The 113,776-nt window shown below is 61.0% G+C and carries 106 protein-coding genes (1 of these 106 cut by a window edge); 43 read left to right on the top strand and 63 right to left on the bottom strand.

Features of this window, described 5'->3' with window-relative positions; genetic code table 11:
• Positions 1–906, bottom strand: the start of a protein-coding gene (locus BM70_RS0106130; RefSeq protein ID WP_025855175.1) for a beta-galactosidase. It extends 1,392 nt beyond the left edge of the window; 906 of the gene's 2,298 nt are visible here — the first part of the coding sequence; the start codon lies at positions 904–906; its stop codon lies beyond the left edge, outside the window.
• An 88-nt stretch (positions 907–994) separates the two neighbouring features.
• Entirely contained in the window at positions 995–3,139 is a 2,145-nt protein-coding gene (gene dinG / locus BM70_RS0106125) for an ATP-dependent DNA helicase DinG (RefSeq protein ID WP_010212383.1), read from the bottom strand.
• 99 nt (positions 3,140–3,238) lie between these two features.
• Here dinG and BM70_RS0106120 point away from each other — a divergent pair, with 99 nt between their 5' ends.
• On the top strand, positions 3,239–3,706 hold the full coding sequence (locus tag BM70_RS0106120) for a CopD family protein (RefSeq protein ID WP_025855174.1): 468 nt from the start codon (positions 3,239–3,241) through the stop codon (positions 3,704–3,706).
• Positions 3,707–3,848: 142 nt separating this feature from the next.
• Here the strand turns inward: BM70_RS0106120 and BM70_RS0106115 are convergent, their stop codons facing one another.
• Positions 3,849–4,607: a hypothetical protein gene (locus BM70_RS0106115; protein WP_025855173.1), complete on the bottom strand. Its 759-nt coding sequence runs from the start codon at positions 4,605–4,607 to the stop codon at positions 3,849–3,851.
• Positions 4,608–4,768: 161 nt separating this feature from the next.
• Positions 4,769–5,464 (bottom strand): OmpA family protein, encoded by a 696-nt coding sequence (locus BM70_RS0106110; protein WP_025855172.1) that lies wholly within the window; start codon positions 5,462–5,464, stop codon positions 4,769–4,771.
• A 191-nt stretch (positions 5,465–5,655) separates the two neighbouring features.
• Between BM70_RS0106110 and BM70_RS0106105 the strand changes: the two genes are divergently transcribed.
• The 4 genes from BM70_RS0106105 (at position 5,656) to BM70_RS0106090 (ending at position 7,440) form a co-directional block, all read left to right on the top strand.
• Complete coding sequence (locus tag BM70_RS0106105; protein WP_025855171.1) at positions 5,656–6,153, top strand: DUF6231 family protein; 498 nt, start codon at positions 5,656–5,658, stop codon at positions 6,151–6,153.
• Positions 6,154–6,157: 4 nt separating this feature from the next.
• A complete protein-coding gene (locus BM70_RS0106100; RefSeq protein WP_025855170.1) occupies positions 6,158–6,628 on the top strand; it encodes a YchJ family protein in 471 nt (156 codons plus the stop codon).
• A gap of 132 nt (positions 6,629–6,760) precedes the next feature.
• Positions 6,761–7,243, top strand: coding sequence for an LEA type 2 family protein (locus BM70_RS0106095; RefSeq protein WP_025855169.1), 483 nt, complete (start codon positions 6,761–6,763; stop codon positions 7,241–7,243).
• Positions 7,240–7,440, top strand: coding sequence for an SEC-C metal-binding domain-containing protein (locus BM70_RS0106090; RefSeq protein WP_003189235.1), 201 nt, complete (start codon positions 7,240–7,242; stop codon positions 7,438–7,440). Before BM70_RS0106095 ends, BM70_RS0106090 begins: the two co-directional genes overlap by 4 nt.
• 49 nt (positions 7,441–7,489) lie before the next feature.
• Here BM70_RS0106090 and BM70_RS0106085 read toward each other — a convergent pair whose 3' ends face one another.
• Positions 7,490–8,875, bottom strand: a complete 1,386-nt coding sequence (locus BM70_RS0106085; RefSeq protein WP_025855168.1) for an ATP-binding protein — start codon at positions 8,873–8,875, stop codon at positions 7,490–7,492.
• Entirely contained in the window at positions 8,872–9,582 is a 711-nt protein-coding gene (locus BM70_RS0106080) for a response regulator (protein WP_025855167.1), read from the bottom strand. The genes BM70_RS0106085 and BM70_RS0106080 overlap by 4 nt, the downstream gene beginning before the upstream one ends.
• A 198-nt stretch (positions 9,583–9,780) precedes the next feature.
• Between BM70_RS0106080 and BM70_RS0106075 the strand changes: the two genes are divergently transcribed.
• The 17 genes from BM70_RS0106075 (at position 9,781) to pdeM (ending at position 30,094) form a co-directional block, all read left to right on the top strand.
• Positions 9,781–12,162: a TonB-dependent siderophore receptor gene (locus tag BM70_RS0106075; protein WP_025855166.1), complete on the top strand. Its 2,382-nt coding sequence runs from the start codon at positions 9,781–9,783 to the stop codon at positions 12,160–12,162.
• Positions 12,163–12,165: 3 nt separating this feature from the next.
• The gene (locus BM70_RS0106070) at positions 12,166–12,846 is read left to right on the top strand and encodes a Fe2+-dependent dioxygenase (protein ID WP_025855165.1); all 681 of its coding nucleotides are present in this window, start codon (positions 12,166–12,168) and stop codon (positions 12,844–12,846) included.
• Between the two features lie 28 nt (positions 12,847–12,874).
• Complete coding sequence (locus BM70_RS0106065; protein WP_025855164.1) at positions 12,875–13,990, top strand: ABC transporter substrate-binding protein; 1,116 nt, start codon at positions 12,875–12,877, stop codon at positions 13,988–13,990.
• Positions 13,991–14,146: 156 nt separating this feature from the next.
• A complete protein-coding gene (locus tag BM70_RS0106060) occupies positions 14,147–15,205 on the top strand; it encodes an iron ABC transporter permease (protein WP_025855163.1) in 1,059 nt (352 codons plus the stop codon).
• Positions 15,202–15,987: an ABC transporter ATP-binding protein gene (locus tag BM70_RS0106055; protein ID WP_025855162.1), complete on the top strand. Its 786-nt coding sequence runs from the start codon at positions 15,202–15,204 to the stop codon at positions 15,985–15,987. Before BM70_RS0106060 ends, BM70_RS0106055 begins: the two co-directional genes overlap by 4 nt.
• Before the next feature lie 105 nt (positions 15,988–16,092).
• Positions 16,093–16,737 (top strand): glutathione S-transferase N-terminal domain-containing protein, encoded by a 645-nt coding sequence (locus BM70_RS0106050; RefSeq protein ID WP_025855161.1) that lies wholly within the window; start codon positions 16,093–16,095, stop codon positions 16,735–16,737.
• A 218-nt stretch (positions 16,738–16,955) separates the two neighbouring features.
• A complete protein-coding gene (locus tag BM70_RS0106045) occupies positions 16,956–19,397 on the top strand; it encodes a penicillin acylase family protein (protein ID WP_025855160.1) in 2,442 nt (813 codons plus the stop codon).
• 323 nt (positions 19,398–19,720) lie between these two features.
• Entirely contained in the window at positions 19,721–20,725 is a 1,005-nt protein-coding gene (locus BM70_RS0106040; protein ID WP_025855159.1) for a ligase-associated DNA damage response exonuclease, read from the top strand.
• Entirely contained in the window at positions 20,722–22,356 is a 1,635-nt protein-coding gene (locus BM70_RS0106035; protein WP_025855158.1) for an ATP-dependent DNA ligase, read from the top strand. Before BM70_RS0106040 ends, BM70_RS0106035 begins: the two co-directional genes overlap by 4 nt.
• 71 nt (positions 22,357–22,427) lie before the next feature.
• Entirely contained in the window at positions 22,428–22,610 is a 183-nt protein-coding gene (locus BM70_RS33015) for a hypothetical protein (protein ID WP_155952130.1), read from the top strand.
• 74 nt (positions 22,611–22,684) lie between these two features.
• Positions 22,685–23,464: a transporter substrate-binding domain-containing protein gene (locus BM70_RS0106030; RefSeq protein ID WP_025855157.1), complete on the top strand. Its 780-nt coding sequence runs from the start codon at positions 22,685–22,687 to the stop codon at positions 23,462–23,464.
• A gap of 57 nt (positions 23,465–23,521) precedes the next feature.
• The gene (locus BM70_RS0106025) at positions 23,522–24,250 is read left to right on the top strand and encodes an ABC transporter permease (RefSeq protein ID WP_025855156.1); all 729 of its coding nucleotides are present in this window, start codon (positions 23,522–23,524) and stop codon (positions 24,248–24,250) included.
• Positions 24,247–24,957 carry an ABC transporter permease gene (locus BM70_RS0106020; protein ID WP_025855155.1) on the top strand — a complete coding sequence of 237 codons (711 nt, stop codon included), beginning with the start codon at positions 24,247–24,249 and terminating at the stop codon, positions 24,955–24,957. The genes BM70_RS0106025 and BM70_RS0106020 overlap by 4 nt, the downstream gene beginning before the upstream one ends.
• Before the next feature lie 9 nt (positions 24,958–24,966).
• Positions 24,967–26,085 carry a succinylglutamate desuccinylase/aspartoacylase family protein gene (locus BM70_RS0106015; RefSeq protein ID WP_025855154.1) on the top strand — a complete coding sequence of 373 codons (1,119 nt, stop codon included), beginning with the start codon at positions 24,967–24,969 and terminating at the stop codon, positions 26,083–26,085.
• Between the two features lie 13 nt (positions 26,086–26,098).
• The gene (locus BM70_RS0106010; RefSeq protein ID WP_025855153.1) at positions 26,099–26,863 is read left to right on the top strand and encodes an ABC transporter ATP-binding protein; all 765 of its coding nucleotides are present in this window, start codon (positions 26,099–26,101) and stop codon (positions 26,861–26,863) included.
• A 100-nt stretch (positions 26,864–26,963) separates the two neighbouring features.
• On the top strand, positions 26,964–29,444 hold the full coding sequence (locus BM70_RS0106005) for a ligase-associated DNA damage response DEXH box helicase (protein ID WP_025855152.1): 2,481 nt from the start codon (positions 26,964–26,966) through the stop codon (positions 29,442–29,444).
• Entirely contained in the window at positions 29,444–30,094 is a 651-nt protein-coding gene (gene pdeM / locus BM70_RS0106000; protein WP_025855151.1) for a ligase-associated DNA damage response endonuclease PdeM, read from the top strand. Before BM70_RS0106005 ends, pdeM begins: the two co-directional genes overlap by 1 nt.
• A 15-nt stretch (positions 30,095–30,109) precedes the next feature.
• On the opposite strand, the gene BM70_RS0105995 is transcribed toward pdeM, so the two are convergent.
• Positions 30,110–30,307, bottom strand: a complete 198-nt coding sequence (locus tag BM70_RS0105995; protein ID WP_010212420.1) for a hypothetical protein — start codon at positions 30,305–30,307, stop codon at positions 30,110–30,112.
• A gap of 108 nt (positions 30,308–30,415) precedes the next feature.
• Positions 30,416–30,982, bottom strand: a complete 567-nt coding sequence (gene dcd / locus BM70_RS0105990) for a dCTP deaminase (protein WP_025855150.1) — start codon at positions 30,980–30,982, stop codon at positions 30,416–30,418.
• 389 nt (positions 30,983–31,371) lie between these two features.
• On the opposite strand from dcd, the gene BM70_RS0105985 reads away from it, so the two are divergent.
• The gene (locus BM70_RS0105985; protein WP_002554837.1) at positions 31,372–31,581 is read left to right on the top strand and encodes a cold-shock protein; all 210 of its coding nucleotides are present in this window, start codon (positions 31,372–31,374) and stop codon (positions 31,579–31,581) included.
• Between the two features lie 240 nt (positions 31,582–31,821).
• On the opposite strand, the gene rpoS is transcribed toward BM70_RS0105985, so the two are convergent.
• The 8 genes from rpoS to BM70_RS0105940 form a co-directional block, all read right to left on the bottom strand.
• Positions 31,822–32,826 (bottom strand): RNA polymerase sigma factor RpoS, encoded by a 1,005-nt coding sequence (gene rpoS / locus BM70_RS0105980; protein ID WP_025855149.1) that lies wholly within the window; start codon positions 32,824–32,826, stop codon positions 31,822–31,824.
• 105 nt (positions 32,827–32,931) lie between these two features.
• Positions 32,932–33,768, bottom strand: a complete 837-nt coding sequence (locus tag BM70_RS31120; protein WP_043274173.1) for a peptidoglycan DD-metalloendopeptidase family protein — start codon at positions 33,766–33,768, stop codon at positions 32,932–32,934.
• A 207-nt stretch (positions 33,769–33,975) separates the two neighbouring features.
• Positions 33,976–34,611 carry a protein-L-isoaspartate(D-aspartate) O-methyltransferase gene (locus tag BM70_RS0105965; protein WP_010563544.1) on the bottom strand — a complete coding sequence of 212 codons (636 nt, stop codon included), beginning with the start codon at positions 34,609–34,611 and terminating at the stop codon, positions 33,976–33,978.
• 41 nt (positions 34,612–34,652) lie between these two features.
• On the bottom strand, positions 34,653–35,402 hold the full coding sequence (gene surE / locus BM70_RS0105960; RefSeq protein WP_025855147.1) for a 5'/3'-nucleotidase SurE: 750 nt from the start codon (positions 35,400–35,402) through the stop codon (positions 34,653–34,655).
• Positions 35,390–36,448, bottom strand: coding sequence for a tRNA pseudouridine(13) synthase TruD (truD, locus tag BM70_RS0105955; RefSeq protein WP_025855146.1), 1,059 nt, complete (start codon positions 36,446–36,448; stop codon positions 35,390–35,392). Before truD ends, surE begins: the two co-directional genes overlap by 13 nt.
• A complete protein-coding gene (gene ispF / locus BM70_RS0105950; RefSeq protein WP_025855145.1) occupies positions 36,445–36,918 on the bottom strand; it encodes a 2-C-methyl-D-erythritol 2,4-cyclodiphosphate synthase in 474 nt (157 codons plus the stop codon). The genes truD and ispF overlap by 4 nt, the downstream gene beginning before the upstream one ends.
• A 54-nt stretch (positions 36,919–36,972) precedes the next feature.
• A complete protein-coding gene (fghA, locus tag BM70_RS0105945; protein ID WP_025855144.1) occupies positions 36,973–37,818 on the bottom strand; it encodes an S-formylglutathione hydrolase in 846 nt (281 codons plus the stop codon).
• A gap of 8 nt (positions 37,819–37,826) precedes the next feature.
• Positions 37,827–38,939, bottom strand: a complete 1,113-nt coding sequence (locus BM70_RS0105940) for an S-(hydroxymethyl)glutathione dehydrogenase/class III alcohol dehydrogenase (protein ID WP_025855143.1) — start codon at positions 38,937–38,939, stop codon at positions 37,827–37,829.
• Positions 38,940–39,048: 109 nt separating this feature from the next.
• Here BM70_RS0105940 and BM70_RS0105935 point away from each other — a divergent pair, with 109 nt between their 5' ends.
• On the top strand, positions 39,049–39,945 hold the full coding sequence (locus BM70_RS0105935) for a LysR substrate-binding domain-containing protein (protein WP_025855142.1): 897 nt from the start codon (positions 39,049–39,051) through the stop codon (positions 39,943–39,945).
• A gap of 127 nt (positions 39,946–40,072) precedes the next feature.
• Here the strand turns inward: BM70_RS0105935 and ispD are convergent, their stop codons facing one another.
• The 23 genes from ispD to rpsB all read right to left on the bottom strand — a co-directional run bounded on the left by ispD (position 40,073) and on the right by rpsB (position 66,282).
• Entirely contained in the window at positions 40,073–40,780 is a 708-nt protein-coding gene (gene ispD / locus BM70_RS0105930; protein WP_025855141.1) for a 2-C-methyl-D-erythritol 4-phosphate cytidylyltransferase, read from the bottom strand.
• Positions 40,777–41,055 (bottom strand): cell division protein FtsB, encoded by a 279-nt coding sequence (gene ftsB, locus BM70_RS0105925; RefSeq protein WP_003172294.1) that lies wholly within the window; start codon positions 41,053–41,055, stop codon positions 40,777–40,779. Before ftsB ends, ispD begins: the two co-directional genes overlap by 4 nt.
• Before the next feature lie 184 nt (positions 41,056–41,239).
• Positions 41,240–42,529, bottom strand: coding sequence for a phosphopyruvate hydratase (gene eno, locus BM70_RS0105920; protein ID WP_003189193.1), 1,290 nt, complete (start codon positions 42,527–42,529; stop codon positions 41,240–41,242).
• A gap of 161 nt (positions 42,530–42,690) precedes the next feature.
• Entirely contained in the window at positions 42,691–43,536 is an 846-nt protein-coding gene (kdsA, locus tag BM70_RS0105915; protein WP_025855140.1) for a 3-deoxy-8-phosphooctulonate synthase, read from the bottom strand.
• A gap of 5 nt (positions 43,537–43,541) precedes the next feature.
• Positions 43,542–45,173, bottom strand: a complete 1,632-nt coding sequence (locus BM70_RS0105910) for a CTP synthase (protein WP_025855139.1) — start codon at positions 45,171–45,173, stop codon at positions 43,542–43,544.
• A gap of 273 nt (positions 45,174–45,446) precedes the next feature.
• On the bottom strand, positions 45,447–46,778 hold the full coding sequence (gene tilS / locus BM70_RS0105905; RefSeq protein ID WP_025855138.1) for a tRNA lysidine(34) synthetase TilS: 1,332 nt from the start codon (positions 46,776–46,778) through the stop codon (positions 45,447–45,449).
• A gap of 175 nt (positions 46,779–46,953) precedes the next feature.
• Positions 46,954–47,901, bottom strand: coding sequence for an acetyl-CoA carboxylase carboxyltransferase subunit alpha (locus BM70_RS0105900; protein WP_016976871.1), 948 nt, complete (start codon positions 47,899–47,901; stop codon positions 46,954–46,956).
• A gap of 129 nt (positions 47,902–48,030) precedes the next feature.
• Positions 48,031–51,552 carry a DNA polymerase III subunit alpha gene (gene dnaE / locus BM70_RS0105895; RefSeq protein WP_025855137.1) on the bottom strand — a complete coding sequence of 1,174 codons (3,522 nt, stop codon included), beginning with the start codon at positions 51,550–51,552 and terminating at the stop codon, positions 48,031–48,033.
• Between the two features lie 76 nt (positions 51,553–51,628).
• Positions 51,629–52,261, bottom strand: coding sequence for a ribonuclease HII (rnhB, locus tag BM70_RS0105890; protein WP_025855136.1), 633 nt, complete (start codon positions 52,259–52,261; stop codon positions 51,629–51,631).
• A complete protein-coding gene (lpxB, locus tag BM70_RS0105885) occupies positions 52,258–53,397 on the bottom strand; it encodes a lipid-A-disaccharide synthase (protein WP_025855135.1) in 1,140 nt (379 codons plus the stop codon). The genes rnhB and lpxB overlap by 4 nt, the downstream gene beginning before the upstream one ends.
• Before the next feature lie 2 nt (positions 53,398–53,399).
• Complete coding sequence (gene lpxA / locus BM70_RS0105880) at positions 53,400–54,176, bottom strand: acyl-ACP--UDP-N-acetylglucosamine O-acyltransferase (protein WP_025855134.1); 777 nt, start codon at positions 54,174–54,176, stop codon at positions 53,400–53,402.
• Entirely contained in the window at positions 54,173–54,613 is a 441-nt protein-coding gene (gene fabZ, locus BM70_RS0105875) for a 3-hydroxyacyl-ACP dehydratase FabZ (RefSeq protein WP_003172281.1), read from the bottom strand. The genes lpxA and fabZ overlap by 4 nt, the downstream gene beginning before the upstream one ends.
• Before the next feature lie 111 nt (positions 54,614–54,724).
• Positions 54,725–55,780, bottom strand: coding sequence for a UDP-3-O-(3-hydroxymyristoyl)glucosamine N-acyltransferase (lpxD, locus tag BM70_RS0105870; RefSeq protein ID WP_025855133.1), 1,056 nt, complete (start codon positions 55,778–55,780; stop codon positions 54,725–54,727).
• 3 nt (positions 55,781–55,783) lie between these two features.
• The gene (locus tag BM70_RS0105865; protein WP_003219314.1) at positions 55,784–56,287 is read right to left on the bottom strand and encodes an OmpH family outer membrane protein; all 504 of its coding nucleotides are present in this window, start codon (positions 56,285–56,287) and stop codon (positions 55,784–55,786) included.
• A gap of 45 nt (positions 56,288–56,332) precedes the next feature.
• Complete coding sequence (gene bamA / locus BM70_RS0105860) at positions 56,333–58,720, bottom strand: outer membrane protein assembly factor BamA (protein ID WP_025855132.1); 2,388 nt, start codon at positions 58,718–58,720, stop codon at positions 56,333–56,335.
• Between the two features lie 74 nt (positions 58,721–58,794).
• Complete coding sequence (rseP, locus tag BM70_RS0105855) at positions 58,795–60,147, bottom strand: sigma E protease regulator RseP (protein WP_025855131.1); 1,353 nt, start codon at positions 60,145–60,147, stop codon at positions 58,795–58,797.
• Positions 60,148–60,201: 54 nt separating this feature from the next.
• Positions 60,202–61,392, bottom strand: coding sequence for a 1-deoxy-D-xylulose-5-phosphate reductoisomerase (gene ispC, locus BM70_RS0105850; protein ID WP_025855130.1), 1,191 nt, complete (start codon positions 61,390–61,392; stop codon positions 60,202–60,204).
• Entirely contained in the window at positions 61,389–62,195 is an 807-nt protein-coding gene (locus BM70_RS0105845) for a phosphatidate cytidylyltransferase (protein WP_025855129.1), read from the bottom strand. Before BM70_RS0105845 ends, ispC begins: the two co-directional genes overlap by 4 nt.
• The gene (gene uppS, locus BM70_RS0105840; protein WP_016974405.1) at positions 62,196–62,951 is read right to left on the bottom strand and encodes a polyprenyl diphosphate synthase; all 756 of its coding nucleotides are present in this window, start codon (positions 62,949–62,951) and stop codon (positions 62,196–62,198) included.
• Between the two features lie 17 nt (positions 62,952–62,968).
• Complete coding sequence (frr, locus tag BM70_RS0105835; protein WP_025855128.1) at positions 62,969–63,526, bottom strand: ribosome recycling factor; 558 nt, start codon at positions 63,524–63,526, stop codon at positions 62,969–62,971.
• Positions 63,523–64,266, bottom strand: a complete 744-nt coding sequence (gene pyrH / locus BM70_RS0105830; protein ID WP_003172271.1) for a UMP kinase — start codon at positions 64,264–64,266, stop codon at positions 63,523–63,525. Before pyrH ends, frr begins: the two co-directional genes overlap by 4 nt.
• A 211-nt stretch (positions 64,267–64,477) precedes the next feature.
• On the bottom strand, positions 64,478–65,341 hold the full coding sequence (tsf, locus tag BM70_RS0105825) for a translation elongation factor Ts (RefSeq protein WP_025855127.1): 864 nt from the start codon (positions 65,339–65,341) through the stop codon (positions 64,478–64,480).
• A gap of 203 nt (positions 65,342–65,544) precedes the next feature.
• Positions 65,545–66,282 carry a 30S ribosomal protein S2 gene (gene rpsB / locus BM70_RS0105820; RefSeq protein WP_003189158.1) on the bottom strand — a complete coding sequence of 246 codons (738 nt, stop codon included), beginning with the start codon at positions 66,280–66,282 and terminating at the stop codon, positions 65,545–65,547.
• Positions 66,283–66,669: 387 nt separating this feature from the next.
• Between rpsB and map the strand changes: the two genes are divergently transcribed.
• From map to dapC, 3 genes are all read left to right on the top strand, one after another.
• Positions 66,670–67,464, top strand: coding sequence for a type I methionyl aminopeptidase (gene map, locus BM70_RS0105815; protein WP_025855126.1), 795 nt, complete (start codon positions 66,670–66,672; stop codon positions 67,462–67,464).
• A gap of 64 nt (positions 67,465–67,528) precedes the next feature.
• Positions 67,529–70,231, top strand: coding sequence for a [protein-PII] uridylyltransferase (locus BM70_RS0105810; RefSeq protein WP_025855125.1), 2,703 nt, complete (start codon positions 67,529–67,531; stop codon positions 70,229–70,231).
• A 143-nt stretch (positions 70,232–70,374) separates the two neighbouring features.
• A complete protein-coding gene (gene dapC, locus BM70_RS0105805) occupies positions 70,375–71,574 on the top strand; it encodes a succinyldiaminopimelate transaminase (protein ID WP_025855124.1) in 1,200 nt (399 codons plus the stop codon).
• Positions 71,575–71,586: 12 nt separating this feature from the next.
• On the opposite strand, the gene BM70_RS0105800 is transcribed toward dapC, so the two are convergent.
• Positions 71,587–73,230, bottom strand: a complete 1,644-nt coding sequence (locus BM70_RS0105800; RefSeq protein WP_025855123.1) for a Na+/H+ antiporter — start codon at positions 73,228–73,230, stop codon at positions 71,587–71,589.
• Between the two features lie 213 nt (positions 73,231–73,443).
• Here BM70_RS0105800 and BM70_RS0105795 point away from each other — a divergent pair, with 213 nt between their 5' ends.
• The 4 genes from BM70_RS0105795 (at position 73,444) to BM70_RS0105780 (ending at position 76,554) form a co-directional block, all read left to right on the top strand.
• Positions 73,444–73,806: an ArsC family reductase gene (locus tag BM70_RS0105795; protein WP_003189147.1), complete on the top strand. Its 363-nt coding sequence runs from the start codon at positions 73,444–73,446 to the stop codon at positions 73,804–73,806.
• 33 nt (positions 73,807–73,839) lie between these two features.
• Positions 73,840–74,874 carry a 2,3,4,5-tetrahydropyridine-2,6-dicarboxylate N-succinyltransferase gene (gene dapD / locus BM70_RS0105790; RefSeq protein ID WP_025855122.1) on the top strand — a complete coding sequence of 345 codons (1,035 nt, stop codon included), beginning with the start codon at positions 73,840–73,842 and terminating at the stop codon, positions 74,872–74,874.
• Between the two features lie 64 nt (positions 74,875–74,938).
• A complete protein-coding gene (locus BM70_RS0105785; protein ID WP_025855121.1) occupies positions 74,939–76,144 on the top strand; it encodes an aminotransferase class V-fold PLP-dependent enzyme in 1,206 nt (401 codons plus the stop codon).
• Entirely contained in the window at positions 76,141–76,554 is a 414-nt protein-coding gene (locus BM70_RS0105780; protein WP_025855120.1) for a SufE family protein, read from the top strand. The genes BM70_RS0105785 and BM70_RS0105780 overlap by 4 nt, the downstream gene beginning before the upstream one ends.
• 116 nt (positions 76,555–76,670) lie before the next feature.
• Here BM70_RS0105780 and tcdA read toward each other — a convergent pair whose 3' ends face one another.
• Complete coding sequence (gene tcdA / locus BM70_RS0105775) at positions 76,671–77,486, bottom strand: tRNA cyclic N6-threonylcarbamoyladenosine(37) synthase TcdA (protein WP_081782040.1); 816 nt, start codon at positions 77,484–77,486, stop codon at positions 76,671–76,673.
• 211 nt (positions 77,487–77,697) lie between these two features.
• On the opposite strand from tcdA, the gene BM70_RS0105770 reads away from it, so the two are divergent.
• The 4 genes from BM70_RS0105770 (at position 77,698) to BM70_RS0105755 (ending at position 82,908) form a co-directional block, all read left to right on the top strand.
• On the top strand, positions 77,698–80,289 hold the full coding sequence (locus BM70_RS0105770; RefSeq protein ID WP_025855118.1) for a glycosyltransferase: 2,592 nt from the start codon (positions 77,698–77,700) through the stop codon (positions 80,287–80,289).
• A gap of 227 nt (positions 80,290–80,516) precedes the next feature.
• Positions 80,517–81,668, top strand: coding sequence for a succinyl-diaminopimelate desuccinylase (gene dapE / locus BM70_RS0105765; protein ID WP_025855117.1), 1,152 nt, complete (start codon positions 80,517–80,519; stop codon positions 81,666–81,668).
• Positions 81,668–82,477, top strand: coding sequence for a putative RNA methyltransferase (locus tag BM70_RS0105760; RefSeq protein WP_025855116.1), 810 nt, complete (start codon positions 81,668–81,670; stop codon positions 82,475–82,477). Before dapE ends, BM70_RS0105760 begins: the two co-directional genes overlap by 1 nt.
• A gap of 53 nt (positions 82,478–82,530) precedes the next feature.
• Positions 82,531–82,908: a hypothetical protein gene (locus BM70_RS0105755; protein WP_012722582.1), complete on the top strand. Its 378-nt coding sequence runs from the start codon at positions 82,531–82,533 to the stop codon at positions 82,906–82,908.
• Positions 82,909–83,116: 208 nt separating this feature from the next.
• Here BM70_RS0105755 and BM70_RS0105750 read toward each other — a convergent pair whose 3' ends face one another.
• On the bottom strand, positions 83,117–83,326 hold the full coding sequence (locus tag BM70_RS0105750) for a cold-shock protein (protein WP_024073812.1): 210 nt from the start codon (positions 83,324–83,326) through the stop codon (positions 83,117–83,119).
• Between the two features lie 181 nt (positions 83,327–83,507).
• Here BM70_RS0105750 and plsB point away from each other — a divergent pair, with 181 nt between their 5' ends.
• The 3 genes from plsB to BM70_RS0105735 are packed head-to-tail and all read left to right on the top strand — an operon-like array spanning position 83,508 to position 87,209.
• Positions 83,508–86,027, top strand: a complete 2,520-nt coding sequence (gene plsB, locus BM70_RS0105745; RefSeq protein WP_025855115.1) for a glycerol-3-phosphate 1-O-acyltransferase PlsB — start codon at positions 83,508–83,510, stop codon at positions 86,025–86,027.
• A 51-nt stretch (positions 86,028–86,078) separates the two neighbouring features.
• Positions 86,079–86,480 (top strand): YbaY family lipoprotein, encoded by a 402-nt coding sequence (locus BM70_RS0105740; RefSeq protein WP_025855114.1) that lies wholly within the window; start codon positions 86,079–86,081, stop codon positions 86,478–86,480.
• A gap of 39 nt (positions 86,481–86,519) precedes the next feature.
• Positions 86,520–87,209, top strand: a complete 690-nt coding sequence (locus tag BM70_RS0105735) for a DUF4197 domain-containing protein (protein WP_010212601.1) — start codon at positions 86,520–86,522, stop codon at positions 87,207–87,209.
• Between the two features lie 45 nt (positions 87,210–87,254).
• Here BM70_RS0105735 and BM70_RS0105730 read toward each other — a convergent pair whose 3' ends face one another.
• The 4 genes from BM70_RS0105730 to BM70_RS0105715 form a co-directional block, all read right to left on the bottom strand.
• On the bottom strand, positions 87,255–88,619 hold the full coding sequence (locus tag BM70_RS0105730; RefSeq protein ID WP_025855113.1) for a Fic family protein: 1,365 nt from the start codon (positions 88,617–88,619) through the stop codon (positions 87,255–87,257).
• Between the two features lie 256 nt (positions 88,620–88,875).
• Positions 88,876–89,130: a hypothetical protein gene (locus tag BM70_RS33550; protein ID WP_256220878.1), complete on the bottom strand. Its 255-nt coding sequence runs from the start codon at positions 89,128–89,130 to the stop codon at positions 88,876–88,878.
• A 2-nt stretch (positions 89,131–89,132) separates the two neighbouring features.
• Positions 89,133–92,198, bottom strand: a complete 3,066-nt coding sequence (locus BM70_RS0105720) for an efflux RND transporter permease subunit (RefSeq protein WP_025855112.1) — start codon at positions 92,196–92,198, stop codon at positions 89,133–89,135.
• 6 nt (positions 92,199–92,204) lie between these two features.
• Positions 92,205–93,305 carry an efflux RND transporter periplasmic adaptor subunit gene (locus BM70_RS0105715; RefSeq protein WP_025855111.1) on the bottom strand — a complete coding sequence of 367 codons (1,101 nt, stop codon included), beginning with the start codon at positions 93,303–93,305 and terminating at the stop codon, positions 92,205–92,207.
• Between the two features lie 93 nt (positions 93,306–93,398).
• Between BM70_RS0105715 and BM70_RS0105710 the strand changes: the two genes are divergently transcribed.
• Positions 93,399–94,034 carry a TetR/AcrR family transcriptional regulator gene (locus BM70_RS0105710; protein ID WP_025855110.1) on the top strand — a complete coding sequence of 212 codons (636 nt, stop codon included), beginning with the start codon at positions 93,399–93,401 and terminating at the stop codon, positions 94,032–94,034.
• 381 nt (positions 94,035–94,415) lie between these two features.
• On the opposite strand, the gene BM70_RS0105705 is transcribed toward BM70_RS0105710, so the two are convergent.
• The gene (locus BM70_RS0105705) at positions 94,416–95,198 is read right to left on the bottom strand and encodes a class I SAM-dependent methyltransferase (RefSeq protein WP_025855109.1); all 783 of its coding nucleotides are present in this window, start codon (positions 95,196–95,198) and stop codon (positions 94,416–94,418) included.
• Positions 95,199–95,294: 96 nt separating this feature from the next.
• Here BM70_RS0105705 and BM70_RS0105700 point away from each other — a divergent pair, with 96 nt between their 5' ends.
• On the top strand, positions 95,295–95,915 hold the full coding sequence (locus BM70_RS0105700; protein WP_025855108.1) for a hypothetical protein: 621 nt from the start codon (positions 95,295–95,297) through the stop codon (positions 95,913–95,915).
• A 3-nt stretch (positions 95,916–95,918) separates the two neighbouring features.
• Here BM70_RS0105700 and BM70_RS0105695 read toward each other — a convergent pair whose 3' ends face one another.
• The 7 genes from BM70_RS0105695 to ppc all read right to left on the bottom strand — a co-directional run bounded on the left by BM70_RS0105695 (position 95,919) and on the right by ppc (position 103,135).
• Positions 95,919–96,599, bottom strand: a complete 681-nt coding sequence (locus tag BM70_RS0105695; protein WP_043274171.1) for an extensin family protein — start codon at positions 96,597–96,599, stop codon at positions 95,919–95,921.
• A 21-nt stretch (positions 96,600–96,620) separates the two neighbouring features.
• Complete coding sequence (locus BM70_RS0105690; protein WP_025855106.1) at positions 96,621–97,448, bottom strand: oxaloacetate decarboxylase; 828 nt, start codon at positions 97,446–97,448, stop codon at positions 96,621–96,623.
• 27 nt (positions 97,449–97,475) lie between these two features.
• Complete coding sequence (locus tag BM70_RS0105685; protein WP_025855105.1) at positions 97,476–98,336, bottom strand: DUF72 domain-containing protein; 861 nt, start codon at positions 98,334–98,336, stop codon at positions 97,476–97,478.
• The gene (locus BM70_RS0105680; RefSeq protein ID WP_025855104.1) at positions 98,336–98,626 is read right to left on the bottom strand and encodes a hypothetical protein; all 291 of its coding nucleotides are present in this window, start codon (positions 98,624–98,626) and stop codon (positions 98,336–98,338) included. Before BM70_RS0105680 ends, BM70_RS0105685 begins: the two co-directional genes overlap by 1 nt.
• Before the next feature lie 160 nt (positions 98,627–98,786).
• On the bottom strand, positions 98,787–99,473 hold the full coding sequence (gene tsaB / locus BM70_RS0105675) for a tRNA (adenosine(37)-N6)-threonylcarbamoyltransferase complex dimerization subunit type 1 TsaB (protein ID WP_025855103.1): 687 nt from the start codon (positions 99,471–99,473) through the stop codon (positions 98,787–98,789).
• 90 nt (positions 99,474–99,563) lie between these two features.
• Positions 99,564–100,211, bottom strand: coding sequence for an adenylate kinase (gene adk / locus BM70_RS0105670; protein WP_010212617.1), 648 nt, complete (start codon positions 100,209–100,211; stop codon positions 99,564–99,566).
• Between the two features lie 278 nt (positions 100,212–100,489).
• A complete protein-coding gene (gene ppc, locus BM70_RS0105665) occupies positions 100,490–103,135 on the bottom strand; it encodes a phosphoenolpyruvate carboxylase (protein ID WP_025855102.1) in 2,646 nt (881 codons plus the stop codon).
• A gap of 184 nt (positions 103,136–103,319) precedes the next feature.
• On the opposite strand from ppc, the gene BM70_RS0105660 reads away from it, so the two are divergent.
• From BM70_RS0105660 to BM70_RS0105650, 3 genes are all read left to right on the top strand, one after another.
• On the top strand, positions 103,320–103,664 hold the full coding sequence (locus BM70_RS0105660; protein ID WP_025855101.1) for a hypothetical protein: 345 nt from the start codon (positions 103,320–103,322) through the stop codon (positions 103,662–103,664).
• Positions 103,665–103,952: 288 nt separating this feature from the next.
• A complete protein-coding gene (locus tag BM70_RS0105655; RefSeq protein ID WP_173390380.1) occupies positions 103,953–104,363 on the top strand; it encodes a DUF4398 domain-containing protein in 411 nt (136 codons plus the stop codon).
• 57 nt (positions 104,364–104,420) lie between these two features.
• A complete protein-coding gene (locus BM70_RS0105650; RefSeq protein WP_012722563.1) occupies positions 104,421–105,206 on the top strand; it encodes an OmpA family protein in 786 nt (261 codons plus the stop codon).
• Positions 105,207–105,834: 628 nt separating this feature from the next.
• Here the strand turns inward: BM70_RS0105650 and BM70_RS33010 are convergent.
• From BM70_RS33010 to prfB, 9 genes are all read right to left on the bottom strand, one after another.
• The gene (locus BM70_RS33010) at positions 105,835–106,134 is read right to left on the bottom strand and encodes a hypothetical protein (protein ID WP_155952127.1); all 300 of its coding nucleotides are present in this window, start codon (positions 106,132–106,134) and stop codon (positions 105,835–105,837) included.
• A 398-nt stretch (positions 106,135–106,532) separates the two neighbouring features.
• A complete protein-coding gene (locus BM70_RS0105635) occupies positions 106,533–106,715 on the bottom strand; it encodes a hypothetical protein (protein ID WP_025855099.1) in 183 nt (60 codons plus the stop codon).
• Between the two features lie 110 nt (positions 106,716–106,825).
• Positions 106,826–107,152, bottom strand: a complete 327-nt coding sequence (locus BM70_RS0105630; RefSeq protein WP_025855098.1) for a hypothetical protein — start codon at positions 107,150–107,152, stop codon at positions 106,826–106,828.
• Positions 107,149–108,054, bottom strand: a complete 906-nt coding sequence (locus BM70_RS0105625) for an alpha/beta hydrolase (RefSeq protein WP_025855097.1) — start codon at positions 108,052–108,054, stop codon at positions 107,149–107,151. Before BM70_RS0105625 ends, BM70_RS0105630 begins: the two co-directional genes overlap by 4 nt.
• 154 nt (positions 108,055–108,208) lie before the next feature.
• Positions 108,209–109,486, bottom strand: coding sequence for a flavohemoglobin expression-modulating QEGLA motif protein (locus BM70_RS0105620; protein ID WP_025855096.1), 1,278 nt, complete (start codon positions 109,484–109,486; stop codon positions 108,209–108,211).
• Positions 109,487–109,507: 21 nt separating this feature from the next.
• On the bottom strand, positions 109,508–110,056 hold the full coding sequence (locus BM70_RS0105615; RefSeq protein WP_025855095.1) for a hypothetical protein: 549 nt from the start codon (positions 110,054–110,056) through the stop codon (positions 109,508–109,510).
• A 16-nt stretch (positions 110,057–110,072) separates the two neighbouring features.
• Positions 110,073–110,789 carry a TetR/AcrR family transcriptional regulator gene (locus BM70_RS0105610; protein WP_025855094.1) on the bottom strand — a complete coding sequence of 239 codons (717 nt, stop codon included), beginning with the start codon at positions 110,787–110,789 and terminating at the stop codon, positions 110,073–110,075.
• Between the two features lie 107 nt (positions 110,790–110,896).
• Positions 110,897–112,399 (bottom strand): lysine--tRNA ligase, encoded by a 1,503-nt coding sequence (gene lysS, locus BM70_RS0105605; RefSeq protein ID WP_025855093.1) that lies wholly within the window; start codon positions 112,397–112,399, stop codon positions 110,897–110,899.
• Between the two features lie 93 nt (positions 112,400–112,492).
• Positions 112,493–113,588, bottom strand: a protein-coding gene (gene prfB / locus BM70_RS0105600; RefSeq protein ID WP_098465888.1) for a peptide chain release factor 2 whose coding sequence is annotated in 2 segments (ribosomal slippage) — positions 112,493–113,515 and positions 113,517–113,588 — 1,095 coding nt in all. Because the reading frame shifts where the segments join, the coding sequence is not laid out codon by codon here.
• Positions 113,589–113,776: the final 188 nt, after the last annotated feature.

Below are 113,776 nucleotides of genomic sequence, written 5' to 3'. Positions count from 1 at the left end.
CGGGGCCACGGTATTGACGCCCAGTGAGTAGAACGGATGCCCCTCCGGCGTCACCAGGTACCAGCGACCGTCGCGCTTCTCGGTGCGGAAAAACCCGCTGGCGTCGAACGCCGGGCCTTTGTTCCAGCCGCCGTATGGGTCCAGCGCGGATTTGTCCCGCGTGGCCAGCCAGCCCTGGAGCTGCTGTTGCTCCTTGGCGGCAGCGGCCTTGAGCTGCTCGTCGCTGCTGACTTTTTCCGGCCAGCGCGCACGGGTGGATTGACCATAGGCATCCACCAGTTCGCTGTAGGCGGCCTTCAGCACCGGCTCGCTGTCCTGCACGCCAAAGCGCTCCAGCAGAATGCTTTGGGCGGCGTTGGGCTTGATCATCGACAAGGTCACCGAGACCACCTGGCTGCGGTCGATCTCGCCCGCGCTGCTGGCCAGCAACACGCGCTGGCCGTCCACGGTGATCGGCATCGGTGGGCCGGCCTTCATGCCCTGGCTCAGCGGCGAATTGGCCTGCAGTGGCACCAGCAAGGTCTGGGCCGGGCCGGCGGGCAGGTCGATGCGGCTGACCAGGGTCTTGCCATCCGCGCTCTGCACCTTGACGTAGAGTGTCAACGCCCAGTCCATCGCACTCTGGATACGCAGGCTCATGGCACCCGACTGGGACCAGTCCCAGGCTCCGGTCTGCGGGCTGAGGACCAGGCTCGGTTCGGCGGCCGGGTTGAAGGTAATGCGGCGCAGCACTTCGCCTTCGGCCGTTTGTTCGGCGTTGTATTGCGGCAGGCTGGCGTCCTGGGTCGCCACCTTGACCACATCGGCAGGCCGGACGAAGTTGAACAAGGTCTGTTGCCCGGCAGGCGCGGCCATCAACGGCGCGGCGAGCAACAAGGCAAAAAGTGCGGGCAGCGTGCGAATCATACGAACAAGGTTCTCCCAGACGGCCGGCGAATGGCCTGATGACATAATTGAGATAGACCACGAAGTGGGCGCATTCGCCCACGGTGGCTTAAGAAATTTCGCGCCTGAACGGCGGCAAGGCATTGAGGATAGCCTTGCCATAGCGCTGGGTGACCAAACGGCGGTCGAGCAACGTGATGGTGCCCCGGTCCTCTTCGGTACGCAGCAAGCGACCGCAGGCCTGGACCAGCTTCAAGGAAGCATCCGGCACCGAGATTTCCATGAACGGATTACCGCCCCGTGCCTCGATCCACTCGGCCAGGGCCGCCTCGACCGGATCATCCGGCACCGAGAACGGAATCTTGGCGATCACCACGTGTTCGCAGTAGGCGCCCGGCAAGTCCACGCCTTCGGCAAAGCTCGCCAGGCCGAACAGTACGCTGGAGTCGCCACCGTCGACGCGCGCCTTGTGCTTGTTCAGGGTTTCCTGCTTGGACAGGTTGCCCTGGATGAACACCTGCTTGCGCCAGTCGCGGTCGAGGCCGTCGAACACGTCCTGCATCTGTTTGCGTGACGAAAACAGCACCAGCGTACCGCGTGAACCTTCCACCAGCTCCGGCAGGTCACGGATGATCGCGGCCGTGTGGGCCGCCGCATCCCGTGGGTCGGCCTTGAGGTCCGGCACCCGCAGCACCCCCGCGTCAGCGTGATGGAACGGGCTCGGCACCACCGCGGTGACGGCCTTTTTCGGCAGGCCGGCGCGCATGCGGAAGCGGTCGAAGGTGCCCAGGGCAGTCAGCGTGGCCGAGGTCACCAGGCAGCCATAGGCCACGTTCCACAGGTTGCGGCGCAGCATTTCGGCGGCCAGGATCGGGCTGGCGTTGACCTCGATATCGAACAATGCACCGCTTTCCGACAGAGTCAGCCAGCGCGCCATGGGCGGGTTGTCTTCCGGGTCTTCGACAGTGAAGGCGGTCCACAGCTCCCAGTTGCCTTGGGAGCGCGACAACAGGCTGCCGAACAGCGGGTACCATTCCTCGGCCTGGTTGCTGGCGATGCCGATGTTGACCTCGCCGTCCATGCCCTCCTTGAGCAGATCAGTGAGGCGGGTGAAGAGGTCGGTCAGGCGTGAAAAGCCCTTCTTCAGCTCGATGCCCATTTCGCGCATGTGCTCGGGGATGAGCCCGCCGACAAAACGGTGACGTGGCCGCTCACGGCCCTCGACGTCTTCGCCGGGCTTGAAGTCGGCCACCTGCTCGCAGGCGCTGAACATGAACTGCTGCTGGGTCTTGATCTCCCGCGCCAGTTCCGGCACCTGTTCGATCAACTTGCCCAGGTCGCCGGGCAGCGGGTGCTGGGCCAGCAACTTGGTGAGGTTCTTCGCGGTGGTTTCCAGCCAGTCGGCAGTGGAGCGCAAGCGCGTGTAGTGGGCGAAGTGGCCGATGGCCTTGTCCGGCAGGTGATGGCCTTCGTCGAACACGTACAGGGTGTCGCGCGGGTCCGGCAATACCGCACCGCCGCCCAGGGCCAGGTCGGCCAGGACCATGTCGTGGTTGGTGACGATCACATCGACCTTGCCCATACCTTCGCGGGCCTTGTAGAAGGCGCACTGGCCGAAGTTGGGGCAATGGCGGTTGGTGCATTGGCTGTGGTCGGTGGTCAGGCGCGCCCAGTCGGCGTCTTCCAAGGCAGTGGGCCAGCTGTCGCGGTCACCGTCCCATTTGTTGCCGGCCAGCTTCTCGATCATGCTGGTGAACAGCTTCTGGCTGGCCTCATCGACCTCGATCTTGAAGCCTTCTTCTTCGAACAGTTGGGCGGTCGCGGTTTGCGCGTGGCCTTCCTGCAACAGTACGTCGAGCTTGGACAGGCACATATAGCGCCCACGGCCCTTGGCCAGGGCGAAGGTGAAATTCAGGCCGCTGTTGCGCATCAGGTCGGGCAGGTCTTTGTAGACAATCTGCTCCTGCAGGGCGACCGTGGCGGTGGCGATCACCAGGCGCTTGCCCGCGGCCTTGGCCGTGGGGATCGCAGCCAGGCTATAGGCCACGGTCTTGCCGGTACCGGTACCGGCCTCGACGGCCACGACCGCGGGCTCACCTTCGCGGCGACCTTCGTCGTCGGTGTCGATATCCCCGAGGACCTTGGCCACTTCGGCGATCATCAGGCGTTGGCCGTAGCGCGGTTTCAAGCTCTTGGCTTCGAGAAAACGCGAGTAGGCGCCCTGGATCGTGGTTTTGAGTTCAGTGCTGATCATGGATAGTCGGGCGCAAAAAACGCTGGATAAATTTTCAGTGGTTCGGATCGGCCGCTATCATACCCCGCTAATTAATCCCGCGCAGAACGGAGTACCACAATGACCGCGTTTAGCCTCGCTTACACCCTGCATGTATTGGCCGCCCTGATCTGGGTCGGCGGTATGTTTTTCGCCTGGATGATCCTGCGCCCCGCCGCTGTGGCGGCACTTGAGGGCCCTGCCCGGCTCAAGCTGTGGGCGAATGTGTTTCAACGTTTTTTCGTGTGGGTATGGTTGGCGGTGGCGGTTTTGCCGATCAGCGGCATTGGCCTGCTGCAACTGCGCTTCAGCGGGTTTGAGACCGCGCCACGTTATGTGCAGGTGATGATGGGCTTGTATCTGGTGATGACGGCGCTGTTTATCCGCATCCAGGCGTTGAAATTTCCGGAACTGCGCAAGGCGGTGGCGGCTGAGGATTGGCCGGCGGGGGCTGCGGTGCTGGGGCAGATTCGCAGGTTGGTGGGCATCAATCTGATCGTGGGGTTGGTGGTGGTGGCGATTGCTTCGGCCCGGCCGATGTTGCAGTGAGCGGGCTTGCTGTGGTGAGCGGGCTTGCCCCGCGCCGGGCTGCGAAGCAGCCCTAAAACCACACAACCTGTTTCTCACTGCAAACACGCGGTGACTGGATTGGGGCGGCCTCGCCGCCCCCAGCGCGGGGCAAGCCCGCTCACTACAGGCGCTGAATAGTCACAGTCCCCGCAGGCCCAGCCGGCCCCGGCCGCCCTTCCAACCCTGGGCGGCCCTTCTCGCCGCCATCGGCGCGGTACACCAGGCACCCCTTCGACTGTCCACCTTTACCAGGCTTGCCCGCCGTACCGGCCAAACCGCCCGCACCGCCATCGACCCAGACTTTGATCTGCTGCGCCGGGAAGTCCTGCGGCAACTCGACCCGCACCTGCGCACCGGCCGCGCCGGGCAAGCCATCGCCGCCGTTATCGCCATTGGCGCCACGACCGGCCGAGCCCCAGGTGCAACCCGGATCTTCACCGTTGGCACCATCCAGGCCGGCATAGCCTTGGGCACCGGCACCGCCACGGGCGTCCACCGAGAGTTCGTCTGCAACCAGCGAATTGATGCGCAAGGTCAGGTCACGCCCGGCCTTGGCCGGCTTTTCATGAGTACCGGGAGCACCGCGTGAAGTGATCTGACTGCCGTGGTCCAACTGCGCATGGCGCACCTGTAATTGCAGCGCGGTGTTGCCGGGGACAATGGCGATGCGGGCGTCGCGGCCCAGGTGCAGCTCATCCACGCTGACCTGGCTGATGGTTGCAGGAATCAGCAAGGTGCCGTAGTCCGCCACGTCCAGGCGCTCCAGTTGCAGCACGCTGGCGCTACTGGGCAGGCGCATCAGCGAGTTGGTTTCAACACTGACGCTTTGGGCCAGGGCAACGGGGCTGACCAACAGGGCCAGCAGTAAAACCTTACGCATCATGGGGCTCCCCTGAATTCTTTCGACAATCATTTGTAGTTTTTTCTTTGGACGCACAGTAACGACTTCCACAGGCGCTTTGCCAGTGAAGGTTCAAAAAAGTTAATAAAGGGGGAGGATTGGCAGCAATGCCCCTGTGGATCCCACAGGGGCAAGGGCCGTCAGCGGTTGATCTGGATTTCCGTACGGCGGTTCAAGGCGCGGCCTTCAGCGGTTTTGTTGTCGGCTACGGGGTGGCTCTCGCCCGCACCGGTCACCGATACAAAATTGCTGCGTGGTACACCGGCGCCGATCAGGTAATCGGTAACCGAGTGGGCGCGTTTTTCCGAAAGTTTCTGGTTGTAGGCGTCTTTGCCGACGCTGTCGGTGTGGCCACTGACCCGCAGTTGGGCGGTCGGGGCTTCCTGTTTCAAGCGCGTGGCGATGGTATCGAGCTTGGTTTTATCCGCCGCCGTCAACTTGGCCGAATCGAACTGGAAGTGCACATCGCGAATCACGATGGTTTCTTCCTTGACCACCACGACCTCCTCAACCACAGCTGGTGGCGGTGCGGGTGGGCAACCATCGGCATCGACCTGCACACCTTTCGGCGTGCCCGGGCACTTGTCGCGGCTGTCCGGCACGCCATCGCCATCTTCGTCGCCATCGCCGTGCACCCAGCAATAGGCGCCGGCCATGCCGCCGATCAGCAGCGCACCTGCGCCGGCATAAGCCGAGCTTTCAGTGGCACCGATCGCCGCACCGGTCACGCCGCCAACCGCAGCGCAGGTGGGCCAATCGGTTTTTTGCAAGCCTGCGCAACCTGTCAATACTCCGGTTAGCAGAACCAAGGGTAGAGCTGTCCGCATGATGCTCATCTGATTTCTCCTGAGGGGGATCGGCGGGGGCCGATGGGTGGAGTAAAGACGGCTCTTTTCATCTGCGCCACTACGCCGCGCCCCTGTATTCATTGAGGATCGTCGCGTTTGTCGGACTTTTCGCAGCCACCCGCTCTAGGCCCGCACGCTCAGCCGCGCTAGTCTCTACGGTCCTGATGTGAGGATCTCTGATGACCGCCGGTATTTCTGCCCGTACACCCCAGCAAGCCCTGGCCGCTTTGCTCGATTTGCACCAGCCCAAACGCCTGTTGCTGTTGGGCGCCAGCCAGTTCCCGGCGCTGGAGGCATTTCAAGCAGCGCACCCCGACACCCAGGTCGCCCTCGCCTCACCCGGCCCTCTGCCGGCGGAGCTGGCGGCGCAGCGTTTCGACCTGGCGCTGGCAGTCGATTGCCTGGAGCACCTGTCAAAACCGCAAGGCCTGACCCTGCTGGGCGGCATCCGCAACCTCAACGCCAGCCGCATTGCGGTGCTGGTGGACCTGGGCGCCTGCGGCTGGAAAGACACCGACTTCTTCTCCCTGGCCCTGCAGGCCGGCGAGCGTTTCCAGCGTGATGAGCAGGTCCTGACGCTGTTTACCTACGATCTGCTTGACTATAAACAGGTGCCGGACTGGCTCAACGCCCGCTTCTGGGCCAACCCGGAAAACTTCGGAAAGTATTGGTGGTAACCCGATGAGTACATCCATTTGCCCCTGCGGCAGTGGCAACCTGCTGGATGCCTGCTGCGGCCATTATCACGCCGGGCACCCGGCGCCCTGCGCCACCGCGTTGATGCGCTCGCGCTACAGCGCCTACGTCCTGGGCCTGGTGGACTACCTGGTCGCCACCACCCTGCCCGCCCAACGACCGGGCCTGGACCGCAACGCTATCGCCGCCTGGAGTGCCCAGAGCACCTGGCTCGGTCTTGAGGTGGAAAGCTCCGAGGTGTTCGGCGGCCAGCCAGAACACGCGTTCGTGACCTTCACCGCACGCTGGCATGACAGCACCGGTGAACATAGCCACCGCGAGCAGTCCTCTTTCGTACAGAATGACGGGCGCTGGTACTTCATCGACCCGACGGTGGAAGTGAAGGCCGGACGCAACGATGCCTGCCTGTGCGGCAGTGGGCAGAAATTCAAGAAGTGCTGTTCCAGCTACTTTTAAAGGCACGCACCGCCAACGCTAGGAGCGGGCTTGCCCGCGAAAAACCTGAGGGTGCCGTTGTGTGTCAGGCTGTCACCGTCATCGTTGACGACCTTCGCGAGCAAGCTCGCTCCTACAGGAATGGATAACGCCATGCTTCGGATGTACAGCTTGATGCTGGCGTTGACCCTTGGCCTGACCGGTTGTGCGTCGTGGTTCGAAGACGATTCGCCGCCGCCTCATGTCTCCCTGGTGAAAGTCGAGGTGGTGCGCGCCAAGTTGCTGGAGCAGAAATTCAAGCTGTACTTTCGCGTCGACAACCGCGACGACGCCGACCTGACCGTGCGTGGTCTGATCTACAAGGTCACCTTGGGCAACTTCGTGCTGACCGAGGGCGAGTCCAACGAATGGCTGACCGTGCCGCCGCGCAGCCATAAGGTTTTCCGCGTGTCGGTGCGCACCAACCTCTGGCCGCAGATCCGTGATGTGGTGCAGATGTTGAAAAATCCAGACCAGCCCGTGCCGTATCGCCTGGAAGGTGAGCTGAAAACCGGATTATTCATCGGTTATGACGTGCAGGTGAACCACAATGGCGAGATAATCCCCGGCGATTTTATTCCGGAGCGACATCGATGACTCAGCAACCCCATGTCCATGGTCCTGACTGCAACCACGATCACGATCACCATGATCACGACCACGGCCATGTCCACGGCCCGAACTGCGGCCACGCTCACCAGGAGCCGGTGCGCAACGCCTTGAAGGACGTTGGTCGCAACGATCCGTGCCCGTGCGGCAGCGAGAAGAAATTCAAGAAGTGCCACGGGGCGTAAGCCCTGACCCCGTAGGAGCCCGCTTACTGTGGCGAGCGGGCTCGCCACGTCAGGCCTGTCGCACCAACAATAGCTCCACTTCAAGTCCCCCGCCTTGCCGATTGCGCACATTCAACCGCCCGTCATGCGCCTTGGCGATGGTATGAGCAATGCTCAGCCCCAAGCCATATCCGCCGGTCTCGGCATTGCGTGAGCCCTCCACGCGGTAGAACGGCTCCATCACCTGTTCCAGTTGTTCCTGGGGAATCCCCGGCCCGCGGTCGCTGATGACGATCCTCAAGCTGTCCGCCTGATCGTCGACCCGCACCACCACGTCGCAGCCATAACGCACCGCATTTTCCAGCAGGTTCTGCACACAGCGCTTGAGGCTGCGGGCGTACCCCGGCAGGGGCTGTTTGGCTCGGCCTTCGATCAGCACGTTCTCGCCGATGTCCTGCAGGTCCGCCTGCAAGCTTTGCAGCAAGGCATTGATGTCGATGTTCTGCCGTGTCTCGTTGATTTCGCCACTGCTGACAAAATCCAACGTACTGGACACCATGTGCTCCATTTCTTCCAGGTCGCTGCGAAAACGCTCCCTGGTGCGGTTGTCCTCGAGCATTTCGGTGCGCAGGCGCAGGCGTGTGATTGGTGAGCGCAGGTCGTGGGAAATGGCCGCAAGAAACCGCGTGCGCTCGGCGATGTTGGCGATCAACCGCTGTTGCATCGCGTTGAAGGCCTGCGCGGCGCGACGCACTTCGGTGGGGCCGTCCACTGACAACGGCGGGCGCTGGATATCCCGGCCCAGGGCCTCGGCAGCCTTGGCCAGGGCGTTGAGCGGGCGGATAGCCAAGCGCACCGCGACCAGGGCGATCACCACCAGCACCAGCACCCGCAGCAGATAAATACGCATGACGTAGTCGAACAGCAGGTCCAGTGGCGAGGTGCTGGTCCAGCCCTGCTCTTCGCTGGCATCCACTTGCAACCAGCGCCCATCGGGCAGGCGCAGGTCGATCAGGAATTGCCCCACCACCGGTTTGGAACCAAGCAAGGTCGACAGACCGGCGGTTTGCCCGTCGCCATCCACCAGGGACAGGCGCAACAGGATCAGGGTCTGGGCATAGCCGGTTTTTTCCGACAGCACTTTTTTGATCAGCCGCTCGGTGGGCCGGTCACTGTCGTTAAGGGTGCTGGGCGTATTGCTGGCCTGATCGCTGAGGGTCAGGCGAAAGTTCGGCGTGTCGAGCAGTTTGATCAACAGGTCAGCCTGTTGCGGATCGCTGTGCACCAAACGCACCACGTCCGCCAGCCGCGTAGCGATCAAGCGCACAGGGATTTCCAGCACCTGCCCATGGCGCCGGTCGTACCAGATGCTGCTGGTCAGGGCCTGCGCCGCGAGCATGCCGCTGACCAGGATCAGCACCAACCGCCCGAACAGCGAACGCGGCAGCAGCCTCACGACGCCAGCACCACGTCATCGGCGGTGAGCATGTAGCCCTCGTTGCGCACGGTCTTGATCAGCCCCGCCGGCAGTTGCGAGCGCAGGCGGCTGACACACACATCGATGGAGCGGTCGAACGGCGTGCTGTCCTTGTCGAACACGTGGTTGAGCAGAAAGTCGCGGCTCAACGGCCGATTGGGGTGCTGCAACAGCAGGCGCAACACGCGGTAATCCGAGTTGCCCAGGCTGACCACCACGCCCTCCGGCGAGAGCAATTGCCGCGCCCGCGTGTCGAGTTGCCAGCCGGCGAAACGAATACTCGGCGCTTCATCCAGGCGCGCACGGTCTGGAAAGCTCTGCACCCGGCGCAGCACCACCTTGATGCGCACCAGCAACTCTCGCGGGTCGAACGGCTTGGGCAGGTAGTCGTCGGCACCGATTTCCAGGCCGACGATACGGTCGATCAACGAGCCCTTGGCGGTGAGCATCACCACCGGCGTGTTGGAGCTGACCCGCAGTTCGCGGCACAGGCTCAAGCCGTCTTCGCCAGGCAGCATCAGGTCGAGGACGATCAGGTCGATGACATTCAGCGCCAGGCGCCGGCGCATTTCCTTGCCATCGGCAGCGGTGGACACCTGGAAGCCGGCGTCGCTCAGGTAGTCGCAGAGCAACTGGCGGATTTGCGGATCGTCATCAACGATCAGCAGGTGGTCTTGTTTGGCCATGGGCAGTCAATCCGGAAAACAATGAAACGCAGCAAATAGCCGAAAGTTCAGCCAGCCGTGCGCGCAAATGTAATGGAATGTTGTAGGAAACCATAATCACGCACCAGCGATACAAACCTGGGGTATGGCAGGCGGAATCGCTCTTTAGACTACCGAACCTAAATGAGAGTAATTGTAATTTAGACTCGGAAGTTGCCCATGTCATTGCCCACACCTCGCAGCCACTCGCTGCACACCACCCTGGCACCGATGTTCGGTTTGCTGGCTGCCGGCAGCGTCGCGCCGGTTGCCTTTGCTGATGCGCCAACGGCCAAATCCAGCGATTCGGTGCTGAGCCTGCCGGAAATCAAGGTCGACGGCGAAGCCACCTCCACCTTCAAAGTGGACCGGGTGACCTCGGCAAAAATCAGCCAACCGCTGCTGGACGCGCCGCAAAGCGTGACCATCGTGCCGCAGCAGGTGCTCAAGGAGCAGAACGCGCAGACCTTGCAGGAAGTGTTGCGCAACGTGCCGGGCATTACCTTTATGTCCGGCGAGGGCAACCTGGGCTGGGGCGATCTGTTTTCGATTCGCGGGTTTTCTTCCGAGCAGAGCCTGACCGTCGACGGCGTGCGCGATGCGGGCATGTCGACGCGCACCGATACGTTCAACCTGCAACAGGCGGAAGTGTTCAAGGGCACCGGCTCCATCGAGTCCGGGGTGTCCGCCGTGGGTGGCAGCGTCAACCTGGTCAGCAAGGAAGCGCACCTGGGCGATGCCAACAAAGTCTCGGCCGGGATCGGCACCGACAGCTACCGCCGCCTCACTGCCGACCTCAACAAACAACTGAACGACACCACCGCCGTGCGCATCAACCTGATGAAGCACTACAACCAGGTGTCCGAACGTGACGACGTGGACTACGACCGCTGGGGCATCGCCACTTCGTTCGGCTTCGGCCTGGGCACCGACACGCGGTTCTTCGTCGACACCTTCTACCAGAAAGACACCAATACGCCGGACGGCGGTGTGCCGATCCAGCGCGGCACCAACGGCGACCGCATGCCGGGGGTGAAACGCTCGAACTGGTATGGCGACTCCAGCCTCTACACCCAAGAGAACAAGACCACCTCACTCACTGCGCGCTTCGAACATGACGTGGACTGGAACGACGCCAACCTGCGCAACCAGACGCGCTGGGAGCGCAGCGACAACTTCGCGGTGCTCTCCCCGGCGCGCTTCTTCGCCGCCAACGCCAACGGCCAGAAGACCTGCACCGGCACGCGCTGTGCGACCCTGGGCTACACAGGTGTAGGCCCTGTCAGCCAAGTGCCGGGCAGCACGGTGAATGCCTACACCGACTACGTGAACAACAGCAACACCGCCTACGGCATCCTGCGCGGCAGTGACTTCGGTTTGTCCAAGCGCTACACCATCCTCGACAACCAGACCGACTTCAACTTCAACCTCACCACCGGCAGCCTGCAGCACGCAGTGGTCAGCGGCCTGGAGTTCTATCACGAGACCTACGGCGGCCTGAAACGCAACGCCCAAGTGCCGGCCGGCGACATGCTGTTCGACATGAACGACCCCAGCCACAGCTTCGCCAGCACCTACGTGACCAAAGGCGAAGGCGACCCGCGCTCGGTGATCGACAACGCCGGTGTCTATCTGGGCGACACGATTACCCTCAACGAACAATGGCAAGTGCTCGGTTCGCTGCGCTACGACAACTGGCGTGCGCAAACCCGCCAACGCGGCCAGGCCACGATCAGCAGCACCGACGGCGCCGTCAGCGGTCGGGTCGGCGCGGTGTTCAAGCCATTGCCCAACGGCAGCATCTACGTGTCCTACAGCGAGGCCGCGCAGCCATCGGCGTTGGGCGCGTCGACCAATAACCAGATCTACGGCGCGGCGAGCACCAGCAACTACAGCCCGGCCAAGTCGAAGACCTATGAGCTGGGCACCAAGTGGGACATCGCCCATGACATGCTCAACGTCACGGCGGCGATCTTCCGCACTGAACTGGACAATGCCTGGGAATACCAGGACGGCGAATCCGCCCCCGTTCGCGCCCTGCCCGCCAAACGGGTAGACGGCATCGAACTCGGCCTGCAAGGCAATATCACCCCGCGCTGGACCGCCTACAGCGGTTTCTCGGCACTCAAGAGCACCCAGACAAAAGGCATCAACAAAGGCGCCGAAGCCAAGAACGTGCCCGACCTGACCGCCAACCTGTGGACCACCTACGCCGTCACCGACGCCCTGAGCCTGAGTTACGGCGAGCAATACGTGGGCCGGCGCCGTTACACCGACAATAAATACGTCGGAGGCTTGAACAACAACAGCAGCTACGCCAACGGCCCGTCCGGCGTGTATGCGATCTACACCCGCGACCACGAAAAGGCCCCGGGCTACTGGCTCAGCAACGTCGCGGCGCAATACAAGGTCAACAAGGACACCACGGTCAACCTCAACCTCAACAACGTGTTCAACACGTTCTATTACAGCCAGATCGGCGCCTCCCTCGACGGCTTCCAGCTCTACGGCATTCCGGGCGCCGGGCGCACCCTCACCGCCAGCGTCGACTATGAGTTCTGACCCGTGCTGATCGAAATCCCGGCACTGCTCAGTGCCCGCGAAGTCGAAAGCACCGTGGCGACCTTGCTCGATCAGCCCTGGGTGGACGGCAAGGTGACGGCCGGGCAGCGCTCGGCACTGGCGAAAAACAACCGGCAGTTGTCGCAGGATTCGCCGGTGGCCGTTCGCGTGGGCGAGCAGATCCTGGCGCGGCTGTCGGACAACGCGCTGTTCATGTCGGCCGCCTTGCCCAAGCGTATCTACCCGCCGCTGTTCAACCGCTACTGCGGCGGCGAGGCGTTCGACTGGCATATCGACAACGCTATTCGCGGCCTCAAGGGCGTGCGCGAGCGGGTGCGCACGGACATCTCCGCCACGCTGTTCCTCGCCAATCCGGCCAGCTATGACGGCGGCGAACTGATCATTCGCGACACCTTCGGCGAACACGCAGTGAAGCTGCCCGCCGGCCACCTGCTGATCTACCCCGGCAGCAGCCTGCACAAGATCAACCCGGTGACGCGCGGCGAGCGCATCGCCAGTTTCTTCTGGATCGAAAGCCTGGTGCGCGAAGACAGTCAGCGCCAGCTGTTGCTGGACATGGACGTCGCCATCCAGACCCTCACCGCCCAAGACGCCGACCACCACGCGCTGCTGCAACTGAGCGGCGCCTACCACAACCTGTTGCGGCGCTGGAGCGATGTCTGATGCGCCGCCTTCACCTGGAGTCCCTGCCATGTTGAACCCCCGTAATGCGCTCAAGCTCGGCGTACTGTTCGCCGCGCTGATCTTCGGCCATGCCGAAACCGCCGCCGCCCATGAAGTCACTGACGTGCTGGGCCGCAAGGTCGAAGTGGCTGACCACGTAAAGCGCGTTGTCCTCGGTGAAGGCCGGTTGATTTCGGCGTTCGCCTTGCTTGACCGCGATGCCCCGTTCCAGCGCATCGTCGGCTGGCAGAACGATTTGAAGCTGCTGGACCCACACACCTATAACGCCTATGTGGCGAAATTTCCTACAGTGAAAGACATCCCATTGATCGGGCAAGCGTCGGAGCAAAGCGTCAGCGCCGAGGAAATCCTCTCGCTGAAACCCGACCTGGCGGTCTTCAGCATTTCCGGGCATGGCCCGACCGAACACAGCCCGGTCGCCGATGTGCTGGCCAGGGCCGGCATACCGGTGTTGTTCGTCGACTTCCGCCTCAACCCGGTGCAAGGCACACACACCAGCATGACCGCGCTGGGCCAGGCGCTGGGGCGTGAAACCCAGGCCAAGGCCTTTCTGGATTTCTATGACCAGCACATCAAGGTCATCACCGATGCCGTCGCCGCCTTGCCTGAGGGCCCGCGCCCAAGCGTGTTCCTCGAACTGCTGGCCGGTGCCTGGCAAGCGCCAGGGCACACCACCGGCAAGAGCGGCATGGGTGAAGTGATCAAGCTGGTGGGCGGGCGCAATATCGCCGCCGATGTGGTGCCGGGGGCGCTGGGGGATATCAGCGTGGAGTACGCATTGAAGGCTGATCCGGACGTGTATGTCGCCACCGGCAACCACAAACCGGGGTTGATTCTCGGTGCAGGTGTAACCACCGATGAAGCACGCGAGGCGTTTGACCGAGTGCTGGCGCGTCCGGAATTCGCCAACCTTCGGGCGATCCGCGAAGGTAATTCCCACGGCCTGTGGCATGACTTCTACAACTCGCCGTACAACCTGCTGGCGATTGAATCGTTGGCCAAATGGGTGCACCCGGAGCTGTTCGCCAAGCTGGACCCGCAGGCGACCATGGAACAGATCAACCAACAGTTCCTGGGGATGCCGTTGCAGGGTGCCTATTGGATCGACAGCAAGCCCAAGTAACATTTATCGCCCTATTGGAATGCAGTCAGTGTGGGAGCTGGCTTGCCTGCGATAGCGATGTCTCAGTCACCTCATTCAGTGACTGACACTCCGCTATCGCAGGCAAGCCAGCTCCCACATTTGGATCCTCTTCGCTTTCAAGATTGTGTGAGCCCAATGACCACTCAAACCCTCGACCTCGCCAGCGCTACCCACGGCTATCGCCGCCTGCTGGCGCGGCGTACCTGGTTGCTGGCCCTGCTCGGCACCGCACTGGTGTGCGCCCTTCTGGTAGACCTGGCCAGCGGCCCGTCCGGCCTGGGCCTGCTGGCCTTGCTTGACGGGATTGTGCACCCGTCACATCTGAGCCCCACCGACCAGGTGATCATCTGGAACGTGCGCCTGCCCTACGCGCTGATGGCGATACTGGTGGGCTGTGCGTTGTCGCTGGCCGGGGCCGAGATGCAGGCGATCTTGAACAACCCGCTGGCCAGCCCGTTTACCTTGGGCGTGTCGTCGGCGGCGGCGTTGGGGGCGTCGCTGGTGATTGTGCTCCCGGTGACGACCCTGTGGGTGTCGGCCAATACCGCGATTTCCATCTCGGCCTTCATCTTCGCCGCCGCTTCGGTGTTTTTGCTGCAAGCCATGTCGCGCCTGCGAGGCGCCGGCGTCGAGAGCCTGGTGCTGTTCGGCATCGCGCTGGTGTTCAGTTGCAATGCGGTGGTGGCCTTGCTGCAACTGGTGGCCACCGAAGACGTGCTGCAACAACTGGTGTTCTGGACCCTGGGCAGCGTCACCCGGGCCAACTGGGACAAGCTCGGCATCCTGGCCCTGGTGGTCGCGGTGGTGTTGCCGTTTTCCATCGCCGCCGCGCCGCGCCTGACCCTGTTGCGCATGGGCGAAGACCGCGCGCAAAGCTTCGGCGTGGACGTGAAGCGCCTGCGGTTTTTCTCGTTGCTGCGCATCAGCCTGCTGTCGGCCACCGCCGTAGCCTTTGTAGGCACTATCGGATTTATTGGCCTGGTGGGTCCGCATATCGCACGGATCCTGGTGGGCGAAGACCAACGCTTCCTGTTGCCGGCCAGCGCCCTGACCGGCGCGTTGCTGCTGTCGCTGTCGTCGATTGCCAGCAAGCTGATCATGCCCGGTGTGATCGTGCCCGTGGGCATCGTCACCGCGTTGGTGGGCGTGCCGATTTTTGTGGTGCTGGTGTTCAAGCGTGGGAGGCAGTTATGAGCGAAGGGTTAAGCGTACACAACGCCAATGTGAGTTATGGCCGCCGGCAGATCGTGCATGACCTGAGCCTGCCGACCTTGCCCCATGGCAGCCTGACCGCCCTGATCGGCCCCAATGGCGCCGGCAAATCCACCTTGCTGCGCGCCGTGGCCGGGCTGGAAAAGATGCATGGCGTCGTACGCCTGGGTGACCTCGACCTGTCAGCCATGTCCGTGGCCGAGCGCGCCCGGCGTGTGACCTACATGCCGCAGAACCTGCCACCGGGCTTGAGCCTCAGCGTGATGGAAAGTGTGATCGCTGCCTTGCGCGTCGCCCATGTGGACGGCATTCCATTGTCCAACGACGCCTGCCTGCGCGAAGCCTTCGACGCATTGCAGCGCATTGGCATCGCGCAGTTGGCCGACCAGTTGTTAAGCACGCTGTCGGGCGGGCAACGCCAACTGGTCAGCCTTGCGCAACTGATTGCGCGTCGCCCCCAGGTGATGCTGCTGGACGAACCCACCAGCGCCCTCGACCTCAATTACCAACTGAAAGTCATGGACTGCGTGCGCGGCCTGGTGCGCGAACACAACCTGATCGCCGTGGTCGTGCTGCACGACATCAACCTGGCTGCACGTTTTGCCGACCATATTGCCGTGCTGCGCCAGGGTCGCTTGTATGCCAGCGGAGCGGCGAACGACGTGCTCAACCCGCTGTTGTTTGCCGAGGTGTATCGCGTGCGGGCACGTATCGAGCGCTGTTCAGAGCAGTCGCTGCAAGTGTTGGTGGATGGCGCGTTTTGATTTGCTTCTAAGGGTATGCGCAAATGTTTCATTGAATTTTCGCCCCCCCAACATTACCTATACCTACAGGCATTCGCTCAAGCATCACCACTTTTGGAGAGCTTCATGATCGACCTGTATTACTGGACTACCCCCAACGGCCACAAAGTATCACTGTTCCTGGAAGAAGCCGGGCTGCCCTACAAGGTGCATCCGATCAACATTGGCCAGGGCGACCAGTTCAAGCCTGACTTCCTGAAGATCGCTCCCAACAACCGTATCCCAGCCATCGTCGATCAGAACCCGACCGACGGCGGCGCACCGATTTCGCTGTTTGAATCCGGTGCGATCCTGCTGTACCTCGCGGAAAAGACCGGCCAATTCATTCCAAAAGACCTGCGCGGTCGCCAGGAAGCGCTGCAATGGCTGTTCTGGCAGATGGGCGGCCTGGGGCCCATGGCCGGCCAGAATCATCACTTCAGCCAGTTCGCGCCGGAGAAAATCCCCTACGCGATCAAGCGCTACGTGGATGAAACCGCACGTCTTTACGGGGTACTGGACCGGCGTCTGGCGGACCGTGCGTTCGTGGCGGGTGAGGACTACAGCATCGCCGACATGGCGATCTACCCGTGGATCGTTTCCCACAAGTGGCAAAGCCAACGCCTGGAAGACTTCCCACATGTGCATCGCTGGTTCAACAGCATCAAGGAACGGCCGGCGACGATCCGGGCGTATGAGCTGGTCCAGAAAGTGAATCCGCCCAAATCCTGAGCCTGGCCCTTTGTAGGAGCCGGCTTGCCGGCGATGGCGATTGAACAGTCGCCCTCTTCGCTGAGGCTGACGGCCTCATCGCCGGCAAGCCGGCTCCTACAGTTATTACGCGTTCTACAAATCAATCGACAAATAAGCATCGACTCCCGCTTGCGTCGTTTCGCCGCGCTCACTAACGTAGCGCCTTTACTGACGCTACCCCCCGCAGGAGCTTTGCCATGGCCTCGCCAGCCCTCTCACATTTTCTTCCCCGGTTCGGCGTTGCCGCGGCAGTGGCCAGTGCATTGAGCCTGGCCGGTTGCCAGCTCCAGAGCACCCAGGACACCCTGCCCCCGGTCGCCGGCGTACAGCCACTCAAAGGCCTGGCGCAGAACGTATCGGTACGCCGCAATGCCCAGGGCATGCCGCTGATCGAAAGCAACACCTTCCATGACGCGCTGTTCAGCCTCGGTTACGTGCATGCCAGCGACCGCATCACCCAGATGGTCACCCTGCGCCTGCTGGCCCAGGGCCGCCTGGCAGAAATGTCCGGCCCCGAGGTGCTGGATGTCGACCGCTTCATGCGTGCGGTCAACCTGAAGAAAAGCGCCGGCGAGCTGTATAACGCTTCAAGCCCGCGCCTCAAGCGCTTCTTCGAAGTGTATGCGCGTGGCGTCAACGCCTACCTGTTCCGCTATCGCGACAAGCTGCCGCCAGACCTGGCCCAGACCGGCTACAAGCCCGAGTACTGGAAGCCGGAAGATTCGGCGCTGCTGTTCTGCCTGCTGAATTTCAGCGAGTCGGCCAACCTGCAGGAAGAGATTTCGTCCCTGGTGCTGGCTCAGAAGGTCGGCATCGACAAACTCGCCTGGCTGACCCCGAGCGCGCCGGATGAAGCGATCCCGTTGGCCGAGGCCGAGAAACTCAAGGGCGTGAACCTGGGCCAGATCACCGGTCTCGCCGGGTTGGACGCGGTCGGCCAGCAACTGAGCAGCCTCAATGCACTGGCGGTGACCACGTCGAGCAACTGGGCGATCGGTCCGCAGCGCAGCCGCAGCGGTAAAAGCCTGCTGGCAGGCGACCTCGCCGCCCAGCCGCAAGCGCCGTCTGCGTGGAGCTACGTGCAGATCCGCGCACCGAAGTACCAGGCCGTGGGCGCTTCGATTGCCGGCCTGCCGACCCTGTTGTCCGGTTTCAACGGCAAAGTCGCGTGGAGCATGAGCACGGTCAAGGGCGACACCCAGGACCTGTTCCTGGAAAAGGTCAAACGCCAGGGCAGCGCGTTGTACTACGAGAACAACGGCAAATGGCTACCGGCCGGTGTACGTAACGAAACCTTCTTCATCAAAGGCCAGCGCTCGATTCGCGAAGTGGTGTACGAAACCCGCCACGGCGCCCTGCTCAACAGCAGCCAGGCGCTGACCACCGGCCTGGGCCTGGCCCTGCAAACCGCGGACTTCAAGGACGACAAGAGCCTGGATGCGTTCTTCGACTTGTCCCGTGCGCAAAACGCCGGCAAAGCCTCGGACGCGACCCGGGAAATCCGCGCCATCGCGCTGAACATGATCTTCGCCGACGCCAGCAACATTGGCTGGCAAGTCACCGGCCGCTTCCCCAACCGTCGCGAAGGCGAAGGCTTGCTGCCCTCGCCGGGCTGGGACACACGCTTCGACTGGGACGGTTACGCCGACGCGATGCTGCACCCGTATGACCAGGACCCGCCGCAAGGCTGGATCGGCACCGCCAACCAGCGCACCGCGCCACGCGGTTACGGCATGCAGTTGTCCAATTCGTGGGACGCTCCGGAACGTAGCGAGCGCCTCGCGCAATTGGCCAATGCCGGCAAGCACGACAGTCGCAGCGTGATCGCCATGCAGTACGACCAGACCACCCCCTTCGCCGCCAAGCTCAAGACCCTGTTCCAGGCACCGGGCATGGCCCAGCCGCTGAAACAGGCAATTGACGCACTGCCAGCAGCCGAACAGGCCAAGGCCCGTGAAGCGCTGGGTCGCCTGATGGCATTCGACGGCCGCCTGGTGTCCACCTCCGCCGACGCCGCGCTCTACGAACTGTTCCTGCAGGAAAGCACCAAGCAGATCTTCCTCGACGAACTCGGCCCGGAAAACAGCGCCAGCTGGAAGGCCTTTGTCAGCAATGCCAGCCTGTCCTACGCCGCCCAGGCCGACCATTTGCTGGGCCGTGAAGACAGCCCGTTCTGGGATGACGTGCGCACCCCGCAGAAGGAAGACAAACCGGCGATCCTCGCCCGCAGCCTGGCCGCCGCGATCAGCGCCGGTGACAGCCAGTTGGGTGCCGACCACAAGGCCTGGCAGTGGGGCAAACTGCACACCACCACCTGGAAAAACACCCATGGCCAGGTGATTCGCGGCCCACTGGCGTCTGGTGGCGACCACAACACCTTGAACCCGGCGCCCTACAATTGGGGCCAGGACTTCACCACCACCCAGGTGCCGGCGCTGCGCATGATCGTCGACTTCGGCCAGGTGGAGCCGATGATGGGCCAGGGTGGCATCGGCCAATCCGGCAACCCGGCCAGCCCGAACTATGCCAATGGCATCGACCCGTCGCTCAAGGCGCAGTACCTGAGCTTCCCGATGCAGCCGCAGAACTTCGAGAAGGTGTATGGGAAGGCCAGGCTGACCCTGACTCCCGGTAAATAACCGGATCTAAAGGTGGAAGTGGCTTACTGTGGTGAGCGGGCTTGTTGTGGTGAGCGGGCTTGTTTGTGGTGAGCGGGCTTGCCCCGCGCTGGGGCGCGAAGCGGCCCTAGACCCAGACACCGCGTTCTCCTGAATAGAACGCGGTGTTTTTATTGGGGCTGCTTCGCAGCCCAGCGCGGGGCAAGCCCGCTCACCACAAACAAACTTGCTCACCACAAACAAGCTTGCTCACCACAACAAGCCTGCTCACCACAAATAGTTAATCGAACTTCTCCTCCTCCGCCCGCCTCCTACCTGATAAGCCCATCGCCCACGGTCACCCCATGGACCTTGTCATCGCCCGCCCCGAAGGCCTCTACTGCCCCGCCGGTGATTTCTACATCGACCCATGGCGCCCGGTGGAGCGGTCGGTCATCACCCATGCCCATGGTGACCACGCCCGCACGGGCAACCAGCACTACCTGGCGGCCGCCTCCGGCGAAGGCATCCTGCGTTCACGCCTGGGCCAGGACATCAACCTGCAAACCCTGGCCTACGGCGAAAAGCTGGTCCACCACGGCGTCACCCTGAGTTTTCACCCCGCCGGGCATGTGCTCGGCTCGGCCCAGGTGCGCCTGGAATACCAGGGCGAAGTCTGGGTCGCGTCCGGCGACTACAAGGTAGAACCCGACGGCACCTGCGCGCCCTTTGAACCGGTGCGCTGCCACACCTTTATCACCGAATCCACCTTCGGCCTGCCGATCTACCGCTGGCAGCCCCAGGCGCAGATCTTCGCCGGGATCAACGATTGGTGGCAGGCGAATATCGCCGCCGGCAAGGCCAGCGTGCTGTTCTGTTATTCCTTCGGCAAGGCCCAGCGCATCCTGCATGGCATCGACGCCAGCATCGGTCCGATCCTCAGCCACGGCGCGGTCGAGCCGTTGAACCGGGTGTACCGCGAGGCCGGCATCTATATCCCTGAAACCCTCTACGCCGGTGACTTCAAGAAGACCGACCCACTGCTGCGCCAGGCCCTGATCATCGCCCCACCCTCCGCTGGCGGCAGCAGCTGGATCAAGCGTTTCGGCGACTACAGCGACGCCTTCGCCAGCGGCTGGATGCGCCTGCGCGGCACCCGTCGTCGGCGCGGGGTCGACCGTGGCTTCGTGCTGTCGGACCACGCCGATTGGCCCGGCCTGTTGTGGGCCATCGAGCAAACCGGCGCCGAGCGGGTGATGGTCACCCACGGCTCTGTCGGCGTACTGGTGCGCCATCTGCGGGAAAAAGGCCTGGATGCCCAGGGTTTCACCACCGAATACGGAGATGACGAAGAGGAGGCCGGCGCATGAAAGCCTTCGCGGAGCTGTATGCCAACCTCGATGCCACCACCTCGAGCAACGCCAAGCTTGCTGCGCTGCAAGCCTACTTCCGGCAGGCAGCGCCAGACGATGCGGCGTGGGCCGTGTATTTCTTGTCCGGTGGACGGCCCCGGCAATTGGTGCCCACGCGCCTGCTCAGGGACATGGCCACCGAAGCGTCCGGTATCGAGCCGTGGCTGTTTGAGGAAAGCTACCAGTCGGTGGGCGACTTGGCGGAGACCATTTCCCTGCTGTTACCCGAATCCTCCTACACCTCAGAGGACGGACTGGCCGTGTGGCTGGAGGAAAAACTCCTACCGCTGCGTGGCTTGCCTGCGCTGGAGTTGGCTGAACGCTTGCCGGCGTTATGGGCGCAACTGGATCAGCCCAGCCTGATGGTGTGCATCAAGTTGATCACCGGCAGTTTTCGCGTCGGCGTGTCCAAGTTGCTGGTCACTCGCGCCCTCGCCGCCATGGCCGACCTCGACAGCAAGCGCGTGGCACAGCGGTTGGTGGGCTACACCGATCTGTCCAATCGCCCTACACCCGAGGGCTACCTCAAGCTGATCGCCGCCGAATCGTGCGACGAACATGCGCAACGGGGCGGGCAGCCTTATCCGTTTTTTCTCGCCCATGGCTTGGCGCAACCGGTGGAGCAATTCGACGCGCTGCTCGGTGCTCCCGCCGACTGGCAAGTGGAATGGAAGTGGGATGGCATCCGTGCGCAGTTGGTCAAGCGTGACGGCCACCTGTGGATCTGGTCCCGTGGCGAGGAACTGGTCACCGAGCGCTTCCCCGAACTCCATAGCCTGGTGAGTGGTCTGCCCGATGGCACGGTGATCGACGGCGAAATCGTGGTGTGGAAGGACGCGGTGCAACCCTTCGCCCTGCTGCAACAACGGATCGGCCGCAAGACCTTGAGCAAGAAGGTGCTGGAGGATGCCCCGGTCGCGGTGCTGGCCTACGACCTGCTGGAACATCAGGGCGAAGACTGGCGCAACCACACCCAGGCCGAGCGCCGCGCCCAACTTGAGCACGTCATTGCCCAGTGCAACCAACCGGTGTTGCTCGCGTCACCGTTGTTGACCGGAACCACCTGGGAAGCGCTGGCCGAACAACGCGAAGCCTCCCGCAGCCTGGGTGTGGAAGGAATGATGCTCAAGGCACGTGATGGCCTGTACGGCGTGGGCCGCACCAAGGACATGGGCGTGTGGTGGAAGTGGAAGGTCGACCCATTCAGCGTCGATGCGGTGCTGATCTATGCGCAGCGCGGCCACGGCCGACGCGCCAGCCTCTATAGCGACTACACCTTCGCGGTGTGGGACGGCCCGTCCGGCAGCGAACGCACGCTGGTACCGTTTGCCAAGGCCTACTCCGGCCTGACCGACGAAGAAATGCGCAAGGTCGATGCCATCGTGCGCAAGACCACGGTGGAAAAATTCGGCCCGGTGAGCAGCGTGACCCCGAGCATGGTGTTTGAACTGGGGTTCGAAGGCATTGCCCTGTCCAAGCGGCACAAGAGTGGGATTGCGGTGCGGTTTCCACGGATGTTGCGTTGGCGGCAGGATAAGGCGGTGGACGACGCTGACAACCTCGCGACCCTGCAAGACCTGCTGACCTGACTCCTTGGTTAAAAATGGCACAAATCCTTGTGGGAGCTGGCTTGCCTGCGATGGCGGCGTGTCAGTGAAAAATGAATTCGCTGATCCACCGCCATCGCAGGCAAGCCAGCTCCCACATTATTGATCTGCGCCAGAACCAAATTGGTGCACTGTTTTTTGCGCGCCCATTTTCGGGCATCTCCTACACTTCGCTCGCCCTTGTCTCACCTTTTAAAACGCTCATTCGGAACTATGGTGCAGAAATTGCTACTTGAGATCCGTCTGACACCGTTCAGTAACAGTCCTAAACGCGCCACAAGCGCTTATCTTGGTTTCCAGGGATTACATAATGAAAAAAGCATTGCTGACCCTTTCTGCACTGGCTCTGTGCATGGCCGCAGGTACCGCGCTGGCCAAGGAATACAAGGAACTGCGTTTTGGTGTCGATCCGTCCTACGCGCCGTTCGAGTCCAAGGCCGCCGACGGCAGCCTGGTGGGCTTCGATATCGACCTGGGCAATGCGATCTGCGCCGAGCTGAAAGTGAAGTGCAAATGGGTCGAAAGTGATTTCGACGGCATGATTCCAGGCCTCAAAGCCAACAAGTTCGACGGCGTGATTTCGTCCATGACCGTGACCCCGGTGCGTGAAAAGGCCATCGACTTCTCCAATGAGCTGTTCTCCGGCCCTACCTCGCTGGTGTTCAAGAAAGGCGCTGGCTACTCGACGCCTGAGTCCCTCAAGGGCAAATCCGTGGGCTACGAGCAAGGCACCATCCAGGAAGCCTACGCCAAGGCCGTGCTGGATAAAGCCGGTGTGACCACCAAGGCCTACGCCAACCAGGACCAGGTGTACGCCGACCTGACCTCCGGGCGTCTCGACGCTTCCGTGCAAGACATGCTGCAAGCCGAACTGGGCTTTTTGAAGTCGCCGGCCGGTGCCGGGTATGAAGTCAGCGCCGCCATCGACGACCCGTTGCTGCCATCGAAAACCGCCATCGGTATCAAAAAAGGTAACACTGAACTGAAGGCGCTTTTGGATAAAGGTATCAAAGCGTTACACGATGATGGCACCTACGCCACCATCCAGAAGAAACACTTTGGCGATCTGAACCTGTACAGCGGCAAATAATGCCTGGAGCGCTCTTCCCCTGGAGGGGCGCTTTTTTATCGCCATAGGTCCTGATTTATGTTCGAAGAACTGTTGCAAACCCTCGGGTTGAGCGCACTCAGCCTGAAGGGTTTCGGCCCGCTGTTGCTGCAAGGCACCTGGATGACGATCAAGTTGTCGGTGCTGTCCCTGGCCGTCAGCGTATTGCTGGGGCTGATCGGCGCCAGCGCCAAATTGTCCAGCCTGCCCTTCCTTCGCATCCCCGCCCAGCTCTACACCACGCTGATCCGTGGCGTGCCCGACCTGGTGCTGATGCTGCTGATTTTCTACAGCCTGCAAACCTGGCTCACCGGCCTGACCGACTTCATGGAATGGGAATACATCGAGATCGACCCATTCAGCGCCGGGGTGATCACCCTGGGCTTTATCTACGGTGCGTACTTCACCGAGACCTTTCGCGGCGCGATCCTCGCGGTACCGCGCGGCCAACTGGAAGCCGCCACGGCCTATGGGCTCAAGCGCGGCCAGCGGTTTCGCTACGTGACCTTCCCGCAAATGATGCGCTTTGCCCTGCCGGGTATCGGCAATAACTGGATGGTGATGCTCAAGGCCACGGCCCTGGTGTCGATCATCGGCCTGGCCGACCTGGTCAAGGCCGCCCAGGATGCGGGCAAGAGCACTTACCAGTTGTTCTATTTCCTGGTGCTCGCCGCGCTGATCTACCTGTTGATCACCAGCGCGTCCAACTTCGTCCTGCGTCGCCTTGAACGTCGCTACTCCGCAGGCGCACGGGAGGCCGTACGATGATCGAACTCTTGCAGGAATACTGGCGTCCCTTCCTTTATAGCGACGGCCAGCACATCACCGGCCTGGCCATGACGATGTGGCTGCTCACCGCTGCCCTGGTCATCGGCTTCCTGGTGTCGATCCCACTGTCCATTGCCCGTGTGTCGCGCAAGCGCCTGGTGCGTTGGCCGGTGCAGTTCTACACCTATCTGTTCCGGGGCACGCCGCTCTATATCCAGTTGCTGATCTGCTACACCGGCATCTACAGCATCGCCGCCGTGCGCGAGCAACCGCTGCTGGATGCGTTCTTCCGCGACGCGATGAACTGCACCATCCTGGCGTTCGCCCTCAACACCTGTGCCTACACCACGGAGATTTTCGCCGGGGCGATCCGCAGCATGGCCCACGGTGAAGTCGAGGCAGCCAAGGCCTACGGCCTGACCGGGTGGAAGCTCTATGCCTACGTGATCATGCCGTCGGCGCTGCGTCGCGCGTTGCCCTACTACAGCAATGAAGTGATCCTGATGCTGCACTCGACCACAGTGGCCTTCACCGCAACGATCCCAGACATCCTCAAAGTGGCGCGGGATGCCAACTCGGCTACCTTTATGACCTTTCAATCATTCGGTATCGCTGCGCTGATCTACCTGACCGTGACCTTTGCCCTGGTCGGTCTGTTTCGTCTGGCGGAGCGCCGCTGGCTGGCTTTCCTCGGGCCGAGCCATTAAGGAGCATGCATGCGGCATCACGTCCATGAGTTGATCGCGCCGGTGCCAGGCACGGCGCGGCAGATTCACAGTTTTCACTTCGGCCCGGAACAGGCCGAGGGCAAGATCTATATCCAGTCGTCGCTGCATGCCGATGAACTGCCGGGCATGCTGGTGGCCTGGCACCTCAAGGTGCAGTTGGCGAAGCTGGCAGCGGCCGGGCGCCTGCGCAGCGAGATTGTGCTGGTGCCCATCGCCAATCCGGTCGGCCTGGAACAGGTGTTGATGGATATTCCGCTGGGCCGATACGAACTTGAGAGCGGGCAGAACTTCAATCGCCTGTTTGTCGACCTCGGTGAAACGGTGGGTGACCAGATCGAGGCGTTGCTCGGGGACGATCCCCGGCAGAACGTCGAGTTGGTGCGCGCCGCGCTGTCCACCGCCCTCGCCGCGCAACGCGCCGACACCCAGTTGCAATCCCAGCGCCTGGTGCTGCAACGCCTGGCCTGCGATGCCGATATGGTGCTGGACCTGCATTGCGACTTCGAAGCCGTCGCGCACCTGTACACCACGCCCGAGGCCTGGCCGCAGGTGGAACCGTTGGCGCGGTACATCGGTTCGGAGGCCAATTTGCTGGCGACCGATTCTGGCGGGCAATCCTTCGATGAGTGTTTCACCTTGGTGTGGTGGCAGTTGCAGCAACGCTTCGGCGAGCGCTTCCCGATCCCCATGGGCAGCTTTTCGGTGACCGTCGAGCTGCGCGGCCAGGGCGACGTCAACCATGGCCTGGCCAGCCTCGACTGCCAGGCGATCATTGATTACCTGATTCACTTCGGCGCCATCGCGGGGGATGCAGCGCCGCTGCCCGACCTGCCCTACCCGGCCACCCCGCTGGCCGGCGTTGAACCGGTGGCGACCCCCGTGGGCGGCTTGCTGGTGTTCAGCGCGCTGCCGGGTGAATACCTGGAAGCCGGGCAATTGATCGCCGAAATCATCGACCCCATTTCCGACCGCGTAACGCCGGTGCGCTGCCAGAAGGCCGGCCTGCTTTACGCCCGTTCGCTGCGCCGCATGGCCACTGCCGGGATGGTCATCGGCCATGTCGCCGGCACCGAGGCCTACCGCAGCGGCTATCTACTTTCGCCTTGAGGATGCATGCCCCATGTACAAATTGACCGTTGAAGGCCTGCATAAAAGCTATGGCGACAATGAGGTGCTCAAAGGTGTTTCGCTCAAGGCCAAGACCGGCGACGTGATCAGCCTGATCGGCGCCAGCGGCTCGGGCAAGAGCACCTTCTTGCGCTGCATCAACTTCCTGGAAACCCCCAACGACGGCGCCATGACCCTCGACGGCCAGCCGATCCGCATGGTCAGCGACCGCCACGGCATGCGCGTGGCCGATGACGCCGAACTGCAGCGCCTGCGTACGCGCCTGGCAATGGTGTTCCAGCACTTCAACCTGTGGAGCCACATGAGTGTGCTGGAAAACATCACCACGGCCCCGCGCCGGGTGCTGGGCTGCAGCAGGAAGGACGCCGAAGACCGCGCCCGTCGCTACCTGGACAAGGTGGGTTTGCCGGCGCGCGTGGCCGACCAATACCCGGCGTTCCTGTCCGGCGGCCAGCAGCAACGCGTCGCCATCGCCCGCGCCCTGGCGATGGAGCCAGAGGTGATGCTGTTCGACGAACCCACCTCGGCCCTCGACCCGGAATTGGTGGGGGAAGTGTTGAAGGTGATCCAGGGCCTGGCCGAGGAAGGCCGCACCATGATCATGGTGACCCACGAGATGAGCTTCGCACGCAAGGTGTCGAGCCAGGTGCTGTTCCTGCACAAGGGCCTGGTGGAGGAACAAGGCGCGCCGGAAGAGGTGCTGGGCAATCCGAAGAGCGAGCGTTTGCAGCAGTTCCTCAGCGGTAACCTGAAATAACCTGAAGGAGCCGGCTTGCCGGCTCCTGCAAGGATTGCGTTAAACCTTTGACGCTCGGTGAAGGTCTGTGGAATAGGCCTTCCAGAGTCTCAGCCGCCGTATGGCAAAACCTATCGACTTCGCCAAACAATGGTTTGCCGCCAAAGCCTGGAAGCCGTTCGCCTTTCAAAAAGACGTGTGGGCGGCGGTCAAGGGGGGCCGGTCGGGGTTGCTGCATGCCAGCACCGGCGCGGGTAAAACCTATGCGCTGTGGTTTGCCGCCCTCAATCGCTTCGCCATCACTCGCCCGTCCGTGACGGGTAAACGCAAACCGCCCGCTGAACCACTGACGGTGCTGTGGATCACGCCCATGCGTGCCCTCGCGGCCGACACCGCGCGCGCCCTCGAAGCACCGCTTGAAGCCTTGCAGATTCCCTGGAGCGTCGGCCTGCGCACCGGTGATACCCGCAACAGCGAGCGCGCCCGCCAGACCCGACGCCAGCCCACCGCACTGGTCACCACCCCGGAAAGCCTGACCCTGATGCTGGCGCGTGCGGACAGCGAAACAAGCCTGGCGCACCTGCGCATGGTGGTCGTGGATGAATGGCATGAATTGATCGGCAACAAGCGCGGCGTGCAGCTGCAGCTGGCGCTGGCGCGATTACGGCGTTGGCATCCCGATTTGATGGTGTGGGGCATTTCGGCAACGTTGGGTAATCAATCCCACGCCTTGGAAGTGCTGGTTCCGCAAGGCGACGGAATCAATGTGCAAGGGAAAACGGCTAAACAGCTGAAGGTCGACACCCTGCTGCCGCCCGTCGCCGAACGCTTTCCCTGGGCCGGACATATCGGCCTGAAGATGTTGCCCCAAGTGGTGGCCGAGGTGGATGCCAGCAGCAGTTGCCTGGTGTTTACCAACACGCGGGCACAATCGGAAATCTGGTACCAGGCGTTGCTGGAAGCCCGTCCCGACTGGGCTGGGGTGATTGCCCTGCACCACGGTTCGCTATCGAGAGAAACCCGTGATTGGGTGGAGCGGGCGCTGAAAGACGGCCAGCTCAAGGCCGTGGTGTGCACCTCGAGCCTGGACCTGGGGGTGGATTTCCTGCCAGTGGAGCGGGTGCTGCAGATTGGGTCGGCCAAAGGCGTGGCGCGCCTGATGCAGCGCGCCGGACGCTCGGGGCATGCACCGGGGCGGCCATCGCGGGTGACATTGGTGCCGACCCACAGCCTGGAGTTGGTGGAAGCCGCAGCGGCTCAGGATGCGATCGCCCAGCGGCGCATCGAAGCCCGGGAATCACCGCACAAGCCGTTGGATGTGCTTGTACAGCACTTGGTAAGCATGGCGCTGGGCGGCGGGTTTACGCCGGATGCGTTATTGGCCGAAGTGCGCGGTGCCTGGGCCTACCGTGACCTGACGGACGCAGACTGGGCGTGGGCCCTGGGTTTTGTGCGCCACGGCGGCCTGTCACTGACCGCCTATCCGGATTACCGCCGCGTGGAGCCGGACGAGCATGGCATCTGGCGTGTCCCCGATGCGCGGCTGGCGCGTCGTCATCGAATGAGCGTGGGCACGATCGTCAGCGATGCCAGTATCCAGCTGAAATTCTGGAGCAAGGGCGGCGGCGGCAAGCATCTGGGGAGCGTCGAAGAGGGCTTTATTGCGCGGCTCAAGCCTGGCGATGGTTTTCTATTTGCCGGTCGTTTACTGGAGTTGGTGCGGGTGGAAAACATGACGGCCTATGTACGGCGCAGCACCGCGAAAAAAGCCGCCGTACCGCGCTGGAATGGTGGGCGCATGCCGCTTTCCAACGAGCTGGCCCAGGCGGTGGTCGAGCGCTTTGATGCGGCCGCGCACGGGCACTATGAAGGCCCGGAGATGCAGGCCGTGCAACCTCTGCTGCAAACGCAACTGCGCTGGTCCGGCCTGCCGACGCGCGAGCATTTGCTGGCCGAGGCGTTGAAGTCGCGGGAGGGCTGGCACCTGTTTCTGTATCCGTTCGCCGGGCGCCAGGTGCACCTGGGCCTGGCGAGTCTGTTGGCGTGGCGGGTGAGCCAACGGCAGCCGGTGACTTTTTCGATTGCAGTCAATGATTACGGGCTGGAGCTGTTGAGCGCCACCGAGGTGGATTGGCCCGCAATGCTGAATGAAGCACTGCTGAGTCCGGAACATTTGCTGGAAGACGTGGCGGCCAGCCTGAATGCCGGAGAGCTGGCCCTGCGCCGCTTTCGTGAGATCGCACGGATCGCCGGGCTGGTGTTTGCCGGGTATCCGGGCGCACCGAAAAGCACGCGGCAAGTGCAGGCGTCCAGTGGGTTGTTCTTCGAGGTGTTCAAGCAATATGACCCGCAGAACCTGCTGCTGACCCAGGCAGGGGAAGAAGTCCTGCGCGATGAGTTGGACATTCGCCGGCTGGACGAGACGTTGCGTCATCTTTCAGCGCTGAAACGCGACCTGCACCTGATCGAACGGCCTACGCCCCTGGCCTTTCCGCTGTTGGTTGAGCGGATGCGCGAGAGCATGAGTTCGGAAAAACTCTCGGAGCGCATTGCGCGAATGGTCAAGGACCTGGAAAAAGTCGCGGATAACGGGAAGCGCTGATGGTTTGCACAGTGGAACTTGAGGGAGAAACCTTGTGGTTGCTGGCGGACAAGGCTATTTACTGGCCTGCACGCGAGTGCCTGTTGATTGCCGACGCGCATTTCGGCAAGGCATCAGCCTATCGCAGCCTGGGCCAACCGGTGCCCCAGGGGACCACCACCGAGAACCTGCAGCGCCTGGATCGCTTGCTATCGGCGCTACCGTGCGCGCAGATGGTCTTTCTTGGCGATTTCCTGCACGGACCCGGATCGCACGCCAGCGGCACCCTGAGTGCGCTGAGCGCCTGGCGCGCACGTCATGCCGACCTGTCGATGACCCTGATTCGCGGCAATCACGACAAGCGTGCCGGCGACCCGCCTGCCGACTTGAGGATTGAAGTGGTCCCGGAGCCATTGCTGATGGGCCCTTTCGCCCTGCAGCACGAACCGGACGCTCATCCCAGCCATCATGTGCTGGCGGGGCACGTGCATCCCGTGTATCGCTTGCGCGGCAAGGGCCGGCAGAGCCTGCGGCTGCCGTGCTTCCATATCGGCACGCGGGTCAGCTTGCTGCCTGCGTTTGGTGCGTTTACCGGTGGCTTCGCGGTGGAGCAGGACAATGACCGCCGAGTCTTTGTGATCGGCGACCAGGAGGTATGGCCAGTGCGGTGACCGGCCTCCCAGGTATCAGGCGACAGGCGCGGGTGGCGGCTCGTCCGGCAGCGTTGGTTCACCGGGCTCGGTGGGTTGTGGGTAATCCGGCTCGGGTTGGCCGGGGATGCCGCCCGCATAAGCAGGATCGGCCATCAGGGACCAGGCCAGAACGCCAATCTGGTTGGGTTCAAGCCGGGCAAGTTCTGCGCTGATTCGCGGGTCGATCTTCATAGGGGACTCCTCAAGCGTGGCTCGGCGCGTTTTACACGCGCCGAGGCAGTACACCTAGATAGAGTCACTTTATGCAGACTAATTCCCTTTACGCGTAAGACCTTTCGATCAAGCGCGTGGGAGGGTGACGCCGCGCTGGCCCTGGTACTTGCCTGCGCGGTCTTTGTAGGACACTTCACAGGCCTCGTCGGACTGCAGGAACAGCATCTGCGCCACACCTTCGTTGGCGTAGATCTTCGCCGGCAAGGTGGTGGTGTTGGAGAACTCCAGGGTCACGTGGCCTTCCCACTCGGGCTCGAGCGGCGTCACGTTGACGATGATCCCGCAACGCGCGTAGGTGCTCTTGCCCAGGCAGATGGTCAGCACGTCGCGGGGAATACGGAAGAACTCCACGGTGCGCGCCAGGGCGAAGGAGTTTGGCGGAATGATGCAGACGTCGCTCTTGACGTCGACGAAGCTCTTTTCGTCGAAGTTCTTCGGATCGACGATCGCCGAATTGATGTTGGTGAACACCTTGAACTCATCGGCGCAACGCACGTCGTAGCCGTAGCTGGAAACGCCGTACGAAATCACGCGCTCGTCGCCCTGGCCACGAATCTGGCGCTCAACGAACGGTTCGATCATGCCGTGTTCTTGCGCCATGCGGCGAATCCACTTGTCCGATTTGATGCTCATGGCGGGTGTCCTGAATAGCGAGGTGGAAAAATTCTGTTGGGCATCTTACCGGGGCCGGCGTTGGGGTTCAAAGGCCACGGGGCTTTTCTTGACGAATGCGACTGTTGCTATAAGCCGCGGCCAGCGGGGCCGGGACCCGTATTACCGCGCAGAGTGACCGGAAATACCACCGCCAGTCACGAAATTGGAGAAACCTTCGGAAATACCATTGGCACGTTCCGGAAAAAGGGTTAAGGTGGCGCCACTGTGCTGCTTGTGTCACTGAGAATCTCTACACGATATGTTGAATTTCGATCCAACCATCTCCAAGAATTTTTCCTGCTCTTTGCACTCAGTCTCGGCCAGGGCTTTTCCTGAGTCGCAGTTAACTTTGTCCAAGGAGATACACCATGTCTAATCGCCAAACTGGTACCGTTAAGTGGTTCAACGATGAAAAAGGCTTCGGCTTCATCACTCCACAATCCGGTGACGACCTGTTCGTTCACTTCAAAGCTATCCAATCCGACGGCTTCAAAAGCCTGAAAGAAGGCCAACAGGTTTCTTTCATCGCTACCCGCGGTCAGAAAGGCATGCAAGCTGAAGAAGTTCAAGTTATCTAACTTGTACTGACTTAGTCAAAAAGACCCCGCCCTTAAAAGCGGGGTTTTTTTATGCCTGGATTCGGTGCTACACCCTCCCCTGTAGGAGCCCGGCTTGCCGGCGATGGCGGTATTGAGGGCCTCATCGCCGGCAAGCCGGGCTCCTACAGGGGAAGTGCTGGCAACGAATGATCAGCGCACAGCAAAACGCCCGGTGCATTCCCATGCACCGGCGTTTTGTCATAGCTGTCTTATCAATCGTTATTGAAACAACGACTCACTCGACAAGCCATTTTTCTCGAGGATCTCGCGCAGACGCTTGAGCCCCTCCACCTGGATCTGCCGCACCCGCTCACGGGTCAGGCCTATCTCCAGGCCTACGTCTTCCAGGGTGCTGCTCTCGTGGCCACGCAGGCCAAAGCGGCGAATCACCACTTCACGCTGCTTGTCCGTGAGCTCCGACAGCCACTGGTCAATGCTTTGGGAAAGATCATCGTCCTGCAACAGCTCGCAAGGATCTGTAGGACGATCATCCGTCAGGGTGTCCAACAGGGTTTTATCCGAATCCGGACCCAGCGAGACATCGACCGAAGACACGCGCTCGTTCAAGCCAAGCATGCGTTTGACCTCACCTACCGGCTTCTCCAGCAGGTTGGCGATTTCTTCGGGCGAAGGTTCATGATCGAGTTTTTGGGTAAGCTCACGCGCTGCCCGCAGGTAGACGTTGAGCTCCTTGACTACATGGATCGGCAACCGGATCGTGCGGGTCTGATTCATGATCGCCCGTTCGATGGTCTGGCGAATCCACCAGGTGGCATAGGTTGAAAAGCGGAAGCCCCGCTCAGGGTCGAACTTCTCCACCGCCCGGATCAAGCCCAGGTTGCCTTCCTCGATCAAGTCCAACAGGGAAAGCCCACGATTGACGTAGCGTCGGGCGATTTTCACCACCAGGCGCAGGTTGCTTTCAATCATGCGCTTGCGCCCAGCCGGATCCCCCTTTTGCGACAAGCGCGCAAAATGGACTTCTTCTTCGGGGGTCAGCAGAGGGGAAAAGCCGATTTCATTGAGGTACAGCTGGGTCGCATCGAGCGCCCGCGTGTAGTCAATGTACTTGTGTTGCTTTAACGCGGTGGAGTTCTTGGATTTGGTGCGAACTGAAGGTACAGCAGGTCCCTCATTCGACATCGATTCCGTAGCGATACCGGTCTCCATAAGGAGAACCTCATCGTCGATGTCAAACTCCGGCGCTTCTTTACTGAGAGCCATTGTTATAGTCCTTTGGTGAGTTCGACCTCAAGCTCAAGCGACGCCTTTATCCTTGGCAACGCTGGAGCCTGTTCCTTCTACGTGAGGAACAGGCTGTGCAACACATCAACGACGGGGCAGGAATTGCAGCGGATCTACAGGCTTCCCTTGACGGCGAATCTCAAAGTGCAGTTTCACCCGGTCTGTACCAGTTGACCCCATTTCGGCAATTGTCTGTCCGACTTTGACCTGCTGCCCCTCCCGAACCAACAGCCTACGGTTGTGGCCGTAAGCACTGACGTAGGTATCGCTGTGTTTGATGATGACCAGCTCGCCGTAGCCCCGTAAACCACTCCCGGCGTACACCACTGTCCCATCAGACGCAGCTAAAACAGGCTGTCCCAAATCCCCGGCGATATCAATGCCTTTATTCAAACTACCGTTTGAAGAGAATTTTCCAATAAGGACCCCGTTTGAAGGCCATCCCCAACCAGTCGGTGCAGGCCCTGCAGGCGGCAGTGGCGCGGGTGCCGGCTTGGCCGCAGGGGCCGGTGCGGCGGTGCCCGCAGGTCGGGTGATGAGGGTGGTTTTGCTCGAGGACGACGGCGAAGATCCAGTGTTTGTCACAACCGCCGTGGGCGTTGAACCGGTACGACCGTCGAAGCGAATCGTCTGACCGGGATGTATCGTGTAGGGCACCGGAATATTGTTACGAGCTGCGAGCGCCTTGTAGTCCCAGCCATAACGGAAGGCAATCGAGAACAACGTGTCGCCTTTGCGTACCACGTATTGCCCGGTGGTGACCGTCGGCTTCTGCGGTACGGCATTATTACGGTCAACTACCCGCGCGCCGCTACTTGGGGAGCTGGAACACCCTACCAGCACGGAACTGAAGACAAGGCCAAGCACCAGTCGATGAAAGCTTGTTTTACTCATACGCTGCGCAAGACCTGTGAGACTCACCCGCCGCTCCCTTTGTGGTGGCTGAACATGAACGCCTGTATCAGGCTTGAAATATGACGCAAGTATAACTGGGCATTGGAGTTTTACCGGCACACGTCTGAAACCAATCATTCAGCGTGTTGAATCGTTGCGCCAGTCATGTTGACTCAATGAACCCCGCTGTAAGACACATCCCCGCCAGCAGAATTCACCGCCGGTAAAAATTGATCAGGCCAGCGGGCCATTGAGCAACGGCACAAAACGAACGGCCCCGAGCACATGCCGGGAAAAGCCTTCGTCCTCACGGATAATGAGCATCAATTGTTGCACTTCGCCGGAACCCACCGGGATCACCAGGCGCCCGCCGGGAGCGAGTTGATCGAGCAACGCTTGCGGCACATCGGTGGCCACAGCGGTCACGATGATGCCGTTGTACGGCGCCAGCGCCGGCCAGCCTTCCCAGCCATCGCCCCAGCGGAATACCACGTTGCGCAGGTTCAGCTCCACCAGGCGCTCCTTGGCGCGGTCTTGCAGCACCTTGATGCGCTCCACCGAAAACACCCGCTCGACCAACTGTGCGAGCACGGCGGTTTGATAACCGGAGCCGGTGCCGATTTCCAGCACCTTGTCCAAGGGCCCCGCCGCCAGCAGCAGCTCGCTCATGCGCGCCACCATGTACGGCTGGGAAATGGTCTGGTTATGGCCGATGGGCAGCGCCGTATCCTCATAGGCACGGTGGGCCAGGGCTTCATCGACAAACAGATGCCTAGGCGTACGCCGGATCACTTCCAGCACCTGGGCGTTGGACAAGCCCTCTTCGTACAAGCGCTGGATCAAGCGTTCGCGGGTACGCTGGGATGTCATCCCGATACCCCGGCGCAGCAAGTCGTCTTGTTCACGGCCCATCAGCGCAGCCTCTCCAGCCAGCCATCGAGACCACTGAAGGCATCACTGAAGGTGCGATCAAACTGCAATGGGGTAATCGACACATAGCCTTGCATCACCGCATGAAAGTCCGTGCCCTCGCCGCCGTCTTCGGCATCGCCCGCTGCAGCGATCCAATAGCCTTCCTTGCCACGCGGGTCGACCACCTTCAACGGCGCCGCCGCACGGGCGCGATGGCCCAGGCGCGTCAGCTTGATGCCGCGAATATGATCGAGGGGCAAGTTGGGAATATTGACGTTGAGCACCGTGCGCGGCGGCAGGTCCAGGGAGGCGTGGGCTTGCACCAGCTTGCGCGCGAAATGTGCAGCAGTGGGCAGGTTGTCCAGCTGGCGCGAGGCAAACGAAAAGGCGAACGCCGTACGGCCCAGGAAGCGCCCTTCAAGGGCCGCCGCCACGGTACCGGAATACAGCACATCATCCCCCAGGTTTGCACCGAGGTTGATGCCCGACACCACCAGGTCCGGCTCCTGGTCCAGCAGGCTGTTGATCGCCAGGTGGACGCAGTCGGTGGGGGTGCCGTTCACGCTGATAAAGCCATTGGCCAGGACTTGCGGGTGCAACGGACGGTCGAGCGTCAGCGAACTGCTGGCGCCGCTCTTGTCCTGGTCGGGGGCCACCACCACGCACTCGGCATAATCTTCCAGCGCAGCATAGAGCGCGGCAAGACCGGGTGCGGTGGCACCGTCATCGTTTGATATCAGAATACGCATGGGTTGTCCGTCTGCCCCACCGGCACCAGATCAACAAGCTCGCGCACCAAGACAGTGGCGAAGCATCCGGCCGGCAGGACGAATTCCAATTGCAGAATGTCCAGCGAGGGATAATGCCACGTCAAACCGCCAATGGGCAGTCGCAGAATGCGACGTTCCTGGCTCATGCCGGCATTCACCAGCCAATCGCGCAGGTCGGCTTCACCGGCGGCAACCGCCTGTTCCAGCTCAAAGGTTGCACCGCTGGCGGGCGAATCGCCTTCGCCCCACTGCGGCCCGGTGGGGTGCAGGTCCAGAATCGCCAGGCGCGGATCATTGCATTCCGCTTCGCCGGCCGGGAAAAAACTGCGGCTGTCGGTAAACGCCAGCAGGTCGCCGACCTGGGCACGCTGCCAGGAACCGTCGGCCACACGTGCCGCCAACACCTTGTTGAACAGGAAACTGCGCGCCGTGGACAGCAGCCGCGACCGCACATTGCGTTGCTCCGGCAAGGCTTTGCGTGCGGCCCACTCGCGAGCGTCCACCACATTGCCGCCGTTGTGGCCAAAGCGCTGGGCACCGAAATAGTTCGGAATGCCATGCTGGGCAATCAGTTGCAACCGCGCGTCGATGGCGGCGGTATCACCGGCCAACTGCGTCAGGCGCAAGGTAAAACCGTTGGCCGAATGCGCGCCGCGCTGCAGCTTGCGCTTGTGGCGACCGGTCTTGAGGATCTTGAGCGTGTCGTTTTCTGCTGCGCTCATGTCCGGATCGGCCTTGCCCGGCAGCTGCACGCTGAACCACTGGCGGGTCAATGCCTGGCGGTCCTTGAGCCCGGCATAGCTGACGGTACGCAACGGCACGCCTGCCGCCTTGGCGATACGCCGCGCCGCTTCCTCGGTGTTGAGGCCGCGCTTCTCGACCCACAACCACAGGTGCTCGCCCTCGCCGGTCAGCGGAATGTCCAGCACTTCGTCGACCTGGAAGTCTTCGGCGGTCGCCTTCAGGACCGCGCTGCCCAGGGCCTCGCCATAGGCCCGTGGCCCCAACAGTTGCAGATCATTCATGCGCGCAGCAACAAGGCAACGGAGTGCACGGCGATGCCCTCTTCACGACCGGTGAACCCGAGTTTTTCGGTGGTGGTGGCTTTCACGTTCACTTGATCCAGTTCAATGTGCAGGTCGGCGGCTATCAGCGCGCGCATCGACTCGATATGGGGGGCCATCTTCGGCGCCTGGGCCACGATGGTGTTGTCGACGTTGCCGACCTTCCAGCCCTTGGCGTGGATCAGGCCGACCACGTGGCGCAGCAATACACGGCTGTCCGCGCCCTTGAAGGTCGGGTCGGTGTCCGGAAAATGCTTGCCGATATCGCCCAACGCCGCCGCGCCGAGCAAGGCATCGCTCAAGGCATGCAACACAACGTCGCCGTCGGAATGAGCCAGCAACCCATGATGGTGTGCAATGCGCACGCCGCCCAGGGTGATGAAATCGCCTTCGGCGAAACGGTGCACATCGTAGCCGTGGCCAATACGCATAAAAAAACGCCCCGATTTAATTCAGGGCGTGATTCTACCTACTTTTGCCTCACATTAACCGAGCAAAGCACGGCCATGGTGCCGCAAATGATCTTCGATGAAGCTGGCGATAAAGAAGTAGCTGTGGTCGTAGCCGGGTTGCAGGCGCAATTCCAACGGATGGTTGGCCGCCTTGGCCGCTTGTTGCAGGGCTTCTGGCTTGAGTTGCACGGCGAGGAAATCGTCGCGGTCACCCTGGTCCACCAACAGCGGCAGCTTTTCCGAGGCTTCGCTGATCAGCACGCAGGCATCCCACTCACGCCATTTTGAACGCTCTTCGCCCAAGTAACGGGAAAAGGCTTTCTGCCCCCACGGACAGTCCATCGGGTTGTTGATCGGCGAAAACGCCGACACCGACAGGTAACGGCCTGGGTTGCGCAGTGCACACACCAGCGCACCGTGGCCGCCCATGGAGTGGCCGCTGATGCCACGCTTGGTCGAAGCCGGGAAATGCGCCTCAACCAACGCTGGCAATTCCTGCACCACGTAGTCATGCATCCGATAGTGCTGGGCCCAGGGCTCCTGTGTGGCATTCAGATAGAAGCCGGCGCCGAGGCCGAAGTCCCAGGCGTTATCCGGGTCGCCCGGCACGCCCGGTCCGCGCGGGCTGGTGTCTGGTGCGACGATGATCAACCCCAGTTCGGCGGCCATGCGCTGGGCGCCGGCCTTCTGCATGAAGTTCTCATCGGTGCAGGTGAGACCGGACAACCAGTACAGCACCGGCAACTTGCCGCCCTGCTCTGCTTGCGGTGGCAGGTAGACAGCGAAGGTCATGTCGCAGCCGAGCACATCGGAGTGATGCTTGTAGCGTTTATGCCAGCCGCCGAAGCTTTTCTGGCACGACAGGTTTTCCAGACTCATGGCCGACCTCAGAAGTGGATGACGGTACGAATGCTCTTGCCTTCATGCATCAGGTCAAACGCTTTGTTGATGTCTTCCAGGCCCATGGTGTGGGTGATGAAGGTGTCCAGCGGGATCTCGCCGGTCTGGGCCATTTCCACGTAGCTCGGCAGCTCGGTACGACCACGCACGCCGCCGAATGCCGAACCGCGCCAGACGCGACCGGTCACCAACTGGAATGGACGGGTGGCGATTTCCTGGCCGGCACCGGCCACGCCGATGATCACCGACTCGCCCCAGCCTTTGTGGCAGCACTCAAGGGCGGCGCGCATCAGTTGCACGTTGCCGATGCATTCGAAGGAGAAGTCCACGCCGCCGTCGGTGAGGTCGACGATCACGTCCTGGATCGGGCGATCGTAGTCTTTCGGGTTGATGCAATCGGTGGCGCCCAGTTGCTTGGCAATTTCGAACTTGGCCGGGTTGATATCGATGGCAATGATGCGGCCAGCCTTGGCTTTGACCGCACCGATCACTGCCGATAGACCGATGCCGCCGAGACCGAAGATGGCCACGGTGTCGCCCGGCTTGACCTTGGCGGTGTTGATCACCGCTCCGATGCCGGTGGTGACGCCGCAACCGAGCAGGCAGACTTTTTCCAGTGGCGCTTCTTTAGGAATCTTGGCCACGGAAATTTCCGGTAGCACAGTGTACTCGGAGAAGGTCGAGGTACCCATGTAGTGGAAAATCGGCTGGCCCTTGTAGGAAAAACGCGTGGTGCCGTCCGGCATCAGGCCTTTGCCCTGGGTGGAACGAATGGCCTGGCACAGGTTGGTCTTGCCCGACAGGCAGAATTTGCACTTGCCGCATTCCGGGGTGTACAGCGGGATCACATGGTCGCCGACAGCCACCGACGTTACGCCTTCACCGATCGCTTCAACCACTGCACCGCCTTCGTGGCCGAGAATCGACGGGAAGATGCCTTCCGGGTCCGCGCCCGACAGGGTGTAGGCGTCGGTATGGCACACGCCGGACGCGACTACGCGCAAGAGCACTTCGCCAGCCTTGGGCATGGCCACATCCACTTCGACGATCTCAAGGGGCTTCTTGGCTTCGAAAGCTACGGCGGCGCGAGACTTGATCATCCGGGTTTCTCCAGGAGGTTAAAAACTGAGACGGTGAGTGTAAAACATGGCTGGTTGATGAATAATCCGGACAAAAGCAAAACTTTATTGCTGTACAGGGATAATCGCGATGTTGGAAAACCGCTGGGAAGGCATCGATGAGTTCGTCGCAGTTGCCGAATGCAGCCAATTCACCGCAGCCGCGGAACGATTGGGGGTGTCGTCTTCGCACATCAGCCGGCAAGTGGCACGCCTGGAAGAACGCCTGCAAACGCGATTGCTGTATCGCAGTACGCGCAAGGTGACCCTGACCGAAGCGGGCCAGACCTTCCTGCAGCATTGCCAACGCCTGCAGGACGGTCGCGAAGAAGCCCTGCGCGCAGTGGGCGACCTCACCAGCGGACCCAAGGGCATGTTGCGCATGACCTGCGCGGTGGCGTACGGCGAACGCTTTATCGTGCCGCTGGTCACGCGGTTCATGGGGCTGTATCCCCAGTTGCGCGTGGATATCGAGCTGAGCAACCGCCAGTTGGACCTGGTGCACGAAGGCCTCGACCTGGCGATTCGCCTGGGGCGTTTGCAGGATTCACGCATGGTCGCCAGCCGGCTGGCGCCCAGACGTATGTACCTGTGTGCGTCGCCATCGTACCTGGCGCGATACGGCCGGCCACACAGCTTGTCGGAATTGAGTCGGCATAACTGCCTGATTGGCAGCTCGGATATCTGGCAACTAGCCCAGGACGGGCGGGAATTTTCCCAGCGCGTGCAGGGAAACTGGCGTTGCAACAGTGGGCAGGCAGTACTGGATGCGGCACTGCAAGGAGTGGGGTTGTGCCAGTTGCCGGATTATTACGTGCTGGAGCACCTGCACAATGGCGCGCTGGTGTCGTTGCTGGAGGCGCATCAGCCGCCAAATACAGCGGTGTGGGCGCTGTATCCGCAGCAGCGGCATTTGTCGCCGAAGGTCAGGAAGTTAGTGGATTTCTTGAAGGAGGGTTTGGCTGGGCGGCCGGAGTACAGCCAGTGATTATTGGCTGTTTGTGCCGGCCTCTTCGCAGGCAAGCCAGCTCCCACATTGACTGCGTTCCTATAGGGTAAAGGCGGTCAATGTGGGAGCTGGCTTGCCTGCGATGAAATCGACGCGGTTTAACTGCCTACCCGCGATTCGCCCACCGCAGCCGCAACCACTCCAGATCTTCCGGCCGGGTCACCTTGATATTGTCCGAGCGCCCTTCGATCAGGCGCGGCGCCTGGCCGGACCATTCCATGGCTGACGCTTCATCGGTGATGACAGCATCCGCCACCAGGCTGTCGGCCAAAGCACGGTGCAAAGCACCCAGGCGGAACATCTGCGGCGTGTAGGCCTGCCAGATCAGGCTGCGGTCGACGGTTTCGACCACGCGCCCCTGTTTGTCGACGCGTTTGAGGGTGTCGCGGGCCGGCACGGCCAACAGACCACCCACAGGGTCGTTCGCCAGCTCGCTTAATAACTTGTCGAGATCATCGCGGCTCAGGTTTGGCCGTGCCGCATCGTGCACCAACACCCAATCGTCATCGCTGGCGCCCAGGGCATTGAGTTGCAGCAGCGCGTTGAGCACGGACCCCGAACGCTCGTCGCCGCCGTCCGCACGCACAATGCGCGGGTCGTTGGCGCAAGGCAGGTCCGGCCAATAAGGATCATCTACAGCAAGACTGACCACCAACCCTTTAAGGTCTGGATGGTCAAGAAAACAGCCAAGGCTGTGTTCGAGAATGGTGCGCCCGCCCAGTTGCAAGTATTGCTTGGGACGGTCCGCGGCCATACGGGCACCGACGCCCGCGGCAGGAATCACGGCCCAGAAGGCCGGCAAACGGGTACTCATTGGGCCAACTGGTAGAGGGTTTCGCCCTCCTTGACCATGCCCAGTTCATGACGGGCCCGTTCTTCAACGGTCTCCGTACCTTTTTTCAGCTCGAGCACTTCGGCATCGAGGACGCGGTTGCGCTCCAGCAGGCGTTCGTTTTCGGCGTGCTGGTCGGCAATTTGCTGGGTCAGGTCTTTTACCTGCGCAAAACTGCCATTACCCACCCATAGGCGGTACTGCAGGCCAGCCAGCAACAAGAGCAAGACGAGGAACAACCAATTGGGACTGCGCATCGAATATCGGGTATCCAGTGAAAAAAGACCGCCATGCAAAACTTTTGCAGCAACTGATAGCACGAAGCCTGGAAAAACCAGGCTTGTGCTTGATAGCCATCAGATTAGCGTCGAATTACACACTGTCGTGAGTTTTCCGACGCAATTCGCCGACTTTTTACCATGCTTTACCATCAACTAGCGATCAGCCGCGAAACTCGCCGCGACCGTTGTACTTGGCCTTGCCAGCCAGTTGCTCTTCGATACGCAGCAATTGGTTGTACTTGGAAACACGGTCGGAACGGCACAGGGAACCGGTCTTGATCTGGCCGGCCGAGGTGCCCACGGCCAGGTCGGCAATGGTCGAGTCTTCGGTTTCGCCGGAGCGGTGGGAGATCACGGCCGTATAGCCCGCAGCCTTGGCCATCTGGATGGCTTCCAGGGTTTCGGTCAGGGTGCCGATCTGGTTGAACTTGATCAGGATCGAGTTGGCGATCTTTTTATCGATGCCTTCTTTCAGGATCTTGGTGTTGGTCACGAACAGGTCGTCGCCCACCAGTTGGATTTTCTCGCCGATCTTGTCGGTGAGGATTTTCCAGCCGTCCCAATCGGACTCGTCCAGGCCATCTTCGATCGAGATGATCGGGTAGCGCTGGGTCAGGCCTTTCAGGTATTCGGCGAAACCTTCGGAGTTGAACACCTGGCCTTCGCCGGACAGGTTGTATTTACCGTCCTCGTAGAACTCGCTGGCCGCGCAGTCCAGGGCCAGGGTCACGTCGGTGCCCAGCTTGTAGCCAGCATTGGCAACGGCTTCGGAGATCACTTTCAGTGCATCTTCGTTGGACGCCAGGTTCGGTGCAAAACCGCCTTCGTCACCCACCGCAGTGCTCAGGCCACGGGCCTTCAGCACAGCCTTGAGGTGATGGAAAATCTCGGTGCCCATGCGCAGGCCTTCGGAGAAGGACTTGGCGCCAACCGGCTGCACCATGAATTCCTGGATGTCGACGTTGTTATCGGCGTGCTCGCCACCGTTGATGATGTTCATCATCGGCACCGGCATCGAGTAGACACCCGGGGTACCGTTGAGGTTGGCAATGTGCGCGTACAGCGGCAGGTCCTGGTCCTGAGCAGCGGCCTTGGCGGCGGCCAGGGACACGGCGAGGATGGCGTTGGCGCCCAGGCTGCCTTTGTTTTCGGTGCCGTCGAGCTTGATCATCGCGTGGTCCAGGGCTTTCTGGTCCAGCGGGTCCTTGCCCAGCAACAGGTCACGAATCGGGCCGTTGATGTTGGCTACAGCCTTGAGTACACCCTTGCCCAGGTAACGGCTCTTGTCGCCATCACGCAGTTCCAGCGCTTCGCGCGAACCGGTAGAAGCACCGGACGGCGCGCAAGCGCTGCCGATGATGCCGTTATCGAGAAGCACGTCGGCTTCGACGGTGGGGTTGCCACGGGAGTCGAGAACTTCACGACCTTTGATGTCGACGATTTTTGCCATTGTTGTAAACACTCCAAAGTTGACGAAAACGCTCTATACCGCTCGATTTAACTTGTGGTGCACATTGTAGGAGCCGGCTTGCCGGCGATGGGGCGTATGCCTTGCGGCGATGCACCTGACGCCATCGCCGGCAAGCCGGCTCCTACACAGGGATCGTGATCTTACGCGGTTTCGACGGCAGGGAAACGCTTGACCAGTTCGTCCAACTGCTTGAGCTGGGCCAGGAATGGCTCCAGCTTGTCCAGGCGCAGCGCGCATGGGCCGTCGCATTTGGCGTTGTCCGGGTCCGGGTGGGCTTCCAGGAACAGGCCGGCCAGGGACTGGCTGATGCCCGCCTTGGCCAGGTCCAGCACCTGGGCACGGCGCCCGCCAGCGGAGTCGGCACGACCACCGGGCATTTGCAGCGCGTGGGTCACGTCGAAGAACACCGGGTATTCGAACTGCTTCATGATGCCGAAACCGAGCATGTCCACCACGAGGTTGTTGTAGCCGAAGCTCGAACCACGCTCGCAGAGAATCAACTGGTCGTTACCCGCTTCCACGCACTTGTTCAGGATGTGTTTCATCTCCTGGGGCGCGAGGAACTGGGCCTTCTTGATATTGATCACAGCGCCGGTCTTGGCCATCGCGACAACCAGATCGGTCTGGCGCGACAGGAAGGCCGGCAACTGGATGATGTCGCACACTTCGGCGACCACGGCAGCCTGCTCAGGCTCGTGGACGTCGGTGATGATCGGCACGCCGAAGGCTTGCTTGATGTCCTGGAAGATCCGCATGCCTTCTTCAAGGCCCGGGCCGCGATAGGAAGTCACGGACGAACGGTTGGCCTTGTCGAAGCTGGCCTTGAACACGTAGGGGATACCGAGTTTTTCGGTGACCTTTACGTACTCTTCACAGACCTGCATCGCCATGTCACGGCTTTCCAGCACGTTCATGCCGCCGAACAGCACCATGGGCTTGTCGTTGGCAATCTCGATGTCGCCTACGCGAATGATCTTCTGGGCCATCAGGGTTACGCCTTCTTCTGATGTTGCGTCAGTGCAGCTTTGACGAAACCGCTGAACAACGGGTGACCGTCGCGCGGCGTCGAGGTGAACTCAGGGTGGAACTGGCACGCCACGAACCACGGATGATCCGGCGCCTCGACCACTTCAACCAGCGCACCGTCACCGGAGCGACCGGAAATTTTCAGGCCGGCCTCTTTGATCTGCGGCAGCAGGTTGTTGTTCACTTCGTAACGGTGACGGTGACGCTCGACGATCACGTCCTTGCCGTAGCAATCGTGAACCAGCGAGCCCGGCTCCAGCAGGCAATCCTGCGCGCCAAGGCGCATGGTGCCGCCCAGGTCGGAGGCTTCGGTGCGGACCTCGACGGCACCGGTGGCATCTTCCCACTCGGTGATCAGGCCGACGACCGGGTGACCGCTCTTGCTGTCGAACTCGGTGGAGTTGGCGTCTTTCCAGCCCAGCACGTTACGCGCGAACTCGATGACGGCCACTTGCATGCCCAGGCAGATGCCCAGGTACGGAACCTTGTTTTCACGAGCGTACTGCACGGCCGTGATCTTGCCTTCCACGCCACGCAGGCCGAAACCGCCTGGCACGAGGATCGCGTCGACACCTTCGAGCAACGCAGTGCCCTGGTTCTCGATGTCTTCGGAATCGATATAGCGCAGGTTGACCTTGGTACGGTTGCTGATACCGGCGTGACTCATCGCTTCGATCAGCGATTTGTACGCGTCCAGCAGTTCCATGTACTTGCCGACCATGGCGATGGTGACTTCGTGCTCAGGGTTGAGCTTGGCGTCGACCACGGCTTCCCACTCGGACAGGTCCGCGCCGCCGCATTGCAGGCCGAAACGCTCGACCACAAAATCGTCCAGGCCTTGCGAGTGCAGGATGCCCGGGATCTTGTAGATGGTGTCGGCGTCTTCCAGCGCGATCACCGCACGTTCTTCAACGTTGGTGAATTGCGCGATCTTGCGACGCGAGGAAATGTCGATCGGGTGATCGGAGCGGCACACCAGCACGTCAGGCTGCAGGCCGATGGAACGCAGTTCCTTGACCGAGTGCTGGGTAGGCTTGGTTTTGGTCTCGCCGGCGGTGGCGATGTACGGCACCAGGGTCAGGTGCATCAGCATCGCGCGCTTGGCGCCGACTTCGAAACGCAACTGGCGGATGGCTTCGAGGAACGGTTGCGACTCGATGTCACCCACGGTGCCGCCGATCTCGACCATTGCCACGTCAGCATCGCCAGCACCCTTGATGATGCGGCGCTTGATTTCGTCGGTGATGTGCGGGATCACCTGGATGGTTGCACCCAGGTAGTCACCACGACGCTCCTTGCGCAGCACGTGCTCGTAGACACGGCCGGTAGTGAAGTTGTTGTTCTGGGTCATGGTCGTGCGGATGAACCGCTCGTAGTGGCCCAGGTCCAGGTCAGTCTCGGCGCCGTCGTGGGTGACGAACACTTCACCGTGCTGGAACGGGCTCATGGTGCCCGGGTCAACGTTGATGTACGGGTCCAGCTTGAGCATGGTGACCTTAAGTCCCCGCGCCTCCAGGATGGCCGCCAATGAAGCGGAGGCAATGCCTTTCCCCAATGAAGAAACAACACCGCCCGTGACGAATATGTAGCGCGTCATGAAAAACCCTAGAAGTCTGCGTTAAAGCGGTCCGAGCCGCCGGGGAAAGCGAAGGAAGGCCGAAGCCCCCGATCACCTGCATTAATCACAGTGCACCTTTCAAAAAAACCGCCGCGTGGTGACAGACCAGCAATGAAACACCGGTACGTTGATCGCTACACATTTTTTGGAATCGCCCAGCAAAGACTGCTTGGTAATCGGCAACTGCTGCGATTCGGTGGAATCCACAGAAGTTGTATCAAGAAGGGAGCGTAGTCTACCGGAAAGGCTCTATCAGCTCAAACCTTGATCGCAGGTCTGTGGCATCCAATGTAATTGCCAGTCGCCCGGCGCTGTGTTCCTTGCTGTGTTCCATAGCCCCGCCAGGCTGGGCAGCCCCAGCAATTGCTCGCCCCGATACAGCAGCGGCAATCTGCCACGGACGAAACCCGGCACCCCACTTTCGTTAAGCAAGCGCTTCAAGTCACGCCGGCCGCGACCCCACACGTCGATAATTTCGCCGCCCTGACGGTAGCGGATCTGCAGCGGGCCTTCAGGCACCTCGCCCGTGAATCTCAGCTGTCCATTGCCGGGTAACTCTAGTGGGTTTTGCGGATCGGGCCAGCTCACGGACGCGTCGGAAAATTCCGACTCTGTGGAGGGCAACCACCAGATGCGTTCGCCACTGCGGTGCAACTCGCCGTCGGCCAGACGCCACAGGGGCTGTGCGTCACCCTTGGCATCGCGCAGGGAATACCAGTTGGCCCAGTGGTCGCTGTCAGGTAGACGCGTCAGTGGCGCGAGCCAATGACGCAGGGCATTGCGCTGGCGAGCGTCGGAAAGCTCGCGCAGCGGCGCCAGCGCCAACGACGGCACGCGGAGCCAGGGAAACGGCGAAGGATGATCGGCAGCGAGCAGATCCATGCGTGCCAGCTCATCCAGCAGGCCTTGGGCTTCACTCAGGTGTTCGGCGGTACGCGCCAGGCTTGAGACGACCTGGGGCCAGCGCTCCGTGAGCACTGGGAACACGCGATGGCGAAGGTAATTGCGTGAAAACCGCAGATCAGCGTTGGACGGGTCTTCGATCCACTTGAGTTGATGCTCGCGGGCGTAGGCTTCCAACCCTTCACGCGAGACATCCAGCAACGGCCGCACCAGATAGCCGTCCGCCAATGGGCGCTGTGCCGGCATGGCCGCCAACCCGCGTACCCCTGCCCCACGCAGCAGGCGGAACAACAGGGTTTCAACCTGATCATCGCGATGCTGGCCCGTCAGCAACACTTGCCCTGCCCCCGTCACCTCGGTAAATGCCCGGTAGCGCGCGTCACGGGCGGCACGCTCAAGGCTGGCACCGGGTTGCACCTGCACACGCATCACGCGCAACGGCACGCCCAGACTGTCGCATATCGACTGGCAGTGAGCAGGCCAGGCGTCGGCAGCCGCTTGTAGACCATGGTGGACATGGACAGCACTGAGGGGCGGCAGGTTTTCGGTGTTTGCCAGGGAGGCCAGGAGGTGCAGCAGGACAGTGGAATCCAGGCCACCGGAGAATGCGATGTGCCAGGCCGGGGCGTTGCGCCAGGGTGACAGAGCTTGCAAGAGTTTGGCGGGAAGAGATGTCTTCATCACAGGTTACCGCCGCAAATCTGGAATACGTTAGCCAAGCATACACAAAGCAAATGTGGGAGCGTGGCTTGCCCGCGATGCAGGCGCCTCGGTTTCGCAGTTGCACCGAGGCGATGCTATCGCAGGCAAGCCAGCTCCCACACAAGCCGGCTCCCACATTGGGTATTGCTTAGTCTTACAGACCGTAGCTCATCAGGCGCTCATAACGACGGGCCAGCAGCGCTTCGTTGTCCAGCTTCTTGAGCATTGCCAGTTGCGAGCCCAGCTCGGCGCGGATAGTCGCGGCAGCAGCGGCCGGGTCACGGTGGGCGCCGCCCAATGGCTCGGCGATCACTTTATCCACGATGCCCAGGCCTTTAAGACGATCAGCGGTGATGCCCATGGCTTCGGCGGCATCCGGCGCTTTTTCGGCGGTTTTCCACAAAATCGAGGCGCAACCTTCCGGCGAGATCACCGCGTAGGTCGAGTATTGCAGCATGTTCAGCTGGTCGCAGACGCCGATGGCCAGTGCACCGCCGGAACCGCCTTCACCAATCACGGTGGCGATGATCGGGGTTTTCAGGCGAGCCATGACACGCAGGTTCCAGGCGATCGCTTCGCTCTGGTTGCGTTCTTCAGCGTCGATACCCGGGTAGGCACCCGGGGTGTCGATGAAGGTCAGGATCGGCATCTTGAAGCGCTCGGCCATTTCCATCAGGCGGCAAGCCTTGCGGTAGCCTTCAGGACGCGGCATGCCGAAGTTGCGGCGGACTTTCTCGCGCACTTCACGGCCTTTCTGATGACCGATCACCATCACCGGCTGGTCGTCCAGGCGAGCGATACCGCCCACGATGGCCGCGTCGTCCGAGAAGTGGCGATCGCCATGCAGCTCGTCGAACTCGGTGAAGATGTGTTGAATGTAGTCCAGGGTGTACGGACGGCGCGGGTGGCGAGCCAGGCGCGCGATCTGCCAGCTGGTCAGCTTGCCGAAGATGTCTTCGGTGAGCGTGCTGCTCTTGTCTTGCAGGCGAGCGATCTCATCGCCAATGTTCAGCGAATTGTCATTGCCGACCAGGCGCAGTTCTTCAATCTTGGCTTGCAGGTCAGCGATCGGCTGTTCGAAATCAAGAAAATTCGGGTTCATAAGCGTCCGTCTTGGGTCGACGGCCAGGGCGTGCCTGGCCAGCCGGTGGTCTATTCGCGCCCTACCTTAAGGGAGAGGCGCGTTTAGGTCGAGATTAAATGTTTAGTCGAGATCAGACATCTCTGACCGTCAACGGTATTGGAGGAAGACGTTGTCTCGCCCGAACTGGTCACGCAAAGCTTGAATCAAGCCATCAGCGGGATCAATTCGCCAGGTCTCGCCAAACTGCAGCATGGCCTTGGCGTCATTGCCGGTGTACTCCATGGTCACCGGGCACGCGCCGCGGTGGCGTTTGAGCAGGTCACCCAGCCAGCGTAGCTGATCGCCCTTGAGCGCTTCGGTTTTCACCTTCAAGCGCAGGCTTTCGGCCAAATTGGTGCGCGCATCTTCCATGCTCATCACCCGCTTGATCCGCAGGCGCAGGCCACCGGAGAAATCATCGTTGCTGACCTCCCCTTCGACGACCACCATGGCGTCGGTCTGCAACAACGACTGGGCGGAGTGGAACGCATCGGCAAACAGCGACGCCTCGATACGGCCCGAACGGTCGTCAAGGGTGATGAACCCCATCTTGTCGCCCTTTTTATTCTTCATCACCCGCAGGGCGATGATCATGCCGGCGACGGTTTGCGTGTCACGCGCCGGTTTCAGGTCGATGATGCGCTGACGGGCGAAACGGCGGATTTCACCTTCGTACTCGTCAATCGGATGGCCGGTCAGGTACAAGCCCAGGGTGTCTTTCTCACCCTTGAGGCGCTCCTTGAGGGTCAACTCCTTGGCCTTGCGGTGGTTACCGTACACATCCGCATCTTCTTCGACGAACAATCCGCCAAACAGGTCGGCATGGCCGCTGTCATGGGTGCGGGCGGTCTGTTCGGCGGCCTTGATCGCTTCTTCCATGGCGGTAAGCAATACCGCGCGGTTACGGTCGATATTCGCCTGATAGGCTTTGGGCTCGTCATGAAAATACGGGCCGAGACGGTCAAGCGCCCCGCTACGGATCAGGCCATCGAGGGTACGTTTGTTGATGCGCTTGAGGTCAACCCGTGCGCAGAAGTCGAACAGGTCCTTGAACGGCCCGTCCTGGCGCGCTTCAGTGATGGCTTCCACCGGGCCTTCGCCGACACCCTTGATCGCACCCAGGCCATAGATGATGCGGCCCTCGTCGTTCACCGTGAACTTGAACTCCGAAGCGTTCACGTCCGGCGCATCGAGGCGCAACTTCATGGTGCGCACTTCCTCGATCAAGGTCACGACCTTGTCGGTGTTGTGCATATCCGCCGACAGTACCGCGGCCATGAACGGCGCCGGGTAGTGGGCTTTCAGCCAGGCGGTCTGGTACGACACCAGGCCGTAGGCGGCGGAGTGGGATTTGTTGAAGCCATAACCGGCGAATTTCTCTACCAGGTCGAAGATGTTACCCGCAAGGTCTGCGTCGATATTGTTGGTCGCGCAGCCCTCAATGAAACCGCCGCGCTGCTTGGCCATTTCCTCGGGTTTTTTCTTACCCATGGCTCGACGCAGCATGTCCGCGCCGCCGAGGGTGTAGCCCGCCATCACCTGGGCGATCTGCATCACCTGTTCCTGATACAGGATGATGCCGTAGGTCGGCGCCAATACCGGCTTGAGGCCTTCGTACTGGTAATCCGAGTGCGGGTATGCCAGTTCGGCACGCCCGTGCTTACGGTTGATGAAGTCGTCCACCATGCCCGATTGCAGCGGCCCCGGACGGAACAGGGCCACCAGTGCGATCAAGTCTTCCAGGCAGTCGGGCTTGAGCTTTTTGATCAGCTCTTTCATGCCGCGGGATTCAAGCTGGAACACCGCCGTGGTTTCGGCTTTTTGCAGCAGGGTGTAAGTCGGCTTGTCGTCCAGCGGGATGAAGGCGATATCCAGCGGTTCCTCGCCCACCTTGGCGCGGTCGCGGTTGATGGTCTTGAGTGCCCAGTCGATGATCGTCAGGGTCCGCAGGCCGAGGAAGTCGAACTTCACCAGGCCGGCCGCCTCCACGTCGTCCTTGTCGAACTGGGTTACCAGGCCGTCGCCTTCTTCGTCGCAATAGATCGGCGAAAAGTCAGTGAGCTTGGTTGGCGCAATAACCACACCACCGGCGTGTTTACCGACGTTACGCACCACGCCTTCGAGCTTGCGCGCCATCTCCCAGATTTCGGCGGCTTCTTCATCGACCTTGATGAAGTCGCGCAGGATTTCCTCCTGCTCGTAGGCTTTTTCCAGGGTCATGCCGACTTCGAACGGGATCATCTTCGACAGACGATCCGCCAGGCCGTAGGACTTGCCCTGCACCCGCGCCACGTCGCGGATTACCGCTTTTGCCGCCATCGAACCGAAGGTAATGATCTGGCTTACCGCGTTGCGGCCGTACTTCTCGGCCACGTACTCGATCACGCGGTCGCGGCCATCCATGCAGAAGTCGACGTCGAAGTCGGGCATGGAAACCCGCTCCGGGTTCAGGAACCGTTCGAACAGCAGGTCATATTCCAGCGGGTCAAGGTCGGTAATCTTCTGCACATAGGCAACCAGCGAGCCCGCACCTGACCCCCGGCCCGGACCTACCGGCACGCCGTTGTTCTTGGCCCACTGGATAAAGTCCATCACGATCAGGAAGTAACCGGGGAAGCCCATCTGGATGATGATATCCAGCTCGAAATTCAGCCGGTCGACGTAGACCTGACGCTTGGCGTCGTAATCCTCGGTGGTGTCCTTGGGCAGCAGAACGGCGAGACGCTCTTCCAGGCCGTCGAACGAGACTTTGCGAAAGTACTCGTCGATGGTCATGCCATCCGGAATCGGGAAGTTGGGCAGGAAGTGCTTGCCCAGTTTCACTTCGATATTGCAGCGCTTGGCGATCTCGACGGAGTTTTCCAGCGCCTCGGGCAGGTCGCTGAACAACTCGGCCATCTCGTCGGCGCTTTTGAGGTACTGCTCTTCACTGTAGTTCTTCGACCGGCGCGGGTCATCCAGGGCCCGGCCTTCGCCGATGCACACGCGGGTTTCGTGGGCCTCGAAGTCTTCCTTCTTGATGAACCGCACATCGTTGGTCGCCACCAGCGGCGCGCCCAGCTTATCGGCCAGGGCCACGGCGGCGTGCAGATGCTCTTCATCGTTGGGGCGGTTGGTGCGCTGGACCTCCAGGTAGAAACGATCGGGGAAGACCTGCATCCACTCGCTCGCCAGCACTTCGGCTTCGTGAGGATTGCCCCCCAGCAGCGCGATACCGATCTCGCCCTCTTTGGCGGCCGACAGCATGATCAGGCCTTCGCTCGCCTCGGCGACCCATTCGCGCTCGATGATGATCGAACCGTTGCGCTGGCCGTCGATAAAGCCACGGGAAATCAGTTCGGTGAGGTTGCGATAACCCACGCCATTCATCGCCAACAGGCTGATGCGGCTCAAGGGGTTATCCGGGTCTTTGTTCGACAGCCACAGGTCGGCGCCGCAGATCGGCTTGATCCCGGCGCCCATGGCGTTCTTGTAGAACTTGACCAGGGAACACATGTTGTTCTGATCGGTAACCGCCACCGCAGGCATGTTCATGCCCACCAGGGTTTTGACCAGCGGTTTGATCCTTACCAGGCCGTCGACCAGGGAGTATTCAGTGTGCAGGCGCAGGTGAACGAATGAAGCCGGCATAGTGATCCTGTCTAGAAACGTGGAGACAACAAGGCCCGGATTGTACCGGGCCTTGAGCAAAACATCAGCCTTGCGACTACACCTCGCTGAGGCTCTCGCGCAGCTCGTACGCCTGGCGTACCGGCGCGAACGAGCGGCGATGGATAGGCGTCGGGCCAAGGCGAGCCAGGGCTTCCAGATGAACGGGCGTTGGATAGCCCTTATGACCGCCGATGCCGTAGCCGGGGTAGATCAATTCGAACGCGGCCATTTCTCGATCACGGCTGACTTTGGCCAGGATGGAAGCGGCTGCAATGGCAGGCACCTTGCTATCACCCTTGACCACCGCCTCAGCCGGCATCGCCAGTTTCGGGCAGCGATTGCCATCAATCATCGCCAGTTTCGGCGTAATGTGCAGGCCCTCTACCGCACGCTGCATGGCCAGCATGGTGGCGTGCAAAATGTTCAGCTCATCGATTTCTTCAACTTCAGCCCTGGCGATGTGCCAGCTCAGGGCTTTCTCACAGATCTCGTCGTAAAGCTTTTCACGACGTGCCTCGGTGAGTTTCTTCGAGTCGTTGAGGCCGAGGATCGGACGGTTTGGATCGAGGATCACTGCCGCCGTGACCACGGCGCCGCACAAAGGCCCGCGCCCGACTTCGTCAACACCGGCCACCAGCTCGTGGGCTTCGGCAACCAGGCTGAAATCCAGGCCCATCTGCGTCGTCATAAGGTTTCCTGTTGCTTGCCGATCAGGGTCAATACGGCGTCGGCCGCCTGGTTCGATGCATCACGACGCAGGGTACGGTGGATGTCGTCGAAGCCACGGGTCTGTTCTTCGCCGCCGTCGATCAAGGGTAGTAGAGTTTGCGCCAGGGCCTCGGGCGTTGCATCGTCCTGCAACAACTCCGGCACCAACAGGCGTTGGGCCAGCAGGTTGGGCAGGGAGATATAGGGGCTTTTGACCATGCGCTTGAGAATCCAGAACGTCAGCGGCGCCAGGCGGTAGGCCACTACCATTGGGCGCTTGTACAACAACGCCTCGAGGGTGGCCGTACCCGAGGCGATCAGCACCGCATCACAGGCGGCCAGGGCCAGGTGCGATTGACCATCGAGCAAAGTCAACGGCAGGTTACGGCCATCCAGCAGTGTTTCGATCTGCGCTCGGCGTTGCGGGCTGGCGCAAGGCAGCACAAAACGCACCCCCGGCTTCAAGGCCTGCAGACGCTCGGCGGCGTCGAAAAACACCGAGGCCAGGCGACCGACTTCGCCGCCACGGCTGCCAGGCATCAGTGCGACCAGCGGGCCGTCGGGCAACCCCAGCTCGGCACGCGCGGCCGCGCGATCAGCCTGCAGGGGAATCGCGTCGGCCAGGGTATGCCCGACAAACCGCACCGGCACGCCCTTTTCTTCGTAGAACCTGGCCTCGAACGGCAGCAGGGTCAGCATCAGGTCGCAGCCCTCGCGGATCTTGAGCACGCGCTTCTGCCGCCACGCCCAGACGGACGGGCTGACGTAGTGCACGGTCTTGATACCGGCCTGGCGTAATTTGAGTTCGATATTGAGGGTGAAGTCCGGCGCATCGATGCCAATGAACACATCGGGCTTTTCTTCGATCAGGGTCTGGATCAGCAACTTGCGACGGGCCAGCAGCTCGCGCAGGCGCCCCAACACCTCGACCAGTCCCATGACCGATAGACGCTCCATGGGGAAGTAGGACGTGAGCCCTTCAGCCTGCATCAGCGGGCCGCCGACACCGATGAATTCCACCGCCGGATGCTGGGCCTTGAGAGCCCGCATAAGACCTGCGCCCAGAATGTCGCCGGAAGCTTCCCCGGCCACCAGCGCGATACGCAGATTGGCCATGATTAGCGGGTGATGCCGCGAGTCGACGCCTGGATCGAGTCACGGAACACCGCAACTTCCGGGAACAACGCTGCCGGCTCGGCCAATTGGATCAACGCCTGGTCCACCGTGAGCCCCTGGCGGTAGACCACCTTGTAGGCACGGCGCAGGGCGTGGATGGCATCTTCGCTGAAACCACGACGGCGCATGCCTTCGAAGTTCATGCTGCGGGCTTCGGCCGGGTTGCCAAATACGGTGACGAAGGCCGGAACGTCCTTGCCGATGGCGGTGCCCATGCCGGAAAAGCTGTGGGCGCCGATATGGCAGTACTGATGCACCAGGGTGAACCCGGACAGGATCGCCCAATCGTCAACGTGCACATGGCCCGCCAACGCGGTGTTATTGACCAGGATGCAGTGGTTGCCGATGACGCTGTCGTGACCGATATGGGCATAGGCCATGACCAGGTTGTGATCACCCAGCGTGGTTTCGGCCCTGTCCTGCACGGTGCCGCGGTGAATGGTCACACCTTCACGGATGATGTTGTGATCACCGATTACCAGGCGTGTTTCTTCACCCTTGTACTTCATGTCAGGAGTGTCTTCGCCTACCGAGGAGAACTGGTAGATACGATTGTGTTTGCCAATGCGGGTCGGACCCTTGAGGATCACATGCGGCCCGATGACAGTCCCCTCGCCGATTTCCACACCTGCGCCGATGATCGACCAGGGGCCGACCTCAACGTCGGCGGCCAGAACGGCCGACGGATCGATGATTGCGCGAGGGTCAATCAAACTCATAGTTTGCGTTCCGCGCAGATGATCTCGGCGGAGCACACCGGCTTGCCGTCCACCGAGGCCTGGCATTCGAACTTCCAGATCTGGCGCTTGCAGCTGATGAACTTGGCTTCCAGGATCAGCTGGTCACCCGGGGTAACCGGATTGCGGAAACGCAACTTGTCGGAGCCCACGAAATAGTAAAGCGTGCCGTCGGCAGGCTTGAGGTCGAGCATTTTGAAACCAAGGATACCGGCAGCCTGGGCCATCGCTTCGATGATCAACACGCCCGGCATGATTGGATGCGCGGGAAAGTGACCGTTGAAGAACGGTTCGTTGATGCTGACATTCTTGTAGGCACGAATGCGCTTTTCCTCGACGTTGAGGTCCACTACACGGTCCACCAGCAGGAACGGGTAACGGTGAGGCAGGTATTCGCGAATCTCGTTGATGTCCATCATTTCGGGGGGAAGCCTGTAATAAAGATTGGGGGCGGGCGAACTAAAAGCACGCCCCGCTAGCAAATCAAGGAGGCAGTCTAGCGGCTGTGCACACTTGATATGGAAATGGTATCAGCCTTCTGATGAAGCATTACCGCCAGGGGTCACGTCCCCAACACGCTTTTCCAGCTGTTTGAGGCGTCGAGCCATGTCGTCGAGCTGCCTCAATCGTGCTGCGCTCTTGCGCCATTCAGCGGCAGGCTGCATGGCTGTACCGGAAGAATAGGCCCCTGGCTCGGTAATCGAGTGGGTGACCATGGTCATGCCGGTGATGAAGACGTTGTCGCAAACTTCGATATGCCCCACCAGTCCAACGCCACCGGCGAGCATGCAATGCTTGCCGATCTTGGTGCTGCCGGAAATCCCCACGCACGCCGCCATGGCGGTGTGATCGCCAATCTGTACGTTGTGGGCGATCTGGATCTGGTTGTCGAGCTTCACGCCGTTGCCGATCACGGTATCGGCCAGGGCCCCGCGATCGACAGCAGTGTTCACGCCGATTTCCACGTCGTCGCCGATCAATACGCCGCCGACCTGGGCAATCTTGTTCCAGATGCCCTTGGCGTTGGCAAAGCCAAAGCCTTCACCACCGATCACGGCACCCGACTGGATGACCACACGCTCACCGATACGCACATCGTGGTAAAGGGTCACGCGTGGCGCCAGCCAACCGTCTGCGCCGATTTCGCAGCGCGCACCGATAAAGCAATGGGCACCGACGGTTACACCTGCCGCGATGCGTGCGCCACTCTCAATCACCGCAAAAGCGCCAATGCTGGCCGCTGGGTCAACCTGGGCATCATCGGCGATCACCGCAGACGGATGAATACCGGCGGCCGCCTTGGGTTTCGGATCGAACAGGTGCGACACCCGCGCATAAGCCAGGTACGGGTCGGCCACCACCAATGCATCCCCGGCAAACCCTTCGGCGTCAGCGGCTTTCAGCAATACGGCTGCGGCTTGGCTGTCGACCAGGTATTTACGGTATTGGGGGTTTGCGAGGAAGCTCAACTGAGCTGGGCCAGCCTCCTGCAAGGTGGCTAGCCCAGTAATTTCTTTCTCCGGGGAACCACGCAAGGTGGCCCCCAGGAACTCGGCCAACTCGCCGAGCTTGATAGTCGCGGTCATGGCTTACTTCAGCTGGTTCATGCGCTCGATCACCTGGCGGGTGATGTCGTATTGAGGCTTGACGTCGATCACAGCGCCACGCTCGAACACCAGGTCAAAGGCACCTTTCTTGATGACTTCTTCCACAGCGCTGTCCAGCTTCGGCTTCAACTGCTTCAGCATTTCACGGTCAGCAACAGCTTTGGCTTCGTTCAGTTCTTTGGACTGGAACTGGTAGTCACGGGCCTTTTGCTTGAATTCAAGCTCCAGACGCTCGCGCTCGCCTTGTTGCATCTTGTCGCCACCGGCTACCAGACGATCCTGGATGCCCTTGGCGCTGCTTTCCAGGGTTTTGAGCTTGGTCAGTTGCGGACCGAATTTTTTCTCGGCATCCACGGCGTATTTCTTGGCCGCGTCGGATTCCAGCAGGGCCATCTGATAGTTCAGGACGGCGATTTTCATTTCGGCGAAGGCCGGGGTCGCTACCAGCACGGTTGCCAGCAGAACCAATTGAGTCAACTTACGCACGATGTACTCCTACAGAATCCGTTGTCGTTATCTTGGGTCAGACGCTTAGAACGTCTGGCCGAGGGAGAATTGGAAAATCTGGGTTTCAGCGTTATCCGGTTTCTTGATCGGCATGGCCAGAGCAAAGCTCAACGGGCCAAGCGCAGTCACCCAGGTCACACCCACACCCACCGAGCTTGCCAGGTTGCTGAGGCTCACGTCGTTGCACTGGGTTTCGGACTTCACGCCGCTCGGGTTACGGATCTGCTCGCACTTGGAGTCGAACACGTTACCCACGTCCCAGAAGACCGAAGTACGCAGCGAACGCTGATCCTTCACGAATGGCAGCGGGAACAGAATCTCCGCACCACCCTGAATCAAAACGTTACCACCGAACGGCAGCGGGTCGTTGTCCGAATCCGCCACGGTGCCTTGGTTACCGGTTACACCCACACCACGGCTTGGCGTACCACGAGGACCCAGGGTGCTGTCCTTGAAGCCACGTACCGAGTTGAAACCACCAGCATAGTAGTTTTCATAGAACGGCAAGCCATTGGTAGAACCATAACCATCGCCATAGCCCAGCTCAGTGTGCAGGCGCATGGTGTAGTTGTCGCTCAACGGCTGGAACAATTGGCCACGGTAGTCGAGCTTGAAGAACGACAGGTCGCTGCCCGGCGTGGTGGTTTCCAGGGTCAGGCTCTGGGAATGACCACGGGTCGCCAGCACGCCTTTGTTCAGGGTCGACTCGGACCAGCCGGCGGACGCCTTGAAGTTCAGGAACTTGTCACCTTCGCGACGGGTAAAGTCGAAGATCTCGTCCACGGTGTACACACCGGTCTTGATCTCATCCTGTTGCGCGGTCAGGCCAAACGTCAGGCGCGAGGTCTCGCTGATCGGGTAACCGATGTTCACACCGGCACCGAGGCTGTCGATCGCATAGCTTGCTACGTCAACGTCGAGGTCTTTGTAGTCGGTGGTGCGATAGAAAGCGTTGTAGCCCAGACTCACACCGTCGGCAGTCCAGTAGGGGTCGACATAACCGAAGTTATAGCGACTCTGGTATTCGCTTCGGGTCAGGCCGATGGAAACCTTGTTGCCGGTACCCAGGAAGTTGTTCTGGGTGATGGAACCGCCGAGGATCAGACCGGCGCTCTGTGCAAAGCCGACGCTGGCGGTGATGGAACCGGACGCTTGCTCTTCAACGGCGTAGTTCACGTCAACCTGGTCATCCACACCCGGTACGGCCGGGGTTTCGACGTTGACTTCCTTGAAGAAGCCCAGGCGCTCGAGACGGGTCTTGGACTGGTCGATCAGGTAAGTCGACGCCCAGCCGCCTTCCATCTGGCGCATTTCACGACGCAGCACTTCATCCGCAGACTTGGTGTTGCCACGGAAGTTGATGCGGTTCACGTAGGCACGCTTGCCCGGATCGACGACGAACGTGATATCCACGGTGTGGTCATCATCGTGCGGGGTCGGTACGCCGTTGACGTTGGCGAAGGTATAGCCTTCGTTACCCAGGCGACGGGTGATCAGTTCGGACGTGGTGGTCATCAGCTTGCGCGAGAACACCTGGTCTTTCTGCACCAGCAGCAGCGCCTTGACCTGGTCTTCAGGCACTTTCAGGTCGCCGCTCAGCTTCACGTCACGAACCTTGTATTTCTCGCCTTCGTTGACGTTGACGGTGATGTAGACGTGCTTCTTGTCCGGGGTGATGGACACCTGGGTCGAAGCAATATCCATGTTGATATAGCCACGGTCCAGGTAGTAGGAACGCAGGCGCTCCAAGTCACCGGAGAGTTTTTCACGGGCGTACTTGTCATCGTTCTTGAAGAACGACAGCCAGTTGGTGGTCTTGAGTTCGAACAGGTCGATCAGGTCTTCATCAGCGAACTTGGTATTGCCCACCACGTTGATGTGCTGAATCGCCGCCACGGTGCCTTCGTTGATGTTGACCTTGAGGCCGACACGGTTGCGCGGCTGCGGCACCACTTCCGTTTCCACGGTCGCGGAGTAGCGGCCCTGGGCAACGTACTGGCGTTGCAGTTCGTTACGCACACCTTCAAGGGTGGCACGCTGGAAGATCTCGCCCTCGGCCAGGCCGGATTGCTTGAGGCCCTTCATCAGGTCTTCAGTAGAGATCGCCTTGTTGCCTTCGATCTCGATACTGGCGACGGAAGGTCGCTCGACGACGGTGATGACCAGGACGTTGCCTTCGCGACCCAGTTGGATATCTTGAAAGAAACCGGTTTTGAACAGCGCACGAGTGGATTCCACCAGGCGACGGTCATCAGCCTGTTCCCCAACGTTCAACGGCAAGGCACCAAAGACGCTACCCGCGGAAACCCGCTGGAGGCCGTTGACGCGAATATCGGAGATGGTGAAGGACTCGGCGTGAACTTCGGCGATCATCAATACGGTGAGAACCGCAGTTAGCAGCAGACGTTTCATGAAGTCCTTTCTTATTCCAACTGGCAATAAACAAACTGCCGCAAAATGCGGCAGATTCGCAATTCAGCGAAGCGTTACAGTCGACCCAGATCGTTGACCAGGGCTAATAACATCACCCCGACCACCAAACTGATACCGATCTGTATCCCCCAACCCTGCACCCGATCCGACAAGGGGCGACCACGCGCCCACTCGACCAGATAAAACAACAGATGCCCCCCATCCAACACTGGAATGGGCAGCAAATTCAGAACCCCCAGGCTAATACTCAGATAAGCCAGGAAATTCAGGAAATCCGCGACACCCGACTGGGCAGAAGCGCCCGCCACTTTAGCAATGGTTATCGGTCCACTCAAGTTTTTTACCGAGAGCTCGCCGAACAACATTTTCTTGAGGGATTCGAGGGTCAGCACACTCATGGTCCAAGTGCGTTTTGCACCCTCGCCAATCGCTGCCAACGGCCCGAAGCTCACCTCGCGCACCATGGATGGCGGCCAATCGACACCTTTGACCCCGGCACCCAGGTAACCCCCGGCCGCCTTGGCTTCCCCGCGAACCGACAGGGTCACAGGGACGTCGATTTGAGCACCGTCACGTTCAACTTTCAGCACAATTTTGGTATCAGGACGTACACGTACCAGATCGACCACTTGCTGCCAGTCACCCAGCGCTTGACCATCGAGGGCCAACAGGCGATCACCGGTTTTCAGGCCAGCGGCCTGGGCCGGACCTTTCGGGTCCAGCTCGGCAAGCACCGGCGGCAAGGCCGGACGCCATGGACGTATGCCCAGGGATTTGATCGGATCAGGCTCATCGGCCCCCTTGAGCCAGTGGTCGAGGGCCAGCTCACGCGGGGTCTCAGTGGTGGAATCCTGCTCGCGCACCACCACATTGACGGTTCCGCTCTCGCCGAGACGACGCACCAACTGCAAATTGACAGCGCCCCAGCCCGTGGTGGGCTCGCCATCAATGGAAACAATTTCCTGCCCGGCAAGCAGACCCGCCTTGGCGGCGATACTGTCCGATTCGACCGCGCCGATGACCGGACGCACCTGCTGGCTGCCCAGCATGGCCAAGACCCAGAAGAACACCATGGCCAACAGGAAGTTGGCGATCGGGCCGGCGGCAACAATAGCGATACGCTGACGAACGGTCTTGCGGTTGAAGGATTGATCCAACTGGTCTGCCGGCACTTCGCCTTCGCGCTCATCGAGCATCTTGACGTAGCCACCCAGCGGGATGGCCGCAATCACGAACTCGGTGCCACGGCGGTCGTGCCAGCGCACCAGCGGCATGCCGAAACCGACGGAAAAGCGCAATACCTTGACGCCGCAACGACGCGCCACCCAGAAGTGGCCGAATTCGTGGAAGGTAACCAGCACACCCAGAGCAACCAGGGTGCCGACAATCATGTAAAGCGCACTCATCTAATTTCTCCGCATTCCAATCCAGTGCCTGTAAGGCTCAACCCCGCCCACAGGCTAACGCGCGTTGCGGCTCAACCATTGTTCTGCCAGGGCTCGGGCCTTGGTATCGGCCTCGAATACTGCCCCCAGATCATTCACCGCCACGACAGGCTCAAGAGCCAGGACGTCCTCGATGATACTCGCGATCTGCGGAAAGCGGATGCGCCGTTCGAGAAACGCCGCCACAGCCACCTCGTTGGCCGCATTAAGCATCGCCGGGGCGCTGTTACCCGCTTCGGCAGCTTGCCGTGCTAGGCGCAGACAAGGGAAGCGCTGCTCATCCGGCGCCTCGAAGTCCAGGCGGGCTACGGCAAACAGGTCCAGGGGCGCGACACCGGAGTCAATCCGCTCCGGCCAGGCCAGGGCGTTGGCGATCGGCGTGCGCATATCGGGGTTGCCCAACTGCGCCAGGACCGATCCGTCCACGTAGTCGACCAGGGAATGAATCACGCTCTGCGGGTGAATCACCACCTCGACCTGATCCGGGCGCGCATCGAACAGCCAGCACGCCTCGATCAACTCGAGACCCTTGTTCATCATGCTGGCCGAGTCCACGGAGATCTTGCGCCCCATGGACCAGTTCGGATGAGCACACGCCTGGTCCGGCGATACGTGCTCCAGCTCGGCCAACGGTGTTTGCCGGAACGGACCACCGGAAGCCGTCAGCAGGATCCGGCGCACGCCCACTTGGCTCAAGCCACGGGCATAGTCGCCGGGCATGCACTGGAAGATCGCGTTGTGCTCACTGTCGAGCGGCAGCAGCACCGCACCGCTTTTGCGCACTGCCTGCATGAAGAGCGCGCCAGACATGACCAGCGCTTCTTTATTGGCCAGCAGGATCTTCTTGCCGGCATCGACGGCAGCCAGGGTTGGGCGCAGGCCCGCGGCACCGACAATAGCGGCAACCACTGTATCTACCTCGGCGTCGGCCGAGACCCGGCACAACCCCTCCTCCCCCACCAGCACCTGAGTCGCCAGCCCGGCAGCCCGCAAGTCATCCTGCAGACCACGAGCCGCAGCGGCTTCAGGCACCACGGCGAAGCGCGGCGCATGACGCACGCACAAGGCCAACAGCTCGCCCAGGCGGGTAAACCCGGTGAGCGCGAAAACCTGGTAGCGATCAGGGTGACGCGCAATCACGTCAAGGGTGCTCAGCCCTACCGAGCCGGTTGCACCCAGCACGGTCACCTGTTGCAGGCGGCTCACGAAGCCGTCATCCACAGCAGTACGGCAAAGATCGGGATGGCGGCGGTCAGGCTGTCGATGCGATCCAGCACACCACCATGACCCGGCAACAGGTTGCTGCTGTCCTTGATCCCGGCCTGGCGCTTGAACATGCTTTCAGTGAGGTCCCCCACCACCGAAACAAACACGACAATGGCCGTGGCCAGCAGCGCCAGGAAAATATCCTTCACCGCCCAATCCCGCACAACGCCAACCACCAGCGCGATCACCAGCGTCAACGCCAGGCCGCCATACACACCCTCCCAGCTCTTGCCCGGGCTGACTGCCGGCGCCAGCTTGCGCTTGCCGAACGCCCGACCGGAGAAGTAGGCGCCGATATCAGCCCCCCAAACCAGCACCATGACCGCCAGGATCAACCAGTTACCCATGGGGTAGCGCTTGATCTCCACCAGCCCTTGCCATGCTGGCAGCAGGATCAACAAACCGATCACCAGCTTGCAGGCGACACTGGACCATTGGCTGCTGGTGCGCGGATAGGTCAACACCAGGAACGTCGCCAGCGCCCACCACAGCACCGCCGCGCCCAACACCCACGGCGCGATGTCCGGCAGGATGTACAGGAGAAACGCCAAGGCCGCCACGACTGCGGCATACACCACGCGCGGCAACTGCGCGCTGAAACCCGCCAGGCGCGCCCATTCCCAGGCACCCAGGGTGACGACCAGGCCGATAAACAGCGCAAAGCCGGAACCATCGAGCAGGAAAAACCCACACAAGGCGATCGGCAACAGGATCAGTGCTGTGATGATTCGTTGTTTAAGCATTTAAACCCGGGCTCCAGCTTCGATCTGCTCGCTCGTTTTACCGAAGCGACGCTGACGGGAAGCGAAATCGGCCAGCGCGTTACGCATGGCATCGTGTTTGAAGTCCGGCCAGAACAGGTCGGAGAAGTACAGCTCGGTATACGCCAACTGCCACAGCAGGAAATTGCTGATGCGGTGCTCGCCACCGGTGCGGATGCATAAGTCCGGCAACGGCAGGTCGCCGGTGACCAGGCAGGTTTGCAACAGTTCAGGCGTGATGTCGTCGGGTCGCAGATGACCGGCCTGCACTTCGCGGGCCAGACGTTGCGCAGCCTGGGCAATATCCCACTGACCACCGTAGTTGGCCGCGATCTGCAACACAAAGCGGTTGGCGCCGGCAGTGATGGCTTCGGCTTCGCGCATGGCGGCTTGCAGCTCCGGATGGAAGCGTGAGCGATCGCCAATGATGCGCAGGCTGATGTTGTTGTCGTTGAGGCGCTTGGCCTCACGACGCAAAGCCTTGAAGAACAGGTCCATCAAGGCACTGACTTCCTCGGCGGGCCGCTGCCAGTTCTCACTGGAGAAGGCGAACAGGGTCAACACTTCGACCTTGGCCTCGGCACACACCTCGATGACAGCCCGAACCGCATCGACACCCGCTTTATGCCCGGCAACACCCGGCATAAAGCGCTTCTTCGCCCAGCGATTATTCCCATCCATGATGATCGCGACATGGCGCGGCACCACAGAGGGTACAGTCTGCTTGGTCTTTTCCATGAAGGCGTCCTGACCCCTTATACGGCCATCAGGTCCTTTTCTTTTTCTTCCGTGGCCTTGGTGATCTGGGCCTCGGCATCCTTGGTCAACTTGTCGATATCGGCGGTGGCGCGACGCTCTTCGTCTTCGCTGATTTCCTTGTCCTTGACCAGTTTCTTCAGGTCACCCAAGGCATCGCGACGAATGTTGCGCACGGCAACACGCGCGTCTTCGGCAGCGCTGCGCGCCTGCTTGGTGAAGCCCTTGCGGGTTTCTTCGGTCAGGGCCGGCATGGAGATCAGCAGCAACTCACCCAGGTTGGTCGGGTTGAGGTTCAGGCCGGCGCTCTGGATGGCCTTGTCGACGGCAGCGAGCATGTTGCGCTCGAAGGCCACGACCTGCAGGGTGCGCGAGTCTTTTACGGTGACGTTGGCTACGCTGCTCAGCGGGGTGTCGGCGCCGTAGTAAGGCACCATCACGCTACCCAGAATGCTTGGGTGCGCCTTGCCGGTACGAATCTGGCCGAATGCGTGGCTCAGAGACTCCAGGGATTTCTGCATACGCGCTTGGGCGTCTTTCTTGATTTCGTTGATCATTGTTGGCCTTCCTCGATCAGAGTCCCTTCTGCGCCGCCGTGTACGATATTCAGCAGGGCGCCGGGCTTGTTCATGTTAAATACGCGCAACGGCATCTTGTGGTCGCGGCACAGGCAAATAGCCGTCAGGTCCATCACGCCCAGCTTGCGATCCAGCACTTCATCGTAGGTCAGATGATCGAACTTCTCGGCATGCGGGTCTTTGAATGGGTCTGCGGTGTACACGCCGTCCACCTTGGTGGCCTTGAGCACCACGTCAGCATCGATCTCGATGGCGCGCAGGCACGCTGCCGAGTCGGTGGTGAAGAACGGGTTACCCGTGCCAGCGGCAAAGATCACCACTTCCTTGGCGTTCAGGTGGCGCATGGCTTTGCGGCGATCATAGTGATCGGTCACGCCGACCATGGAAATAGCCGACATCACGATAGCCGAGATATTGGCGCGCTCCAGGGCGTCGCGCATGGCCAGGGCGTTCATCACAGTGGCCAGCATGCCCATGTGGTCGCCGGTGACCCGATCCATGCCGGCCGCACTCAGTGCCGCGCCGCGGAACAGGTTGCCGCCGCCGATCACCAGGCCGACCTGTACGCCGATACCGACCAGTTGGCCGACTTCGAGCGCCATGCGGTCGAGTACTTTGGGGTCGATCCCGAACTCTTCCGAGCCCATCAGGGCCTCGCCGCTAAGCTTGAGTAGAATGCGTTTATAGCGAGCCTGATAACCACTGCCCTGCTGAGCCATTGCGAATCTCTCCTGCGGCGTATTTTTAAAAATTCTTGGCGAGCCGTTTTACGGCTTGCGTTCACTCTAGCTGGACGCTGTCACAGCGCCATCGGAACACGGCTTTGTAAGCCAGTTCCGAGGGTAAGCCAAATAAAATCGGCCTTCCCATTTGAAAAGAGGCTGCGCGCGTGAGCGGGCAGCCTCTTTCGGGCGACAGTTGAAAACTGTCTTACTGCTTGGCGGCAGCCAGCTGGGCAGCAACTTCTTCAGCGAAGTTGTCGACCGGCTTCTCGATGCCTTCGCCTACTTTGAAGTAGGTGAAGGAAACGATTTCAGCACCGGCTTTCTTGGCCAGTTCGCCAACCTTGATTTCAGGGTTCTTGACGAACGCCTGCTCAACCAGGCTTGCTTCGGCCAGGAACTTGCTGATACGGCCTTTGACCATGTTCTCAACAATGTTTTCTGGCTTGCCTTTGATTTTTTCTTCGTTCAGCTGCAGGAACACAGCTTTTTCACGCTCGATCGCTTCGGCAGAAACTTCCGAAGGCAGCAGGAACTCAGGGTTGCTGGCAGCAACGTGCATAGCGATGTCTTTGGCCAGCTCAACGTCGCCGCCTTTCAGAACAACAGCTACGCCGATTTTGTTGCCGTGCAGGTAACCACCAACCACATCACCTTCAACGCGAGCCAGGCGACGGATGTTGACGTTTTCGCCAACCTTGCCGACCAGTACCAGGCGAGCAGCTTCTTGAGCTTCGATCAGAGGCTCAACGGTAGTCAGCTTGTCAGCGAATGCTTTTTCAACGCTGGCAGCAACGAATGCCTTGAAGTCGTCCTGCAGAGCCAGGAAGTCGGTCTGCGAGTTCACTTCCAGCAGAACGGCGGATTTACCGTCTTCTTTCAGAGCGATTGCGCCTTCAGCAGCGACGTTGCCTGCTTTCTTGGCAGCCTTGATGGCGCCGGAAGCACGCATGTCGTCGATGGCTTTTTCGATGTCGCCGCCGGCCTTGGTCAAGGCCTTTTTGCAATCCATCATGCCTTCGCCGGTACGCTCACGCAGTTCTTTAACCAACGCTGCAGTAATCTCTGCCATTTCAAAATCCTCTTGGATAGGTTTTCAACCATTCCACCCGATCAAACGGGCGATCAATTCTTCCCGAATCTCCCTTGTAGGCCGCTGCACGTTACAGTCGCTAGGTTGCGCTGCCACAAGTGGGCGCCGACAAATGGTTTTCGAGGTGGCAAAAAGGGGGCCAAGCCCCCTTTTTGCTTACTGAGTCAACGCCAGGGCGTCAATTACTCAGCTGCGGCTACCGGAGCTTCTTCAACGAACTGCTCGGTACCACCAGCAACGTGGTTGCGACCACGGATTACAGCGTCAGCCATCGAACCCATGTACAGCTGGATAGCGCGGATTGCGTCATCGTTGCCTGGGATGATGTAGTCAACGCCTTCCGGACTGCTGTTGGTATCGACTACGCCGATAACAGGGATGCCCAGCTTGTTGGCTTCGGTGATCGCGATGCGCTCGTGATCAACGTCGATAACGAACAGTGCGTCAGGCAGACCGCCCATGTCCTTGATACCACCCAGGGAACGATCGAGCTTTTCCAGGTCACGGGAGCGCATCAGCGCTTCTTTCTTGGTCAGCTTGGCGAAAGTACCGTCTTCGGCTTGCACTTCAAGGTCACGCAGACGCTTGATGGAAGCACGGATGGTTTTGAAGTTGGTCAGCATGCCGCCCAACCAGCGGTGATCGACGTACGGCGAACCGCAACGTGCTGCTTCTTCAGCAACGATCTTGCCAGCGGAACGCTTGGTGCCGACGAACAGAATCTTGTTTTTGCCCTGGGCCAGACGCTCTACGAAAGTCAGAGCTTCGTTGAACATTGGCAGGGTTTTTTCAAGGTTGATAATGTGGATCTTGTTACGCGCGCCGAAAATGTACTTACCCATTTTCGGGTTCCAGTAACGGGTCTGGTGACCGAAGTGCACACCGGCCTTCAGCATATCGCGCATGTTGACTTGGGACATGATAGTTCCTTAATAAGTCGGGTTTGGCCTCCACGTATCCCAATGACCAACCAGCGGCATCAAGGCCTCCGGCACCCAGGTCATCGTGTCGACACGTGTGTGGATTTAAGCTTTGCGGGGTATCCCCGGAAAGCGGCGCATTTTATACCACACGAAGGGCGAAAACGAAACCCGCAATCACATTTGCCCTGCGCGACTTATACGTAACCCTTTGAATAGTGCCTGAATACCCCCACCTTATAGACAGAAGCGATCATCAGGGGCTCATGATTTGACGCCATCGTCTGTTAGAATCGTGTTTTTTGTGGCTTGTGCGAATTCTGTAACCTTTTGTCGCACGCCCGTAAACCGTATTGATTTCAGCGCGTCGCGCTAGAGAGAGCCTGTATGACCGTTAGTTTGAAAACCGCCGAAGACATCGCTGGCATGCGCATCGCCGGCAAACTGGCTGCCGACGTGCTGGAAATGATTGCCGAACACGTCAAGCCCGGCGTTACCACCGAAACCCTGAACCAGATCTGCCACGACTATATAGTCAACGTGCAGGGTGCCATTCCTGCGCCACTGAACTACAAGGGCTTCCCCAAGTCGATCTGCACCTCGGTCAACCACGTGGTCTGCCACGGAATTCCGGGGGACAAGCCGTTGAAAGACGGCGATACCCTGAACATCGATGTCACCGTGATCAAGGACCGCTACTTCGGCGACACCAGCCGCATGTTCCACGTCGGCAACGTGCCGGTCTGGGCGGAGCGCCTGTCCCAGGTGACCCAGGAATGCATGTACAAGGCCATCGAAATCGTCAAGCCCGGCTGCCGCCTGGGCGACATCGGCGAAGTGATCCAGAAGCACGCTGAAAAGAACGGTTTCTCGGTGGTGCGCGAATTCTGTGGCCACGGTATCGGCACCGTATTCCACGAAGAGCCGCAGATCCTGCACTACGGCCGTGCCGGCACCGGTATGGAACTGAAGGCCGGCATGACCTTCACCATCGAGCCGATGATCAACCAGGGCAAGGCCGACACCAAGGTGCTGGGCGACGGCTGGACCGCCATCACCAAGGACCGCAAGCTCTCGGCCCAGTGGGAACACACCCTGCTGGTCACCGAAACCGGCTACGAGATCTTCACCTTGCGCGCCGACGACACGATCCCTCGCACTTCGGGTGCAGTGTCGGCGTAAAGGTTGCTCAGGTTTTCCCCCACTGTGTTGTGACTGACTGATAGATAGAAAGGAAAGCCGATCGATGCCCCAGGTGGATCCCGAACTCTTCGACCGTGGCCAGTTCCAGGCCGAACTGGCCCTGAAGGCGAGCCCTATCGCCGCGTTCAAGAAGGCTATCCGCCAGGCCCGCGAGGTGCTCGACGAGCGCTTTCGCAGTGGCCGGGACATCCGCCGGCTGATCGAGGACCGCGCCTGGTTCGTCGATAACATCCTGCAAAAGGCCTGGGAGCAGTTCAGTTGGAGTGAAGACGCCGATATCGCCCTGGTGGCGGTCGGTGGCTACGGGCGTGGCGAGCTGCACCCCTACTCCGACATCGACCTGCTGATCCTGCTGGACAGCGCTGACCATGAGATCTTTCGCGATTCGATCGAGCGTTTTCTGACGCTGTTGTGGGACATCGGCCTGGAAGTCGGTCAGAGCGTGCGCTCGGTGGACGAATGCGCCGAAGAGGCCCGCGCCGACCTCACGGTGATCACCAACCTGATGGAAAGCCGCACCATCGCCGGCCCGGAGCGCCTGCGCCAGCGCATGCTCGAAGTCACCAGCACTGCGCACATGTGGCCGAGCAAGGACTTCTTCCTGGCCAAGCGCGCCGAGCAGAAGGCCCGGCACCACAAGTACAACGACACCGAATACAACCTGGAACCCAACGTCAAAGGCTCGCCGGGCGGGCTGCGGGATATCCAGACCATTTTGTGGGTTGCCCGTCGCCAGTACGGCACCCTGAACCTGCGTGCCCTGGCCGGCGAAGGCTTCCTGGTGGAGAGCGAAAACGCCCTGCTGGCCTCGTCCCAGGAATTCCTGTGGAAAGTGCGCTACGCCCTGCACATGCTCGCCGGACGCTCCGAAGACCGCCTGCTGTTCGACCACCAGCGCTCCATCGCCACCCTGCTGGGCTTTGAAGGCGAAGACGCGAAGACCAGCATCGAAAGCTTCATGCAACAGTATTACCGGGTGGTCATGAGCATTGCCCAGCTCAGCGACCTGATCATCCAGCACTTCGAAGAAGTGATCCTGGCGCCTGAAGACGAAGCGCCGCCACAGCCGATCAACTCGCGCTTCCAACTGCACGACGGCTATATCGAGGCGCGCAACGACAATGTGTTCCGCCGCACGCCGTTCGCCATGCTGGAAATCTTCGTGCTGATGGCCCAGCAGCCGGAAATCAAAGGCGTGCGCGCCGACACCATCCGCCTGCTGCGGGAAAACCGTCACCTGATCGACGACGATTTCCGCCACGACATCCGCAACACCAGCCTCTTCATCGAACTGTTCAAGTGCAAGATCGGCATCCACCGCAACCTGCGGCGCATGAACCGTTACGGCATCCTCGGGCGCTACTTGCCGGAGTTCGGCTTTATCGTCGGGCAGATGCAGCACGACCTGTTCCACATCTATACCGTGGACGCCCACACCCTGAACCTGATCAAACACCTGCGTAAGCTGCAGTACACCCAGGTGTCAGAGAAATTCCCGCTGGCCAGTAAGCTGATGGCCAAGCTGCCCAAGCCCGAGCTGATCTACCTGGCCGGCCTGTACCACGACATCGGCAAGGGCCGGCATGGCGACCATTCCGAGATCGGTGCCGTGGATGCCGAGGCCTTCTGCCAGCGCCACCAGTTGCCCCTCTGGGACAGCCGGCTGATCGTCTGGCTGGTACAGAACCACTTGGTGATGTCGACCACTGCCCAGCGCAAGGACTTGTCCGACCCGCAGGTGATCCACGACTTCGCGCAGATCGTCGGCGATGAAACCCGCCTCGACTACCTGTACGTGCTGACCGTCTCCGACATCAACGCCACCAACCCGACACTGTGGAACTCCTGGCGTGCCAGCCTGCTGCGCCAGCTGTACACCGAGACCAAGCGTGCCCTGCGCCGTGGCCTGGAAAACCCGGTAGACCGCGAAGAGCAGATCCGTCGCACCCAAAGCGCGGCCTTGGATATCCTGGTGCGCGGCGGCAACGACCCGGACGATGTCGAGCAGTTGTGGTCGCAACTGGGCGACGATTATTTCCTGCGCCACACCGCCGGCGACGTGGCCTGGCACAGCGACGCGATCCTGCAACAACCGGCCGATGGCGGCCCGCTGGTGCTGATCAAGGAAACCACCCAGCGCGAATTCGAAGGTGGCACGCAGATCTTCATCTACGCCCCCGACCAGCACGATTTCTTCGCCGTGACCGTGGCCGCCATGGACCAACTCAACCTGAACATCCACGACGCCCGCGTCATCACCTCCAGCAGCCAGTTCACCCTCGACACCTATATCGTGCTCGACACCGACGGCGACTCGATCGGTGACAACCCGGTGCGGGTGAAAAAGATCCGCGAAGGCCTGACCGAGGCCCTGCGCAACCCTGACGATTACCCGACCATCATCCAGCGTCGGGTACCGCGCCAGCTCAAACACTTTGCGTTTGCGCCCCAGGTGACCATTTCCAACGACGCCCAGCGCCCGGTCACGGTACTGGAGCTCAGCGCTCCGGATCGCCCAGGCCTGCTGGCCCGTATCGGCGGGATTTTCCTGGAGTTCGACCTGTCGTTGCAGAACGCCAAGATTGCGACACTCGGCGAACGCGTGGAAGACGTGTTCTTCATCACCGATGCCGACAACCAGCCGTTGTCCGACCCGGAACTGTGTCGCCGCCTGCAGGACGCGATCGTCCAGCAATTGAGCGTGACCCAGGAACCCGGCGTCGAGCTGACACGCCTGACCATATGAATTTTTAACTTTGTAAACACGCCCTTTGTAGGAACCAGTTTGCCGGCGATGCGAACACCTGGGTGTATCAGGTGCACCGACGCGATGCCATCGCTGGCAAGCCAGCTCCTACACGGCCTGTGTACACCGTCATAGAGGCTTACATGAACAACGCCCTGAACCAGCTCCAGCCCTACCCGTTCGAGAAATTGCGCGCCCTGCTGGGCAGTGTCACGCCGAACCCGGACAAGCGCCCGATCGCACTGTCCATCGGCGAGCCCAAGCACAAATCGCCGACGTTCGTCGCCGAAGCGCTGAGCAATAACCTCGACCAGATGGCGGTGTACCCCACCACGTTGGGCATTCCGGCCCTGCGCGAGGCCATCGGTGCCTGGTGCGAACGCCGTTTCGATGTGCCCAAGGGCTGGCTCGATCCTGCGCGCAATATCCTGCCGGTGAACGGCACCCGTGAAGCGCTGTTCGCCTTCACCCAGACCGTGGTCAACCGTGGCGACGACGCGCTGGTCGTGAGCCCGAACCCGTTCTACCAGATCTACGAAGGCGCCGCGTTCCTGGCCGGGGCCAAGCCGCACTACCTGCCATGCCTGGACGCCAATGGCTTCAACCCGGATTTCGACGCGGTGTCGCCGGACATCTGGAAACGCTGCCAGATCCTGTTCCTGTGCTCCCCCGGCAACCCGACCGGCGCGCTGATCCCGGTCGACACCCTGAAAAAACTCATCGCCCTGGCCGACGAATACGACTTCGTGATCGCCGCCGACGAATGCTACAGCGAGCTGTACTTCGACGAGCAGACCCCGCCGCCAGGCCTGTTGAGTGCCTGCGTCGAACTCGGTCGCCAGGACTTCAAGCGTTGCGTGGTGTTCCACAGCCTGTCCAAGCGCTCAAACCTGCCGGGCCTGCGCTCCGGGTTCGTGGCCGGCGACGCCGACATCCTCAAGGCCTTTCTCCTGTACCGCACCTACCACGGCTGCGCGATGCCGGTGCAAACCCAGCTGGCCAGCATTGCTGCCTGGCAGGATGAAGCCCACGTACAGGCCAACCGCGACCTGTACCGCGAGAAATTCGACGCCGTACTGGAGATCCTCAAACCGGTGCTGGATGTGCAGAGCCCGGATGGTGGTTTCTACCTGTGGCCAAACGTGAATGGCGACGACGCGGCGTTCTGCCGGGACTTGTTCGTGGAAGAACACGTGACCGTAGTGCCGGGTTCGTACCTGTCCCGTGAAGTGGACGGTTTCAACCCCGGCGCCGGGCGTGTGCGCATGGCGCTGGTTGCGCCGTTGGCGGAGTGTGTGGAAGCGGCTGAGCGCATTCGCGATTTCATTCAGCGCCGCCGCTGAAGGGGTTGTGGGTCATTTCACCTGACCCAGATTCGCCTCACTCATGTCCAACTCCGCCAACACTTCCCTCAAGACGTCATCACCAATCTGGTGATGACGGCTCAAGCTATACAACTCCAACCGCTGCGCGCGCAGGGCCTTGAGTCGCAATTTGCGCTCAAGCAGGTCCATCTGCTGCGCCAGTGCCTGGGCTTCGGCCGAGTCATTGAAGACTTCCAATTGATGGCGGTATTCCGACATCAGGCGCGCCTTGAGCTCAGTGGCCAGTGCCGCCTGGGCAGCGTCCAGCGTTTCGGCTTCAGCGGGCTCTTCGGCTTCCAGGGCATGGATCGCGGCCACGGCGGTTTTTTTCCAGGCTTCGCGCACTTCCTTATGGCGTTTTTCATCCGGGCTCTTTTCGATGCCGCGCAACAGCAGCGGCAGCGCGATACACGCGGCGACCAGTGACAGCAGAATCACGCCAGCGGCGATAAAGATCAGCAAGTCGCGCTCGGGAAAGTCCTTCCCCGGCGCCAACAGCAGGGGCACCGACATTACGCCCGCCAGCGTCACGGCGCCGCGCACACCGCCGACGGTCAACAGCCAGCAGGAACGGGCGGTCGGTACCAGGGTCAGTTCAGTTTTCCCACGTAGACGGCGGAGTAAACCCGACAGCCGCCAGATGCTTTGCACCCAGATAAATCGCAACACCACCAGCACCAGGAAGATCGCGACTACGTCCAGGCAGCGATAAAACAGTGTTGGCCACAGGGTCGGCTCGTGGCTGACCACGGCCTTGATGATGTCCGGCAGTTGCAGGCCCAGCAGCAGGAAAATCAAACCGTTGAAGGCAAACTCCAACAGCGACCAGACACTGCGATTGAGCAAGCGCGTGCTGGTCTGGCGCGGCAGCAGGTCGAGCCAGCTTTGCATCATCCCCGCCGCCACCGCCGACAAAATGCCCGACGCGCCCAGGCGCTCGGCCAGCACATAGGCCGCAAACGGCAACAGCAACATGAACACCACGTGAGTGGCCGGATCGTCCCAGCCCCGCGCAATCATCCAGGCGCGCAGGCGGCCGACCAGCCAGCTCAACGCCACGCCGACCGCAAGACCACCCACCGCCACCAGGACAAAGGTCAGGCTCGCGTCGGCCAGGGAAAACACCCCGGTCAGTGCCGCCGCCAGGGCAAATTTGAAGGTCACCAGGCCCGAAGCGTCGTTCATCAGTGCCTCACCTTGAAGCATATGCATCAACGGCGTCGGCAAGCGATTCTGGGAAATGGCTGACACCGCCACGGCATCCGTCGGTGACAACACGGCCGCCAGGGCGAAGGCCACCGGCAGTGGAATCGTAGGCAGTATCCAATGGATGAAGTAACCCGCACCGACTACGGTGAACAGCACCAACCCCACCGCCAGGGTCAGGATCGGCCCGCGCAGCCGCCACAACTCACGCTTGGGCATGCGCCAGCCGTCGGAGAACAGCAGCGGCGGCAGGAACAGAAACAGGAACAGCTCGGGGTCCAGCGCTACGTGCAGCCCCAGCGTGGGCCAGGCCAGCAAGGCACCGGCGGCAATCTGCACCAAGGGCAACGGCAAGGGAATCACACGCCCTACGAGACGCGAAACGCTGACCAGCATCAGCAGGATGAGAACGGTGTAGGCGGTTTGCATAACGCGGGTTTCCCGGACAATCGACTTGCAACGACACACATCAGGCAACAACTGGCCGTTGAAGTGCCATATTACCCAGCTATGTTAACCGCCTATGACACGCGCTGGCTTTTGCACAAAAGTCGCAGGATGGTGACTTGCGGCACCCAAATCCGCTGGTCGTGGCATAATCCGTGACCTTTCGTTTTAAGCAGCCCAAAGGGGGGCAATTCCTTGACCGCTTCAAGCAAAACGTTGCACCTTTTCGGCATCAAAGCCTGCGACACCATGAAAAAGGCGCGCACCTGGCTCGATGAGCACGGCGTCAGCTATGAGTTCCACGACTACAAAACGGCCGGTATCGACCGCGAACACTTGACCCAATGGTGCAACGAGCACGGTTGGCAGGTGGTTTTGAACCGTGCGGGCACCACCTTTCGCAAACTCGAAGACGAACGCAAAGCCGATCTCGATCAGTCGAAAGCCATTGAATTGATGCTCGCACAACCTTCGATGATCAAGCGCCCGGTGCTCGATCTCGGTGACAGAACCCTGATTGGCTTCAAGCCAGATAGTTATTCGGCGGCCCTCAAGTAGGCCAGCCCTTTCCATTTTTGTAGAGGTAACAGCATGTCCAATTCCCTGTTCAGCCTGGGCTTCGGCGTCGGCACTCAGAACCGCCAAGGTGCTTGGCTGGAAGTGTTTTACGCACAACCGTTGCTCAATCCATCGGCTGAAATTGTCGCCGCCATCGCACCTATCCTCGGTTACACCGAAGGCAACCAGGCGATTACCTTCACCGTCACCCAGGCCCTGCAACTGGCAGACGCACTCAAAGGTGTCGATGCTGCCCAAGCCGCGCTGCTGAGTCGCCTGGCTGAAAGCCACAACCCGCTGGTCGCCACCGTGCTGGCCGAAGACGCCGCGCTGACCTCCACCCCCGAGGCCTACCTCAAGCTGCACCTGCTGTCCCATCGCCTGGTCAAGCCACACGGCCTGAGCCTGGCCGGGGTGTTCCCGCAGTTGCCGAACGTGGCGTGGACCAGCCAGGGCGCCATCGACATCAATGAGCTGGCCGAACGTCAGTTGGAAGCCCGCCTGCGTGGCGAGCTGCTGGAAGTGTTCTCGGTGGACAAGTTCCCGAAAATGACCGACTACGTCGTGCCGAGCGGCGTGCGTATCGCTGACGCGGCGCGTATCCGCCTGGGCGCCTACGTGGGCGAAGGCACTACCGTGATGCACGAAGGTTTCGTCAACTTCAACGCCGGCACCGAAGGCCCGGGCATGATCGAAGGCCGTGTTTCGGCGGGCGTGTTCGTCGGCAAGGGCTCGGACCTGGGCGGCGGTTGCTCCACCATGGGCACCCTGTCGGGTGGCGGCAACATCGTGATCAAGGTCGGCGAAGGCTGCCTGATCGGCGCCAACGCCGGTATCGGTATCCCGTTGGGCGATCGCAACACCGTGGAGTCGGGCCTGTATGTCACCGCTGGCACCAAGGTTGCGCTGCTGGACGAGCAGAACCAACTGGTCAAAGTGGTCAAGGCACGTGACCTGGCCGGCCAACCGGACCTGCTGTTCCGCCGTAACTCCGAGACCGGTGCCGTGGAGTGCAAAACCCACAAATCGGCCATCGAACTGAACGAAGCGCTGCACGCTCACAACTAAGCAGCCACTCGATGCCACTAGCGGGCCCCAACCCTGGGGCTCGCTTATACGAGTCTTGAACACCATGCTAGTGCCCTCCCCCTGGCGCGCCGATTTCCCGGCCATCGCCACCCTGCAACGGCAAGACCAGACGTATCTGGACAACGCCGCCACCACGCAAAAACCCCAGGCCCTGCTGGATGCCATCAGCCATTACTACGCCAACGGCGCAGCCAATGTGCACCGTGCCCAGCATTTGCCAGGTGCCCACGCGACCCAGGCGTTCGAAGACAGTCGCAGCAAGGTCGCGCAGTGGTTGAACGCAGGTGACAGCGGGCAGATCGTGTTCACCCACGGCGCGACTTCTGCGCTGAACCTCCTGGCCTATGGCCTTGAGCACTTATTCAATGCGGGCGATGAGATTGTCATCAGCGCCCTGGAACACCACGCCAACCTGCTGCCCTGGCAGCAACTGGCCAAACGTCGCGCCGCCACGCTAGTGGTGTTGCCCCTGAACGATGACGGCGTGATCGACCTGCACGCGGCCGCCGAGCTGATCGGCCCACGCACACGCCTGCTGGCGGTGAGCCAGTTGTCCAACGTGCTCGGCGCCTGGCAGCCGTTGGAGGCCTTGTTGGCACTTATCCGGCCGCACGGCGCCTTGACCGTGATCGATGGCGCTCAAGGCATCGTCCACGGCCGCCATGACGTGCAGGCACTGGGTTGCGACTTCTATGTGTTTTCCAGCCACAAACTGTATGGCCCGGACGGCGTCGGCGTGCTGTTCGGCCGCAATGAAGCCCTGCATCACCTGCGCCACTGGCAGTTTGGCGGCGAGATGGTGCAACAGGCGGACTACCACAGCGCCAGCTTTCGCCCGGCACCGCTGGGTTTCGAGGCCGGCACCCCACCGATTGCCAGCGTGATCGGCCTGGGTGCCAGCCTGGATTACCTGAGTTCGCTGGACTCGCCAGCGGTCGTCGCCCATGAAGCGGCGCTGCATGACTATTTATTGCGCGGGCTCAACGCGCGCAACGGCGTGCGCGTACTCGGATCACCACAGGTCGCACTGGTCAGTTTTGTCGTGGATGGCGTGCACAACGCAGACCTCGCGCACCTGCTCACCGAGCAAGGTATTGCCGTACGCGCAGGGCATCATTGCGCCATGCCGCTGCTCAAGGCGATGCATTTGTCGGGGGCCATTCGCGTGTCCTTGGCGCTGTATAACGATTCCGATGACCTGGAACGCTTCTTTGAAGCGCTGGACCAGGCGCTGGATATGCTGCGATGAGCCTGCCGGTGGATGCGGTTAGCGCGCTCGAAGCCTTCCAGGCTGTCGGCAGTTGGGAGCAGCGCGCGCGGATGCTGATGCAATGGGGCGAGCGGCTGCCGTCACTGGCGGATGAGGACAAGGTCGACGCCAACCTGGTGCAGGGCTGTGAAAGCCTGGTGTGGCTGGTGGGGGATTTGCGGGATGGGCATTGGCAGTTTGCTGCGAGCAGCGATGCGCGGTTGATTCGCGGCTTGGTGGCGCTGCTGTTGGCGCGGGTCAATGGACTGTCCGCCACCGACTTGCAAAGGGTGGATGTGCCTGACTGGTTCAACCAATTGGGCCTTTCCCGCCAACTGTCACCGTCCCGAAGCAACGGCCTTAACGCGGTATTGCAGCGCATGCGAGCGTTGAGCCATACACAAAACTAAATGTGGGAGCTGGCTTGCCTGCGATAGCGGTGGATCAGTCAAGATCTTCAGCGACTGACACACTGTAATCGCAGGCAAGCCAGCTCCCACATTTTGAATGGTGTAAATATCCAGAATTAAGCAGGCTTGACCCGCTCCGATGGCCTGCGCACCCCGGCGACAATCTTGTCCACCGCCTTGGTCGCCGCGACCATACCGAACGTGGCTGTCACCATCATCACCGCGCCAAACCCGCCCGCGCAGTCGAGCTTCACGCCGTCCCCGACAAAACTCTTCTGCAAACAGATGCTGCCGTCCGGCTTGGGATAGCGCAGTTGCTCGGTGGAGAACACACACGGCACGCTGTAATGGCGAGTCACCGTGCGTGAGAAACCATAGTCGCGACGCAAGGTGGAACGCACTTTCGAAGCCAACGGGTCATTGAAGGTGCGGTTCAGGTCGCACACCTGGATCAGCGTCGGGTCGATCTGCCCGCCGGCGCCGCCGGTGGTGATGATCTGGATCTTGCGGCGCTTGCACCAGGCGATCAGCGCGGCCTTGGCGTTGACGGCGTCGATGCAGTCGATCACGCAGTCGATGTCGGGTGTGATGTACTCGGCCATGGTGTCGCGGGTCACGAAGTCCGCCACCGCATGCACGGTGCACTCCGGATTGATGCCGCGCAGGCGCTCGGCCATCACTTCGACCTTGGGCTTGCCCACGGTGCTGTCCAGCGCGTGCAGTTGGCGGTTGCTGTTGCTGACGCAGACGTCGTCCAGGTCAAACAGCGAAATCTCGCCCACCCCGCAACGGGCCATGGCTTCCGCCGCCCACGAGCCTACGCCGCCGACGCCGACGATCGCCACATGGGCCGCCTTCAAGCGTTCCAGGCCTTCAATGCCATACAAGCGGGCGACGCCTGCAAACCGCGGATCTTCTGTACTCATGACCATTACCCCAAAAACCGGCGCGCATTATGGGCTACGCAGCGGCAAGTTTTAAGCTACAAGTTACACGTAAAGAACTTAGATGGCCTTTCGCTGACTAACGTCCGGCTTTTCTCTGTCTGCTATACGCTCCGGGAAAGGCCGGTGTAGGATGCGCGCCGTTCGGCGTAGGCCGACACCTCTTTTCGTTCCACACCTTTTGGAACCCGAAATAGCCATGTCATCGCGTAAATTTGGACTCAACCTGGTGATAGTGCTGGCAATCGCCGCGCTGTTCACCGGCTTCTGGGCGCTGATCAACCGCCCGGTCACTACCCCCAACTGGCCTGAACAGATCTCCGGTTTTTCCTACTCGCCGTTCCAGCAAGGCCAGTATCCACAGAAAAACCAGTACCCGAGCGACGACCAGATGCGTCGTGACCTGGAGATCATGAGCAAGTTGACGGACAACATCCGTACCTACTCGGTCGACGGCACGCTGGGGGATATCCCCAAGCTGGCGGAAGAGTTCGGCCTGCGGGTGACGCTGGGGATCTGGATCAGCCCGGATCTGGAGCGCAACGAGCGCGAAATCCAGCGCGCCATCGAAATCGCCAACAGCTCGCGCAGTGTGGTGCGAGTGGTGGTCGGCAACGAAGCATTGTTCCGCGAAGAAATCACCCCTGAAGCCCTGATTGTGTTGCTGGACCGCGTGCGCGCCGCCGTGAAAGTGCCGGTGACCACGTCCGAGCAATGGCACATCTGGGAAAAGAACCCGCAACTGGCCAAGCACGTCGACCTGATCGCCGCGCACATCCTGCCGTTCTGGGAATACATTCCGATGGACAAGGCCGGCCAGTACGTACTCGACCGCGCCCGGGACCTGAAGAAAATGTTCCCGAAAAAGCCGCTGCTGCTATCGGAGGTTGGCTGGCCGAGCAACGGCCGCATGCGCGGTGGCAATGAAACGTCCCCGGCCGACCAGGCGATCTACCTGCGCACACTGGTGAACAAGCTGAACCGCCAGGGTTTCAACTACTTCGTGATCGAGGCGTTCGATCAGCCGTGGAAAGTCAGCGACGAAGGTTCGGCTGGCGCTTACTGGGGCGTTTACAACGCCGCGCGCCAACAGAAGTTCAACTTTGACGGGCCGGTGGTGGCGATTCCGCAGTGGCGGGTACTGGCCATCGGTTCGGTGGTGCTCGCACTGCTGTCCCTGACACTGTTGATGATCGACGGCTCGGCCCTGCGCCAGCGTGGCCGCACCTTCCTGACCTTTATCGCGTTCCTGTGCGGTTCGGTGCTGGTGTGGATCGGTTACGACTACAGCCAGCAATACAGCACCTGGTTCAGCGTCACGGTGGGCATCCTCCTGGCTCTCGGCGCCCTCGGTGTATTTATCGTGTTGCTGACCGAAGCCCACGAACTGGCTGAAGCGGTATGGACCCACAAGCGTCGGCGTGAATTCCTGCCGGTGGAAGGGGATTCGGACTACCGCCCGAAAGTATCGATCCATGTGCCGTGCTACAACGAGCCGCCGGAGATGGTCAAACAGACCCTCGACGCCCTGGCCGCCCTCGATTACCCGGACTACGAAGTCCTGATCATCGACAACAACACCAAGGACCCGGCCGTGTGGGAGCCGGTGCGCGACTACTGCGCAACCCTCGGTCCGCGCTTCAAGTTCTTCCACGTCGCGCCCCTGGCCGGTTTCAAGGGTGGTGCGCTGAACTACCTGATCCCGCACACCGCCAAGGACGCCGAAGTGATCGCCGTGATCGACTCGGACTACTGCGTGTCGCCGAACTGGCTCAAGCACATGGTGCCGCACTTCGCCGACCCGAAAATCGCGGTGGTGCAGTCGCCGCAGGATTATCGCGACCAGAACGAAAGCACGTTCAAGAAGCTCTGCTACGCGGAATACAAAGGCTTCTTCCACATCGGCATGGTCACCCGCAACGACCGAGACGCGATCATCCAGCACGGCACCATGACCATGACCCGTCGCTCGGTGCTCGAAGAACTGGGCTGGGCCGACTGGTGCATCTGCGAAGACGCCGAACTTGGCCTGCGTGTGTTCGAGAAAGGCCTGTCGGCAGCGTACTACCACGACAGCTACGGCAAAGGCCTGATGCCGGATACCTTCATCGACTTCAAGAAACAGCGTTTCCGCTGGGCCTACGGGGCGATCCAGATCATCAAGCGTCACACCGCCAGCCTGCTGCGCGGCAAGGACACCGAGCTGACCCGTGGCCAGCGCTACCACTTCCTCGCGGGCTGGCTGCCGTGGGTGGCGGACGGCATGAACATCTTCTTCACCGTTGGCGCCCTGTTGTGGTCGGCGGCGATGATCATCGTGCCGACGCGGGTCGACCCGCCGTTGCTGATTTTCGCGATCCCGCCGTTGGCGCTGTTCGTGTTCAAGGTCGGCAAGATCATCTTCCTGTACCGTCGCGCAGTGGGCGTGAACCTCAAGGACGCGTTCTGCGCAGCCCTGGCCGGCCTGGCGCTGTCCCACACCATCGCCAAGGCGGTGCTGTATGGTTTCTTCACCACCAGTATTCCGTTCTTTCGTACACCGAAAAACGCGGATAACCACGGCTTCTGGGTAGCCATTTCCGAAGCGCGCGAAGAAATGTTCATCATGCTGCTGTTGTGGGGCGCGGCACTCGGGATCTACCTGGTGCAGGGCCTGCCAAGCAATGACATCCGCTTCTGGGTGGTAATGCTGCTGGTGCAGTCGCTGCCGTATGTGGCGGCGTTGATCATGGCGTTCCTGTCGTCGCTGCCGAAACCGGCGCCTAAGGTGGAGCTGGCAACGGCTGAGTAAAAACTTGCGCAATGCACTAAACGGCGGCCTCTGGCCGCCGTTTTGCTATAAGATAACGGCCGTTTTGCACGCCTTGCTTTAACTGTAGGAGCTGGCTTGCCAGCGATGGACGTCAACGATGACGCGCTCTGTCTGAAAGAGGCGCGCTGCCCTTGCGAACATCGCCGGCAAGCCGGCTCCTACAGTAGAACGTTGCCGCCCCATAATATGCTTCCCGGAGTTCCCCCATGACGGCCCACGCCGACCTTTCGCCGACCCTTCAACTCGCCATCGACCTGATCCGTCGTCCGTCGGTTACGCCAATCGATGCCGACTGCCAGAAGCTGATGATGCAGCGCCTGGGCGACGCCGGCTTCAAGCTGGAGCCAATGCGCATCGAAGACGTGGACAACTTCTGGGCCACCCATGGCAAACACGAAGGCCCGGTGCTGTGCTTTGCCGGCCACACCGACGTGGTGCCGACCGGCCCGGTGCAAGCCTGGCAGAACGACCCGTTCGACGCGCTGATCGACGAAAACGGCATGCTCTGCGGGCGTGGCGCGGCGGACATGAAAGGCAGCCTGGCCGCCATGCTGGTGGCGTCCGAGCGTTTTGTCGCCGACTACCCGGACCACAAGGGCTCGGTCGCTTTCCTGATCACCAGCGATGAGGAAGGTCCGGCGCACCATGGGACCAAGGCCGTGATCGAACGCCTGGCCGCACGCAAGGAGCGCCTGGACTGGTGCATCGTCGGCGAACCTTCCAGCACCACGCTGGTGGGCGATGTGGTCAAGAACGGCCGTCGCGGTTCCCTTGGCGCCACCCTGACCGTACGCGGTGTACAGGGCCACGTGGCCTACCCGCACCTGGCGAAGAACCCGATCCACCTGGCCGCACCGGCCCTGGCAGAACTGGCCGCCGAGCATTGGGATGACGGCAACACCTTCTTCCCGCCGACCAGCTTCCAGATCTCCAACCTCAATTCCGGCACCGGCGCGACCAACGTGATCCCGGGTGACCTGACGGCGGTGTTCAACTTCCGTTTCTCCACCGAGTCCACCGTCGAAGGCCTGCAACAGCGAGTGGCCGAGATCCTCGACAAGCATGGCCTGGACTGGCACGTGGAGTGGGCCTTGTCAGGCCTGCCATTCCTGACCGAACCGGGCGCGTTGCTGGATGCGGTGTCGGCAAGCATCAAGGCGATCACCGGGCGTGAGACCCAGGCGTCCACCAGCGGTGGCACCTCCGATGGGCGCTTCATCGCCACGCTGGGCACCCAGGTGGTCGAACTGGGCCCGGTCAACGCGACGATCCACCAGGTCAACGAACGCATCCTGGCCAGCGACCTCGATGTGCTGACCGAAATCTACTACCAGACCCTGATCAAGTTGCTCGCCTGATGCTGGCCTGCCCCATTTGCAGCGCTCCGCTCAATGCGGTGGACAATGGCGTGGCGTGCCCGGTCGGGCATCGTTTCGACCGCGCGCGCCAGGGTTACCTGAACCTGTTGCCGGTGCAGCACAAGAACAGCCGCGACCCGGGCGACAACCTGGCCATGGTCGAGGCCCGTCGTGACTTTCTCAACGCCGGTCACTACGCGCCGGTGGCCAAGCGCCTGGCCGAGTTGGCCGCCGAACGTGCGCCGCAGCGCTGGGTGGACATCGGTTGTGGCGAGGGTTACTACACCGCGCAGATCGCCGAGGCCCTGCCCCACGCCGATGGCTACGCCCTGGATATTTCCAAGGAAGCCGTCAAGCGTGCGTGCAAGCGCAACCCGGCGCTGACCTGGTTGATCGCCAGCATGGCCCGCGTGCCATTGGCGTCAGGCAGCTGTCAGTTTCTCGCCAGCGTATTCAGCCCGTTGGACTGGGAAGAGGCCAAGCGCCTGCTCAGCCCCGGCGGCGGCTTGATGAAGGTAGGCCCGACCAGCGGCCACCTGATGGAACTGCGCGAACGCCTGTACGACGAAGTACGCGAGTACACCGACGACAAGCATCTGGCCCTGGTGCCGGACGGCATGAACCTGGCGCACAGCGAAACCCTGGAATTCACCCTGAGCCTGGCCGAGCCCCAGGACCGCGCCAACCTGCTGGCGATGACGCCCCACGGCTGGCGCGCCAGCGCCGAGCGCCGCGCCGAGGTGATCGAGGCCGCCGCGCCGCTGCAGGTCACGGTGTCGATGCGCTACGATTATTTCGTGCTTCAATAACCGACTTTAAGTATCCGCGAATGGATTTTCGAATCCCGCAACGAGGAACATCCATGCGCCAACCTGATATCGAGATTTACCTGAAGGACGCCGACGTCGACTACAAGGCCATCGCCGCCTGGTTGGGCGCCGCCCTCGGCCCGTGCACCGACTGGGTCCAGAAAGGCCAGACCTACAAGTGCAAGGCCGGTAACGTGCCCGTGACCTGGCTACCTAAAGCCGTAGGCAAATGGAACAGCCTGTACCTGGAAAGCGACCAGACCCCGTGGGACGACGACATCGCCTGCGCCCGCGCTGCATTCGCCGCGCTGAACGTCGAAGTGCGTTGTGCACCGGGGACTTGGGTTGAGGAAGAAGGTGAAGAAAGCGCTGATACCTGGATCCGCATCAGTGAAGACGGTGAAGAGCAGATCACCTGGAAAACCGCCTGACCCTGAATGGGTGGGAAGGGCTTGCTTGTGTGGTGAGCAGGCTTGCTTGTGTGGTGAGCGGGCTTGCCCCGCGCTGGGCTGCGCGGCAGCCCCAACAAGAACGCCGCGTTGTGTCAGGCACTCTGCGGCGTAAGGGGTTAGGGCTGCTTCGCAGCCCAGCGCGGGGCAAGCCCGCTCACCACAGCAAGCTCGCTCCTGCATCTGGGCCTTACAGGCCGACCACATCCTCCGCCTGCAACCCCTTCTCGCCGCTCACCACGGCGTATTCCACCTGCTGGCCCTCGGCCAGGGAACGGTGGCCTTCACCCCGAATGGCGCGGTAGTGCACAAACACATCCTTGCCGTCTTCGCGTTGAATGAAGCCATAGCCCTTTGCATCGTTGAACCACTTCACATTGCCGGTTTCGCGCGTTGCCATCTGTTTTGCTCCCACATGCTTTTTATTGTTGAGTCAGTCGCATTGAACTGCCGAGTATAAGACAGGCTCAAAAACGATCAACTCAAGTTTACATCGCTGCTTTTTTGCCGATTTTCGGCGAATACGGCACACTACCCGCCCGAGCGCCTGCTCGGTTTTTTCCACTTGAAGCAGCACGCCTATGACCCGTTCCCCGTTCCGCCGTCTAGTGTTTGGCACCTTGCGCCGACTGTTGTACCTCTGGGTTCGCTCGGAGACGATCAACCAGTCGTCCCTAACCCTTAACCTGGACCGCAGCCGGCCGGTGTTCTACGTCCTGCAATCGCCTTCCCTCACCGAATTGGCCGTGGTCGATGCCGAGTGCACCAAGGCCGGCCTGCCGCGCCCGGTGCTGCCGGTTTCGGTTGGCCCGTTGCTGGAGCCGGCGGCGTTTTTCTACCTCACGCCGGACCCGGACTGGCTCGGCCGCCAGGACAAGCGCGGCGCGCCGCCAACCCTGACCCGCCTGGTCGACACCCTCAGCGAACACGCCGAAGAGAATGCACAAATCATTCCGGTCAGCGTGTTCTGGGGGCAGTCGCCCGAAAGCGAGTCCAGCCCGTGGAAGCTGCTGTTTGCCGACAGTTGGGCCGTCACCGGGCGTCTACGCCGCCTGTTGAGCATCCTGATCCTCGGTCGCAAGACCCGCGTGCAATTCTCTGCGCCTATCAACCTGCGTGAATTGATCGAGCACAATAAAGGTCACGAACGCACCGTGCGCATGGCCCAACGCATCCTGCGTGTGCACTTTCGTAACCTGAAGACCGCCGTGATCGGCCCCGACCTGTCCCATCGCCGTAACCTGGTGAAGGGCCTGGTCAACATGCCGCTGGTGCGCCAGGCCATCATCGACGAAGCCGAGCGCGAAAAGATCAGCCCGGAAAAAGCCAAGGCCCAGGCCCTGCGCTACGGCAACGAGATCGCCTCGGACTACACCTACACCGCGATTCGCTTCCTCGAAGTGGTGCTGAGCTGGTTCTGGAACAAGATTTACGACGGCATCAAGGTCAATAACATCGAAGGTGTGCAAAAGGTTGCCCAGGGCTACGAGGTAATCTACGTGCCGTGCCACCGCAGCCATATCGATTACCTGTTGCTGTCCTACCTGCTGTTCAAGAATGGCCTGACCCCGCCGCACATCGCCGCCGGGATCAACCTGAACATGCCGGTGATCGGCAGCCTGCTGCGCCGTGGTGGTGCGTTTTTCATGCGCCGCACGTTCAAGGGCAACCCGCTGTACACCTCGGTGTTCAACGAATACCTGCACACCTTGTTCACCAAGGGCTTCCCGGTAGAGTACTTCGTCGAAGGCGGCCGCTCGCGCACCGGGCGCATGCTGCAGCCGAAAACCGGGATGCTGGCAATTACCCTGCGCAGCTTCCTGCGCTCCTCGCGCATGCCCATCGTGTTCGTGCCGGTGTACATCGGCTATGAACGCGTGCTCGAAGGCCGTACCTACCTCGGCGAATTGCGTGGCGCGAGCAAGAAGAAAGAGTCGATCTTCGATATTTTCAAAGTGGTTGGCGCGCTCAAGCAGCGCTTCGGCCAGGTCGCGGTCAACTTTGGCGAGCCGATCAAGCTGGCCGAATTCCTCGACAGCGAACAGCCGGATTGGCGCTCCCAGGAACTGGGCCCGAACTACAAACCGGCCTGGCTCAACGAAACCACCAATCGCCTCGGCGAACAGGTGGCGCGCCACTTGAACGAAGCCGCCGCCGTGAACCCGGTCAACCTGGTGGCGCTGGCATTGCTGTCCACCACACGCCTGGCGCTGGACGAACAAGCCATGGCCCGCCAGTTGGACCTCTACCTGGCGCTGCTGCGCCGCGTGCCGTATTCGCCCCACACCACGCTGCCCGAAGGCGATGGCCTGGCGCTGATCAAGCACGTCAAGGACATGGACCTACTGTCGGAACAGAGTGACGCCCTGGGCAAGATCCTGTACCTGGACGAGCAGAACGCCGTCCTGATGACCTACTACCGCAACAACGTGCTGCACATCTTTGCCCTGCCGGCGCTGCTGGCCAGCTTCTTCCAGAGCAGCTCGCGGATGAGCCGCGATCAGATCCTGCGCTATACCCACGCGCTGTATCCGTACCTGCAATCGGAACTGTTTATCCGCTGGTCGCTGGAAGAACTCGACACGGTGATCGACCAATGGCTGGAAGCCTTTGTCGAGCAAGGCCTGCTGCGTTTCGAGAACAATGTGTACCTGCGCCCGGCGCCGAGTTCGCGGCACTTTGTGCTGCTGACGCTGCTGTCCAAGAGCATCGCCCAGACCCTGCAACGCTTCTACATGGCGATTTCGCTGTTGCTCAACAGCGGTCAGAACAGCATCAGCGCCGAAGAGCTGGAAGACCTGTGCACGATCATGGCCCAGCGCCTGTCGATCCTGCACGGCCTCAACGCCCCGGAGTTCTTCGACAAGAGCCTTTTCCGACATTTCATCCAGACGTTGCTGGAGCAAGATGTGCTGCGCCGCGACGAAGCCGGCAAGCTGAGCTACCACGACTTGCTCGGCGAACTGGCCGAAGGGGCGGCGAAACGCGTGTTGCCGGCGGAGATTCGCCTGTCGATCCGTCAGGTCGCCTTGCATCGTGTGGATGGCGCCGCCGAAGCCACGGTGGAACCGGAAGCCATCAAGCCTGAAGAAAACCGCTAGATTTAAGCAGGCGCCGGTTGGATGCCGGCGCCGTTGAAAAGGAGCTGTACCATGAAAAAGATCATCCTCCTGGGCCTCACCGCCCTGCTCGGAGCCTGCCAATCCATGAGCCCCACGCCCAAGGCCAGCCTCGACGGCGAAGTGTTCTACCTGCAACGCATCGCCCTGCCGCCCAGCGCGACCTTGAGTGTCAGCCTGCAAGACGTTTCCCTGGCCGACGCACCCGCCGTGACGCTCGCCGAGCAGAAAGGCCCGGTCAAAGGCCAGGTGCCGCTGCCCTTCCACCTCAGCTACGACCCGGCGCAAGTCAAACCCGGCCACAGTTATTCGGTGAGCGCTCGCATCGAACTGGATGGCAAGCTACTGTTTATCACCACCGAACGGCACTCCGTGCAGCTCAATGGCCAGGACCCACAACCGCTGCGCCTGCGCGTTGATGCTGTGGCCCACTGATAGTTTCTAGAACATAAGCCCTACCAAAAGGAAGCGCCCATGCTCCGTAACTCCCTTCGCTTTACCGCCCTGTGTGCCGGTTTGTTGCTCGGTGCCAACGCCATGGCCCTGGACTTGAGCAGCCTGTCCCAGGGTGACGCCAGCGGCGGTCTCAAGGACGCCCTGACCCAAGGCGCGCAGATTGCCGTGAAGCAACTGGGCGTACCCGGTGGTTTCAGCAACAACCCGGAAGTGAAGATCGGCCTGCCAGGCAAGCTGGGCAAAGTCGCCGACAAGCTGAAAATGTTCGGCATGGGCGACCAGGTCACCCAGCTGGAAACCAGCATGAACAAGGCTGCCGAAACCGCCGTGACCCAGGCCCAGCCGATCCTGGTCAACGCCGTGAAGAACATGAGCGTGACGGACGCCAAGGGCATCCTCAGCGGTGGCCAGGATTCCGCCACCCAGTACCTGAACAAAAGCAGCCGCGAGCAGATCCGCGCCAAGTTCCTGCCGATCGTCAAGGCCGCCACCGACAAGGTCGGCGTGGCCCAGCAGTACAACGCCCTGGCCGGCAAGGCCGCAGCCTTCGGCGCGGTGGACGCCAAGAGCGCCAACGTCGAAAACTACGTGACCGAGCAAGCGCTGGACGGGTTGTTCAAGATGATTGCCAAGCAGGAAGAAACCATTCGCGAGAACCCGGCGGCTGCGGCCACCAGCCTGGCGAAGAAGGTGTTCGGGGCGCTGTAATACCCATAATGCCCACGGCTCAAGAAGACGTGGGCATTCGTTAAATTAACGAGAAGTCTTCAACCAGTTTTTTTGTATTTCTGCTTGATCACGCATTGAAAAAACCCATTCACGACCCTGCTTCTTCTTGACGAAGATGTTCAATTCAACGAGGCCGTTCAGGACGGCTGACGCCGTGTTGTAGGAACAGCCCAGATTTTCCTTCACATTAACCGCAGTGAACTGCTTCGCGGTGCCACTCTTGGCGACCTGAAATACAGTCTTCTGTTTCTCGTTCAACTCTTTATAAAGCCCTGACTCCCAGAGCCATTGCTCGAACGACTCAGCCTCCTTAACACTTTTTTCGTAAGACGCCTTGAAGCCATCAACCGCTCGCTGGACGACAGAACACTGGTAGTCAATAAAATAAGTCAGATCCAGTTCATCTGTCTCGGTATAGAGATAAGACATACCGTACTGAACGGCGGCATTCTTCAGCAGAGCACTGATGGAGATATACCTGAATGCCGCGTAATCGCTTTTAAACATGAACCAATAAAACAACGCACGTGCCACACGACCATTGCCATCCCGAAAGGGGTGCTCGTAACCCAGGGCAAAGTGCAGGGATATACCTTTGATCAACGGATGAAGGTAGCGACTTGTCGTAGCATCGTCGTGGCAGGTGTTGATCCAGTCCGATAATCGCCCCAATCTTTTGGCGATGCCTTCTGCGGGAGGGGGCGTATGGACCACATTGCTATCACCATCCTGGACAACTACGTCATCATTTAGACGAAAGCTGCCGGGAGAATATTTGTCATCGTCAATGCCTTGAACACCCACCTCATGCATTTCAGCGATCAGTTCGGCACTGAGAGGAGCGTTTCTCTTATCCCAAGCGAAACGCATCATCCGGTAATTACCAATGATCATTTTTTCATCGGGTGTTCTGGGTAGCCGCTCTCTTTTCAACATATCTTTTGCTACAAGCGTCGTGGTTGCTGCCCCTTCCAACTGACTGCTGCTGATGGCTTCATCTTCAATCAAATCATTGAGCAGATACTTGATGTGAGCGGCCTTCCCAATCTTGCTGCTCATGTACTCAAGTGCCGCAGTTGAGGCATACCTGTCGACCGTGGATACCACGCGCTGTGCGGTCGGTGTCAGTAAAAACTTGCACCAGGCCTCAGGCGTACCGACGGGTAATATTTGCTGGTACAGACGAGAGCGCTCGTATTTTACGATGCCCCAGCATATCGCCTGATCCAAATGCTTGGGGAAGCGGTGACGTAGCTGATCAAAGTGTAAGTAACGCCCCTGGCTATCGGTTGGCTGAGTCAGCTTCATATAGTCAGAAAGGTGCTGAAGATGGGGTTCCTGGCCAATTAAAACGAAAACCCTTTCCGGCACCCTCGGTGGCAACTTGATCATCAAAATCTCAATTTTTCGATTTCTGAGACTTGAGTACACCAGAAAAATGCAACTATCTCAATAAACATCAAATCTGAGACGCGCGCTCCCTCAGTTCACCATCGATTCCGCCAACCACCCCACCATCAGCGTGGCAAAGGTGCCGACCGGCGCAATGAACGACACGATCAGCAATCCCTTGGGATTCATCACCGTCAGCCAGAAGAAGTACAGCCCGGAGAAACGGTCGGGACCGGGGCTGACGACACTGTTCTTACGCTGCCAAAGCTTGTAGGAGGAGGTAGCAGGCCAGCGCCAATTGTGTGGCCTTCAGCGCCCACGGCGAATACGCCGCCAGATACAACAACGCCACACCCCATAGCGAGACCTGCAGTAGATAAGCCAGGCACTCGATCAACGCCAGCGTCCAGGAGGCCCGAAAACCAAACAACACCCCTGCGCGAAACAGCAGGGTGTTGGTAGGGCCTGGGGCAAGCAACAACATCAGGGCTGAAACGGTGGCCAGCATGATTACGCGACGTCCTTCCTCACTCGGAACCACGCAGCATACAGGGCCGGCAAGAACAATAGTGTCAACGCCGTCGCCACAATCAACCCGCCCATGATCGCCACGGCCATCGGCCCGAAGAACACACTGCGTGACAGCGGGATCATTGCCAACACCGCCGCCAAAGCCGTCAGCACAATCGGGCGGAAGCGTCGGACGGTGGCTTCGATGATCGCCTGCCAGGGTGCCAGGCCCGCCTTGATGTCCTGTTCGATCTGGTCCACCAGGATCACCGAGTTACGCATGATCATCCCGGACAGGGCGATGGTTCCCAGCATGGCGACGAAGCCAAAAGGCTGGCGGAATACCAGCAGGAACAGCGTCACACCGATCAGCCCCAGCGGGGCCGTCAGAAACACCATGGCGGTGCGCGAGAAGCTGCGCAGTTGCAGCATGAGCAAGGTCAGCACCACCACGATGAACAAGGGCACGCCGGCCTTGACCGAGTTCTGGCCACGGGCAGAGTCCTCGACCGTACCGCCAACGTCCAGCAGGTAGCCATCCGGCAGTTCGGCGCGCACGCCTTCCAGGGTCGGCAGGATCTGCTGGACCAGCGTCGCCGGTTGCTCCTTGCCATAGATATCGGCGCGGATGGTCACCGTTGGCAGACGGTTGCGGTGCCAGATGATGCCTTCCTCGAAGCCGTATTCGAGGGTGGCGATCTGCGACAGCGCCACGCTTTTACCGTTGTCGGTCGGTACTGCCAGGCTTGGCAGCAACGACAGTTCGGTGCGCTCATGCACGGTGCCGCGCAGGAGGATTTCGATCAATTCGTTGTCCTCCCGGTATTGACTGACACTGGAACCGGTCAATGAGCTCTGCAGGAATTTCGACAGGTTGGCCGTACTCACGCCGAGGGCTCGGGCGCGGTCCTGGTCGATGTTGAGGTAGACGATCTTGCTCGGTTCTTCCCAGTCCAGGTGCACGTTGACCACGTGGGTATTCTCGCGCACCTTGGCCGCCACTTTGCGCGCAAGGGCGCGGACTTCCTCGATATGTTCACCCGTCACGCGAAACTGCACCGGGTAACCCACGGGCGGGCCGTTTTCCAGGCGGGTGACTCGTGAACGCAGGTCGGGGAATTGTTCATTGAGGGTTTCGATCAGCCAGGTGCGCAGGCTTTCGCGCTCCTCGATGGTTTTAGCCAGCACCACAAACTGGGCGAAGCTGGCCGCCGGCAGTTGTTGATCCAGCGGCAGGTAGAAACGCGGCGATCCAGTACCGACATAGGCCACGTAGTTGTCGATGCCGGCGTGATCCTTGAGCAGCGTTTCCAAGCGTTTGACCTGGTCAGCGGTGTTGCTCAGCGAGGCGCCTTCAGCCAGCTTCAGGTCGACCATCAATTCCAGGCGACCGGAGGCCGGGAAGAACTGCTGTGGCACAAAACGGAACAGCGCGACCGAGCCGATAAACAGCAACAGGGTCAGGACGATCACGGTTTTGCGGCGACGCACGCACCACTCCACCAAACGTCTTACGCGCTGGTAAAAAGGTGTGCCGTAGGGATCAGGACCATCGGTGCCGTGCTTGGCCGCATGAATCTTCGCCAGGTCCGGCAGGAGTTTTTCCCCCAGGTAGGGCACGAACACCACGGCGGCGACCCACGAGGCCAGCAACGCGATGGTGACCACCTGGAAGATCGAACGCGTGTACTCGCCGGTGCTCGACTGCGCCGTGGCAATCGGCAGGAAACCGGCGGCGGTGATCAATGTACCGGTGAGCATCGGGAACGCGGTGCTGGTCCAGGCAAAGCTGGCGGCCTTGAGCCGGTCGTAACCCTGCTCCATTTTGATCGCCATCATTTCCACGGCGATGATCGCATCATCCACCAGCAAGCCCAACGCCAGCACCAGCGCACCGAGGGAAATCTTGTGCAGGCCGATGCCAAGGTAATACATGGTGGCAAACGTCATCGCCAGCACCAGCGGAATCGCCAAGGCCACCACCATGCCAGTGCGCACACCAAGGGAGAAGAAACTCACCAGCAACACGATGGCCAGCGCTTCGGCCAGCACCTGCACGAATTCGCCGACGCTGGTTTTCACCGCCGCCGGCTGGTCCGACACCTTGCGCAGTTCCATGCCGGCTGGAAGGTTCTTCTGCAGCCGTGCGAACTCGGCTTCCAGGGCTTTGCCCAGCACCAGGATGTCACCGCCGTCACGCATGGCGACCGCCAAACCGATCGCATCTTCGCCCATGTAGCGCATGCGCGGTGCTGGTGGGTCGTTGAAGCCGCGGTGGATGTCGGCCACATCGCCGATGCGGAAGGTGCGGTCACCCACGCGAATCGGGAAGTTGCGGATCTCTTCCACGGTCTTGAAGTTGCCCGACACCCGCAGTTGCACGCGCTCGCTCGGGGTTTCAAAGAACCCCGCGGTGGAGACCGCGTTCTGTTCCTGCAAGGCTTGCTGCACTGCTGCCAAGGGCAGGCCGAGTGTGGCGAGCTTGAGGTTGGACAACTCGATCCAGATCTTTTCATCCTGCAGGCCGAGCAACTCGACCTTGCCCACATCCGCCACCCGCTGCAGTTGAATCTGGATACGGTCGGCGTAGTCCTTGAGCACGGCGTAGTCAAAGCCATCGCCGGTCAGCGCGTAAATGTTGCCGAAGGTGGTGCCGAATTCATCGTTGAAAAATGGCCCCTGGATGTCGGGCGGCAAGGTCTGGCGAATATCGCCGATTTTCTTGCGCACCTGGTACCATAACTCGGGGATCGCCGCCGAATGCATGGCGTCACGGGCCATGAAGGTGACCTGGGACTCACCGGGCCGCGAGAAGGAGATGATGCGTTCGTACTCACCGGTCTCCATGAGTTTTTTCTCGATGCGCTCGGTGACCTGCCGCGAGACTTCCTGGGCCGTGGCGCCGGGCCAGTTGGTCTTGATCACCATGGCCTTGAAGGTGAACGGCGGGTCTTCGCTTTGTCCCAGCTTGGAGTAGGACAATGCGCCGACGACCGCCAGCAGGATCATCAGGAACAGTACGATCTGGCGATTACGCAACGCCCATTCGGAAAGATTGAAACCCATCGGGGACTACTCCTTGGCCGCCAGATTCACCACACGGTTGGAGCGATCCACGGGGCGCACTTGCTGGCCCTCGTGGAGCACATGCACACCGGCGGCGATGACCCAATCGGTCGGGGCCAGGCCTTCCAGGACCGGGACGGTTTTTTCACCAAAGGCGCCGATGCGTACCGGCACGCGCTTGAGGGTATTGTCGGGCTGTACGCGCCAGACGTAGGACGCACCGTTCTCCGCACTGAGAGCCGACAGCGGTACCGACAACGGAACATCGCCGTCGACCTGGATGAATACGCGAGCGCTCTGGCCCAGTTCAGCCGGGACCTTGCCGCCGGTGAACGCCACACGGGCCGCGAACGTGCGCGACTTCGGATCGGCCGCCGGCGACAGCTCACGAATACGTCCGGCGAAGCGCTGATCCGGCTGGCTCCACAGCTCGACCGACACCGGCTGCCCGATCTTGAAGCGGCCAAAACCCTGCTCGGGCAGGCTGATCAGCACTTCGCGCTCGCCATCGGTGGCCAGGGTAAACACGGTCTGCCCGGCAGACACCACTTGGCCGACTTCCACCGCACGCTTGGCCACCACACCGTCCTGGGGCGCACGCAGTACCGCATAACCGGCCTGGTTGCTGGCCACGTCGAACTCGGCCTTGATCTGCTTGAGGCGCGCTTCACCGGATCGGTAGAGATTTTCGGAATTGTCATACTGGGAGCGGCTGACCATCTGACGGTCCATCAGGGTCTTGTAGCGGTCGCGCTCGGCACGCACCAGGCTCAGGTTGGCCTCGGCGGCAGCGACTTGGGCACGGGTTGCTTCCAGTTGCAGGCGCACGTCCTGAGGGTCGAGTTCCGCCAGCGCCTGGTTGGCCTTGACCCGTTCGCCCTCCTCCACCAGCCGCTTGCTGACTTTGCCACCGATGCGAAAGGCCAGGTCCGGCTCGTAGCGGGCACGCACTTCGCCAGGGTAACTGTCCATCGACTGCGCAGAAGGCTGTGGCTGCACCACCATGGCCGGGCGGATGGTAGTCTGGGCCGCTTCTTCATGGCCGCAGGCGGCCAGCAGGAAGACCAAACTGACAGGCAAAGCAAAGGGCAGGAAAGTACTGCGCATGCTGTAGGACCTTTCGCAAATGAAGCTAGGAATAATTATACTGACGGGTATGTTATTAATACCAAACTCACCAGTCCAGTATTAAAGGTGAAAATGTCCGACAATCCTGTGAACACCAATAGCCCCGGGCGTCCCAAGGACATGGCAAAACGCCAGGCAATCCTCGAAGCAGCGAAAATCCTGTTTTTGAGCAATGGCTACGCCAGTACCAGCATGGATGCGGTGGCACTGGAGGCCGGCGTGTCGAAGCTGACCGTCTACAGCCACTTCAACGACAAAGAGACCTTGTTCACCGCCGCCGTGGTGGCCAAGTGCGAAGAGCAACTGCCAGTGATGTATTTCGAGCTGCCTGAGGGCATGCCCGTGGAGACTGTGTTGCTGAATATCGCGCGGGGGTTCCATCGCCTGATCAACAGCGAAGAGTCGGTCAACCTGCATCGCCTGATGATGACCACCGGCAATCAGGACGTGAAACTCTCGCAGATCTTCTTCGAGGCCGGCCCCATGCGCATGTTGCAGGGCATGGAGCGCCTGCTCGGCAAGATCGACCAGAGCGGCGCGCTGAGCATCGACAAACCGTTTACGGCGGCCGAGCACTTCTTCTGCCTGCTCAAGGGCACGGCGAATTTCTGCTTGCTGTATGGCTGCGGCGGGCAACTGAGTGAAGAAGCCGCCGAAGCCCATGTGCAGGAGGTGGTGGGGTTGTTTATGCGGGCCTACAGGCCCTGAAGCCCGGTTGCATGGACGGCCTCATCGCTGGCAAGCCAGCTCACCAGCTTTTGCTTCAACCACTCAGGTCGGCTACTAGGCCGCCGTGCTCTTGCTTTTGATTTTGATCTTAGGCGCCCCCCAAATACCTGTCGGATTACGGGCACACCGAGCCTAGGCGAGGTGCCGAGTGTTGGGGCAAGAGCGTTTTGCTTACTTTGCCGCTTTTGCAAAGTGAGCCGCCGTAAGGGCGGAACCCATACCAGCCGTTACCTAAATAACGGATATGTACACCGCACCACCGCCATCGCAGGCAAGCCAGCTCCCAGAGTTAGATCGTGGGCTTACAGTTAGACAGCGGCAACAAGCGCCCTCGCCAGAGGCCCAGCGTGGTATTGCGATTCAAGGTTTAAGCGCTTTCTTGGGGTAGATGTCATACCGGCTGGACTTGCCATCCAGCGCATGACTCGGCTTGGGCCCGTCGATGCACGGCGCCTTGCGCGGGCGCTTGACCACCACGCGGTGGCTCGCCAGGGCCAGGGCGGCGGCCAGCAGCGCGGGCGCGTCCGGATCATCCCCCACCAGCGGCCGGAACAGGCGCATTTCCTTTTTCACCAGCGCGGTTTTCTCACGGTGCGGGAACATCGGGTCGAGGTAGATCACCTGGGGCGGCTCGCCTTCCCAGTTGCGCATCACATCGATGGAATTGCCCTTGAGCAACTTCATGCGCGCCACGATCGGCGCCACCTCGAAATCATCCGCGCCACGCGCAAGGCCGTCTTCGAGCAAGGCGCCGATCAGCGGCTGGCGCTCGATCAGGCTCATCTCGCAGCCCAGGCTGGCCAGCACGAAGGCATCCTTGCCCAGGCCGGCCGTGGCGTCCAGCACCCGTGGGCGCACGCCTTGGGCGATGCCGACGGCCTTGGCGATCATTTGCCCGCTGCCACCGCCGTACAGGCGCCGATGCGCGGCGCCACCCTCGACAAAATCCACCCGCACCGGCCCAGGCGCGTCAGGCCCAAGCTGTTGAAGCTGCAAGCCATGCTCCCCGACTTGCAGGGAAAACTCCGCATCCGCCAGCTGCAACGGCAGCCCCAACAGTGACGCCCACTGCTCGGCACGGGCCTTGAAACCGTCGCCCAAGGCCTCGACCTGGATGCGGCTGGCCGCTGGTTGTTCGCTCATCAATCGCTACGCTCAAAAATATTAAGGATCGGCAAACAGCGGCCGATAAAAACAACAGTCAGGTATTTTGCCAGAGCTGAGCGTCGACCGAAAAAAATGTCAGACATTCTTCCCCTAACCATCGGTGTACTGCCGACCCACAACCACTACGGCCTGCGCAATACTCAAGCGCTGGCCGGGGTGAGTCATGTGTGGCAGGACTTCTTCGCCCGGGCACTGGCCGAGCAGCTCGGCGATACGCCGGACGCGCTCGCTGTGCAGGTGCCTGCACCGGCGGACCCAGCGGTAGAGCCCAGCGCCGGCGCCGACCTGTTGTCGCAGATCCTCACCCAGCGTGAGTGCGACGTGAAAGACACCGAAATCACCCCACCGGAGCCGCTGTTCCTGCCGATCGCCGAGTTCGAGACCGACTTGCTGCCACCGGCCGCCACGCCGTTCCCGGAAGAAGAAATCGTCGCCCAGCAACGCCAGCAGAACTTCGAAAGCGGCTGGGTACGCCCGATCGTGCTGACCGCCGGGCAACCGTTGCCAGCGCCTGGCCCGGCACCGGAACCACGTCCATTGCACCTGCCAATCGCCGAGTTCGAGCTGGACCTGCTGCCACCCGCCGCCACGCCGTACCCAGCTGAAGAGCTGGTCGCGCAACAAAAAGCCCTGGACTTCGATTACTACTGGGCACGCCCGCTGGTCACCCAGAACCTGCGCCTGGCCGCTTGACACTCAGCGGCACACCCACCAACGCCCCATATCCAGATGGAAGTGGTTGCGGTGCGCGGCGTTGTAGTCCGGGCTCAGCACCACATTGAAATCCTCGCAGGCGCTATCGCGTACCTGGCGCAGGAAACGCGCCTTATCGCCCTCCCCTGGCCAGTCCTTGAGCACGCTGATGCTGCGCCCGTCCGCCAGGCGAAAGCCAGCAATGTCCAGCGCATTGGCCGACGCGTGCTGGCTGAGTCGTCCCTCGGCACGGTTATACATATTGCGACAGGCAAAGCTGCCCAGGTGATCGACCCGCGTCACCGCCTGGCCGAATACCGCCTGGGCCGCCGGTTGCAGGCTGTGACGCTCGAACAGGGCAAACGCCACCGCCAGTGGGCAACTGGCAAGGAAGCTGCTGCTCAGCCCGACCGCCGCATCCTGTACGCGCAAGGTATTGCGCAAGGGGCAAGCGGCATCCGCCGGCGAGTCCGCCTGATGGCTGACGCGCAGGCCCGAGGTTTCCAGCACCTGATCGCACAGCGCCGGGTCGTCCTGCAGGCGGCCCAGTTTGTAGCGGGTCAACAGGTTGGGGCTGGCGCGCACATCCAGCGGCGCCCACGGGTTCCAATCGGCCGGTAGTGGCACCCAGCCGCGCCAGACACCCGCGGCAACGGCGCCCGCCAGGATCAGCAGCACGCCCATTAACTTGGAAAAACACACCGCTTAGTCCTTGAAGAACTGGTTGGCCTGACTGAACGGCATCTTGCGCTCGGTAAAGGTGAACGTGCCCAGTTCATACACTTCCCGGGCCGCACGATAGAACTCACCATACGCCGCCAATGCCAGCGCCGAGCCAACGCTGATACGCCGAACACCCATCTCGCTGAGTTGCGCGACGCTCAGGTTCAAGCCGCCGGACATCAGCACATTCACCGGCTTGGGCGCCACCGCCTTGACCACCGCCAGCACTTCCTCGGCAGTGCGCAGGGCCGGCGCATAGAGCACGTCGGCACCGGCCTCGGCGTAGGCCTGCAGGCGGCGGATGGTGTCGGGCAGATCCAGGCGGCCATGCAGGAGGTTTTCCGCACGGGCCGTCAGGGTGAAGGCGAATGGCAGGCTGCGGGCAGCGGCCACAGCGGCTTCCACGCGCTCAACAGATAGGTCGAAGGGATAGATCGGCTCGGCGGCAACCCCCGTGGCATCTTCGATCGAACCGCCGACGATCCCCGTGGCCGCGGCACGCAGGATGGTCTGGGCACAGCCTTCGGGGGTGTCGCTGAAGCCGTTTTCCAGGTCAGCCGCCACCGGCAACGCAGTGGCCTTGGCAATCATGCTGGCATTGATCAACGTGTCGTCCAGGGACAGCGCGCCTTCCGCATCCGGACGCGCCAGGCTGAAGGCGTAGCCCGCGCTGGTGGTGGCCAGCGCTTCGAACCCCAGGCTGGCCAGCATCACGGCAGACCCTGCATCCCATGGATTGGGCATCACGAATGCGCGGTCACGCTGATGCAAGGCTTTGAAGGTTTCGGCGCGAAGGGTTTGGGCATCCATGTCGGGCTCCTGGCGGGAAAGTGAGCCCTAGAGTAACCCCAGTTGTTCCGCGACGGGGGCCCGATCCAAGGCGGGCAGCGGCGGCAGGCCGGGTAGACGCACCGTCAATTGGTCGTGAAAACGCAGGGCCAGTTGCGCGGCAAGGCGGTTATCCGAGGTGTGCAGGAACACGTAGGGGGTGCGGCCTTCCTCGATCCAGCCGGCGACTTTTTCCACCCACGGCACCAGGAACGGGTCGTTGGCTTCCAGTTCGGGATGGCCGATAAAGCGTACCTGGGGAAACTGCGTCAGCGCCGCCGGCCTTGGGGGCACCTTGGGCTTTTTCGATTGGGCGTGCAGCACGGCGGCTGAAGTGGACGTGCAACTGAAGAGTGCGCGGGGGTCCAGGCAGATACGTTCCACCCCCCGGTCACGCAACAAGCGGTTGAGCATGCGCTCGGCATCACCCTTGGCGAAGAATTCCTGATGACGCACTTCCACCGCCATCGGCCGCTCCAGGCTATCAATGAAACCTGCCAACTCCCCTAGGCGCTGCGGTGTGAATGTCGCGGGCAATTGCAACCACAGAGGCGATACCCGCTCACCCAACGGGCTCATTAAGCCAACAAAACTTTCCGCGGCCGGTAGCTGCTCAATCAGGTTGGCGCTGTGGCTGATATCACCGGGGAATTTGGCCGTGAAGCGGAAATCGTCGGGCATGATCTCGGCCCAGCGTTGCACCGTGGCGGCCGATGGGCGCGCGTAGAACGTGGTGTTGCCTTCAACGGCGTTGAAGACCTGGGAGTAGAGCGCGAGGTAATCGCTGGAACGGGCATCGGCGGGGTACAGGTACTCGCGCCAGGCGTTTTCACTCCAGGACGGGCAACCGAGGTAGTAAGGCAGACGCATCAGATGTGGATGTCGAGGCCCAGCACTTCCATATCCCATTCGACAAAGCCGGCGGTGGTCAGGTAGCTGGCCAGGGCGGTAGCGACGCTTTTGCTCATGGAACGCGGGAAGACCATGTCTTGCTGGCGGGCGGGAAGACCGCTGATACGAGCTTGGGTGTTGGCTTGTGCATCGGCCTGGACGTCGATGAAGTCCGGTGAATCCTCGACGGACTCGTCTACCGTGACGTTTGCCTTACGCGGCTTGCGCTTGATTGGGTAGGACTGTGAGGAAAAACCATCGATACGCATGGGCGCGAACTCGCTATCAGTAATGGCATTTTGGCAGCATCGTCCGTAACGCGCAAATGCTCTGGTGATAACTAGAACACATAATTTGAAAAAGGTTTAAAACCGGGGGCAAATTCTGACGATTGGTGAATTTAGCCCCAAACTGCCATCATTTTTGACGTCAAATAATCCCGCGTTCGGCCTTGGTTTGCGCCACTTTATCGCGCAGATAGACCGGCGCCGCCTGGTCGGCCGGAATCGCCTCGCCACGCTCAAAAGCGAAACGTGCCAACGTCAGCAGATCCTCGGCATGAGGCAACATTGCAGCGTCCTGGCCCACCAACGGCACAGCGATACGCTGGCCATAACCCCAGCCGGTGCCAGCACCGAACCAGTCACCGCTGGCCTCGTCCGGCAGCATCGACGCTTCGGGCGGCTGTACCGCTTCCACGCCGACCAGACGCATCTCGCCCGCCGTTTCGCGGTAGCAGCCCCAATAGACTTCATCCATACGCGCATCGATAGCCGCCGCCACTTGGTGGGCGCCGTGCTCGCGCAAGGCGCGCTGGGCCAGCATGGCAAGGTTGGACACCGGCAACACCGGACGCTCCAGCGCAAACGCCAGGCCCTGCACCACGCCAATGGCGATGCGCACACCGGTAAACGCACCCGGGCCACGGCCGAAAGCAATCGCATCGACCGCCGCCAGGGTGGTGCCGGCGTCTTCCAGCAACTGCTTGATCATCGGCAACAGCTTCTGCGCATGCAGGCGCGGGATCACCTCGTAGTGGCTCGTTACCTTGCCATCGTGCAGCAGGGCAACGGAGCAAGCTTCAGTCGCGGTGTCCAGGGCCAGCAGGGTGCTCATCGGTGTGGGTGTCCAAGTCGAAAAAAAGTGCGCCAGTATAAACAACAACGGCCCGCAAGCGGGCCGTTATCCGTGAAGCCAGTCGAGGGATCAGCTCAGTGCTTGCAGCACCTTGGCGGTGATCGCTTCAACCGAGCCGACGCCAGGAATGTGGCTGTACTTCGGCTTGCCCTGGGCGGCGGACAGCTTCTGGTAGAAATCCACCAGTGGTTTGGTCTGGGAGTGGTAGACCGACAGGCGATGACGCACGGTTTCTTCAGTGTCGTCCTTGCGCTGCACCAGGTCTTCGCCGGTCACATCGTCCTTGCCTTCAACCTTTGGCGGGTTGTACACGGTGTGGTACACGCGGCCGGAGGCTTCGTGGACGCGACGACCGGCAATGCGCTGGACGATCTCTTCATCTTCAACCGCGATTTCGACCACGGCATCCAGCTCGACGCCGGCCTTTACCAGGGCTTCAGCCTGGGGAATGGTGCGTGGGAAGCCGTCGAACAGGAAACCGTTCTTGCAGTCTTCCTGGCTGATGCGTTCCTTGACCAGGTTGATGATCAAGTCATCGGAAACCAGGCCACCGCTGTCCATCACGCTCTTGGCGATCAGGCCCAGCTCGGTGCCAGCCTTGACGGCCGCCCGCAGCATGTCGCCGGTGGAGATTTGTGGAATGCCGAATTTTTCAGTGATGAACTTTGCCTGAGTACCTTTACCGGCCCCGGGAGCTCCCAGCAGAATGACGCGCATCGATGTGCTCCTCAATTTTTTATAGAGATGACGCTCGGATTCGCCGCGGGGGCCAATCGCGTAAAAATAGAATTCGGGCCGCCCAAACGGCCAAAGGCTGATCAAGATACACAGCAGGCCTTAACCACACAAGCCGCCAAAAGTCGCAGGAACCCGCGCCGTGCATGCGTCATAGGTAGGGTGTGCCTGAGTGCAACCCGGCCCTGTAAACGCCGGCCGCCCTTTTCGAGGCGGCCGCTGCGGTTTATCTGCAAGCCGTTGAGAACACGCAAAAAACCTTAGCCGGTGTTACGCAACCCGGCAGCAATACCGGCCACGGAGACCAGCAGCGCCTGTTCCAGAGGGCTGTCCTGTGCCGCTTCCTGCTGGCGCGAGCGCGCCAGCAGCTCGGCCTGCAACAAGTGCAAGGGGTCGAGGTAGGTGTTGCGCAGGCGGATGAACTCCAGGGTATCCGGGCTGTGGGCCAGCAGTTGCGACTGGCCGGTCAGGCCAAGCACCACGCCGCACGCCTGCGACAATAGGTCGCGCAGATGCACACCCAATGGCAGCAGGTCCGGCTGCACCAGCCGCTCGTCATACAGGCGGGCGATATCGGCATCCGCCTTGGCCAGCACCATTTCCAGCATATCGATACGGGTGCGGAAAAATGGCCACTGTTCACGCATCTGCCCCAGCAACTCGCCTTCGCCGCGCTCCAGGGCCTTGCTCAACGCTGCTTCCCAACCCAGCCAGGCCGGCAGCATCAGGCGGGTCTGGGTCCAGCCGAAGATCCACGGGATCGCGCGCAGGCTTTCAATCCCGCCCGCCCGGCGTTTGGCCGGGCGACTGCCCAGGGGCAAGCGGCCCAGTTCCTGTTCCGGGGTGGACTGGCGGAAATACTCGACGAACTGCGGGTTTTCCCGCACCACGGCGCGGTAGGCGCTGACACCATCCGCCGCCAATTCATCCATCAAATGGCGCCAGGCCGGCTCGGGCGGCGGCGGTGGCAACAGGGTCGCCTCCAATACCGCGGCCAGATAAAGGTTGAGGTTCTGCTCGGCGATATCCGGCAGGCCGAACTTGAAGCGAATCATCTCGCCCTGTTCGGTGGTGCGGAACCGCCCCGCCACCGAACCCGGCGGCTGCGACAGGATCGCCGCGTGGGCCGGGCCGCCGCCACGGCCCACGGTGCCACCGCGACCGTGGAACAACAGCAGTTCCACTTGTTGCTCACGGCAGATATCCACCAGCCGCTCCTGCGCCCGGTACTGCGCCCAGGCGGCGGCGGTGGTGCCGGCGTCCTTGGCCGAGTCCGAGTAGCCGATCATCACTTCCTGCGGCCCCTGCAAGCGTGCGCGATAGCCCGGCAGCAGCAACAGTTGCTCGATCACCGGGCCGGCGTTGTCCAGGTCGGCCAGGGTCTCGAACAGTGGCACCACGCGCATCGGCCGTTGCACGCCCGACTCTTTAAGCAGCAGTTGCACCGCCAGCACGTCCGACGCGGCGCCGGCCATGGAGATGACGTACGAGCCCAGGGAAGCAGCCGGTGCGGCGGCGATTTCCTTACAGGTATTCAGCACTTCGGCGGTGTCGGCAGAGGGTTTGAAATAACCCGGCAGCAGCGGCCGACGATTGGCCAGTTCCTTCATCAGGAAGCTGATACGCGCCTCTTCGTCCCAGTCTTCGTAACGCCCAAGGCCGAGGTAATCGGTGATTTCAGTCATGGCCGCCGAATGACGGCTGGAGTCCTGGCGCACATCCAGGCGCACCAGGAACAGGCCGAAGGTCACCGCGCGACGCAGGCAGTCGAGCAACGGGCCATCGGCGATCACACCCATGCCGCACTCATGCAACGACTGGTAGCACAGCTCCAGCGGATCCAGCAGGTCGCGATTGTTTTGCAACACTTCGGCGGGCGCTGGCGTGCTGCTGCTCAATGCCGTGTGTGCCCATTGGCGCGTAGCCCGCAGGCGTTCACGCAATTGCTTGAGCACGGCGCGATACGGTTCGACGCTGTCGCCGACCTTGGCCTGCAACGCCGGGCTGGCTTGCTGCATCGACAGCTCGGAAGCCAGATGATCGACATCGCGCAGGTACAGGTCGGCCGCCATCCAGCGCGCCAGCAGCAATACTTCACGGGTCACTGGCGCGGTGACATTCGGGTTGCCATCCCGGTCGCCGCCCATCCATGAGGCAAAGCGGATCGGCGCCGCTTCCAGGGGCAAGCGCAGGCCGGTAGCGGCGTGCAGCGCCTGGTCGGCCTTGCGCAGGTAATTGGGAATGGCGTGCCACAGCGAATGTTCGATCACCGCAAAGCCCCACTTGGCCTCGTCCACCGGCGTGGGCCGGGTGCGGCGGATTTCTTCGGTGTGCCAGGCTTCGGCGATCAAGCGTTGCAGGCGTTGGCGGATCTGATCGCGCTCCGCCGTGGTGAGGTCACGGTGATCCTGCAACGCCAGTTGGGCGGCAATCGCATCGTATTTCTGGATCAGGGTGCGGCGCGCCACTTCAGTGGGATGGGCGGTGAGGACCAGTTCGATCTCCAGGCGCCCCAACTGGCGGGCCAGGGATTCGTTGCTGTGGCCTTCGGCTTGCAGGCGCGCCAGCAGCTCGGGCAATACACGGGCTTCGAACGGCGCCGGTTGCGACTCATCGCGCCGGTGAATCAGCTGGTATTGCTCGGCGATGTTGGCCAGGTTGAGGAACTGGTTGAAGGCCCGGGCGACCGGCAGCAGTTCGTTTTCCTGCAACTGATTCAGACGGGAGCTCAGCTCATCCCCCGCCGCCTTGTCGGAAATGGCGCCGCGGCGGTCAGCCTTGGCGCCTTTGCGGATCTGCTCGATCTTGTCGAGAAAATCATCGCCGTACTGGTCTCGAATGGTGTTGCCCAACAGCTCACCCAGCAGGTGAACATCCTCACGCAAGCGTGCATCGATATCACTCATCAGCCAATCTCCAGCCAGAAATCCGGGACGCGCAGGTCTGCCAGAGTGCCGCCCGCATCGTTTTATGACAAGACTTTAAACCTTGTGAGTTGCAGCGAGTCTCAACACTGAGTCGCCTGTGTTATCCCTGCGCGCGACTGGTCACTCATCACCGCCTGCCATCGCGGGCTTCATTGAGGTTGCCATGAAAATCCGAGAACTGGCCCAGCATTGGGAAGAGAACGCCAAGGGTCGCTTGACCAAGACCGAATACGCCATCCATTTGGATGTGGAGTCCGCCGCGAGGTTGGCGGCCATCGCCGAAATGTACCCCAAGCGCAACACCGAGGAACTGCTTGGCGAGCTGATCGGTGCCGCCCTCGAAGAGCTGGAAGCAAGCTTTCCCTACATCAAGGGTCAACAGGTGATCGCCACCGATGAAGAGGGTGACCCGCTGTATGAAGATGTCGGCCCCACCCCACGCTTCCTGACGTTATCGCGTCGCTATCTGCATGATCTGTCTGCCAGCAGCGACGAACAGAAACACTGAAACACTCCCACCAAACCGCTGTACGCCGGGCCCTTCACGGGTCGGGCGTACCGCTGCGCGACGCATAAGTTCCAAGTTTTTTACCCTGACCAATCAGTCAAATATTTTTTTAGGCAAATCGCCATCTTCTCTGAACTTTTAAAAAAAGCCTCCGGTCACAGCCAGTAAGCCATCACTTGGAACGGTCGTTTTAAAGGGCATTTCGTGCAGTACCGCAAAGCCCCTGGCCGCACACCAGTGACATGGATTTTGATGTTTTTCAGGAGTTATCCAATGGAGTTGAAGACGATGAAGACCAGCACTGCCAAATCCTCGTTTAACCATCTGCGCGGGCTCAAATTGGCCGCGCTGGCAATCGGCACCAGCTTCGTTCTGGCAGGTTGCGCCGGTAACCCGCCGACCGAGCAGTACGCGGTCACCCAGTCCGCAGTGAACAGCGCGGTCAGCGCCGGCGGTACCGAGTACGCGGCTGTGGAAATGAAGTCGGCCCAGGACAAGCTCAAGCAAGCCGAGATTGCCATGCACGACAAGAACTACGACGAAGCCCGTCGCCTGGCTGAACAAGCCGAGTGGGACGCTCGCGTCGCAGAGCGCAAATCCCAGGCCGCCAAGGCTGAACAAGCTGTGAAGGATTCCCAGAAGGCTGTTGATGAATTGCGTAAGGAAGGCATGCGTCCGGCTGCTATCCAGCAGAAGTAAGACGCCCCCCCCTTGACCGCATCGCACCTGATATCGAATTGAAAGGACGACACGACTATGCGTAAACAATTGATGATCCCTGCCCTGCTGGCGATGAGCGTTGCACTGGCGGCCTGCTCCACCCCGCCGAACGCGAACCTGGAAAACGCACGGACCAACTTCTCGGCCCTGCAGACCAACCCGCAGGCCACCAAGCTCGCGGCCCTGGAGACCAAGGACGCCAGCGAATGGCTGGACAAGGCTGACAAAGCGTACCGCGACAAGGAAGACGAGAAGAAAGTCGACCAGTTGGCTTACCTGACCAACCAGCGCGTTGAAGTGGCCAAAGACACCATCGTGCTGCGCGAATCCGAAGCCAAGCTGAAAAACGCCGGCGACGAACGTGCCCGCGCGCTGTTGGATGCCCGTGATGCACAGATCAAGCAGCTGCAAGACAGCTTGAACGCCAAGCAGACCGATCGCGGCACACTGGTGACATTCGGTGACGTGCTGTTCGCCACCAATAAGTCTGACCTGAAATCCAGCGGCCTGGTGAACATCACCAAACTTGCGCAGTTCCTGCGTGACAATCCGGACCGTAAAGTGATCGTCGAAGGCTATACCGACAGCACCGGTTCCGATTCGTACAACCAGAGCCTGTCCGAGCGTCGTGCCGCTTCCGTACAGCGCGCACTGGCTCAGCAAGGCGTGGACATCTCGCGCATCGTGACCCAGGGTTATGGCAAGGAATACCCGGTTGCCGACAATGGCAGCGTATCGGGGCGCGCCATGAACCGCCGCGTTGAAGTGACCATCTCCAACGACAACCAGCCGGTCAAGCCACGGTCCTCCGTAGCCAACTGATCGAATGGCCTGTAAAAAGCCCCGTCTCTATAGACGGGGCTTTTTCGTTGCGTCCCTACGCGAACGGCCTTCAGGTGTCAGTAACTAAGTCCCGCGCGACGATTGCCGTTCTGGCCCGAGTTAATGTAGCTGCTGAATCCCCCGGAGTTACCGTTGTTTCCATAGTTGCCATAGTTTCCGTAGCCCCCCTCGTAACTCGGTGACTCCCGCCACTGCCCAGTCATGTCATTTCCGTTCTGCCCATGATTTTCATAGCGACTATGCGTGCCACCATTTCCATTATTGCCATAGTTGCCGTAATTCCCGTTATCGCGGCCACCATGCCCACCAGCCCACCCCCGTTGCCCACCCGCAGGCCTCCAGGTGCGCTCATCGGAACAATGTGAATACAACGAAGGGTGATGTTCATATCGCCAAGCCAACAGCTGAGTCATGTTGATACCTTCTCTATTCCAGTAGACTGAATATCCCAAAAAATAACGACATAATAAGCTGCACTGTGCAGCCCCAAGTCATATCGCCCCCTTAAGTGGTGCATTGAAGGGAGCGAGTTCACTGCACGTGTCCTAAAGATCAAATCAAAGTATGCACGCAAGTACTGACTTAATATGTTCAAGGCCCTGATGCTTCAGGCCTGGATACGCCGTGTCAGGCCATGGGGGGAGAACTTTGCGCCTGCGGCGTTTCGATGATTGCCATTACTGCCCTGATTGGCATATCCGCTGTAACTTCCGCTGTTGCCGTTATTTCCATAATTTCCAAAATTGCCGTTATTCATGCTGCCATGACCGCTATTGACGTGTACGCCAACTTGAGCCGACGTTACATTCCCGACAGTCACATAATTAGTGTTGAATACATAGCTGATATGGTTGACCGTATGCGGCGGTTTTAAAGCCGGCCGCTGAATTTCAGGTGCTCGTCCCATCTGCTGGCCCCCTCTGCTATACGAAGGTTGAACGCCGCCATACCCTGGTCGCTGGCTCGGTTGATAGCTTGGGTAATTGCGTGTATTACCACCACACCTCCCACCGGTGCTCTGCCCAGTGACAACGTTCCATACCGTGCTCATGGTCGTGAGGGTGTTCGTGAATGCCATACTCATCAACGAGTCTAATCTCATCGCTTTACTCCAAATGTAATTTCCCACACGTACGGGCTTGATCTCCTGACCGATATAGCAGTGGTCGCCGACAACTATCAGTTCCCCACGGTATACCCTTGTAATAAATGATGGAGTGGCGCGATCGGTCACTTACCCCTGGCGCTGACGAACCGATTGGGTAGAAATAAAAAACCCACCAGAAACGGTGGGTCTTTTTACGCTTAGAATTTGATCGGACACTTATCGCTCTCGAAGCCTGTATAGCCAGGCTTCTCTTTGCACTGCTCACCCTGCTGCTTTTGCGCGACGCCAGCAACACGCCCACCAAGCGCTTCAACGAGCGCTTGTGTCCTGATCATTTCCAACATCCTGTCTATCGCACTTATCGCACCTATCTTGACCATGACTCTCCCCTGGCTGGCCGTTCGCAAGTACTCCTCACGAACGCTGACAAGGCATTGAGTGGCCTCTTACGCAAAACGGTTCCAGATATTTCAGGCGCGGTGTATCCGGATTACTGCTGGAGTTGCGGTGTTTCCTGCCCCAGGCAGCGCACAGCCTGTTTCTTGTTATTGACCAACACACCGCTCAGGCCTTTCTGCTCGGTATCGAACATCACCAGCACGCCATCCACACACTGCGCCACTTGCGCAGCCGGGGTCAGCGAGATCTTGTAATCCTCGCCTGGCACGGTCTTGAGCAGGGTGAAATCGCTGAGCAGCAACGCATCTTCCGGCTTGGCGAAGTGCAGGTAGCCGTAGTACCACAGGCAAGCAACGGTACCGATGATGGTGCCGATGCCGGTGAGGATCAGCGGGATCATATTGCGTTCTTCGCTCATTGCGGGCTCTCTGATGAATCGACTTTAGGAGTTGGGTAGTTCGGAATCTCGCCCAGGCGGCGCAAACCGTTGAAGTGTTGCGGATCATCGAGGTAGCGCAGCATCACGGTTTGCCAAGTCTTGTCGGCAAAAGTCTGCACATGCCCGCCCCGGGTCAACTGCAATACCCTTGGCGGCGGTGCCGCCTGATACAGGCGAATACCGTTAGCCACCGGCACGATCGGGTCATCCAGGCTGTGGAACAACAGCTTCGGCACGCCGGTCAGCTGGGGCATGGAATGAATCGCACTGTCGGCGTCCGGTACCAGCCACGACAAAGGCACCTGAAACGGCCATGTTAACCAGGAGGTGCTCAGGGCGAATTGTCCTACGTCACGATAACTGGCGGGCACGCCGTCCAGCACCAGCGCCTTGAGCCGGGATTGGCGCTCCGGGTGCTCTGCCAAGTAGTGCACCGCCAACGCGCCGCCAAGGCTTTGGCCCAGAACGATCAGCGGCTGGCCTTGGGTTTCGGGGGCCTTGTCGATCCATTTGAACGCCGCGTCCACGTCCTCATAGATCGCCGGTAATGACGGCTTGCCTTCCGACAAGCCATAACCGCGGTAGTCCAGCAGCAGCACTTGGTAACCCTGCTCTGGCAACCACCAACTGCCCCCCAGGTGCCACGCCAGATTGCCGCCGTTGCCATGCAGGTGCAGCACCGTGCCCTTGAGCGGCACACCGGGTTTGGCGGGCAACCACCAGCCGTGGAGCTTCACGCCGTCGGCGGTGGTCAAGGTGACGTCGCGATATTGCAGGTGGGCTTTTTCCGGCGTGAACGGCAGGCCGGGTTCAGGATAGAACAGCAGGGAGCTGCAGCCGTTCAATGTGAGTAGCAGGCACAGAATGCCGAGGATTCTCATCCGTTGAAGCCTCGCAATTTAGTTGAACACACGTTCTCATGATCACCAAAAAACCCGTAGGAGCCGGCTTGCCGGCGATGCAGGCGACTCGGTCCAATGCCGTACCGAGGTGATGCCATCGCCGGCAAGCTGGCGCCTACGGGTTGAGCGGTGTTTACAGGATATTCGAGTAATCCGCCTCGATCCGATCCAGGCTCAAGTGGTTGAGGAAGTTGGAGAAGCACATCCATGCCGCCAGCGCATTCATGTCGCGGAACTGCTCGGGCAGGTACTTGGGCGGCACTACCAGGCCTTCGTCGACCAGCTGGCGCAGGGTACGCATGTCTTCCAGGGTGGTCTTGCCGCAGAACAGCAGCGGCACTTGTTCCAGCTTGCCCTTGCGCACGGCGAGCTGGATGTAGTTGTAGACCATGATAAAGCCCTTGAGGTAGGACAGATCCTTGGTAAACGGCAGACCGGTCGGCACCGAGCCACGGAATACGCGACTGGCGTTGCCGTAGCTCTCAGCCATCTCAAAGCCTTGCTCGCGGAAGAACTCGAACACCTGCAGGAAGTCGGCGCCCTCTTCCACCATGTGGATCGCGCGCGTGCGGTTGGTCAGCTTGCGCAGGCGACTCGGGTAGGAGGCGAAGGTGATGATCTCCATCAGGATCGCCAGGCCTTCCTGGGTCACGGTGGACGACGGCGGGCCCTTGGACAGGAAGGTGCAGATCGGCTGGTTCTGGCCATTGAGGGTGGTGCCGACATGCACCAGGCCTTCATGCACTTCCAGGGCACGGACGTCGCGATCGTTGAACATCGCGTCGGCGCGGATCTTGATGTAGTCCGCGCCCGCCGCAGCGTCGGCGACGATGCCATCGGACTCGAACACGCGAATGGTCTCTTCGGCCTCGCCGAATACCTTGTTCAGACGGGTTTGCAGCAAGGCCACGGCATCCTTGGCGGTGAGGGTCTTGGCCTCATCCTTCAAGTCGCCACGGCCGTCGATATTGTTCAGATAGTCCGACAGCATCAGCCCCAGGTCGGCCAGGGTCGGGTCGCCAGCATGGAACGCATCGGAGGCGGCGCCGTAGAGTTCCTGGGAAATCAGGCCGAAATCCTCGGTGCCGCGCGCTTCGAGCATGCGCACCACCATGCGGTATTCCTTGCACATGCGGCGCATGATCTGCCCCACCGGGCTGAACTGGCCGAGGCGGCGGGTGATGTCGCGCTCGATGTTCTGGAACTCCAGCTTCACCGCGCTGGAGTCGAAGGACAGTGGCCGATTGAGGTAGTAATCACGGTCCACCGCAGGCATTTCCTTGCCCTTGGCCTTGAGAAATCCCTGGCGAATATGCTCGTCCCACTTCACGGCGTCGAGGACGCGAATCGGTGTTTGCGCCAGCACAATGCGATCAGACAAGGTGCGTATCGTCTGCTGGTAATCGTCCACCCGGTGCTTCCCCTTTAAACGTTATTTGCCCGCGCGCTGGTAGCGCACGGCTTCCACGAATACATCGGCATTGGCCGGGTCATCCAGGTAGGCAAACACCTGGTCCAGGGGACTGTCCACCAGCACCCCGGTGCCTTCGACGGTTTCCACGGTACTGCCGTGCAACACCTTCTGGCCTATCGCTTGATGGATCTGCTCAAGGTCCAGGTTGTAGACCACCAATTCGTGCTTTTCGTCGATTTCAAACCCCGCCAGGATGAAATGCCCGCCCAGCTTGGCCGGCAACGGCGCCGACAGGTACCAGCGATTGCCATGGCGCGAAACAGTGAACAGGTACTCATCACGCTGGCCCGGCTTCGCTGTAGGGTAGCTCACGGCTTTATAACGGTGTTCACCGACGCCCGTGATGTGCAGGTTGAGCGGCTCGCCCCAGGCGTTTTTGCTCGACCATTGGTCCAGCAGGGCAGGCGGCGCGGCTTCACGGGCCGGCAGCGGGTCCTTGAAGGTCACCAGGCAACCGCTGAGCAGCAGGAACGACAAGGCGATTACAACCCTACGCCAGGTTTTCATTGGACATCCCCCGGTGTCAGACCGAGGCCAACACCAAATGCATGTAACGCTTGAGGATCTCAAGCATCTCTTCACCGGTCAGAGGCTCTGCGCCGCCCAGCAGGCCCTGATATTCCATCCGACTGATTATCGCCGTCAACACTTTGGCATCCTGTTGCGGCTCGCGGGAGCCCAGCACCTGGAAAAACTGCCCCGTGCCCTGCAACAGAATCTGCTGATGGGAACGCACCAACTCTGCCAGGCGTGGGTTGAGCAAGGCTTCCTGGCGAAAGGCCTGCTCGGCCATCAGGTGCTCACGCCGGTTGGTCAGTTGGCGCAGTACATAATCGGCAGTCAGCCGTGCGATGTCGTCGGCCAGTTGCGAGCGTGATTCCGGGCTGCCGTCACCATAGGCGACCATTTCGCGCAGCAGGCCTTCGTTGCGCACCCACAGCTTGCCCATGAAGGCGGCGCTGCGCTCGACGTATTGGGCGAAGGTATCGGTGAGCAGGTCATCGATGTCCTTGAAGTAGTAGGTGGTGGCTGACAACGGTACGCCGGCCTCCGCCGCTACCGCACGATGGCGCACGGCCCGCACGCCCTCGCGCACCACAATGCGCATGGCCGCATCGAGAATGTCCTGCCTGCGTTGCTCGCTGCCCCGACGGCTGGCCTTGCGGCCCTGGTACTGGACGCTTTCAGCCACGGCAGCAGCAATGCCGGCGGCGCCTTCTTGAGCGGTTACGCGGTTCACGACTCACATCCTTGAACAGATCAAAAACCTGGCGCTGTTTGCTTGACGCTGATAGACGCCGCATAAAAAAGCCGCCTTATAAAAGGCGGCTTCGGATTTCGCTTCGGTTACGCTTGTGGCCGCATGTGCGGGAACAAGATCACGTCGCGGATCGACGGCGAGTTGGTCAACAGCATCACCAGGCGGTCGATGCCGATACCTTCACCGGCCGTTGGCGGCATGCCGTATTCCAGGGCACGCACGAAGTCAGCGTCGTAATGCATGGCTTCGTCGTCGCCGGCGTCCTTGTCGGCCACCTGGGCCATGAAACGCTCGGCCTGGTCTTCCGCGTCGTTAAGCTCGGAGTAGGCGTTGGCAATTTCGCGGCCGCCGATGAACAGTTCGAAGCGGTCGGTGACGTTCGGGTTGTCATCGTTGCGACGGGCCAGCGGCGACACTTCGAACGGGTACTGGGTAATGAAGTGCGGCTGCTCCAGCTTGTGCTCGACCAGCTCTTCGAAAATCATCACCTGCAGTTTGCCCAGGCCTTCGAAGCCCAGCACCTTGGCGCCGGCTTTCTTGGCGATCACACGGGCCTTGTCGATATCGTTCAGGTCATCGGCGGTCAGCTCAGGGTTGTACTTGAGGATCGAGTCGAATACCGACAGGCGCACGAACGGCTCGCCGAAATGGAACACCTTGTCGCCGTACGGCACGTCGGTGCTGCCCAGGACCAACTGTGCCAGCTCGCGGAACAGTTCTTCGGTCAAGTCCATGTTGTCTTCGTAGTCGGCGTAGGCCTGGTAGAACTCCAACATGGTGAATTCAGGGTTGTGACGGGTCGAGACACCTTCGTTACGGAAGTTGCGGTTGATCTCGAACACTTTTTCGAAGCCGCCCACCACCAGGCGCTTGAGGTACAGCTCCGGCGCGATACGCAGGAACATTTCCATGTCCAGGGCGTTGTGGTGGGTTTCGAACGGCTTGGCTGCGGCACCACCGGGAATGGTCTGCAGCATCGGGGTTTCCACTTCCAGGAAGTCACGCTTCATCAGGAAGCTGCGGATGTGGGCGATGACTTGCGAACGCACGCGGAAGGTCTGGCGCACGTCTTCGTTGACGATCAGGTCAACGTAGCGCTGGCGGTAGCGCTGTTCGGTGTCGGTCAGGCCGTGGTGCTTGTCCGGCAGCGGGCGCAGGGATTTGGTCAGCAGGCGCACGCTGGTCATTTCGACGTACAGGTCGCCCTTGCCGGAACGCGCCAGGGTACCTTCGGCGGCGATGATGTCGCCCATGTCCCAGGTTTTCACCGAGGCCAGGGTTTCTTCCGAGAGAGTTTTGCGGTTGACGTAGACCTGGATACGCCCGGTCATGTCCTGGATCACCATGAACGAGCCACGGTTGAGCATGATGCGACCTGCCACCTTGACCGGGATCGCAGCCTCTGCCAGCTCTTCCTTGGTCTTGTCCGCGTACTGTTTCTGCAAGGCATCGCAGTAGTTTTCGCGGCGGAAGTCGTTGGGGAAGGCATTGCCCTTGGCGCGCTCGGCAGCAAGCTTTTCCTTGCGCAGGGCGATCAGGGAGTTTTCTTCCTGTTGCAGGGCTTGCGGGTCGAGTTGTTGGTCGCTCATGTCTTTAAATATTCCATCGGGTTCGTTGTCCCAGGCTCAGGCCGGGGATCGCCGGCAAGCCGGCTCCTACAGGGATCGCGGTTTGTCAGCGTATTACAGGCCTGATTTCAGGCTGGCTTCCAGGTATTCGTCGATATCGCCGTCGAGCACCTTGTCGCAGTCGCTGCGTTCGATGTTAGTGCGCAGATCCTTGATCCGCGACGCATCGAGCACATAAGAACGGATCTGGTGACCCCAGCCGATGTCCGACTTGGTGTCTTCCAGCGCCTGGGAAGCGGCGTTGCGCTTCTGCATTTCCTGCTCGTACAACTTGGCCCGCAGCATTTTCATGGCGGTGTCCTTGTTCGCGTGCTGGGAACGTTCGTTCTGGCAGCTGACCACGGTGTTGGTCGGTACGTGGGTAATCCGTACGGCCGAGTCGGTGGTGTTTACGTGCTGGCCACCGGCACCGGAGGAGCGGTAGGTGTCGATACGCAGGTCGGCCGGGTTGATCTCGATCTCGACCTTGTCATCGATCTCCGGGGAGACGAACACCGCAGAGAACGAGGTGTGGCGACGGTTGCCGGAGTCGAACGGGCTCTTGCGCACCAGGCGGTGCACGCCGATCTCGGTGCGCAGCCAGCCAAAGGCGTATTCACCCTTGATGTGCACGGTTGCGCCCTTGATACCGGCGACTTCACCGGCGGACAGTTCCATGATGGTCGCGTCGAAACCGCGCTTGTCAGCCCAGCGCAGGTACATGCGCAGCAGGATGTTGGCCCAGTCCTGGGCCTCGGTGCCACCGGAACCGGCCTGGATGTCCAGGTAAGCGTTGTTCGGGTCCATTTCATGGCTGAACATGCGGCGGAATTCGAGCTTGGCGAGGTTTTCCTCGAGACGGGCCAGCTCGGCGACGACATCGCCCACTGCGCCTTCATCGTTTTCTTCGACGGCCATGTCCAGCAGGTCACGGCAATCGGCCAGACCGGTGTTCAGTTCGTCGAGAGTATCGACGATCTGCGCCAGCGCAGCGCGCTCACGGCCCAGTTCCTGGGCGTATTCAGGTTTGTTCCAGACACTCGGATCTTCAAGCTCGCGATTGACTTCGGTCAGACGCTCATGCTTTTGATCGTAGTCAAAGATACCCCCGAATAGTTTCGGAGCGCTCGGACAGGTCCTTGATGGTGTTAAGGATCGGGTTGATTTCCATGGCGGGCAGCACTCGTTGGCGAACTTTTGAAAGCCGGCGAGTATAACGGGAAATGGGGGGCAACGGCAGCCCGCTTGGCGAAAAGGCGTGGGGCTGGATCATCGGAGTACATATCCATTCCTACGGTCACGGCTGCTATTGGTTCCGCCCTTACGGCGGGTCACTTTCGAAAAGCGCGAAAGTAACCA

It is taken from the genome of Pseudomonas sp. CHM02 (genome assembly GCF_000612585.1).
Lineage (GTDB): Bacteria > Pseudomonadota > Gammaproteobacteria > Pseudomonadales > Pseudomonadaceae > Aquipseudomonas.
The sequence above is the reverse complement of the archived record's forward strand: the minus strand, read 5'-3'. Positions and strand labels throughout refer to the sequence as shown.

Excerpts from the sequence above, each read along its gene's own strand:
- dinG (WP_010212383.1), bottom strand. The coding sequence starts at position 3,139 with ATGATCAGCACTGAACTCAAAACCACGATCCAGGGCGCCTACTCGCGT.
- BM70_RS0106120 (WP_025855174.1), top strand. The coding sequence starts at position 3,239 with ATGACCGCGTTTAGCCTCGCTTACACCCTGCATGTATTGGCCGCCCTG.
- BM70_RS0106115 (WP_025855173.1), bottom strand. The coding sequence starts at position 4,607 with ATGCGTAAGGTTTTACTGCTGGCCCTGTTGGTCAGCCCCGTTGCCCTG.
- BM70_RS0106110 (WP_025855172.1), bottom strand. The coding sequence starts at position 5,464 with ATGAGCATCATGCGGACAGCTCTACCCTTGGTTCTGCTAACCGGAGTA.
- BM70_RS0106105 (WP_025855171.1), top strand. The coding sequence starts at position 5,656 with ATGACCGCCGGTATTTCTGCCCGTACACCCCAGCAAGCCCTGGCCGCT.
- BM70_RS0106100 (WP_025855170.1), top strand. The coding sequence starts at position 6,158 with ATGAGTACATCCATTTGCCCCTGCGGCAGTGGCAACCTGCTGGATGCC.
- BM70_RS0106095 (WP_025855169.1), top strand. The coding sequence starts at position 6,761 with ATGCTTCGGATGTACAGCTTGATGCTGGCGTTGACCCTTGGCCTGACC.
- BM70_RS0106090 (WP_003189235.1), top strand. The coding sequence starts at position 7,240 with ATGACTCAGCAACCCCATGTCCATGGTCCTGACTGCAACCACGATCAC.
- BM70_RS0106080 (WP_025855167.1), bottom strand. The coding sequence starts at position 9,582 with ATGGCCAAACAAGACCACCTGCTGATCGTTGATGACGATCCGCAAATC.
- BM70_RS0106075 (WP_025855166.1), top strand. The coding sequence starts at position 9,781 with ATGTCATTGCCCACACCTCGCAGCCACTCGCTGCACACCACCCTGGCA.
- BM70_RS0106065 (WP_025855164.1), top strand. The coding sequence starts at position 12,875 with ATGTTGAACCCCCGTAATGCGCTCAAGCTCGGCGTACTGTTCGCCGCG.
- BM70_RS0106060 (WP_025855163.1), top strand. The coding sequence starts at position 14,147 with ATGACCACTCAAACCCTCGACCTCGCCAGCGCTACCCACGGCTATCGC.
- BM70_RS0106055 (WP_025855162.1), top strand. The coding sequence starts at position 15,202 with ATGAGCGAAGGGTTAAGCGTACACAACGCCAATGTGAGTTATGGCCGC.
- BM70_RS0106050 (WP_025855161.1), top strand. The coding sequence starts at position 16,093 with ATGATCGACCTGTATTACTGGACTACCCCCAACGGCCACAAAGTATCA.
- BM70_RS0106045 (WP_025855160.1), top strand. The coding sequence starts at position 16,956 with ATGGCCTCGCCAGCCCTCTCACATTTTCTTCCCCGGTTCGGCGTTGCC.
- BM70_RS0106040 (WP_025855159.1), top strand. The coding sequence starts at position 19,721 with ATGGACCTTGTCATCGCCCGCCCCGAAGGCCTCTACTGCCCCGCCGGT.
- BM70_RS0106035 (WP_025855158.1), top strand. The coding sequence starts at position 20,722 with ATGAAAGCCTTCGCGGAGCTGTATGCCAACCTCGATGCCACCACCTCG.
- BM70_RS33015 (WP_155952130.1), top strand. The coding sequence starts at position 22,428 with ATGAATTCGCTGATCCACCGCCATCGCAGGCAAGCCAGCTCCCACATT.
- BM70_RS0106030 (WP_025855157.1), top strand. The coding sequence starts at position 22,685 with ATGAAAAAAGCATTGCTGACCCTTTCTGCACTGGCTCTGTGCATGGCC.
- BM70_RS0106025 (WP_025855156.1), top strand. The coding sequence starts at position 23,522 with ATGTTCGAAGAACTGTTGCAAACCCTCGGGTTGAGCGCACTCAGCCTG.
- BM70_RS0106020 (WP_025855155.1), top strand. The coding sequence starts at position 24,247 with ATGATCGAACTCTTGCAGGAATACTGGCGTCCCTTCCTTTATAGCGAC.
- BM70_RS0106015 (WP_025855154.1), top strand. The coding sequence starts at position 24,967 with ATGCGGCATCACGTCCATGAGTTGATCGCGCCGGTGCCAGGCACGGCG.
- BM70_RS0106010 (WP_025855153.1), top strand. The coding sequence starts at position 26,099 with ATGTACAAATTGACCGTTGAAGGCCTGCATAAAAGCTATGGCGACAAT.
- BM70_RS0106005 (WP_025855152.1), top strand. The coding sequence starts at position 26,964 with ATGGCAAAACCTATCGACTTCGCCAAACAATGGTTTGCCGCCAAAGCC.
- pdeM (WP_025855151.1), top strand. The coding sequence starts at position 29,444 with ATGGTTTGCACAGTGGAACTTGAGGGAGAAACCTTGTGGTTGCTGGCG.
- BM70_RS0105995 (WP_010212420.1), bottom strand. The coding sequence starts at position 30,307 with ATGAAGATCGACCCGCGAATCAGCGCAGAACTTGCCCGGCTTGAACCC.
- dcd (WP_025855150.1), bottom strand. The coding sequence starts at position 30,982 with ATGAGCATCAAATCGGACAAGTGGATTCGCCGCATGGCGCAAGAACAC.
- BM70_RS0105985 (WP_002554837.1), top strand. The coding sequence starts at position 31,372 with ATGTCTAATCGCCAAACTGGTACCGTTAAGTGGTTCAACGATGAAAAA.
- rpoS (WP_025855149.1), bottom strand. The coding sequence starts at position 32,826 with ATGGCTCTCAGTAAAGAAGCGCCGGAGTTTGACATCGACGATGAGGTT.
- BM70_RS0105965 (WP_010563544.1), bottom strand. The coding sequence starts at position 34,611 with ATGACATCCCAGCGTACCCGCGAACGCTTGATCCAGCGCTTGTACGAA.
- surE (WP_025855147.1), bottom strand. The coding sequence starts at position 35,402 with ATGCGTATTCTGATATCAAACGATGACGGTGCCACCGCACCCGGTCTT.
- truD (WP_025855146.1), bottom strand. The coding sequence starts at position 36,448 with ATGAATGATCTGCAACTGTTGGGGCCACGGGCCTATGGCGAGGCCCTG.
- ispF (WP_025855145.1), bottom strand. The coding sequence starts at position 36,918 with ATGCGTATTGGCCACGGCTACGATGTGCACCGTTTCGCCGAAGGCGAT.
- fghA (WP_025855144.1), bottom strand. The coding sequence starts at position 37,818 with ATGAGTCTGGAAAACCTGTCGTGCCAGAAAAGCTTCGGCGGCTGGCAT.
- BM70_RS0105940 (WP_025855143.1), bottom strand. The coding sequence starts at position 38,939 with ATGATCAAGTCTCGCGCCGCCGTAGCTTTCGAAGCCAAGAAGCCCCTT.
- BM70_RS0105935 (WP_025855142.1), top strand. The coding sequence starts at position 39,049 with ATGTTGGAAAACCGCTGGGAAGGCATCGATGAGTTCGTCGCAGTTGCC.
- ispD (WP_025855141.1), bottom strand. The coding sequence starts at position 40,780 with ATGAGTACCCGTTTGCCGGCCTTCTGGGCCGTGATTCCTGCCGCGGGC.
- ftsB (WP_003172294.1), bottom strand. The coding sequence starts at position 41,055 with ATGCGCAGTCCCAATTGGTTGTTCCTCGTCTTGCTCTTGTTGCTGGCT.
- eno (WP_003189193.1), bottom strand. The coding sequence starts at position 42,529 with ATGGCAAAAATCGTCGACATCAAAGGTCGTGAAGTTCTCGACTCCCGT.
- kdsA (WP_025855140.1), bottom strand. The coding sequence starts at position 43,536 with ATGGCCCAGAAGATCATTCGCGTAGGCGACATCGAGATTGCCAACGAC.
- BM70_RS0105910 (WP_025855139.1), bottom strand. The coding sequence starts at position 45,173 with ATGACGCGCTACATATTCGTCACGGGCGGTGTTGTTTCTTCATTGGGG.
- tilS (WP_025855138.1), bottom strand. The coding sequence starts at position 46,778 with ATGAAGACATCTCTTCCCGCCAAACTCTTGCAAGCTCTGTCACCCTGG.
- BM70_RS0105900 (WP_016976871.1), bottom strand. The coding sequence starts at position 47,901 with ATGAACCCGAATTTTCTTGATTTCGAACAGCCGATCGCTGACCTGCAA.
- dnaE (WP_025855137.1), bottom strand. The coding sequence starts at position 51,552 with ATGCCGGCTTCATTCGTTCACCTGCGCCTGCACACTGAATACTCCCTG.
- rnhB (WP_025855136.1), bottom strand. The coding sequence starts at position 52,261 with ATGACGACGCAGATGGGCCTGGATTTCAGCCTGGTTGCCGAAGCCCAC.
- lpxB (WP_025855135.1), bottom strand. The coding sequence starts at position 53,397 with ATGGCCAATCTGCGTATCGCGCTGGTGGCCGGGGAAGCTTCCGGCGAC.
- lpxA (WP_025855134.1), bottom strand. The coding sequence starts at position 54,176 with ATGAGTTTGATTGACCCTCGCGCAATCATCGATCCGTCGGCCGTTCTG.
- fabZ (WP_003172281.1), bottom strand. The coding sequence starts at position 54,613 with ATGATGGACATCAACGAGATTCGCGAATACCTGCCTCACCGTTACCCG.
- lpxD (WP_025855133.1), bottom strand. The coding sequence starts at position 55,780 with ATGACCGCGACTATCAAGCTCGGCGAGTTGGCCGAGTTCCTGGGGGCC.
- bamA (WP_025855132.1), bottom strand. The coding sequence starts at position 58,720 with ATGAAACGTCTGCTGCTAACTGCGGTTCTCACCGTATTGATGATCGCC.
- rseP (WP_025855131.1), bottom strand. The coding sequence starts at position 60,147 with ATGAGTGCGCTTTACATGATTGTCGGCACCCTGGTTGCTCTGGGTGTG.
- BM70_RS0105845 (WP_025855129.1), bottom strand. The coding sequence starts at position 62,195 with ATGCTTAAACAACGAATCATCACAGCACTGATCCTGTTGCCGATCGCC.
- uppS (WP_016974405.1), bottom strand. The coding sequence starts at position 62,951 with ATGGAAAAGACCAAGCAGACTGTACCCTCTGTGGTGCCGCGCCATGTC.
- frr (WP_025855128.1), bottom strand. The coding sequence starts at position 63,526 with ATGATCAACGAAATCAAGAAAGACGCCCAAGCGCGTATGCAGAAATCC.
- pyrH (WP_003172271.1), bottom strand. The coding sequence starts at position 64,266 with ATGGCTCAGCAGGGCAGTGGTTATCAGGCTCGCTATAAACGCATTCTA.
- tsf (WP_025855127.1), bottom strand. The coding sequence starts at position 65,341 with ATGGCAGAGATTACTGCAGCGTTGGTTAAAGAACTGCGTGAGCGTACC.
- rpsB (WP_003189158.1), bottom strand. The coding sequence starts at position 66,282 with ATGTCCCAAGTCAACATGCGCGATATGCTGAAGGCCGGTGTGCACTTC.
- map (WP_025855126.1), top strand. The coding sequence starts at position 66,670 with ATGACCGTTAGTTTGAAAACCGCCGAAGACATCGCTGGCATGCGCATC.
- BM70_RS0105810 (WP_025855125.1), top strand. The coding sequence starts at position 67,529 with ATGCCCCAGGTGGATCCCGAACTCTTCGACCGTGGCCAGTTCCAGGCC.
- dapC (WP_025855124.1), top strand. The coding sequence starts at position 70,375 with ATGAACAACGCCCTGAACCAGCTCCAGCCCTACCCGTTCGAGAAATTG.
- BM70_RS0105800 (WP_025855123.1), bottom strand. The coding sequence starts at position 73,230 with ATGCAAACCGCCTACACCGTTCTCATCCTGCTGATGCTGGTCAGCGTT.
- dapD (WP_025855122.1), top strand. The coding sequence starts at position 73,840 with ATGTCCAATTCCCTGTTCAGCCTGGGCTTCGGCGTCGGCACTCAGAAC.
- BM70_RS0105785 (WP_025855121.1), top strand. The coding sequence starts at position 74,939 with ATGCTAGTGCCCTCCCCCTGGCGCGCCGATTTCCCGGCCATCGCCACC.
- BM70_RS0105780 (WP_025855120.1), top strand. The coding sequence starts at position 76,141 with ATGAGCCTGCCGGTGGATGCGGTTAGCGCGCTCGAAGCCTTCCAGGCT.
- tcdA (WP_081782040.1), bottom strand. The coding sequence starts at position 77,486 with ATGGTCATGAGTACAGAAGATCCGCGGTTTGCAGGCGTCGCCCGCTTG.
- BM70_RS0105770 (WP_025855118.1), top strand. The coding sequence starts at position 77,698 with ATGTCATCGCGTAAATTTGGACTCAACCTGGTGATAGTGCTGGCAATC.
- dapE (WP_025855117.1), top strand. The coding sequence starts at position 80,517 with ATGACGGCCCACGCCGACCTTTCGCCGACCCTTCAACTCGCCATCGAC.
- BM70_RS0105760 (WP_025855116.1), top strand. The coding sequence starts at position 81,668 with ATGCTGGCCTGCCCCATTTGCAGCGCTCCGCTCAATGCGGTGGACAAT.
- BM70_RS0105755 (WP_012722582.1), top strand. The coding sequence starts at position 82,531 with ATGCGCCAACCTGATATCGAGATTTACCTGAAGGACGCCGACGTCGAC.
- BM70_RS0105750 (WP_024073812.1), bottom strand. The coding sequence starts at position 83,326 with ATGGCAACGCGCGAAACCGGCAATGTGAAGTGGTTCAACGATGCAAAG.
- plsB (WP_025855115.1), top strand. The coding sequence starts at position 83,508 with ATGACCCGTTCCCCGTTCCGCCGTCTAGTGTTTGGCACCTTGCGCCGA.
- BM70_RS0105740 (WP_025855114.1), top strand. The coding sequence starts at position 86,079 with ATGAAAAAGATCATCCTCCTGGGCCTCACCGCCCTGCTCGGAGCCTGC.
- BM70_RS0105735 (WP_010212601.1), top strand. The coding sequence starts at position 86,520 with ATGCTCCGTAACTCCCTTCGCTTTACCGCCCTGTGTGCCGGTTTGTTG.
- BM70_RS33550 (WP_256220878.1), bottom strand. The coding sequence starts at position 89,130 with ATGCTGGCCACCGTTTCAGCCCTGATGTTGTTGCTTGCCCCAGGCCCT.
- BM70_RS0105720 (WP_025855112.1), bottom strand. The coding sequence starts at position 92,198 with ATGGGTTTCAATCTTTCCGAATGGGCGTTGCGTAATCGCCAGATCGTA.
- BM70_RS0105715 (WP_025855111.1), bottom strand. The coding sequence starts at position 93,305 with ATGCGCAGTACTTTCCTGCCCTTTGCTTTGCCTGTCAGTTTGGTCTTC.
- BM70_RS0105710 (WP_025855110.1), top strand. The coding sequence starts at position 93,399 with ATGTCCGACAATCCTGTGAACACCAATAGCCCCGGGCGTCCCAAGGAC.
- BM70_RS0105705 (WP_025855109.1), bottom strand. The coding sequence starts at position 95,198 with ATGAGCGAACAACCAGCGGCCAGCCGCATCCAGGTCGAGGCCTTGGGC.
- BM70_RS0105700 (WP_025855108.1), top strand. The coding sequence starts at position 95,295 with ATGTCAGACATTCTTCCCCTAACCATCGGTGTACTGCCGACCCACAAC.
- BM70_RS0105695 (WP_043274171.1), bottom strand. The coding sequence starts at position 96,599 with ATGGGCGTGCTGCTGATCCTGGCGGGCGCCGTTGCCGCGGGTGTCTGG.
- BM70_RS0105690 (WP_025855106.1), bottom strand. The coding sequence starts at position 97,448 with ATGGATGCCCAAACCCTTCGCGCCGAAACCTTCAAAGCCTTGCATCAG.
- BM70_RS0105685 (WP_025855105.1), bottom strand. The coding sequence starts at position 98,336 with ATGCGTCTGCCTTACTACCTCGGTTGCCCGTCCTGGAGTGAAAACGCC.
- BM70_RS0105680 (WP_025855104.1), bottom strand. The coding sequence starts at position 98,626 with ATGCGTATCGATGGTTTTTCCTCACAGTCCTACCCAATCAAGCGCAAG.
- tsaB (WP_025855103.1), bottom strand. The coding sequence starts at position 99,473 with ATGAGCACCCTGCTGGCCCTGGACACCGCGACTGAAGCTTGCTCCGTT.
- adk (WP_010212617.1), bottom strand. The coding sequence starts at position 100,211 with ATGCGCGTCATTCTGCTGGGAGCTCCCGGGGCCGGTAAAGGTACTCAG.
- ppc (WP_025855102.1), bottom strand. The coding sequence starts at position 103,135 with ATGAGTGATATCGATGCACGCTTGCGTGAGGATGTTCACCTGCTGGGT.
- BM70_RS0105660 (WP_025855101.1), top strand. The coding sequence starts at position 103,320 with ATGAAAATCCGAGAACTGGCCCAGCATTGGGAAGAGAACGCCAAGGGT.
- BM70_RS0105655 (WP_173390380.1), top strand. The coding sequence starts at position 103,953 with ATGAAGACCAGCACTGCCAAATCCTCGTTTAACCATCTGCGCGGGCTC.
- BM70_RS0105650 (WP_012722563.1), top strand. The coding sequence starts at position 104,421 with ATGCGTAAACAATTGATGATCCCTGCCCTGCTGGCGATGAGCGTTGCA.
- BM70_RS33010 (WP_155952127.1), bottom strand. The coding sequence starts at position 106,134 with ATGGGACGAGCACCTGAAATTCAGCGGCCGGCTTTAAAACCGCCGCAT.
- BM70_RS0105635 (WP_025855099.1), bottom strand. The coding sequence starts at position 106,715 with ATGGTCAAGATAGGTGCGATAAGTGCGATAGACAGGATGTTGGAAATG.
- BM70_RS0105630 (WP_025855098.1), bottom strand. The coding sequence starts at position 107,152 with ATGAGCGAAGAACGCAATATGATCCCGCTGATCCTCACCGGCATCGGC.
- BM70_RS0105625 (WP_025855097.1), bottom strand. The coding sequence starts at position 108,054 with ATGAGAATCCTCGGCATTCTGTGCCTGCTACTCACATTGAACGGCTGC.
- BM70_RS0105615 (WP_025855095.1), bottom strand. The coding sequence starts at position 110,056 with ATGAAAACCTGGCGTAGGGTTGTAATCGCCTTGTCGTTCCTGCTGCTC.
- lysS (WP_025855093.1), bottom strand. The coding sequence starts at position 112,399 with ATGAGCGACCAACAACTCGACCCGCAAGCCCTGCAACAGGAAGAAAAC.